The organism is uncultured Piscinibacter sp. (assembly GCF_937952055.1).
Taxonomy (GTDB): Bacteria; Pseudomonadota; Gammaproteobacteria; order Burkholderiales; family Burkholderiaceae_C; genus Piscinibacter.
Genome location: NZ_CALFYO010000019.1, coordinates 166282 through 277998 on the forward strand (window position 1 = coordinate 166282; position 111717 = coordinate 277998).

Annotated in this window: 101 protein-coding genes and 1 pseudogene (2 of these 102 cut by a window edge); 56 read left to right on the top strand and 46 right to left on the bottom strand. The window is 71.6% G+C overall.

The window, feature by feature from the left end; genetic code table 11:
- Window positions 1–740: the 3' end of an alpha-ketoglutarate dehydrogenase gene (mdeB, locus tag Q0599_RS08220; protein WP_298828179.1), read on the top strand. The gene continues 1960 nt to the left of window position 1, outside the view; 740 of the gene's 2700 nt are visible here — the last part of the coding sequence; its start codon lies beyond the left edge, outside the window; it ends in the stop codon at window positions 738–740.
- A gap of 10 nt (window positions 741–750) precedes the next feature.
- On the opposite strand, the gene Q0599_RS08225 is transcribed toward mdeB, so the two are convergent.
- Entirely contained in the window at window positions 751–1230 is a 480-nt protein-coding gene (locus Q0599_RS08225) for a pyridoxamine 5'-phosphate oxidase family protein (RefSeq protein ID WP_298828181.1), read from the bottom strand.
- A 204-nt stretch (window positions 1231–1434) separates the two neighbouring features.
- Window positions 1435–9393, bottom strand: a complete 7959-nt coding sequence (locus tag Q0599_RS08230; protein WP_298828182.1) for an autotransporter outer membrane beta-barrel domain-containing protein — start codon at window positions 9391–9393, stop codon at window positions 1435–1437.
- A 227-nt stretch (window positions 9394–9620) separates the two neighbouring features.
- Here Q0599_RS08230 and Q0599_RS08235 point away from each other — a divergent pair, with 227 nt between their 5' ends.
- From Q0599_RS08235 to Q0599_RS08255, 5 genes are all read left to right on the top strand, one after another.
- Window positions 9621–10739: a DUF1615 domain-containing protein gene (locus tag Q0599_RS08235; protein WP_298828184.1), complete on the top strand. Its 1119-nt coding sequence runs from the start codon at window positions 9621–9623 to the stop codon at window positions 10737–10739.
- A 111-nt stretch (window positions 10740–10850) separates the two neighbouring features.
- Window positions 10851–11378 (top strand): carboxymuconolactone decarboxylase family protein, encoded by a 528-nt coding sequence (locus tag Q0599_RS08240; protein WP_298828186.1) that lies wholly within the window; start codon window positions 10851–10853, stop codon window positions 11376–11378.
- An 85-nt stretch (window positions 11379–11463) separates the two neighbouring features.
- On the top strand, window positions 11464–11802 hold the full coding sequence (locus Q0599_RS08245; RefSeq protein ID WP_298828188.1) for an NIPSNAP family protein: 339 nt from the start codon (window positions 11464–11466) through the stop codon (window positions 11800–11802).
- Window positions 11799–12143: an antibiotic biosynthesis monooxygenase gene (locus Q0599_RS08250; protein WP_298828190.1), complete on the top strand. Its 345-nt coding sequence runs from the start codon at window positions 11799–11801 to the stop codon at window positions 12141–12143. The genes Q0599_RS08245 and Q0599_RS08250 overlap by 4 nt, the downstream gene beginning before the upstream one ends.
- Window positions 12144–12147: 4 nt before the next feature.
- Entirely contained in the window at window positions 12148–12834 is a 687-nt protein-coding gene (locus tag Q0599_RS08255; RefSeq protein ID WP_298828192.1) for a helix-turn-helix transcriptional regulator, read from the top strand.
- Here Q0599_RS08255 and Q0599_RS08260 read toward each other — a convergent pair.
- Entirely contained in the window at window positions 12831–13631 is an 801-nt protein-coding gene (locus tag Q0599_RS08260; protein WP_298828194.1) for an alpha/beta fold hydrolase, read from the bottom strand. The two genes, Q0599_RS08255 and Q0599_RS08260, sit on opposite strands and share 4 nt — an antisense overlap.
- A 64-nt stretch (window positions 13632–13695) precedes the next feature.
- The gene (locus Q0599_RS08265; protein WP_298828196.1) at window positions 13696–14577 is read right to left on the bottom strand and encodes an aldolase/citrate lyase family protein; all 882 of its coding nucleotides are present in this window, start codon (window positions 14575–14577) and stop codon (window positions 13696–13698) included.
- 87 nt (window positions 14578–14664) lie between these two features.
- On the opposite strand from Q0599_RS08265, the gene Q0599_RS08270 reads away from it, so the two are divergent.
- The 15 genes from Q0599_RS08270 (at window position 14665) to Q0599_RS08340 (ending at window position 31969) form a co-directional block, all read left to right on the top strand.
- Complete coding sequence (locus Q0599_RS08270; protein WP_298828198.1) at window positions 14665–14991, top strand: helix-turn-helix transcriptional regulator; 327 nt, start codon at window positions 14665–14667, stop codon at window positions 14989–14991.
- A gap of 17 nt (window positions 14992–15008) precedes the next feature.
- Window positions 15009–15476, top strand: coding sequence for an ArsI/CadI family heavy metal resistance metalloenzyme (locus tag Q0599_RS08275; RefSeq protein WP_298828200.1), 468 nt, complete (start codon window positions 15009–15011; stop codon window positions 15474–15476).
- Window positions 15477–15485: 9 nt separating this feature from the next.
- A complete protein-coding gene (locus tag Q0599_RS08280) occupies window positions 15486–15992 on the top strand; it encodes an arsenate reductase ArsC (RefSeq protein WP_298828202.1) in 507 nt (168 codons plus the stop codon).
- Window positions 15992–17026 (top strand): ACR3 family arsenite efflux transporter, encoded by a 1035-nt coding sequence (arsB, locus tag Q0599_RS08285; RefSeq protein WP_298828203.1) that lies wholly within the window; start codon window positions 15992–15994, stop codon window positions 17024–17026. The genes Q0599_RS08280 and arsB overlap by 1 nt, the downstream gene beginning before the upstream one ends.
- A 90-nt stretch (window positions 17027–17116) precedes the next feature.
- The gene (locus Q0599_RS08290) at window positions 17117–17542 is read left to right on the top strand and encodes a cytochrome c (RefSeq protein WP_298828204.1); all 426 of its coding nucleotides are present in this window, start codon (window positions 17117–17119) and stop codon (window positions 17540–17542) included.
- Window positions 17543–17553: 11 nt separating this feature from the next.
- Window positions 17554–18975, top strand: coding sequence for a cbb3-type cytochrome c oxidase subunit I (locus Q0599_RS08295; protein WP_298828206.1), 1422 nt, complete (start codon window positions 17554–17556; stop codon window positions 18973–18975).
- A gap of 15 nt (window positions 18976–18990) precedes the next feature.
- The gene (locus Q0599_RS08300; protein ID WP_298828208.1) at window positions 18991–19800 is read left to right on the top strand and encodes a CbbQ/NirQ/NorQ/GpvN family protein; all 810 of its coding nucleotides are present in this window, start codon (window positions 18991–18993) and stop codon (window positions 19798–19800) included.
- Window positions 19793–20785 carry a 4Fe-4S binding protein gene (locus tag Q0599_RS08305; protein WP_298828210.1) on the top strand — a complete coding sequence of 331 codons (993 nt, stop codon included), beginning with the start codon at window positions 19793–19795 and terminating at the stop codon, window positions 20783–20785. Before Q0599_RS08300 ends, Q0599_RS08305 begins: the two co-directional genes overlap by 8 nt.
- Before the next feature lie 86 nt (window positions 20786–20871).
- Window positions 20872–22695: a VWA domain-containing protein gene (locus Q0599_RS08310; protein WP_298828214.1), complete on the top strand. Its 1824-nt coding sequence runs from the start codon at window positions 20872–20874 to the stop codon at window positions 22693–22695.
- Between the two features lie 63 nt (window positions 22696–22758).
- Window positions 22759–23457 (top strand): Crp/Fnr family transcriptional regulator, encoded by a 699-nt coding sequence (locus Q0599_RS08315; protein ID WP_298828216.1) that lies wholly within the window; start codon window positions 22759–22761, stop codon window positions 23455–23457.
- Window positions 23458–23553: 96 nt separating this feature from the next.
- Window positions 23554–24378: a uroporphyrinogen-III C-methyltransferase gene (gene cobA, locus Q0599_RS08320; RefSeq protein ID WP_298828218.1), complete on the top strand. Its 825-nt coding sequence runs from the start codon at window positions 23554–23556 to the stop codon at window positions 24376–24378.
- Window positions 24379–24441: 63 nt separating this feature from the next.
- A complete protein-coding gene (locus Q0599_RS08325; RefSeq protein ID WP_298828221.1) occupies window positions 24442–26268 on the top strand; it encodes an ATP-binding protein in 1827 nt (608 codons plus the stop codon).
- 7 nt (window positions 26269–26275) lie between these two features.
- Window positions 26276–27823, top strand: a complete 1548-nt coding sequence (locus tag Q0599_RS08330; protein WP_298828223.1) for a class I adenylate-forming enzyme family protein — start codon at window positions 26276–26278, stop codon at window positions 27821–27823.
- A gap of 196 nt (window positions 27824–28019) precedes the next feature.
- Window positions 28020–31103: a S8 family peptidase gene (locus Q0599_RS08335; RefSeq protein WP_298828224.1), complete on the top strand. Its 3084-nt coding sequence runs from the start codon at window positions 28020–28022 to the stop codon at window positions 31101–31103.
- Between the two features lie 116 nt (window positions 31104–31219).
- Window positions 31220–31969 (top strand): Rieske 2Fe-2S domain-containing protein, encoded by a 750-nt coding sequence (locus tag Q0599_RS08340; protein WP_298828226.1) that lies wholly within the window; start codon window positions 31220–31222, stop codon window positions 31967–31969.
- A 4-nt stretch (window positions 31970–31973) separates the two neighbouring features.
- Here Q0599_RS08340 and Q0599_RS08345 read toward each other — a convergent pair whose 3' ends face one another.
- A complete protein-coding gene (locus tag Q0599_RS08345; protein WP_298828228.1) occupies window positions 31974–32351 on the bottom strand; it encodes a hypothetical protein in 378 nt (125 codons plus the stop codon).
- A complete protein-coding gene (locus Q0599_RS08350; RefSeq protein WP_298828230.1) occupies window positions 32348–34186 on the bottom strand; it encodes a GGDEF domain-containing protein in 1839 nt (612 codons plus the stop codon). Before Q0599_RS08350 ends, Q0599_RS08345 begins: the two co-directional genes overlap by 4 nt.
- Before the next feature lie 122 nt (window positions 34187–34308).
- On the opposite strand from Q0599_RS08350, the gene Q0599_RS08355 reads away from it, so the two are divergent.
- Window positions 34309–35121 carry an alpha/beta hydrolase gene (locus Q0599_RS08355; protein WP_298828233.1) on the top strand — a complete coding sequence of 271 codons (813 nt, stop codon included), beginning with the start codon at window positions 34309–34311 and terminating at the stop codon, window positions 35119–35121.
- A 46-nt stretch (window positions 35122–35167) separates the two neighbouring features.
- Here the strand turns inward: Q0599_RS08355 and Q0599_RS08360 are convergent.
- Window positions 35168–36517, bottom strand: a pseudogene (locus tag Q0599_RS08360) (wax ester/triacylglycerol synthase family O-acyltransferase); the annotation flags it as partial.
- 2 nt (window positions 36518–36519) lie between these two features.
- On the bottom strand, window positions 36520–37953 hold the full coding sequence (locus Q0599_RS08365) for a wax ester/triacylglycerol synthase family O-acyltransferase (RefSeq protein ID WP_298828235.1): 1434 nt from the start codon (window positions 37951–37953) through the stop codon (window positions 36520–36522).
- Here Q0599_RS08365 and Q0599_RS08370 point away from each other — a divergent pair.
- The gene (locus tag Q0599_RS08370) at window positions 37834–39663 is read left to right on the top strand and encodes an oleate hydratase (protein WP_298828238.1); all 1830 of its coding nucleotides are present in this window, start codon (window positions 37834–37836) and stop codon (window positions 39661–39663) included. The two genes, Q0599_RS08365 and Q0599_RS08370, sit on opposite strands and share 120 nt — an antisense overlap.
- On the opposite strand, the gene Q0599_RS08375 is transcribed toward Q0599_RS08370, so the two are convergent.
- A complete protein-coding gene (locus tag Q0599_RS08375; RefSeq protein ID WP_298828241.1) occupies window positions 39660–39971 on the bottom strand; it encodes a DUF2853 family protein in 312 nt (103 codons plus the stop codon). The two genes, Q0599_RS08370 and Q0599_RS08375, sit on opposite strands and share 4 nt — an antisense overlap.
- 263 nt (window positions 39972–40234) lie before the next feature.
- On the opposite strand from Q0599_RS08375, the gene Q0599_RS08380 reads away from it, so the two are divergent.
- The 11 genes from Q0599_RS08380 to Q0599_RS08430 are packed head-to-tail and all read left to right on the top strand — an operon-like array spanning window position 40235 to window position 51056.
- A complete protein-coding gene (locus tag Q0599_RS08380; protein WP_298828244.1) occupies window positions 40235–40585 on the top strand; it encodes a hypothetical protein in 351 nt (116 codons plus the stop codon).
- The gene (locus Q0599_RS08385) at window positions 40582–41349 is read left to right on the top strand and encodes a hypothetical protein (protein ID WP_298828246.1); all 768 of its coding nucleotides are present in this window, start codon (window positions 40582–40584) and stop codon (window positions 41347–41349) included. Before Q0599_RS08380 ends, Q0599_RS08385 begins: the two co-directional genes overlap by 4 nt.
- A complete protein-coding gene (locus Q0599_RS08390; protein ID WP_298828249.1) occupies window positions 41349–43190 on the top strand; it encodes a hypothetical protein in 1842 nt (613 codons plus the stop codon). Before Q0599_RS08385 ends, Q0599_RS08390 begins: the two co-directional genes overlap by 1 nt.
- Window positions 43191–43544, top strand: a complete 354-nt coding sequence (locus Q0599_RS08395) for an ATP synthase subunit C (RefSeq protein WP_298828252.1) — start codon at window positions 43191–43193, stop codon at window positions 43542–43544.
- Window positions 43544–43840: a hypothetical protein gene (locus Q0599_RS08400; RefSeq protein ID WP_298828255.1), complete on the top strand. Its 297-nt coding sequence runs from the start codon at window positions 43544–43546 to the stop codon at window positions 43838–43840. Before Q0599_RS08395 ends, Q0599_RS08400 begins: the two co-directional genes overlap by 1 nt.
- Window positions 43837–44469, top strand: coding sequence for a hypothetical protein (locus tag Q0599_RS08405; protein ID WP_298828258.1), 633 nt, complete (start codon window positions 43837–43839; stop codon window positions 44467–44469). Before Q0599_RS08400 ends, Q0599_RS08405 begins: the two co-directional genes overlap by 4 nt.
- Window positions 44466–46238 (top strand): V-type ATP synthase subunit A, encoded by a 1773-nt coding sequence (locus Q0599_RS08410; protein ID WP_298828261.1) that lies wholly within the window; start codon window positions 44466–44468, stop codon window positions 46236–46238. The genes Q0599_RS08405 and Q0599_RS08410 overlap by 4 nt, the downstream gene beginning before the upstream one ends.
- Window positions 46222–47595, top strand: coding sequence for a V-type ATP synthase subunit B (locus Q0599_RS08415; RefSeq protein WP_298828263.1), 1374 nt, complete (start codon window positions 46222–46224; stop codon window positions 47593–47595). The genes Q0599_RS08410 and Q0599_RS08415 overlap by 17 nt, the downstream gene beginning before the upstream one ends.
- On the top strand, window positions 47592–48209 hold the full coding sequence (locus tag Q0599_RS08420; protein WP_298828265.1) for a V-type ATP synthase subunit D: 618 nt from the start codon (window positions 47592–47594) through the stop codon (window positions 48207–48209). The genes Q0599_RS08415 and Q0599_RS08420 overlap by 4 nt, the downstream gene beginning before the upstream one ends.
- The gene (locus tag Q0599_RS08425) at window positions 48206–50554 is read left to right on the top strand and encodes an alpha/beta hydrolase fold domain-containing protein (RefSeq protein ID WP_298828268.1); all 2349 of its coding nucleotides are present in this window, start codon (window positions 48206–48208) and stop codon (window positions 50552–50554) included. The genes Q0599_RS08420 and Q0599_RS08425 overlap by 4 nt, the downstream gene beginning before the upstream one ends.
- Before the next feature lie 37 nt (window positions 50555–50591).
- The gene (locus Q0599_RS08430; protein WP_367180914.1) at window positions 50592–51056 is read left to right on the top strand and encodes a CopD family protein; all 465 of its coding nucleotides are present in this window, start codon (window positions 50592–50594) and stop codon (window positions 51054–51056) included.
- Window positions 51057–51108: 52 nt separating this feature from the next.
- Here the strand turns inward: Q0599_RS08430 and glgX are convergent, their stop codons facing one another.
- On the bottom strand, window positions 51109–53187 hold the full coding sequence (glgX, locus tag Q0599_RS08435; protein ID WP_298828270.1) for a glycogen debranching protein GlgX: 2079 nt from the start codon (window positions 53185–53187) through the stop codon (window positions 51109–51111).
- Window positions 53184–54626 (bottom strand): wax ester/triacylglycerol synthase family O-acyltransferase, encoded by a 1443-nt coding sequence (locus Q0599_RS08440; protein ID WP_298828271.1) that lies wholly within the window; start codon window positions 54624–54626, stop codon window positions 53184–53186. Before Q0599_RS08440 ends, glgX begins: the two co-directional genes overlap by 4 nt.
- 168 nt (window positions 54627–54794) lie before the next feature.
- Here Q0599_RS08440 and Q0599_RS08445 point away from each other — a divergent pair, with 168 nt between their 5' ends.
- Complete coding sequence (locus tag Q0599_RS08445) at window positions 54795–56495, top strand: AMP-binding protein (RefSeq protein WP_298828272.1); 1701 nt, start codon at window positions 54795–54797, stop codon at window positions 56493–56495.
- 15 nt (window positions 56496–56510) lie between these two features.
- Here Q0599_RS08445 and Q0599_RS08450 read toward each other — a convergent pair whose 3' ends face one another.
- The 10 genes from Q0599_RS08450 to Q0599_RS08495 form a co-directional block, all read right to left on the bottom strand.
- Entirely contained in the window at window positions 56511–57317 is an 807-nt protein-coding gene (locus Q0599_RS08450; protein WP_298828275.1) for a hypothetical protein, read from the bottom strand.
- Window positions 57318–57409: 92 nt separating this feature from the next.
- A complete protein-coding gene (locus Q0599_RS08455; protein WP_298829327.1) occupies window positions 57410–58921 on the bottom strand; it encodes a nitrite reductase in 1512 nt (503 codons plus the stop codon).
- Window positions 58922–58997: 76 nt separating this feature from the next.
- A complete protein-coding gene (gene nirJ, locus Q0599_RS08460) occupies window positions 58998–60179 on the bottom strand; it encodes a heme d1 biosynthesis radical SAM protein NirJ (RefSeq protein WP_298828278.1) in 1182 nt (393 codons plus the stop codon).
- A 3-nt stretch (window positions 60180–60182) separates the two neighbouring features.
- Window positions 60183–60665, bottom strand: coding sequence for an Lrp/AsnC family transcriptional regulator (locus Q0599_RS08465; RefSeq protein WP_298828283.1), 483 nt, complete (start codon window positions 60663–60665; stop codon window positions 60183–60185).
- On the bottom strand, window positions 60652–61158 hold the full coding sequence (locus Q0599_RS08470; protein ID WP_298828286.1) for an AsnC family transcriptional regulator: 507 nt from the start codon (window positions 61156–61158) through the stop codon (window positions 60652–60654). Before Q0599_RS08470 ends, Q0599_RS08465 begins: the two co-directional genes overlap by 14 nt.
- On the bottom strand, window positions 61145–62134 hold the full coding sequence (locus Q0599_RS08475) for an Lrp/AsnC family transcriptional regulator (protein ID WP_298828289.1): 990 nt from the start codon (window positions 62132–62134) through the stop codon (window positions 61145–61147). The genes Q0599_RS08470 and Q0599_RS08475 overlap by 14 nt, the downstream gene beginning before the upstream one ends.
- Window positions 62135–62136: 2 nt before the next feature.
- Complete coding sequence (locus Q0599_RS08480) at window positions 62137–63309, bottom strand: cytochrome D1 domain-containing protein (RefSeq protein ID WP_298828291.1); 1173 nt, start codon at window positions 63307–63309, stop codon at window positions 62137–62139.
- Window positions 63306–63644, bottom strand: coding sequence for a cytochrome c (locus Q0599_RS08485; protein WP_298828294.1), 339 nt, complete (start codon window positions 63642–63644; stop codon window positions 63306–63308). Before Q0599_RS08485 ends, Q0599_RS08480 begins: the two co-directional genes overlap by 4 nt.
- A gap of 2 nt (window positions 63645–63646) precedes the next feature.
- Entirely contained in the window at window positions 63647–63958 is a 312-nt protein-coding gene (locus Q0599_RS08490; protein ID WP_298828297.1) for a c-type cytochrome, read from the bottom strand.
- A gap of 69 nt (window positions 63959–64027) precedes the next feature.
- Window positions 64028–65758, bottom strand: coding sequence for a nitrite reductase (locus Q0599_RS08495; RefSeq protein ID WP_298828300.1), 1731 nt, complete (start codon window positions 65756–65758; stop codon window positions 64028–64030).
- 223 nt (window positions 65759–65981) lie between these two features.
- Here Q0599_RS08495 and Q0599_RS08500 point away from each other — a divergent pair, with 223 nt between their 5' ends.
- Genes Q0599_RS08500 through Q0599_RS08510 form a run of 3 tightly spaced genes read left to right on the top strand, consistent with a single transcriptional unit; the run spans window position 65982 to window position 68411 of the window.
- Window positions 65982–66998: a peptidase U32 family protein gene (locus Q0599_RS08500; protein WP_298828303.1), complete on the top strand. Its 1017-nt coding sequence runs from the start codon at window positions 65982–65984 to the stop codon at window positions 66996–66998.
- A 22-nt stretch (window positions 66999–67020) separates the two neighbouring features.
- Window positions 67021–67959, top strand: a complete 939-nt coding sequence (locus Q0599_RS08505) for a U32 family peptidase (RefSeq protein WP_298828305.1) — start codon at window positions 67021–67023, stop codon at window positions 67957–67959.
- Window positions 67956–68411, top strand: coding sequence for an SCP2 sterol-binding domain-containing protein (locus tag Q0599_RS08510; protein ID WP_298828308.1), 456 nt, complete (start codon window positions 67956–67958; stop codon window positions 68409–68411). Before Q0599_RS08505 ends, Q0599_RS08510 begins: the two co-directional genes overlap by 4 nt.
- A 4-nt stretch (window positions 68412–68415) precedes the next feature.
- Here the strand turns inward: Q0599_RS08510 and Q0599_RS08515 are convergent, their stop codons facing one another.
- The 10 genes from Q0599_RS08515 to Q0599_RS08560 are packed head-to-tail and all read right to left on the bottom strand — an operon-like array spanning window position 68416 to window position 78622.
- Complete coding sequence (locus tag Q0599_RS08515) at window positions 68416–68988, bottom strand: hemolysin III family protein (RefSeq protein WP_298828311.1); 573 nt, start codon at window positions 68986–68988, stop codon at window positions 68416–68418.
- The gene (locus Q0599_RS08520; protein ID WP_298828314.1) at window positions 68985–70886 is read right to left on the bottom strand and encodes a 2Fe-2S iron-sulfur cluster-binding protein; all 1902 of its coding nucleotides are present in this window, start codon (window positions 70884–70886) and stop codon (window positions 68985–68987) included. Before Q0599_RS08520 ends, Q0599_RS08515 begins: the two co-directional genes overlap by 4 nt.
- Entirely contained in the window at window positions 70883–72310 is a 1428-nt protein-coding gene (locus Q0599_RS08525; RefSeq protein WP_298828317.1) for a cbb3-type cytochrome c oxidase subunit I, read from the bottom strand. Before Q0599_RS08525 ends, Q0599_RS08520 begins: the two co-directional genes overlap by 4 nt.
- The gene (locus Q0599_RS08530; RefSeq protein ID WP_298828320.1) at window positions 72307–72828 is read right to left on the bottom strand and encodes a hypothetical protein; all 522 of its coding nucleotides are present in this window, start codon (window positions 72826–72828) and stop codon (window positions 72307–72309) included. The genes Q0599_RS08525 and Q0599_RS08530 overlap by 4 nt, the downstream gene beginning before the upstream one ends.
- Window positions 72821–74353: a hydrogenase iron-sulfur subunit gene (locus Q0599_RS08535; RefSeq protein WP_298828322.1), complete on the bottom strand. Its 1533-nt coding sequence runs from the start codon at window positions 74351–74353 to the stop codon at window positions 72821–72823. Before Q0599_RS08535 ends, Q0599_RS08530 begins: the two co-directional genes overlap by 8 nt.
- The gene (locus Q0599_RS08540) at window positions 74346–75236 is read right to left on the bottom strand and encodes an SCO family protein (protein ID WP_298828324.1); all 891 of its coding nucleotides are present in this window, start codon (window positions 75234–75236) and stop codon (window positions 74346–74348) included. The genes Q0599_RS08535 and Q0599_RS08540 overlap by 8 nt, the downstream gene beginning before the upstream one ends.
- Window positions 75237–75254: 18 nt before the next feature.
- Window positions 75255–76157, bottom strand: coding sequence for a heme o synthase (gene cyoE, locus Q0599_RS08545; RefSeq protein WP_298828326.1), 903 nt, complete (start codon window positions 76155–76157; stop codon window positions 75255–75257).
- 16 nt (window positions 76158–76173) lie between these two features.
- Entirely contained in the window at window positions 76174–77874 is a 1701-nt protein-coding gene (locus Q0599_RS08550; protein ID WP_298828327.1) for a cbb3-type cytochrome c oxidase subunit I, read from the bottom strand.
- 12 nt (window positions 77875–77886) lie between these two features.
- Complete coding sequence (locus tag Q0599_RS08555; RefSeq protein WP_298828329.1) at window positions 77887–78426, bottom strand: cytochrome C oxidase subunit II; 540 nt, start codon at window positions 78424–78426, stop codon at window positions 77887–77889.
- Between the two features lie 40 nt (window positions 78427–78466).
- A complete protein-coding gene (locus Q0599_RS08560) occupies window positions 78467–78622 on the bottom strand; it encodes a hypothetical protein (protein WP_298828331.1) in 156 nt (51 codons plus the stop codon).
- 176 nt (window positions 78623–78798) lie between these two features.
- On the opposite strand from Q0599_RS08560, the gene Q0599_RS08565 reads away from it, so the two are divergent.
- Window positions 78799–79728, top strand: coding sequence for a COX15/CtaA family protein (locus Q0599_RS08565; RefSeq protein ID WP_298828333.1), 930 nt, complete (start codon window positions 78799–78801; stop codon window positions 79726–79728).
- A 31-nt stretch (window positions 79729–79759) separates the two neighbouring features.
- Here Q0599_RS08565 and Q0599_RS08570 read toward each other — a convergent pair whose 3' ends face one another.
- The 9 genes from Q0599_RS08570 to Q0599_RS08610 form a co-directional block, all read right to left on the bottom strand.
- Window positions 79760–80158, bottom strand: coding sequence for a hypothetical protein (locus Q0599_RS08570; protein WP_298828336.1), 399 nt, complete (start codon window positions 80156–80158; stop codon window positions 79760–79762).
- A 126-nt stretch (window positions 80159–80284) separates the two neighbouring features.
- The gene (locus Q0599_RS08575; protein ID WP_298828339.1) at window positions 80285–80989 is read right to left on the bottom strand and encodes an ABC transporter ATP-binding protein; all 705 of its coding nucleotides are present in this window, start codon (window positions 80987–80989) and stop codon (window positions 80285–80287) included.
- A gap of 2 nt (window positions 80990–80991) precedes the next feature.
- On the bottom strand, window positions 80992–81738 hold the full coding sequence (locus Q0599_RS08580; protein ID WP_298828346.1) for an ABC transporter ATP-binding protein: 747 nt from the start codon (window positions 81736–81738) through the stop codon (window positions 80992–80994).
- Complete coding sequence (locus tag Q0599_RS08585; protein ID WP_298828349.1) at window positions 81735–82685, bottom strand: branched-chain amino acid ABC transporter permease; 951 nt, start codon at window positions 82683–82685, stop codon at window positions 81735–81737. The genes Q0599_RS08580 and Q0599_RS08585 overlap by 4 nt, the downstream gene beginning before the upstream one ends.
- Window positions 82682–83563, bottom strand: a complete 882-nt coding sequence (locus Q0599_RS08590) for a branched-chain amino acid ABC transporter permease (protein ID WP_298828351.1) — start codon at window positions 83561–83563, stop codon at window positions 82682–82684. Before Q0599_RS08590 ends, Q0599_RS08585 begins: the two co-directional genes overlap by 4 nt.
- A 13-nt stretch (window positions 83564–83576) precedes the next feature.
- Complete coding sequence (locus tag Q0599_RS08595) at window positions 83577–84818, bottom strand: ABC transporter substrate-binding protein (RefSeq protein WP_298828353.1); 1242 nt, start codon at window positions 84816–84818, stop codon at window positions 83577–83579.
- Window positions 84819–84865: 47 nt separating this feature from the next.
- Entirely contained in the window at window positions 84866–86068 is a 1203-nt protein-coding gene (locus Q0599_RS08600; protein WP_298828356.1) for an FAD binding domain-containing protein, read from the bottom strand.
- A 14-nt stretch (window positions 86069–86082) separates the two neighbouring features.
- On the bottom strand, window positions 86083–86529 hold the full coding sequence (locus Q0599_RS08605) for a VOC family protein (protein WP_298828358.1): 447 nt from the start codon (window positions 86527–86529) through the stop codon (window positions 86083–86085).
- Window positions 86530–86547: 18 nt separating this feature from the next.
- Window positions 86548–87228, bottom strand: a complete 681-nt coding sequence (locus Q0599_RS08610) for a TetR/AcrR family transcriptional regulator (RefSeq protein WP_298828360.1) — start codon at window positions 87226–87228, stop codon at window positions 86548–86550.
- 89 nt (window positions 87229–87317) lie between these two features.
- Here Q0599_RS08610 and Q0599_RS08615 point away from each other — a divergent pair, with 89 nt between their 5' ends.
- The 3 genes from Q0599_RS08615 to Q0599_RS08625 are packed head-to-tail and all read left to right on the top strand — an operon-like array spanning window position 87318 to window position 91131.
- Window positions 87318–88181 (top strand): xanthine dehydrogenase family protein subunit M, encoded by an 864-nt coding sequence (locus tag Q0599_RS08615; RefSeq protein ID WP_298828362.1) that lies wholly within the window; start codon window positions 87318–87320, stop codon window positions 88179–88181.
- A gap of 11 nt (window positions 88182–88192) precedes the next feature.
- Entirely contained in the window at window positions 88193–88720 is a 528-nt protein-coding gene (locus Q0599_RS08620; protein ID WP_298828363.1) for a (2Fe-2S)-binding protein, read from the top strand.
- Complete coding sequence (locus tag Q0599_RS08625) at window positions 88717–91131, top strand: xanthine dehydrogenase family protein molybdopterin-binding subunit (protein WP_298828364.1); 2415 nt, start codon at window positions 88717–88719, stop codon at window positions 91129–91131. Before Q0599_RS08620 ends, Q0599_RS08625 begins: the two co-directional genes overlap by 4 nt.
- A gap of 29 nt (window positions 91132–91160) precedes the next feature.
- On the opposite strand, the gene Q0599_RS08630 is transcribed toward Q0599_RS08625, so the two are convergent.
- The gene (locus Q0599_RS08630) at window positions 91161–91640 is read right to left on the bottom strand and encodes a VOC family protein (RefSeq protein ID WP_298828367.1); all 480 of its coding nucleotides are present in this window, start codon (window positions 91638–91640) and stop codon (window positions 91161–91163) included.
- A 281-nt stretch (window positions 91641–91921) separates the two neighbouring features.
- Here Q0599_RS08630 and Q0599_RS08635 point away from each other — a divergent pair, with 281 nt between their 5' ends.
- The 5 genes from Q0599_RS08635 (at window position 91922) to Q0599_RS08655 (ending at window position 97659) form a co-directional block, all read left to right on the top strand.
- Window positions 91922–93523 (top strand): phosphoethanolamine transferase, encoded by a 1602-nt coding sequence (locus tag Q0599_RS08635; protein ID WP_298828370.1) that lies wholly within the window; start codon window positions 91922–91924, stop codon window positions 93521–93523.
- 57 nt (window positions 93524–93580) lie between these two features.
- Window positions 93581–94567, top strand: coding sequence for an NADPH:quinone reductase (locus Q0599_RS08640; protein ID WP_298828372.1), 987 nt, complete (start codon window positions 93581–93583; stop codon window positions 94565–94567).
- 9 nt (window positions 94568–94576) lie between these two features.
- Window positions 94577–95647 carry a 3-deoxy-7-phosphoheptulonate synthase gene (locus Q0599_RS08645; RefSeq protein WP_298828375.1) on the top strand — a complete coding sequence of 357 codons (1071 nt, stop codon included), beginning with the start codon at window positions 94577–94579 and terminating at the stop codon, window positions 95645–95647.
- A gap of 84 nt (window positions 95648–95731) precedes the next feature.
- Window positions 95732–96565, top strand: coding sequence for a DUF4062 domain-containing protein (locus Q0599_RS08650; RefSeq protein ID WP_298828378.1), 834 nt, complete (start codon window positions 95732–95734; stop codon window positions 96563–96565).
- Window positions 96562–97659, top strand: a complete 1098-nt coding sequence (locus Q0599_RS08655) for a tetratricopeptide repeat protein (RefSeq protein WP_298828381.1) — start codon at window positions 96562–96564, stop codon at window positions 97657–97659. Before Q0599_RS08650 ends, Q0599_RS08655 begins: the two co-directional genes overlap by 4 nt.
- Window positions 97660–97710: 51 nt before the next feature.
- On the opposite strand, the gene Q0599_RS08660 is transcribed toward Q0599_RS08655, so the two are convergent.
- The gene (locus Q0599_RS08660) at window positions 97711–97884 is read right to left on the bottom strand and encodes a hypothetical protein (RefSeq protein ID WP_298828383.1); all 174 of its coding nucleotides are present in this window, start codon (window positions 97882–97884) and stop codon (window positions 97711–97713) included.
- 109 nt (window positions 97885–97993) lie between these two features.
- Here Q0599_RS08660 and Q0599_RS08665 point away from each other — a divergent pair, with 109 nt between their 5' ends.
- Entirely contained in the window at window positions 97994–98542 is a 549-nt protein-coding gene (locus Q0599_RS08665; RefSeq protein WP_298828385.1) for a hypothetical protein, read from the top strand.
- Window positions 98520–99218 (top strand): hypothetical protein, encoded by a 699-nt coding sequence (locus Q0599_RS08670; protein WP_298828388.1) that lies wholly within the window; start codon window positions 98520–98522, stop codon window positions 99216–99218. The genes Q0599_RS08665 and Q0599_RS08670 overlap by 23 nt, the downstream gene beginning before the upstream one ends.
- Before the next feature lie 67 nt (window positions 99219–99285).
- Here Q0599_RS08670 and Q0599_RS08675 read toward each other — a convergent pair whose 3' ends face one another.
- Both Q0599_RS08675 and Q0599_RS08680 read right to left on the bottom strand, forming a co-directional pair.
- The gene (locus Q0599_RS08675; protein WP_298828391.1) at window positions 99286–99999 is read right to left on the bottom strand and encodes a response regulator transcription factor; all 714 of its coding nucleotides are present in this window, start codon (window positions 99997–99999) and stop codon (window positions 99286–99288) included.
- A complete protein-coding gene (locus tag Q0599_RS08680) occupies window positions 99996–101489 on the bottom strand; it encodes a PAS domain-containing sensor histidine kinase (protein ID WP_298828394.1) in 1494 nt (497 codons plus the stop codon). The genes Q0599_RS08675 and Q0599_RS08680 overlap by 4 nt, the downstream gene beginning before the upstream one ends.
- A gap of 363 nt (window positions 101490–101852) precedes the next feature.
- Between Q0599_RS08680 and acsA the strand changes: the two genes are divergently transcribed.
- The 6 genes from acsA to Q0599_RS08710 are packed head-to-tail and all read left to right on the top strand — an operon-like array spanning window position 101853 to window position 107723.
- Window positions 101853–103631 (top strand): acetate--CoA ligase, encoded by a 1779-nt coding sequence (acsA, locus tag Q0599_RS08685; RefSeq protein ID WP_367180915.1) that lies wholly within the window; start codon window positions 101853–101855, stop codon window positions 103629–103631.
- Window positions 103628–104635, top strand: a complete 1008-nt coding sequence (gene pdhA / locus Q0599_RS08690; protein WP_298828399.1) for a pyruvate dehydrogenase (acetyl-transferring) E1 component subunit alpha — start codon at window positions 103628–103630, stop codon at window positions 104633–104635. The genes acsA and pdhA overlap by 4 nt, the downstream gene beginning before the upstream one ends.
- Window positions 104632–105636 (top strand): alpha-ketoacid dehydrogenase subunit beta, encoded by a 1005-nt coding sequence (locus Q0599_RS08695; RefSeq protein WP_298828401.1) that lies wholly within the window; start codon window positions 104632–104634, stop codon window positions 105634–105636. The genes pdhA and Q0599_RS08695 overlap by 4 nt, the downstream gene beginning before the upstream one ends.
- Complete coding sequence (locus Q0599_RS08700; protein WP_298828404.1) at window positions 105633–106814, top strand: dihydrolipoamide acetyltransferase family protein; 1182 nt, start codon at window positions 105633–105635, stop codon at window positions 106812–106814. The genes Q0599_RS08695 and Q0599_RS08700 overlap by 4 nt, the downstream gene beginning before the upstream one ends.
- 10 nt (window positions 106815–106824) lie before the next feature.
- Window positions 106825–107082 (top strand): acyl carrier protein, encoded by a 258-nt coding sequence (locus Q0599_RS08705; protein WP_298828407.1) that lies wholly within the window; start codon window positions 106825–106827, stop codon window positions 107080–107082.
- Window positions 107079–107723, top strand: coding sequence for a phosphatase PAP2 family protein (locus Q0599_RS08710; RefSeq protein WP_298828411.1), 645 nt, complete (start codon window positions 107079–107081; stop codon window positions 107721–107723). The genes Q0599_RS08705 and Q0599_RS08710 overlap by 4 nt, the downstream gene beginning before the upstream one ends.
- On the opposite strand, the gene Q0599_RS08715 is transcribed toward Q0599_RS08710, so the two are convergent.
- Window positions 107628–108278: a hypothetical protein gene (locus Q0599_RS08715; protein WP_298828413.1), complete on the bottom strand. Its 651-nt coding sequence runs from the start codon at window positions 108276–108278 to the stop codon at window positions 107628–107630. The genes Q0599_RS08710 and Q0599_RS08715 overlap by 96 nt on opposite strands.
- Window positions 108279–108336: 58 nt before the next feature.
- Window positions 108337–110757, bottom strand: a complete 2421-nt coding sequence (locus Q0599_RS08720; RefSeq protein ID WP_298828416.1) for a Lon protease family protein — start codon at window positions 110755–110757, stop codon at window positions 108337–108339.
- 91 nt (window positions 110758–110848) lie between these two features.
- On the opposite strand from Q0599_RS08720, the gene Q0599_RS08725 reads away from it, so the two are divergent.
- Window positions 110849–111717, top strand: partial view of a transglycosylase domain-containing protein gene (locus Q0599_RS08725; RefSeq protein ID WP_298828418.1) — the start only. The gene runs 1360 nt beyond the window's last position; the window shows 869 of its 2229 coding nt (coding positions 1–869); its start codon is at window positions 110849–110851; its stop codon lies beyond the right edge, outside the window.

The window sequence follows — 111717 nt, forward strand, 5'->3', positions numbered from 1 at the left end:
ACGGCTCCAGCCTGCTGCACGCGGCGGCGGTGCCCAACTGCCGCGCCTACGACCCCTGCTTCGCGGGCGAATTCGCGGTCATCCTCGACCATGGCATGCGCCAGATGATGGAGCGGCAGGAGGACGTCTTCTACTACGTCACGCTGATGAACGAGAACTACGCCCAGCCCTCGCTGCCGGCGGGCGTGGAGGGCGACCTCGTGAAGGGCCTGTACCGGTTCGCGCAGCATGCGCCGAAGCAGGCCAAGGGCAGGGTGCGCCTGCTCGGCTCGGGCGCGATCCTGCGCGAGGTGATCGCCGCGGCCGAGCTGCTGGCGCAGGACTGGGGCGTCGCCAGCGAGGTGTGGAGCGCCACCAGCTTCAGCGAGCTGGCGCGCGAGGCGCGCGAGGCCGAGCGCTTCAACCGCCTGCACCCGACGGAGCCGGCACGCCGGAGCCATCTGCAGCGATGCCTGGACGGTGACGAACCGGTGATCGCCGCCACGGACTACGTGCGTGCCTGGCCACAGCTGGTCGCCGCCCACCTGCATGCGCCGTTCACCGCGCTGGGCACCGATGGCTTCGGCCGCAGCGACACGCGCGCCGCGCTGCGCCGCTTCTTCGAGGTCGACCGCCATCACGTCGTGCTGGCTGCATTGACGTCGCTGCGCGAGCGGGGCCTTGTCGATGCGGCCACCTGCGCCGAGGCCATCACGCGCTATGGCATCGCGGTGGAGGCCGAGCCTTCGTGGAACGCCTGAACGCCGACGCTCAGCCGCGCAGCCAGGCGACCAGGGCCTCGCCGGCCAGCGCGTCGGCGCGGCCGAAGCCGGCGACCAGGCGCGCCGCGAGCGGCTGCAGCGCGACCAGTGCGAAGTCGGCCAGTTCGAAGGTCACCGCGGCGTCAGGGAAACGCGCGAGGTAGGCAGCGCGCGCGGCGGCGTGCTCGGCCGTGTCGCGCGCCAGCGTGCGTGCCTCGGCCTGCAGCGAGATCCTCGGCAGCGCCTGCGGCGCCGTCGTCGCATCGGGCTCCGCCATCACCAGCAGGCCCACGCGCGCATGCTCCTGCATGTCACGGGTGTGCGTGGCCAGCGCGCTGACGTGGAGGATCAGGGCCGTGTCGCCGGCCGGCAGCACGAAGGGCACCATCGACACCGCCGGCTCGCCACGGTGCAGCGTGGCCAGCGCGGCCACCGCCCGGCTGTCGAGCAGGCGGCGCAAGGTGCGCCGTGCCGCTTCGCGCTCGCTCATGCCTTCGCCCACCATGCCACCAGCGGCGGCGCGATCTTCGGCGTGCTGTCGTGGGCGTCGGTCATGCGGAGGCGATCGGAGCGACTTCGCCTGCAGCGTAACCCGGTGTCGGCGGGTCGCGCCAGCGCGTGAGCGCGGCGGGGTGGGCATCGGGGCGATGCGCTTCCCCCGGCTCGCTCGGCGGGGACACCGGCGTGGCCACGCTCAGAACGGCATCGACACCTTGAGCGTGGCGGTGTGCCGCCGCAGTTGCGGGCCGAACAGGCCGCCGTAGCCCAGGCGCAGCACCGTGCCGCTGCGGTCGAGCAGATCGAGCGACGCGCTCACCTCGGCCAGCGTGCGGTCGATCTGGCCTTGCACCGTGAACGGCGCCACCGAGTCAGGCGCGCCCTGCAGCGTGGCCTGCGTCTGCGGCGAGGTGCCCGACAGCAGGCGCAGCACACCGACGCGCAGCGAGGGCCGCAGCAGCGAACCGTCGTCACGGCGCGACTCGGCGCCGATCTCGAGCGCAGGCTGCAGCGTGGCGAAGTTCTGCGTCGCCGCGCGCACGCTCAGGTTCGCCGCGCCCGCGCCGCTTTCGTCGAAGCCGCGCCGCTCGACGCGGGTGACGCCGAGGTCGGCCACCGGGCGCAGGTACCAGCTGCCCTGGTCGAACAACTGGCCGACGCGCAGGTGCGTGGCGAGGAAGTTGACGCGCTGCGTCGAGCGCGCCGTGACGTCGCCGCTGGGCAGGTCGACGGCACGCCAGGCCTGGTAGCGGCCGCTGCCGCCGGCGAGCGAGGCTGACCAGGTGGTGCCGCCGCGCTGGTGCTTGAGCATGCCTGCGGCCTGCCACTGGTCGCCGCGATGGCCGGCCAGGCCGTCGCTGTGCACGATGCCGTGTTCGATGCCGGCGGCCCCCCCGGCATGCCAGCCGGCCGCGATCTGCCGCTGGAAGCCGCCGGAGACCCCGAAGGTCTTGCGCTCGAAACCGAGATGATCGCCGGTCTGGTCCTGGCGCAGCGTGCTCATGCCGGCCCACAGCCAGTCGCACTCGCCCTCGCGCACGAAGTGCGCCTCGCCTTCGGCGACACGGCAGCTCAGCAGGCTGTCGCTGAACTGCAGGCTGGACAGCAGCGAGGTCGTCGCCAGTGCACCGTGCGGCTCGGGGCTGAGGCGGTCGTAGGCATTCGCCAGGTCCTCCGCCTCGGGCAGCGCGAACAGCGCCGTGGCCAGCGGCGAGAACTCCGCCGTGCCGCCGGCGCTCTGGATGTCGTTGACATGCGCGCCGACGCGGCGCTGGTTGTCGTTCAGGCCGGCAACGTCGGAGAAGTCGATGCGGTACTGCAGCCGCACCGCGGTGCCGGTGTCGACGAGCGCGTAGTTCGCCACCGCCGAGCGCGCGGACTCGATCGTCAGCCCCGACGATGCCGTGCCGCCGGCGGCCGACACCAGCGTGATCTGCGTGTCGGCCGGCACCGGGTTCGTGACGTGCAGCAGCAGCTCGCCGTCGAGCCTGGCGCTGCCGCTGACGTCGATGCGGTCGGCCTCGGCGGCCATCGCGTCGAAGTCGATGTCGAGCTGGCCCTGGCTGCCCTGCACGAGGTCTCCGTCCAGCACGCTGGTCAGGCGACGGCCGGCGCCGCCAGGCGCGAGCAGGCCGTCGTTGCTCAGCGTGTTGCCGCTGCCGAGGCGCAGCTGCGTGCCGCTGTACAGGCCCGCGCCGGCGAGGTTGTCGAAGGCGTTCGCGCCGCTGCGAAGGTCCACGTTGCCGACGATCAGGCCGGCGTTGCGCACCGTCTCGCCGCCGACCGTGCCGGCCACCGCGAGGCCGTCGATGCCGGCCAGGCTGGTGACTGCGCCGCGGTTGTCGAGCAGGTTGTCCGCACCGTCGAGGAAGCGCACGCCGGCACCGCCGCCGGCGCCGCCCTGCACGGTCGCACCCTCGATCAGCACGCGGATGTCACGACCGCCGTCCACGCCGATGCTCTGCGCGAGGATGGCGTCGGCGTCGGTGCCTGACACGGCGATGCCCGCGCCGCGCAGCGTCACGCTGACCATGCCGCCGCGGCCGGCGTAGGCGCCGCTGCTGCTGCCACCGGCGCTCTGCGCAAAGATGCCATGGGCGCGTGCGCCGCCGGTGACGATGGCGCCGTCGTGTGTCACCGTGACGTCGCCGCCCGAGCCCGAGCCGCCGACGCTGCCGAAGAAGGCCAGCCCCGAGCGATCGCCGGCCGCGCCGCCGCCGCCGCCGACGCTTTGCGCGAGGATGCCGATCGAGCGCTCGCCTTCGGTGACGAGCGTGCCCTGGCTGTCCACCGTCACCGCCGCGCCATTGCCGGCGCTGCCGCCGTTGCGACCGAAGCCGAAGCCCAGGCCGATCGCGTCGATGCCGCTGAAGCCGCCGGCCACGCTGCCGGCCTGGCCGCCGCCGCCGCCGACGCTCTGTGCGTAGATCGCGTGGGCCTGGTCGCCCGCGGTGTCGATGCGGCCGCTGTGTACCACTTCCACGGCGCCGCCCGAGCCGGCCGCGCCGCCGGCGCCGCCGATGACGAACTCGCCGAGCAGGCCGATCGCGGTGCCCACCGACTCGCCGCCGCCGCGGCCCTCCGCGTAGGCCTTGGCATCGCCGCCGCCCGCGCCGATGCTCTGCGCGAACACGCCGTGCGCGCCGAAGCCGAGCGTGCCGATGTCGGCATGGTTCTCGACGCGCACCTTGTCGGCGTCGGCGCCGCTGCCTTCGCTGGCGCCCACCGTGATCGACAGGCTGCTCGGGATCAGGCCGCTGGCATCCTTCTGGTCGAACGCGTCGTACAGCGTCTTCGCCAGCGCCACGCCGCCGAGCACGTTCTGCGCGCCGTCGATCCAGTCGCCGACCGTGCCGAGCACGCCCTGCGACACCGCGCCGCCGCCGCCGCCGACGCTCTGCGCGAAGATGCCGCGCGAGTAGGCGCCGCGGGTCTGGATCGCGCCTTCGTTGACCACCGTGACCAGGCCGCCCTTGTTGCCGCTGCCGCCGTCGCCGCCGACGTTGACGGTGAGGCCCAGCCGCGTGCCCTCGCTGTCCTTCAGCGGCAGCAGGCCGGTGGTCGACAGGCCGATCGTCTTCGCGCCGCCGCCGGTGCCGCCGCCGCCGCCGATGCTCTGCGCGAGGATGCCGTGCGAGTCGCCGCCGACGGTGTCGATGGTGGCGGCGTTGTTCACCGTCACGGTGCCCCCGATGTTGCCGCTGCCGCCGGTGCCGGCGACGGTGACGTTCGCCGTCACCGTCTTCGCCTTCTTGTCCAGCTTGCCGTCGGCGCTGAAGCTCAAGCCCACCGCACTGCCGCCCTGGCCGCCGCCGCCGCCGACGCTCTGCGCGAAGATGCCGTGCGCGCTGTCGCCCAGGGTGACGAGCGTGCCGGTGAGCGCACGGTCGTCGCGGCCCACCGCCACGGTGCTGCCGAGGCCGCCGCCACCGCCCTGTCCGCCGACGGTGACGCCGATCTCGGCGCCGCTGCCGGTGGGCGCGTTGATGCCCAGCGTGATCGCCAGGCCGCCGTTGCCGCCGCCGCCGCCGATGCTCTGCGCCTGGATGGCATGTGCGCCGTCGCCGCGCGAGACGATGGCGCCGGTGCCGTCGACCTGCACCGCGCCGCCATCGCCGCCCTGGCCGGCATTGCCGCCGAAGCCCAGGTTGAGTGCATAGGAGCCGCCGATCGCCGCGGCGGCGGCCAGTCCGCCGTTGCCGCCGCCGCCGCCCACGCTTTGCGCGAACAGGCCCACCGCGCCTTCGCCGAAGGTGTCGATGCTGCCGCCGCTGGCAACCGTCACCGCCTTGCCGTTGCCGCCGCCTGCACCGGCGCCGCCGATGCTCAGGCTGCCCGCGCCCTTGCCGCCGCCGCTCGCGGCGATGCTCAGGCCGCCGTTGCCGCCGCCGCCGCCCACGCTCTGCGCCAGCAGGCCGTGCGCCCGTGCGCCAGCGGTGACGATCTCGCCGGCACTGTCGACCCATACCGCATCGCCGTCGCCGCCGCCCGCGCCCTTGCCGCCGATGCCGATCGTGCCCGCGCCGGTGCCGGCGCCGGACAGCGCGAGGCTGAAGCCGCCATTGCCGCCGCCGCCGCCGACGCTCTGTGCGAACAGGCCGATCGCGCCATCGCCGGCGGTATGGATCAGGCCGCGCTGGGTGACGTTGACGTCGAGGCCGTTGCCGCCGCCGCCGGCGCGCCCGCCGATGCCGATGCTGCCGGCGCCGGTGCCCGCGGCCGACAGCGCGAGGCTGAAGCCGCCGTTGCCGCCGCCGCCGCCCACGCTCTGCGCGAACAGGCCGTGGGCATCGCGACCGAGCGTGGTGAGCGCGCCGTCGTGGTCGACGAGCACCGAGCCGCCGGCGCCGCCGCCGGCGCCGTTGCCGCCGATGTCCAGCGTGCCGGCGCCGGTGCCGCCGAACGCGGCCGACACGCTCAGGCCGCCGTTGCCGCCGCCGCCGCCCAGGCTCTGCGCGAACAGCGCCACCGCGCCCGCGCCCTCGGTGCCGATGTTGCCGCGCTGCGTGACGTCGACGAGGCGTCCTTCGCCGCCGCCGCTGCCGGCACCGCCCAGGCCGATGCTGCCCGAACCGGTGCCGGCGCCGCTGACCGCGACGCTGAAGCCGCCATTGCCGCCGCCGCCGCCGAGGCTCTGCGCGAACAGGCCGTGGGCATCGGCCTTCAGGGTGTGGATGTCGCCATGGTTGTCGACCTCGACCTTGGCCGCGTCGCCGCCGGTGTCGCCGCTGCCGCCGAGATTGAGCGTGCCGGCGCCGGCGCCTCCGGCAGAAACGCCGATGCTGAAGCCGCCGTCGCCGCCGCCGCCGCCCACGCTCTGCGCGAACAGGCCGACGGCGCGCTCGCCGCGCGTCACCAGCAGGCCACGGTTCTCCACCGTCACGGTGTTCGCGTCGCCGCCGGAGCCTCCCTTGCCGCCAAGCCCGAAGCTGCCGGCCGCCGTGCCGCCGAAGGCCGCCGAGACGTTGAAGCCGCCGTTGCCGCCGCCGCCACCCACGCTCTGCGCGAACAGCGCGTGGGATTCCGCGCCGCTGGTGTCGATGCCGCCGCTGTTGATGACTTCGACGATGCCCCCGGCGTTGCCGCCGCCGGCGCTGCCGCCGAGGCCGAGGCCGATCGCGCCGATGCCGCCGCCGGCGACGCTGAGGCTGAAGCCGCCGTTGCCGCCGCCGCCGCCCACGCTCTGCGCCTGCAGGCCGATGGCGCGCGCGCCGCGGGTGACGATGGTGCCGCTGTTGCCGACCCTCGCCTTCAGCCCCGCGCCGCCGATGCCGCCCTCGCCCCCCATCGCCAGCGACACGCCCACCCCGGCGCTGAACGCACCGGCGAAGGCGAAGCCGCCCGTGCCGCCGCCGCCGCCGATGCTTTCGGCGAACAGGCCGACCGCCCCTTCACCCTTCGTCTCGATGCGGCTGGCATTGTCGACCTGCACTTCGCCGGCCGCGCCGCCGCCGCCGGCCTTGCCGCCCACCGCGAAGGCGAAGTCGGCCGCCCCGACGCCCACCGTGGTGGCCGCCGCGAAGCCGCCCGAGCCGCCGCCGCCGCCGATGCTCTGCGCGAAGATGCCGTAGGAGCGTTCGCCTTCGGTCAAGATCTCGCCGGCCGTGGTGTTGACGGTGACTGTCGATGCCGCGCCGGCCGCGCCGCCGCGGCCGCCGATCGCCACTGCCGCGATCGTGCCCACCGCCACCGCGTTGCCGCCCTTGCCGCCGCCGCCGCCCACGCTCTGGGCGTAGATCGCGCTGGCGTCGGCCTGCGTGGTGTGCAACAGCGAGCCGCCGTGGCGCACCGTCACCGTGCCGGCGGCGCCGCCGCCGCCGCCGCTGCCGCCGACCGCGAACCAGCCGGTGCTCGAGCCGCCGCTGCCGCCGCCGCCGCCGATGCTTTGCGCGAAGATGGCGTTGGCGCCGCTGCCGCCGGTGCTGATGCGGCCGTCGTTCGTCACGTCGACGTCGCCACCCGTGCTGGTGCCGCTGGCCGCGCCGCCGATCGCGCCGATGCCCGTGGCGCTGCCGCCGTCGCCGCCCTGGCCGCCGACGCTCTGCGCGTAGATGCCGCGCGCATCCTGGCCGGACGTGGTGATCGTTCCCCGGTTGACGGCGAACACGTCGCCGCCGTTGCCGCCCTCGGCACCTCTGCCACCCAGCGCGACGATGCCGGCGCCCGTGCCGCCGGCGCCGCCGCCGCCGCCGACGCTCTGCGCCATGAGCGCATGCGAGGCGACACCGGCGGTGGCGAGCTCGCCGCCGGCCTCGTTGGTGACGCGCACCGTGCCGCCGCTGCCGGCGCTGCTGCCGCTGCCGCCGCGCGAATAGAAGATGCTCCCGCCGCTGCCGCCGCTGCCGCCGAAGCCGCCCACGCTCTGGCCGAACAACGCCATCGCGTCGTTGCCGCCGGTACTGACCTTGCCACGGCTGGTCAGCGTGACGTCGCCGCCATCGTCGGCGGCACCGCCACTGGCCGGGGATCCGGCCGCCCAGCCGCCGCTGCCGCCGCCGCCGGCGGTGCCGGCCGCACTCTTCGCCCAGATGCCGTGCGCATCGTCGGCCAGCGTGGTGACGTTCCAGCTGCCGTCGACGGTGACCTTGCCGCCCACGCCGCCGGCGCCGCCGGGTGCGCCGTCGGTGACGAACTCGGCCGAGCCACCCTGGCCGCCATTGCCGCCTTCGCTGAGCGCGTAGATGCCGATGCCGTAGCGGCCCTCGGTGAGGATGGTGCCACCGCCGGTCACCACCACCTCGCCGCCGGCGCCGCCGTCGCCGCCCTTGCGGCCGTCGTAGTAGGTGCCGCCGTCGCCGCCCTTGCCGCCGTTGCCGCCGGCGCTGTGCGCGAACGCGCCGATGCTCGCCTGCGCCAGCCCGAGGTCGGGGTCCAGCACCGTGCCAGCCGGCGGCTTGTGCGTGGTGGTGATGCCGCCGTCGACGCGCACCTGCGCCTTGCCGCCGGCGTGGCCGGCCTGTCCCGCCTCGGGCGCGTCGAGTCCGAAGGTCCAGAAGCCGCCGCCGTTGTCGCCGGCGGCGCCGCCCTGGCCCTGGCTCCTCGCCAGCACGCCGTGCGCGGCCGCGCCCTGGGTGAGGATGAGGCCCGAGCGGTGCTCGACCGCGACGCTGCCGCCGCTGCCGCCGGCGCCTTCGGCGGTGGCGAGCAGGCTCGCCACGTAGCCCTGCAGGTCGGGCCAGGGCAGGCGCTCGGCCGTAGCGACGCGACTGCTCTGGCCGTAGGCGGGGAAGTAGGTGGACTTCGTTGCCGTCAGCACGCCGTCCGCGTCCTTGCTGTAGGCGACGATCACGTAGCCCTTCAGGCCTGGCTGGGTCGCGCCGTCCGAGCGCGTGCCGTCGATCACGATGGGGACGGCGACGATCTGTCGCTGTCCGGCGGCGAGGTTCTGCTCGAAGTAGGCCTCGTCGAGCACGAGGTCGACGGTGCCGTCGGCGTTGAAGGTGGCAGTGCCATGGCTTGCGCCGAAGCTGTCCGAGAAGGTCCACTGGCCGTTGGGCGCGACGGTGATCTCGGCCAGGCGCGTCGGCACAGCGGTGCCGAAGCTCACGGCCGCGCCGTCCACCTGCGTCACCGCGAAGCTGAAGCGCGAGGCGTCGAAGGCGGCCAGCGGCGCGGTCACGTCGCTCGCGTAGCCCAGCGTGCTGCTGAGCGCCTCGATGCCATGGGCCGACGCGCCGCTGGTGGTGATGTTGCCGTGGTTGATCACCGTCACCACGCCGCCCGCGGCCGGCGTGGCGCCCGGCGGCAGCGGCAGGAAGGGCGAGGGCGGGATGGGCACATCGAGGAAGGCATCGACGGTCACGCCGCTCGGCCGGCCCGCGCTGCGCACGCGAATGCCGTCGGCGCCCAGCGTGACGATGCTCACCGGCGCGCCGCCCAGGCCGCTGAACACGGTCAGGTTGGCGCCGCCCTGGCTGGTGAGCTGGATGCCGGGCTTCGAGGCCACCGGCCGGATGCCGCTGCCGGCGAGGTTGAACACGTTGAGCGTGTTCGGCGGCGCGACGATGTCGATGCCCTCGGACTGATCGCCCTGGCAGTCGCCCAGCGTCAGGCACTCGATCGTGGCGGCCTGCGTCCACAGCGGGAAGGCGGCGAGCAGGGCCAGAGCGAGCGGCGTCAGGGCCTGTGTGCGCCGCAGCGTGTTCTTCCGGTTCATGTCTGCTCCCCTTGTCTCGTGTGTGGTCGAGCCACCCGCTGGCCGGGCGAGTTCAGGTTAGGCAGCGGCGCGCCAGGCAGGTTGACGCCACGCAACCGGGGCGGCAATGGGGTGGCGCTTTCGCCGCGTGCTCGCGCCGAACCCGGTTCGCCGCGCCGTGCGGCGGAGCAAGCAGGGCGCCCTGACCGGTCGGGCCCAGAATGCGGCCGGATCCGCTCCCGCGACCGATGCCACGACACGCCACTGCCGCCACCTCCGCCCTCGCCGCCGCATCGCTGCTCGCCGGCTGCGCGCTGCCCCCCTCCGTGCCGCAGGGCATGGGGCCGACCGAAGCGCGCGAGGCCGTGCTGCGCGTGCTGCCCGCGCACGTCGACGACCGCGCCGGCTGGGCCACCGACATCCACGCCGCGCTTGCCACGCTGGCGCTGCCGTCGACGCCCGGGAACCTCTGCGCAGTGCTCGCCGTCACCGAGCAGGAATCGGGCTTTCGCGCCGACCCGGTCGTGCCCGGCCTCGCGGCGATCGCATCGAAGGAAATCGAGCGCCGCGCGGGCAGTGCCGGCGTGCCGATGCTCGCCGTGCGTGCTGCGCTGGCGCTGTCCTCGCCGGACGGTCGGAGCTATGCCGAGCGCATCCGGGCGGCGAAGACCGAACGGCAGCTCAGCGAGGTCTTCGAGGATTTCGTCGACATGGTGCCGCTGGGCAGGACCTTTCTTGCCGATCGCAATCCGGTGCGCACCGGCGGTCCGATGCAGGTCAGCATCGCCTTCGCCCAGGCGCACGCCGAGGAGCGGTCCTATCCCTACCCCGTGCCGAAGTCGCTGCGGCGCGAAGTGTTCACGCGGCGTGGTGGCTTGTACTTCGGCACGGCGCACCTGCTCGACTACGACGCGCCCTACGACGACATGCGCTACCGCTTCGCCGACTTCAACGCCGGCCGCTTCGCGAGCCGCAACGCGGCCTTCCAGCAGGCGCTGGCCGTCGCGTCGGGCCTGCCGGTGGCGCAGGACGGCGATCTGCTGCCGCGTGCGGCCGGTGCACCGCGCGGCGAGACCGAGCGCGCCGCCGCCACGCTCGCCGGCCGCCTGGGACTCAGCGAAGCGGCCATCCGCCGCGACCTCGAGTCGGGCGACACCGCCGGCTTCGAGCAGTCGCGGCTGTACGGGCGGGTCTTCGCCTATGCCGAGCAGCTCGACCGCCGCACGCTGCCGCGCGCCGTGGTGCCGCGCATCGACCTGCACAGCCCGAAGTTCACGCGCCGGCTGACGACCGAGTGGTTCACCCAGCGCGTCGACGAACGCCACCGCCGCTGCCTCGCGCGCATGCCGGCACCGCGCGACGATTGATGTGCCGCCGCGGCTTCCTGCCGCGCGCCGCGCATGGCGGCTACGATGTCGACCACCGGCCGCACCCGTCCGCCCGCATAGGAGCGGTCTGATCCACTCACGCACGAACCCATGGCACGCATCCCCTACGCCGACCTGGGCGCCGCCGAGGCGCAGCCGCTGGTGCAGCGCATCGTCGCGGAGCGCGGCAGCGTGCTGCACCTCTATCAGATGCTCATGCACAGCCCGCCGCTGGCCGAAGGCTGGCTGGCCTTCATGACGCAGGTGCGGCAGAAGCTCTCGCTGCCCGGCGGGTTGCGCGAACTGGTCATCATGCGCATCGCCCACCTCAATGGCGCGCCCTACGAGGCCGACCAGCACGCGCCGATCGCGCTGCAGGAGGGCCTGAGCCAGGCGCAGCTCGACGCGCTGGCCGACTGGCGCGCCGCCGCCGACCGCTTCACGCCGCTGCAGCGCGAGGTGCTGGCGCTGTGCGACGCGATGACGCGCGAGGTGCACGTGGCCGATGCGGTGCTGCAGGCGGTGCGCGAGAGGCTCGGCGAACGCCAGCTGGTCGAGCTGGTGGCGACGATCGCCTCCTACAACATGGTGTCACGCTTTCTCGAGGCGCTGCAGATCCACGTCGACGATCCGCGCTGAGCCTCGTTTCGACGCGCGCCGAAACATCGACGGCAGGTTAGGGAGCACCATGCGGCCATCCCGTCCACGGCGAGGCGCCCGCACCATGAGCCTGACCTGCTTCATCCGCTACCAGATCGACCCCTTCCAGCGCGATGCCTTCCGGCGCTACGCCGAAGCCTGGGGCCGCATCATCCCGCGCTGCGGCGGCCACCTGATCGGCTACTTCCTGCCGCACGAAGGCAGCAACGACGTCGCCTGGGGCCTGATCGGCTTTGCCGATCTGGCCGCCTACGAGCGCTACCGCGCCGCGCTGAGGGCCGACGCGCAGGGCCGCGACAACTTCGCCTTCGCGCAGCGCGAGCGCTTCATCCTGCGCGAGCAGCGCAGCTGGCTGGAGGACGTGCCCTCCACGCGCGACGTGCCGTGCGAGGTGGCGGCGTGATCGCCGTGATCTTCGAGGTCGAGCCGCACGAGGGCCAGGCGGCGCGCTACTTCGAGATTGCCGCCGCGCTGCGCGCCGAGCTGGAGGCCAGCGATGGTTTCGTCTCGGTGGAACGCTTCGAGAGCGTCACGCGGCCGGGGCGCTTCCTGTCGCTGAGCTTCTGGCGCGACGAGGAAGCGGTGCGCCGCTGGCGCTGCCACGGCGGCCACCGCGGCGCGCAGCGGCAGGGACGCGCCGCGGTGTTCGCCGGCTACCGGCTGCGCGTGGCGGCGGTGATGCGCGACTACGGTCTGCTCGACCGCGCGCAGGCGCCGGCCGACTCGCTCGACACCTTGCTCTGAGGCGATGTCCGGCGCCCACGAACCGCGCCTGTCCCGCGCCGCCGCGATGGTGGCCGACACGGCACGCTCGCGCATGCTGAGCCACCTGCTGTCGGGCGACTGCGCCACCGCGGGCGAACTCGCGCGGGCGGCCTCGGTGACGCCGGCCACCGCCAGCGGCCATCTGGCCAGGCTGCTCGACGCCCGTTTCGTCGTCTGCGAGGCGCGCGGCCGGCATCGCTACTACCGTCTCGCCGGGCCCGAGGTGGCGCACGCTCTGGAGGCGCTCGCCCTGGTGGCCGAGCAGGGGACGCGCGACGAGGCCTGGTCGCGCCCCGCGCGCCAGCGCCTGCGCGAGGCGCGCTGCTGCTACGGCCACCTGGCGGGGCGACTCGGCGTGCGCCTGTTCGAGAGCCTGCTCGCGCAGCGCGGTCTGCGCCCCGCGGTGGACGGCTACACGCTCACCGACGAAGGGCGGGGCTGGCTGGCCGGCCTCGGCCTCGCGCCGCCGCCGCCGAGCGGCCGGCGCCGCTACGCCTATGCCTGCATGGACTGGTCGGAGCGGCGTGACCATCTCGCCGGGCAACTGGCCGACGCGTTGCTCGCGCAACTGCTCGAGCGCGGCTGGCTGCGACGCGGCAACGATCGCGCGGTCGAGCTCACGCCGACCGGGCGGCAGCTGCTGCTGCCGCGACTGGGCGACGAGTCCTAGAGAGCGCCCAGCGCCGCCGCTGCGGCATCGAGGTAGGGCTTGAACTGGTGCAGGTCGTTGTGGCCCGCGCCGGGCACCACGACCAGCCTCGCGCCGGGCGCGCGTTCGCGCAGCGCCAGGCTGTGCGCCAACGGGACCAGCTCGTCGCGGTCGCCGTGCAGCAGCAGCACCGGTGTGCGGATGCGACCGATCCGCTCGTCGGTGCGCAGCGGGTAGCGCAGCAGCGCGGGCGGCACCCAGGGGTAGTGCTGCCGGGCCAGCGCGCTCATGCTCTCGAAGGGGGAGACGAGCAGCGTGAGGTCGGGCTGCACCTGCGCGGCGAGCGCGGCGGCCAGGCCGGTGCCCAGCGAGCGGCCATAGAAGACGATGCGCCGGCCCGCGTAGCGCGGCGCCACCTGCTGCCACACCGCGCGCACGTCGGCGTGCAGCTGCGCTTCGCTCTCGATGCGTCCGCTGCTCTTGCCGTAGCCGCGGTAGTCGAGCATCACCAGGTCGTAGTTGGCGCGCCGGTAGAAGTCGGCATGGACGAACCAGCTCGCCAGGTTGCCGGCATTGCCGTGCAGGAAGAACACCACGCCCTTCGGGTCGGGCAGGCGCAGCTCCAGCACCGACAGCCGCGCGCCGTCGACGTCGACGAAGCGTTCGTGCACGTCGGGTTCGCGCGCCAGCGACTGGGTCTGCGGCAGCGGCGTCGGCAGGAAGATCAGCCGCTCCTGGCCGACCCAGAGCAATGCCAGCAAGGCCGCGTAGAGCAGGGACGCGATGGCGAGTGCGGCGAGCACGGGGCGCAGGGCCATTCGAAGCGGGGCGGGCATGCGAAGCGTGGGCGGTCGGGCCGGCGGGCGGATGCGCGGGTCGGCTTCAGCGTTCTCCGAGCCGGCGCGCCCGCTCGAGCAGCCGCCGGGCGTTGCGATAGCTCGGCACCTCGACCCACAGGCCGCCGACCAGCGCGCGCTCCTCGCCACGGACGCGCGCCGCCTCGAAGCCTTCGACGATGGCCTGTGCGCGGCGCAGCTCGTCGGCGCCCGGCGTGAGGGCGGCATTCAGCGCTGCCGCATGCTCCGGCCGCACCAGCGACTTGCTGCGGTAGCCGAGCCGGCGCGCGAACAGCGCCTCGCGCACCGCGCCGTCGGCATCGCTGAAGGTGTAGGGCGCGTCGATCGGCTCGATGCCGCCAGCGCGCGCGTCGAGCAGGAAGCGCCGGCGCGCGTGATCGAGCTCCACCGCATCGGGCCCGCGCTCGGCGCACAGGGAGTGGGCCAGGTCCTCGGCGCCGAGCAGCGCCGCTCGGATGCGCGGGCTGGCGGCGGCGATGCGGCGCAGATCGGCCACCCCCAGGGCCGTCTCGCACACCGGCAGGATCTCGGTGCGGCCGGGTTCGATGTCCAGCCGCGTCTCCCAGTCCGCGATCGCGGCGTCGAGCGCGCTCAGCTGCGCAGCGTGCTCGGCCATCGGCAGAGCGATCACGTCCGGCCGCGCGGCCATCGCCGCAGCCAGGTCGGCGCTGCCGTCGCCGTCGAGCTGGTTGATGCGCACCGCGGCCACCAGGCCACGCGCGCGGCAGCCCTTCACATAGCCTGCGAGCAGGCCGCGCGCCTCGGCGCGCCGCGCCGGCGGCGTGAAGTCCTCCAGGTCGACGATCAGGGCGTCGGCGCCGCTGCCGAGCATGGCGTCGTGCGCCTGCGCGTCGGCGCCGGGACCGAACAGCCAGGTGCGGCGCAGGTCGGGGTCGAGAACGGTCATGGCGGATCCCTGCGGTGGCGGTGGGGTGGAGCGCGGCCCGATTCTGGACCGCTTGACGAGAATCTATATTTCGATGAAACTGGAAATATGGATGAATCGATTGCCGTCGCCTCGCTTGCCGCGCTCGCCCAGGGCCAGCGCCTGCGCATCTTCCGCGCGCTGGTCGGTGCCGCGCCCGCCGGCCTGACGCCCGGCGAGCTCGGCGCCATGCTCGACGTGCCGGGCTCCACGCTGTCCTTCCACCTGAAGGAGCTGGCGCACGCCGGCCTGGTGACGCAGCTGCGCGAGGGCCGCAACCTCATCTACCGGCCCTCGATCGCGCAGATGAATGCGCTGCTCGAGTACCTCACCGCCCACTGCTGCCAGGGCGCTGCTTGCGGCGTGACAGCGGCGTCGGGCTGCTCCACCCGCTGACACCGAAAGGACCTTTCATGAAGCGCTTCCACGTCCACCTGCACGTCGCCGACCTCGAACAGAGCATCGGCTTCTACGCCAAGCTGTTCGAGCGCGAGCCCGCGCGCCGCGAATCCGACTACGCCAAGTGGATGCTCGAGGACCCGCCGGTCAACTTCGCCATCTCCACGCGCGGCGGCGCGCCGGGCATCGACCACCTGGGCATCCAGACCGACGATGCGGCCGAACTGGCCGGCATGAAGGCGCGCGCGCAGGCGGCCGACATGGCGCTGCTCGACGAGGGCGAGACCACCTGCTGCTATGCGCGCAGCGAGAAGCACTGGGTGACCGACCCGCAGGGCATCGCCTGGGAGCACTTCCACACGCTGGCCGACATCCCGGTGTTCAACGAGGCGAAGCCGGCCGACGCCGCGGCCTGCTGCACGCCGGCGACGCGCGGCAAGCCGGTCGCCATTCCCGTCAAGGCCGCGGGCGGCTGCTGCTGAGGCGCGGCGATGACGGTGCACGTGCTGATCCTTTGCACCCACAACTCGGCACGCAGCGTGCTGGGCGAGGGCATGCTCAACCATCTCTCCGCCAGGCTTGCCAAGGACGTCAAGGCGCACAGTGCCGGCAGCGCACCCAGCGGCCGCATCAACCCTTTCGCCCTCGAAGCGCTGGCGAATGCCGGCATCGACACGAGCGGCTGCCGCAGCAAGAGCTGGGATGAGTTCAGCCGCGACGGCGCGCCGCCGCTGTCCATCGTCATCACCGTGTGCGACAGCGCCGCCGCCGAGTCCTGCCCCGTCTTCACAGGCGGCGGCAGTGGCCAGCCGGTCAAGGTGCACTGGGGGTATCCGGATCCGTCGAACGCCGAGGGCGGCGACGAAGGCAAGCGCCGCGCCTTCGAGCTGACGCGCCAGGCGATCGGCTACCGCATGCTGCAACTGCTCGCGCTGCCGCTGGACCGCATGGACCGCCAGGCGCTGAAGGCGGCGCTCGAGACGATCGGGCGCAGCTGATGAACCTGTTCGAACGCTGGCTCACCCTGTGGGTGTTCCTGTGCATCGTGGTCGGCATCGCGCTCGGCCAGGCGATGCCCGCGCCGTTCCAGGCCATCGGCGCGATGGAGGTGGCGAAGGTCAACCTGCCGGTCGGGCTGCTGATCTGGGTGATGATCATCCCGATGCTGCTGAAGGTCGATTTCGGCGCACTGCACCAGGTCAGGCAGCACTGGCGCGGCATCGGCGTCACGCTGTTCGTCAACTGGGCGGTCAAGCCCTTCTCGATGGCGCTGCTCGCCTGGATCTTCATCCGCGAGCTGTTCGCGCCGTACCTGCCCGCCGGCCAGCTCGACAGCTACGTCGCCGGCCTCATCCTGCTCGCCGCCGCGCCCTGCACGGCGATGGTGTTCGTGTGGAGCCGGCTCACCAACGGCCATCCGCTGTTCACGCTGAGCCAGGTGGCGCTCAACGACACCATCATGGTGTTCGCCTTCGCGCCGATCGTGGCGCTGCTGCTCGGCCTGTCGTCGATCACCGTGCCTTGGGACACGCTGCTCACCTCGGTGGTGCTGTACATCGTCGTGCCGGTGCTGATCGCGCAGCTCTGGCGCAGGGCGCTGCTGGCGCGTGGCCAGGACGCTTTCGACGCCGCGCTCGCCAGGATCGGCCCCTGGTCGGTCGCCGCGCTGCTGGCCACGCTGGTGCTGCTGTTCGCCTTTCAGGGCGAGGCGATCCTGCGTCAGCCGCTGGTCATCGCGATGCTCGCGGTGCCCATCCTCATCCAGGTGTTCTTCAACTCGGCGCTGGCCTACGGGCTGAACCGCAAGCTCGGCGAATCGCACAGCGTGGCCTGCCCATCGGCGCTGATCGGCGCGAGCAACTTCTTCGAGCTGGCGGTGGCCGCGGCGATCAGCCTGTTCGGCTTCGACTCGGGCGCGGCGCTGGCCACCGTGGTCGGCGTGCTGATCGAGGTGCCGGTGATGCTGCTGGTGGTGCGCGTGGTCAACCGCAGCAAGGGCTGGTACGAGGCAGGGGCGCGCGCGACCCGTTGAACGCGCCGATCGCGCGTTTCTTGTACCGGTTCAAGGAAATTCCCGACCGAATCCGTAGGCTATGGCCATTCACAACCTGCGGAGAGCTTCATGGCCCAAGGCTTCACCAGCCAGATGGCGCGCAACATCTTCTATGGCGGCACGGTGTTCTTCGTGCTGCTGTTCGCCGTCCTGATCTTCGACACCGAGAGCCGCATCCCACAGCGCTCGAAGTCTGCCGAGATCACCCCCGCGGTGGTGCGCGGCAAGCACCTCTGGGAAACGCGCAACTGCATCGGCTGCCACACGCTGCTCGGGGAAGGCGCGTACTTCGCGCCCGAACTCGGCAACGTCTACCAGCGGCGCGGTGCTGACTTCATCAAGGCCTGGATCAAGGCGCAGCCCACCGGCGCGCCGGGGCGCCGCCAGATGCCCAACTTCGGCTTCGACGAGAAGCAGCTCGACGACCTGGTCGAGTTCCTCAAGTGGACCAACGGCGTGGACACCGAGAAGTGGCCGCCGAACATCGAGGGTTGAAGAGAAAGAACATGAAAACCGCCACGCTCAAGTTCCCGTCGCAGTCGGTGTCCTGGCTGTACTTCACCGCCGCCATCGGCCTGTTCGTCGGGCAGATCGTCTTCGGCCTCACGCTCGGCCTGCAGTACCTGATCGGCGACCTCGCCTTCCCGGCCATTCCGTTCAACATCGCGCGCATGGTGCACACGAACCTGCTCATCGTGTGGCTGCTGTTCGGCTTCATGGGCTCGGCCTACTACCTCATCCCCGAGGAAGCCGACACGGAGCTGTACAGCCCCTTGCTCGCCAGGCTGCTGTTCTGGGTGTTCCTCGTCGCCGGGGCGGCCACCATCCTCGGCTACCTGCTGGTGCCCTACGCGACGCTCGCGAAATGGACCGGCAACGACCTGCTGCAGACGATGGGCAGAGAGTTCCTCGAGCAGCCGCTGCCGACCAAGGTCGGGATCGTCGTCGTTGCGCTGGGCTTCCTGTTCAACATCAGCATGACGGTGCTGAAGGGCCGCAAGACCGCCATCTCGCTGGTGCTGCTGATGGGCCTGTGGGGCCTGGCGCTGATGTTCCTGTTCAGCTTCGTCAACCCGAGCAACCTGGTGCGCGACAAGATGTACTGGTGGTTCGTCGTCCACCTGTGGGTGGAAGGCACCTGGGAGCTGATCCTCGGCGCGCTGCTCGCCTTCGTGCTGGTGAAGACCACCGGCGTGGATCGCGAGGTGATCGACAAGTGGCTGTACCTGATCATCACCATGGCGCTGGTCACCGGCATCCTCGGCACCGGCCACCACTTCTTCTTCATCGGCCTGCCGGGCTACTGGCAATGGGTGGGCAGCGTGTTCAGCGCGCTCGAGCCGATCCCCTTCTTCATGATGACGCTGTTCGCCTTCAACATGGTGCAGCGGCGCAAGCGCGAGCACCCGAACCAGGCCGCCGTGCTCTGGGCGGTGGGCACCGCGGTGATGGGCTTCCTCGGCGCCGGCCTGTGGGGCTTCATCCACACGCTCAGCCCGGTGAACTACTACACCCATGGCAGCCAGATCACCGCGGCGCACGGCCACCTCGCCTTCTACGGCGCCTACGTGCTCGTCGTCATCGCGATGATCAGCTACGCCATGCCCATCCTGCGCGGCCGCGAGGCCAATTCGCGGCGCGCGCAGGCCACCGAGATGTGGAGCTTCTGGATCATGACCATCGGCATGGCCGTGATGGTGCTCGCGCTGACCGGCGCCGGCGTGCTGCAGGTGTGGCTGCAGCGCATGCCCACCGAAGGCGCGATGTCCTTCATGGCCACGCAGGACCAGCTGCGCTTCTTCTACTGGGTGCGCGTGGCCGGCGGCGTGATGTTCCTCGCCGGGCTGCTGACCTACCTGTCGAGCTTCTTCATCGGCCCTGCGGCCGACGAGACCGAGCAGCCCGCCAGCCGCCTGGCCGCGGCCTGAGTCCGGGGGGATGCGATGGAACTCGCCAGCGCCCGGCACGTCGCGGCGGTGCCGTACTACGCCGCGCAGGGGCAGGAGTGCCTGCTCTTCGAGCAGGCCCACGCGAGCCGGCTGCCCCTGCTCATCAAGGGGCCGACCGGCTGCGGCAAGACCCGCTTCGTCGAGCACATGGCGGCGCGGCTCGGCCGGCCGCTGCTGACGGTGAGCTGCCACGACGACCTCAGCGCAGCCGACCTCGTCGGCCGCCACCTGATCGGCGGCGGCGACACGGTCTGGTGCGACGGACCGCTGACGCGTGCGGTGCGCGAAGGCGCGATCTGCTATCTCGACGAGGTGGTCGAGGCGCGCAAGGACACCACCGTCGTGCTGCATCCGCTGGCCGACGACCGCCGCGTGCTGCCCGTCGAGCGCACGGGAGAACTGATCCCCGCTGCGCCCGGCTTCATGCTCGTGATCTCCTACAACCCCGGCTACCAGAACCTGCTCAAGGGCCTGAAGCCGAGCACGCGGCAGCGCTTCGTGGCGCTGACGCTGGGTTACCCCGAACCCGCGGTGGAGCGCGCCATCGTCGAGGCGGAAAGCGGCTGCACGCCGCAGGTCGCCGCGCGGCTGGTCGCGCTGGCGCAGGCGCTGCGCCGCCTCACCGACCACGACCTCGAGGAGACCGCGAGCACGCGGCTGCTGGTGATGGCGGCGCGGCTCGTGGTCGCCGGGCTGCCGCTGCGCGCGGCCTGCACGGCGGCGATCGTCGACGCGCTGACCGACGATGCCGACACCGCCGGCGCGCTCGGCGACGTGCTCGGCGCGGTGCTGGGCGATGCCTGAAGCAGGCGCCGCCCTGGCGGTGCGCGGCATGGCCGGGCAGGGTCTGCGCAAGGCGCGGCTGCGGCGCCGCCGGCGCGCCCTGCAGGTCGGCTTCTTCGCGCTGTTCCTGTTCGCTCCGGCGCTCGACCTGCTGCGTTTCGACCTGCACGAAACGCAGCTGTGGGTGCTGGGTTGTCGCTGGTCGCTCGGCATCGATGACTTCATGCGCGGCGAGATCTCCGCCACGCAGGCGGCGTTGAACATCGTCTGGCGCGCCATCCTGCCGGCGCTGGCCCTGGTGGCCGCCTTCTTGACGGTGGCCTGGCGCTACGGCCGCCTCTACTGCGGCTGGCTGTGCCCGCATTTCTCGCTGGTCGAATCGCTCAACGGGCTGCTGCAGCGGGCCAGCGGCAAGCTCAGCCTGTGGGACCGGCACCGCACGCTGCGCGCCGGCCGGCAGCCCGATGCCCGCTGGTGGCCAGCCTTCCTGCTGGCCTGTGCGGTGTTCGGCTTCCTGTGGGCGATCACGCTGCTGACCTACCTGCTGCCGCCGCGCGAGATCTGGGGCAACCTGTTCGCCGGCACGCTGAGCCCCAACCAGGCGCGCTTCATCGTCGTCGGCACCCTCGTCTTCACGCTGGAACTGATGTTCGCGCGCCACCTGTTCTGCCGCTTCGGCTGCGCGGTCGGGCTGTTCCAGAGCCTGGCCTGGATGGCCAACCCCAGGGGGCTGGTGGTCGCGTTCGACCGCGGGCGCGCGCGTGACTGCCGAAGCTGCGCGACGGCGGACGCGCCTGGCGGGTCGGCCTGCGACGTGGCCTGCCCAATGCGCCTCGCGCCACGCAACATCAAGCGCATGATGTTCTCCTGCGTGCAGTGCGGCCGGTGCCTCACCGCGTGCGAGAGCTCGCACGAGATGCAGGGCAGCACGCCCAACCTCGAGTGGAAGGTCGGGCTCGACGCGGTGCGCGAGACGCTGCGCCAGCGCCGCGAGGACCGCGGCTGAGGCCGACATGAGACCCCCGAGCGCGCTCACGCTCACGCCCCCCCGTGGGGGGGCCCGGCGGCTTCGGGCAGCCCGGCGCCACTGACATGGAAGAGTGGATCGGCGAACGCTGGCACCGCCTGATCACCCGGGCGGCCGACCGTTCCTTCCCTGCCCGGGGCGTGGCGCTCGAGGAGGTGCAGCGCGCCGCGGCGATGCTCTTCCACGCCGTCGGCGGCAGCCAGGGCGTGCGCGTCGTGCCGGCCGGCGAGGCGCGCATCGGCGGACCGCGCGGCTGGCTGCAGAAGATCGCCGGCAGCGGGCAACGCGCCGCCACCACGAGGCTGGACGCCGACACGCTGGCGTTGCCGCCGCTGATCGCGGTGTTCGACGATGCCGGCCTCAACCGCGATCTCTACCTGTGGCTGGCCGCACTGGCCGCGGCCTGGGCGCCGCAATCGAACTGGATGGCCGGCAACGTGGCGGCCGGCGCGCTGGCGCTGCGGCGCTGTCCCGGCCTGAGCGCACGCTGGCAGCGCTTGCGCGATGCGCACCTGGCGCAGCGACCCGACCCGGCGCGGCTGCGCGGTGCGGCCGCGGCGGCCGAGGCCGCGGTGCGCGCGGCGCTGTGCGGCGAGACCATCGCCTGGCCGGACCTCGTGGCGCAGGACGTCGCCCCGGTGTGGCTCTGGCTGGAAGCCGTTGCGCCGACCGAGGGCACCGGCGTCGCGGCACCGGGTGCCGAGACACACGTGCAGCGTGGCGCGGGCGATCGAAGCGCGACGCGCCGTCGCACCCGCCGCGTCGAGGCGCAGCGCGACCGGCCTGCGCCGCTGCTGCTGCCGGCCAAGACCGAGCAGCTGATGACCTGGGCCGATCACGTGCCGCTGGACCGCGCCACCGACGACGAGGACGACGGCAACGCGCTGCGCGCCGCCGACGACATGGAGCAGCTCGCCATCACGCGCGACGGACAGGCTGGCGCGGCGCGGGTCAGGTTCGACCTCGACCTGCCCAGCGCCAGCGTCGACGACCTGCCGCTGGGCGCGGGCGAATCGTTGCCCGAGTGGGACTGGAAGCAGCAGCGCCTGCGCCCCGACCATTGCCGAGCGATCACGCTGCTCGCACGGCCCGGTGCGAGCTTCGTGCCGAGCGCTGCGCTGCGCGCCACCGCGCGGCGCGTGCGTCGGCGGCTCGAGGTGCTGCGCGCCGCGCCGCGCTGGCAGCGCCACTGCGCCGACGGCGAGGCGATCGACCTCGACGCCTGGGTGCGCCACGCGGCGGACGATGCCGGACGACCCGCGCCGCGCGACCCGCCGGTGTTCGCGCGCCGCACGCGCGGCGAACGCAGCCTGGCGACGCTGCTGCTGGCCGACCTGTCGCTGTCGACCGACGCCCACGTGAACGATGATGCGCGCGTCATCGACGTGATCCGCGACGCGCTGTACGTCTTCGGCGAGGCACTGGACGGCGGCGGCGACGCCTTCGAGATGCTCGGCTTCAGCTCGGTGCGACGGCAGCATGTGCGCATGCAGCACCTGAAGGGTTTCGACGAAGCGTGGAGCGCGACGGCGCAGGCGCGCATCGGCGCCGTCAAGCCCGGCTACTACACGCGCATGGGCGCGGCGCTGCGCATCGCGACGAGGCGCCTGTCCGCACGCCCCGAGCGCCAGCGCCTGCTGCTCATCCTCACAGACGGCAAGCCCAACGACCTCGACGTCTACGAAGGACGCTGGGGCCTCGAGGACACGCGCCACGCGGTGCACGAGGCGCGCCAGGCCGGGCTGCTGCCGTTCTGCCTGTCCATCGACGAGGAAGCGCACGAGTACCTGCCGCACCTGTTCGGCCGCGGCGGCTGGGCCCAGGTGCGCCGGCCGGCCGAACTGCCGGCGCGGCTGGCCGGCGTCTACGCGCGGCTGACGCGGAGTTGATGCGCATCAAGCAACCGTCCCGTCCGGGCGCCGACACTCGCCCGGCCCCATCGCCGACTCCCCGTGGAAGCCCGAACCTTCGACCTGCCCCGTTACCTGTCGGTGCTGCCGCTGTTCACCGACCTCAGCCGCTGCGAGCTGGAGCGGCTCGCGCTGGGCTGCCAGCTGCGCCGGCTGTCGCGCGGCGACACGGTGTTCCGCGTCGGCGAGCCCTGCGAGGAGTTCCACGTCACCGTCACCGGCCAGGTCAAGCTGTTCGCGATCTCGCCAGCCGGGCAGGAGAAGGTGATCGAGCTGGTCGGCCCCGGCAACAGCTTCGCCGAGGCGCTGATGTTCACCGGCAAGCCCTACATCATCAACGCGCAGGCGCTGGCCGACACGCTGCTGCTCACGGTGAAGAAGGATGCCGTGGTCGGCGAGATCGAGCGTGACCCGCGTTTCGCGATGCGCATGCTCGCCGGCATCTCGCGGCGGCTGCACGGGCTGGTGCACGACGTCGAGGCCTACGCGCTGCACAGCGGCGTGCAGCGCGTCATCGGCTACCTGCTGCGTGACCAGATCGCCGAGGACTGCGTCAGCGGCGAGGTGATCACGGTGTCGCTGCCGGTGAGCAAGGCGACGGTGGCCTCGCGGCTGTCGCTCACGCCGGAGTACTTCTCGCGCGTGCTGCACGAGCTGGAGGCCGCCGGCCTGGTGCGCATCGACAAGCGCGACGTGCTGATCCTCGATGCCAAGCGGCTCGCCGCCTACCCCGGGCGCTGAACCGGGCGTCCGTGCCCAAGTCTTGAACTGGTTCAAGGCGGCAAGGCGCCGCCGATCGTGCAATGCGTGCGTCGACCCATCGCGCGAAAGCACGCCATGACCCTGCTCAGCGAGCCCCTCCAGTTCACGCCCGGCCTCGGCACCGGCCTGGGTCCGGCGCGCGTCACGCTCGTCGGTGCCGGCCCGGGCGACCCCGAGCTGCTGACGCTGAAGGCCGCCCGCGCGCTGAACAGCGCGACCCTGGTGCTGTACGACCACCTGGTCTCCAAGGCAGTGCTGCAGCTCGTGCCGGCGCAGGCCGACCTCGTCTATGTCGGCAAGGAGAGCGGCCATCACACGCTGCCGCAGGCCGGCATCATCGAGCTGATGGTGCGGCTGGCCAGGAGCGGGCGGCGTCTCGTGCGCCTGAAGGGCGGCGATCCCTACATCTTCGGCCGCGGCGGCGAGGAGGCGCAGGGCCTCGCCGCCGCGGGCATCCCCTTCGAGGTGATCCCCGGCATCAGCGCGGCGCAGGGGGCGTCCGCGGCCAGCGGCATCCCGCTGACGCACCGGGACCACGCCGAGGCCCTCGTCTACGCCACCGGCCACCTGCGCGGCGAGGGCACGGCGCGCAGCGTCGACCTCGACTGGGAGCTGCTGGCGCGTCCGCGCCAGACGGTGGTGATCTACATGGGCGTCGGCACGCTGCCGGTGATCAGCGCGCAGCTGCAGGCGCACGGCCTGGCCGGCGACACGCCGGCGGCGTTGATCGAGCGCGCCACCCTGCCCGAGCAGCGCACGGTCACCGGGACCCTGGCCACGTTGCCCGAGCTGGCGCGACGCCATGACGTGCGCGCGCCGGCGCTCATCATGATCGGCACGGTGGTGGCGCTGCATCGGGAGCTCGGCGCCGCGGCGGCCGTGCCGGCGCAGTCGCGCTGAGCGGGCGCAGGGTGCGTTGACGCCACAATCCGGCACGGCCGCGCGAGTTCGGCCGCACCGGACATGCCCGTCGACGAAATCGCCCCCACGAGCGTAGCGCCGCACGCTGCCCCGCGCGCGGGCGCGAGCCTGAGCGTCGCCGCCTGGCTGGCACTCGTCAGCCTGCTCGCGCTGCTGCCGCTTCTGGCCTTCTCCGCGTACAGCATGCACCGGGCGATCGCCGAGCAGCAGGCGCAGGCCCTGGCCGCGCTGCAGCGCCGTGCCACCGACGCGGCCGGCGCCATCGGCCACCAGCTCGACAGCGTCTTCGCCGCGCTGCGGGCGATGGCGCAGGCCGACAGCGCGAGGCGCGGCGACATGGCGGCTTTCTACGCGACGGCCGTGCGCGTCGCCGAGGCCGACCCGCGCATCGTCGGCATCAGCATCGTCGATGCCGCCGGCCGCCAGCCCTTCAATACGCTGCGACCGTTCGGCACGCCACTGCCGCAGCCATCACCCTTGCTGCTGGAGTTGCAGCGGCCGATCTTCGAGCAGGGGCGGCAGGTGGTTTCGCCGCTGGTCACGGGCGCGGTGAGCCAACGTCGGGTCGTCGGCGTCGGCATGCCGCTGTCGATGGGGCCGGCGGGCGCCTACGCGCTGCGCGCAGTGATCCGCCTGGAGTCGCTGGCCGACTGGCTGAACGAGCAGACCTGGCCGGAAGACTGGACCGCCGCGGTGGTCGACCAGAACCACGTCATCGTCGCCCGCTCCCGCGACGCCGAGCGCTTCATCGGCCAGTCCACCACACCGGCCCTGCAGGAGGGGATGCGCCAGGGCCTGACGCTGTTCGAGTCCAGCACCAAGGACGGCATCCCCGTCTTCACCAGTGTCGCGCGGGTGCCGGGCCGCAATTGGCACGTCGTCGTCGGGCGCCCTTCGGCGGCGCTGCATGCGCAGGTGCGCGATTCGATGATGGCCATCCTCGTCGCCGGCGTGCTGTGCGCGGCGCTGGCCATCGCCGGGTCGCTGTACGTCGCCCGCCGGCTGGGCATGCAGCTGCGCGGCGTGGTCGATGCGCACCTGCAGGGCCGCTCGGGCACGCTGCCGACCCAGCCGATCCGGGAGGTGGCCGAGCTGTCCGAGGCGCTGGCGCACTCGCGCGAGGCGGAGGCGAGCGCCATGCGCGCGCTGCAGCGTGCGCGCGAGGAGACGCTCGACCAGCTGAAGGAACGCAGCGACATGCTCGACGTGCTGGCCCACGAGGTGCGCCAGCCGCTGAACAATGCCTCGGCCGCGCTGCGCGCGGCCAGCGTCGAGCTGTCGCGCGATGGCAAGCTCACCGCCGCCGAGCCGCTGCGCCGCGCCGAAATCGTGCTCAGCGAGGTGCAGGCGAGCATCGGCAACACGCTCGCCGTGGCGTCGCTGCTGGTCGGCGGCAAGCCCAGCGAAGGGGTGGACAGCGACATCGACGCGCTCATCGAGGTGGCCATCGCCGACATGCCGCCCAGCGAGGCCCACCGCGTGCGCATCGATCGCGCGACGAGCACGCGCACGGCGTCGATGGATCCGGGCCTGATGCGCCTGGCGTTGCGCAACCTGCTGGCCAACGCACTGCGCTGCAGCCCACCCGGCTCGGAGGTGGTGGTGCGTGTGTCGGACTCCGACGAGCCGCTGGCGCTGATCCTCGACGTGATCGATCACGGACCGGGCATTCCCGCCGACCGCCTGCCGCGCATTTCCGACCCGTCGCCGCCGCGCTTCGAGAAGGACGCGCGCGGCCGCCGGCGCGGCCTCGGACTGCACATCGTTCAACGCGTGATGGCGCTGCATGGCGGCAGCCTGGAGGTGGTGTCCAGCGGGCCGCAGGGCACGACGATGCGCCTGGTCATCACGCAAAGTGCACAAGGATGAACACAGCATGAGCCTCGCCCATCTGCTGCTCAAGCAGGCACGGCTGCAGCCCGAACGCAGCGCCGTCTTCCACGGCACCTTGCCGTGGGCGAGCTACCGCGACTGGGCAGCGCGCAGCGCCGGTGCGGCGCAACGCCTGCGCGCGGCCGGCCTGGGCAGCGGTGACCGCGTCGTCCTGTTCATGCGCAATCACCCGCGCTACCTCGAGCTGCTGTGGGCAGCCTGGTGGGCCGGCCTCGTCGTCGTGCCGGTCAACGCCAAGCTGCACCCGCGCGAGGTGGAGTGGATCGTCGACCACGCGCAGGCGCGCTGGGCCTTCGTGACGCGGGACGTGGCGCCGGAGCCGCTCGCCGGCGTGCAGCGCCAGATCGATGTCGAGTCGGCCGAGGCCGACGCGCTGCTGGCGCCGGCGGCGGACCCGGCCGCGGTGGCCATCGCCGAGCGTGCCGCGGGCGATACCGCCTGGCTGTTCTACACGAGCGGCACCACCGGCCGGCCCAAGGGCGTGATGATCACGCAGCGCAACCTGATGACGATGGGGCTGGCCTACTTCGCCGACGTCGATGCGGTGTCGCGCGACGACGCCATCGTCTACGCCGCGCCGATGTCGCACGGTGTCGGCCTGTACGCGATCCCGCACCTGATGGCCGGCGCGCGCCACGTGGTGCCGGCCTCCGGCGGCGTCGATGCGGCCGAGCTGTTCGCGCTCGGCGCGGCACTCGGGCCGCTGTCGACTTTTGCCGCGCCGACCATCGTCAAGCGCCTCGTCGACCATGCCGCGAAGGCGGGGCTGGCGGCCGGCGACGCGGCGCGCAGCTTCAAGACCATCGTCTACGGCGGCGCGCCGATGTACGTGGCCGACATGCAGCGCGCGCTGGCCGTGATGGGGCCGCGCTTCGTGCAGATCTATGGCCAGGGCGAGACGCCGATGGTGGCCACCTCGCTGTCCCGCGCGCAGCTCGCCGACTTCGGCCACCCGCGCCACGTCGAGCGCCTCGCCTCGGTGGGCGTGGCGCAGACGCCGGTGCGCCTGCGCATCGCCGATAGCGAGGGCCGCGAGCTGGCGGTCGGCGAGATCGGCGAGGTGCTGGTGCGGGGCGACAGCGTGATGGCCGGCTACTGGCGCAACCCCAAGGCGACGGCCGCGGCCGTCCGCGAAGGGTGGCTGTTCACCGGCGACGTGGGCTGCCTCGACGAGGACGGCTTCCTCACGCTGAAGGACCGCAGCAAGGACCTGGTCATCAGCGGCGGTTCGAACATCTATCCGCGCGAGGTGGAGGAGGTGCTGCTCACCGCGCCCGGCGTGGCCGAGGCCGCGGTGGTGGGGGCGCCCGATGCCGAATGGGGCGAGGTGGTGGTCGCCTTCGTCGTCGCGCAGCCCGGAGCGGAGGTGACGGCCGAGGCGCTGGACGCCCACTGCCTCGCGCAGCTGGCGCGCTTCAAGCGGCCGAAGCGGTACGTGATGGTGGACGAGCTGCCGAAGAACAACTACGGCAAGGTGCTGAAGACGGCGCTGCGCGACCGGCTCGGCGCCTCGTGGGCAGGGCACCGCTGAACCGGGCGATCTGCACAGATCCCCCATGAACGCGGGGGTGGTCAAACCCTCGGGCCAACGCTCACGGCCATTGACGCCATGTGACCAGTCGTGACGAAATGGGCGTTCATCCCTTCCACAACGAAGGGGGGAGATGGTGCAAACCAGAGCGCCGCCCTGGCCCGATCGGCCCGCGGACCCAACGAAGGAGAATCAGGTGAGAAGAAGTTCCATCCAGAGCCGCCGCTGGGCGATGCCGCTGGCATCGGTCGCGTCGGCCTTGCTCGTGGCATGCGGCGGAGGAGGGTCCGCCGACGCCGACCGATCCGCACCGCAGGCCGCCAATCGCGGCGAGGCGATCAGCAAGGCCATCGCCGCGCAGACCGACATCGCGTCGGGCCGTGCCACCAACCGCCTGTACATCGTGCAGCTGGTCGAGGACCCCGTAGTCGCCTACGAGGGCGGCATCGCCGGCTACAGGGCCACCAAGCCGGCCCAGGGCAGGAAGATCGACTCCACCAACCCCGACGTCGTCAACTACTTCGGCTACCTGAGCGGCCGCCACGACGCGCTGCTCGCCTCGGTGGGCGGCGGGCGCAAGGCCTACAGCTACGGCTTCGTGTTCAACGGTTTCGCCGCCGAGCTGAGCGAGGCGCAGGCCGCCAAGCTCGCCACCACGGCCGGCGTGCTGTCGGTCAGCCGCGACGAGAGGCGCCGCCTCGAGACGTCGGACACACCGAGCTTCCTTGGCCTCGCCGGCCCCGGCGGCCTGTGGGAGCGCACGGGCGTGAAGGGCGAGGGCGTGGTCATCGGCATCGTCGACAGCGGCATCTGGCCCGAGCACGCCAGCCTGTCGGACCGCACCGACGTGAACGGCAACGGCACCCGGGACGGCAAGCTCGGCTACCAGCAGATCCCCGGCTGGAATGGCAGGTGCACGCCGGGCGAGCAGTTCACCGCCTCGAACTGCAACCAGAAGCTGATCGGTGCGCGCTACTACAACGAGGGCTTCGGCGGCAATGCCGGCGTGAGGGCGGAACTGCCCTACGAGTTCCTCTCGCCGCGCGACTTCGATGGCCACGGCACGCACACCGCCACCACTGCCGGCGGCAACCAGAACGTCGCGACCAGCGGCCCGGCCTCGGTGTTCGGCGCCATCAGCGGCATCGCGCCGCGTGCGCGCATCGCGGCCTACAAGGTCTGCTGGGGCACCGGCGACGAAGGCGGCTGCTTCAACAGCGACTCGGTGGCGGCGATCGACCAGGCCGTCGCCGACGGCGTGGACGTGATCAACTTCTCCATCAGCGGCTCGCTGACCAACTTCCTCGATCCGGTGGAACTGGCCTTCCTGTTCGCCGCCGACGCCGGCGTGTTCGTTGCCGCCTCGGCCGGCAACAGCGGTCCGGCATCGGCGACGGTGGCGCACCCCGGCCCCTGGCTGACCACGGTGGCGGCCGGCACGCACCCGCGCGACGGCCGTGGCTCGGTGACGCTGGGCAACGGCGTGACCTACCAGGGTGCGTCGATCGCGCAGGCGCTGCCGAGCAGCCCGCTGATCGCGGCCAGCGACGCGGCCCTGCCCGGCGCCGACCCGGCGGCGGTGGCGCTGTGCTTCGCGGCCATCGACACCGGCGGCACGGCGGTGCTCGACCCGGCCAAGGTGAACGGCAAGATCGTCGTCTGCGACCGCGGCGTCACGGCACGCGTGAACAAGAGCCTCGCGGTGAAGCAGGCCGGCGGCGTGGGCATGATCCTCGCCAACACCAGCGTCAGCTCGCTGAACGCCGACTTCCACGAGGTGCCGACGGTGCACGTGCAGAGCACCGACCGCGCGGCGATCTACGCCTATGCGGCGACGGCCGGCGCCACTGCGGAGATCAACGCCGCGACGATCGTGTTCGACGCCGTCGCGCCGCTCACGGCCACGTTCTCGTCGCGCGGCCCGCTGCGCGCCGGCGGCGGCGACCTGCTCAAGCCGGACCTCATCGCCCCGGGCCAGGACATCCTTGCTGGTGTCTCGCCGATGGGCCATGGCGGCAAGCTGTTCGACCTGCTCAGCGGCACCTCGATGTCCAGCCCGCACGTGGCCGGCCTCGCGGCGCTGTTCAAGCAGGCCAAGCCCGGCTGGTCGCCGATGGCGATCAAGTCGGCGCTGATGACCACCGCCTACGACGTGCTCGACGGCGGCACGCCGGCGCCGAACACCAACCCGGTGCTGATCTTCCGCCAGGGCGCGGGCCATGTGTCGCCGAATGCCGCGCTCGACCCGGGCCTGGTGTTCGATCATTCGTGGAACGACTGGCTGGCCTTCCTCTGCGGCACCACCAGCGGTGTCGGTCCGGCCACCTGCAACGCGCTGCGCAATGCCGGCTACTCGACCGACGCCAGCGACCTGAACGGCGCCTCGATCGCCATCGGCGACATGGCGGGCGTGCAGACGGTGAAGCGCCGCGTCACCAACGTCGGTGCCGTGAAGGCCACCTACACGGCCAGCGTCACCGGCATGGGCGGTTTCGCGGTGACGCCGCCGGCGCCTTTCGAGATCCTGCCTGGGGAGACCAAGACCATCACGCTGTCCTTCCTGCGCACCGCGGCCGCGCTGAACAACTACACCGGTGGTCAGTTCACGCTGTCCGACGGTGCCGGGCATGTCGTGCGCGTGCCGATGGTCGTGCGACCGGTCGCGCTGGCAGCGCCGGCGCAGGTGTCGAGCAACGGCGCGGCGACGAGCTACGGCCTGACCTTCGGCTACGACGGGCCGTTCAGCGCCACGGCGCGCGGCCTGGTGCCCGCGGCGATCAGTGCCGGCAACGTGGCCGACGACCCGAGCAACGGCGCCTGCTCGCTGAGCTCGCCGAACGCCCAGCTGATCCCGGTGGTGGTTCCGCCCGGGACGAGTTACGCGCGCTTCTCGCTGTTCGACGCCGACGTGTCGGCGGGTGCAGACATCGACCTGTGCGTGTTCAACAACGCCGGTCAACAGGTCGGCGCCAGCGGCAGCGGCACCTCGGCAGAGGAAGTGAACCTCAGCAACCCGGCGGCGGGCAATTACACCGTCGTCGTGCAGGGCTGGGGCGTGGTCGGCAGCTCGCCGTTCAAGCTGCACACCTGGCTGCTCGGCGTCGCCGATGCCGGCAACATGACGGTCAGCGCACCGCCCGCCGCCACCATCGGCGCCACCGGCACGGTGTCGCTGAACTTCACCGGCCTGGCCGCGGCGACGAAGTACCTCGGCGCGGTGGCCTACGGCGGCGCGGGCGGCCTGCCCAGCCCGACCATCGTGCGCGTCGACACGCCCTGAACGACCTCGCAGCGCGCCCATGCGCTGCTTGCCAGACCCCGGCGCTTCGGCCCCGGGGTCTTTTTTTGCGCGGTGCGCAATTGCGGCCATGCGCCGAGTCGTGTACGTTGCAGGCCATGCAGCACGATGCCTGCGAACCTCGTTCCTTCGACGACGGCCCGGCGAACGACGCGCGCCGGACGTTGATGCAGCAGGCCGCCTGCGTGGCGGGGGCGTGGGCGGCGTCGGGGATGCTGCCGACGCTGGCCGGCGATGCGCAACGCCACCCGCGCTCGCTGCTCGTGCACCCGAACGGCCAGCCTGTCTCGGCGAAGCAGGTGAAGGCCGGCGAGCCGCTGCTCTTCAACTACCCCTTCGTCGCCTCGCCGGTGTTCCTGCTCGCGCTCGACGGCGCGGTGCGCGACACCGAACTGGTCACCGAAGCGAAGCAGCACTATGCGGCGCCCGCCGGCGTCGGCGCGGGCCGCCGCATCGTCGCCTTTTCCGCGATCTGCGCGCACAAGCTGATGTACCCCACGCCGGCGCTGAGCTTCATCGGCGTGCGCCGCGGGGGCGCCGGCGAACCGGCACAGGTGATCCACTGCTGCGGCGACAACTCGCGCTACGACCCGGCGCGCGGCGCGAGCGTGATCGCCGGCCCCGCACCGCAGCCGCTTGCCGCCATCCTGCTGGAATGGGACGCCGGGCGCGACCAGCTCCACGCGGTGGGCACGCGCGGCGGCGAGATGTTCCCCGCCTTCTTCGAGAAGTACGCCTTCCGGCTCGAGACCGAACTCGGCCGCCGCTGGCGCGATGCCGTCGGCGAGACCACCGTGGTGAAGCCGGCGAGTGCGTACAGCCGGCAGTGGCAGAGCTGCGGCGCTTGAAGCCCTAGACCGCCGGATTGCCCGGCAGCGGCTCCTGCACGCGGTCGGCCGGACAGCGCAGCCAGTTGCCGCGCCGACCGACGTGGTAGTCGAGCCGCTTGCCGCCGGCGGCGATGACCACGCGCCAGCCGGGCACCAGGATCTGCGCATACATCATGCCGGGCTGCGGGCAACCGAGCGACGCGTCGCGCCAGGTGACGGACTGCGTCGACTCGATGTGCACGTCCGCCACCGTGACGCTGGCGCGCATGGCGGCATCGGCGCGCATCGCGGCCAACGTCGCCTCCGGCGGCCCCAGCGGTGGCGTCTGCGCCTGGCTCTCGTTCATCTGCATGCACCCCATCACGCTCACCGCGGCGACCGCGCACATCATGCGCTTCATTGCAGGCTCGCCTCGCGGGCCGCGGCCGCGCTGCCCGGCATGCGCGCCGCAGCCATGCCCACACGGTTGCGACCGTCGCGCTTGGCGGCGAGCAACTCGTCGTCCGCGGCCCTGAGCAGCGCGTCGGGCGAAGCGGGCGCGAGCAGGGTGTCGGCAACGCCGGCCGAGAAGCTCAGGCCCTCCAGCACGTCGCCCTCCAGTTCGAAGCGCTGTGCGCGCCAGCGGCGCAGCAGCGACTGCACCTTGCGCCGCGCGCCGTCGGCGGTGGTGCGCGGCATCAGCAGGCAGAACTCCTCGCCGCCGTAGCGGCACGCCACGTCGCTCCTGCGGCCCTGGCCAGCGAGCAGCCGGCCGAAGGCGGCGAGCAGCCCGTCGCCGGCGGCGTGTCCGTGCAGGTCGTTGATGCGCTTGAAGTGATCGAGGTCGATGAGGGCCAGCGCCAGCGGCTGTCCCTCGCGGCGCGCCAGCGCGAACAGCGTGGGCAGCGTGTCGTTGAGGTGGCGGCGGTTGAACAGGCCGGTCAGCGGGTCATGCACCGCCTGCTCGCGCAGCGCCTGCTGCAACGACTGAACTTCCTCGATCTTGGTCGAGAGCTGCGCGTTGATCGTGGCGAGTTCGGCGCGGTCCCGCTCGGTGCGGCGGCGACGCGCGTCGTTCTCGTCGAGTCGGTGCTGCAGTCGCAGCAGTTCGGTCTGCAGCGTGGCGGCCTGGTAGCGCGCGCGCGAGGCGAGTTGCGATTGCGCGCGGTACAGCCGCTGCCATTGGCGCAGCGCGTCCAGCGCAGCCGCTGCCCCGCCCGCGGCCTCGTGCGCGTCGCCGAGCACGGCGAAGTACTGTGCACGGATGCGCACCGACAGGCCGTCGACGTCATCGCGGCCGGCCTCCTCGCGGGCCGCCTCCAGCGCGCGCAACGCCGCCGATGCGTCGCCTTGCGCCAGGGCGAGCAGGCCTGCGGCGGTGACGCGTTCGACGCGTTCGTCGGCGATCGGCGAGACGCCGCTCGCGCGCGCACGCTCCACCAGTTCGGCGCCGAGCCCGATCTCCCCGGCACGCAGGGCGGCGATGGCCAGCGTCTCGAAGGCCGGCTCGATGCTGCCGCGACCGGCCGGGCCCGCCGGCATGGCAAGCACCGCGGCGACGTCGGGCAGCGCCTCCGCCGCGCGGCCCAGTTCGGTCAGACAGACCACGCGGTTGATGAGCAGCACGCCGAGCAGTCGCGCGTTCTTCAGCCGCGCGCAGCCGGCCAGCCCCTGTTGGACATGCTGCAGGCTGTGCTCGTAGTCGCCGATCTGCAGCAGCTCGTGCGAGAGGTTGCAGTGCAGCACGGTGTCGAAGCCGTGGCCACGCGACGGGCCGGCATCGCGCAACGCCTCGAACATGTGCGCGAAGGCCTGCGAGGACTCTCCCAGCGCCGAGTAGCAGCCGGCGATGGTGTTGAGCAGCACGCCGCGCTGGTCGTGGCGCAGCACGCGCACGCCCTCCTCGCGCAGCGGCAGCACCGCGGCGAGTGCCTCGCGCACGCGGCCTTCGCGCCACATCGAGCGTGCCAGCGCGGCGCTGGCCAGCAGGTGGCCGGCGCGGTCGCCGCCACGCTCGAAGCATTGCCGGGCCCGCTTCAGCTCTCGCCCGGCCTCGGCCACGGTGCCGAAGTAGAGCTGCTGGTAGCCCAGCGTGATGCGCGCCCAGCCTTCTGCGCTGTCGTCGCCGCTGCGCGACGCGGCATCGAGGGCGCCTTCGGCGAGGCGCCGCGACTGCGGCGAATCGACGTGCAGCAGGCGCCAGGCGCGACGCGCCTGGCGCAGGGGCGCCGAGGGGGAGGGGCTCGCGGCGGGCATGCGCCGCATTATCGGCGCGCGAAAAGATTGCGCGAGCGCATCTCCGCGCCGGCTCGGACCGACCCGTGCACCGCGGGACGCGGTATCGTCCGCAACGGGGCGGCGACGCCCCGGAGAAGTGCATGGCGACTCGTCATCCCCACACCGGCCGGCCCAGCCCCGCGCATTCCGCCCTGGAGTGGCGCGCGCTCATCGAGCTGGCCGCGTTGCCCGGCGCGCTGCCGGTGCTGATGAGGGCGCCGCGCGGCGACGGCCACCCGGTGCTGCTGCTGCCGGGGTTCATGGGCAGCGAGCTCTCGCTCGTCGGCCTGCAACTGTTCCTGCGCAACCGCGGCTACGCGGTCGAGACCTGGGGCCTGGGGCGCAACATCGGCTTCCATGCCAAGCACGCCAAGGCGCTGGAGCAGAAGATCCGCTATCTGCGCCACAAGACCGGGCGCAAGGTCAGCCTGGTCGGCTGGAGCCTCGGCGGCGTGTTCGCGCTGTACGGGGCGCACCAGGTGCCGGACTGCGTGCGATCCGTGGTGACGCTGGGCAGCCCCGTCAGCGTCGACCCGGAGGGCAGTGCCTCGCCGCCGCTGGTCAAGGCGATGTACCGTCTGATCGCGCACCCAATGGGGCCGACCGCCCACGCGATGCAGCCGCAGGCGAAGAAGCTGCGCGAGAAGAAGGACTTGCCGATGCCGCTGAGTTGCCTGTACTCGCTTGGCGACGGCGTCGTGCCGCCGCAGGAAGCCACCATCGAAGGCGACCCCAGCCGCCACGAGAACATTCGCGTCCCGGGCAGCCACATCGGGCTGGGCTTCAACGCCCTGGTGCTGTGGATCGTCGCCGACCGCCTGTCGCAGCCCGAGGGGCATTGGCGCCGCTTCCGGCCTTCGGGGCCGATGGGCCGTCTGTACCGGCTGCTGACGCCCGCGGCCGCGGCGGCCTGACGCCGCGCCTCGTGGCGGGCCGCGCGCGCGCAAGGCAGGACTGGAAGCTGTCGCGCAGGCACTGCGCGAAGGCCTGCGGGTCGGGCATCAGTTCGCGGCAGGAGGTCGGCGAAATCACGATGCGTCCGTCGTAGCGTGTCACTGCGAACGACAGCCCCATGCCGTCGGAGATCGGCAGGATGGCCGAGAAGTAGGCCAGGCGCGCGCCGTCGAGGTACAGCGGCCTGGGCGGGCTGGCCACCTTGGTGATCGTGCAGGCCGCCAGGGGCATGCCGCTGCGCGTCTCGGGCGCTGCCCGGCCGAACAGCCGCCCGGTCAGCGCCAGCGTGGCGGCCGGCGCGTGCTCGCCGATGTCGCTGCGCTCGCGCGCCGCGACGGCGCGGGCCAGCGTGCGCGGCGACGTGGTCTGGCCGTGGATCCACTCCAGCCGCTCGACCGGATCGGCCAGCCGCGTGCCCAGTTGCACGCGCATCGCCGCCGACTGCGCCTTGGCACCGCCCATGCGCGTCGGCACGATCGCCTCCAGGTCGGTGTCGGGCAGTTCGCCGTGCGACGCCAGGTAGCAGCGCAGCGCGCCGGCGCAGACCGTCAGCACCGCGTCCTCGAGCGTGGCGCCCTCGACGAGACCGCGGATGCGTTCGAACTCCTCGATCGTGAAGCGTCGCGTCTCGAACACGCGATGGGCGGAGACCACGGCGTTGAAGCGCGTCGCCGCCAGCTGCTCGGGATGCAGCAGGTCGCCGGCGAAGGCCATGGCCGCGGGTACGAGGCGCGCGACCGGCGCCATCAGCTTCAGCGGCGAGCGCATCGAGTTCAGCGCGCCGCGCACCATCAGCCGCGTCGCGCTGGGCGCCGGCTCCGGGAACCAGGGTTCCGCGGGCTCCGGCCGGGGAGGGCGCGCGCGGGTGTCGTGCAGCACCTCGACGAGCTCGTTGCGCGTCTGCGGGTCGATGGCGGCATGGTGGACCTTGGTCAGCACCGCGAAGCTGCCGGGCGGCAGATCGGCCAGGCTGTCCAGCCCCTCGATCACGTAGATCTCCCACAGCGGACGGTTCAGGTCGAGCTGGCGGGCATGGATGCGCGAGGCCTGGATGCAGAACTGGCGCCAGTCGCCCGGCTTGGGCAGGGCGATGTGACGCACGTGGTACTCGAGGTCGAAGTGCTCGTCCTCGATCCAGTACGGGTAGTCAAGCTCCAGCGGCACGCGCAGCAGCCGGCTGCGGAACACCGGCGAACGGTGCAGGCGGCTCTCGATGTGCGCCAGGATGTCCTTGAAGCGCACCTTGCCGCCCGGCGCGGTGCGCTGGTCGTAGATCTGCACGAACGTGATGTTGGCGTTGGCGTGCGCCGAGTCCGCGTAGAGAAAGATCGCCTCGTGTCCGCTCAGCTGGCGCATCGTCACCCTTCGTCGGTTGCGGCGCCTCGGCGGCGGCGCGGTGCGGTCCGGCTGGCGGCCACCAGCTCGTCCAGCGAAGCGTGCAGCGCCGCCGACAGCGCGCGGGCGTCGGGCACGGCGGTGCGCGCGGTGGTGAAGCCGAAGCCCATCGCGCCGGCATAGCTCATCACCGTGATGTTCAGCCCCAGGCCGTGCTCGACGATCGACAGCGGCCAGTAGCTCGCCACGCGAGCGCCGGCCGCATACAGCGGCACCTGCGGCCCGGGGACGTTGGAGATCACCACGTTGGCGATCGGCGGCAGGGTGCCGGTCACCGCCGGGCTGCCGTACAGCGCGGCGAATGCGCGCAGCAGCCACGGCACGCCGATGGACGGGAAGTCGGTGGGGATCAGCCCGCGCGCATGCCTGGCCAAGTCCTTCACCGCGCCGGCCGCATCGCGGATCGCACGCAGGCGCTTCACCGGGTCGGCAATGTGCGTGTGCAGGTTGACCAGGCTGAGCGTGGCCTGCGTCGTGTACTCGACGTTGCCGGCTTCGCGCAGCGAGATCGGCATGGTCGCGATCAGCGGCTTCTTCGGCACGCCGCCATGCCCTTCGAGATAGCGCCGCAGCGCAGCGCTGCACAGCGCGAGAACGATGTCGTTGAGCTTGGCCTGGTGCACGGTCGCGAGTTGCTTGAGCGTGTCCAGCGGCACCGACCATGCCGCGAAGCCGCGCTCGCCGCTGATCGGCACGTTCAGCGGCGTCTTCGGGCCGAACGAGAAGTTCTCGCCGAGCTTGCCCCGGCCCGGCTTGGCCGGCGGGCCGAGCAGGCCGGCCAGCGCCGTCACGACCCCGGGCAGGTGGCGCAGCAGCTTGATGTACTGGCCGACGTCGTGCTTCAGTGCCGCCGCGGCGAGTTCGGCCATGCCCGGGTGCTCGGCGTGCGACGCGGTGCCGCGCGGCAGGCGCCGCGGCGTCGCCGTGAGGTCGAACAGCGCGCTGGACAGCAGCACGCCGGCCTGGCCGTCGAGCACCGCGTGATGCACCTTGATGTAAAGGCCGACCTGGCCGCTGCGCAGACCGTCGATCACGACCATGCGCCACAGCGGTCGGCTGCGGTCGAGCAACTCCGCATGCAGCCGCCCGGCACAGTCCTCGAACTGGGCCGCCGTACCGGGGCGGCGCAGCGTGATGCGCTGCACGTGGTAGTCGAGGTCGACCTGCTCGTCCGCCACCCACACCGGGTTGGCGAACTGCAGCGGCATCGGCGCGAGCTTGCGCGTGAAGATCGGCGCGAGGTGGATGCGCCGCGCCATCTGCCGCTTCAGCTCGGCATGGAAGTCGCCGTCGTGGCCGGCCGGCAGGTCGAGCAGGTGCAGCGATGCCACGTGCATCGGCGTCTCGGGCGTCTCCAGGTGCAGGAACGCGCCATCCACACCACTCAATGCCTTCATGCTCTGCCGTGCTCCGGTTCGTTCAGCCAGCCTAGCGCCGCCGCCCCTGCATCGACCTTGCGCGCGCGCAATGCGCGCCGCTCGCGTTGGCGCAGGCTTGCGCGTGCGCAGTGCACAGAGAAGGAGCAGGCCGTGGCGCAGGGCAAGCAACGCAGCTGCTATCTGGTCGGTGGGGGCATCGCGTCGCTGGCGGCAGCAGCCTACCTGATCCGCGACGGCGGCATGAGCGGCACCGACATCCACGTGCTCGAGGCGGCGCAGTTCGGCGGCAGCCTCGACGCGGGCGGATCCGCCGAGCAGGGCTATTCGATGCGCGGCAGCCGCATGTTCGGGCCGGCCTACGTGCTCACCTACGAGCTGCTCGACGCCATCCCCTCGCTCGACGATCCGGCGAAGTCGATCACGCAGGACACCTTCGAGTTCTGGCAGGCGACGCCCTGGTACGACAAGGCGCGCCTGGTGGATCGCGGCCGCATCGTCGATCCGACCGACTGGGGCCTGCGCAACCGAGACCGCGCCGACCTCGCCAGGCTCATGCTCGGCAGCGAGGATGCCCTCGGTGCCAGGCGCATCGACGAATGCTTCGACGCCGGCTTCTTCGCCTCGAACTTCTGGGCGATGTGGTGCAGCATGTTCGGCTTCGAGACCTGGCACAGCGCGGCCGAGTTGCGGCGCTACCTGCTGCGCTTCCTGCGGCTGTTCCCGGATCTCGAGACGATGCAGATCATCCAGTCGACCCGCTACAACGGCCACGACTCGATCGTGCGGCCGATGCTGCGCTGGCTGCAGCAGCAGGGCGTGCGCTTCGAGGCCGGCGTGCGCGTGACGGACCTGGGCTTCGAGCGCCGCGACGGCGTGAAGGCGGTGCGGCACATCCGCTGCCAGCGCGCGGCGGGAAGCAGCGAGATCGCGGTCGGCGAGCACGACCTCGTCATCGTCACGCTCGGCTCGATGACCGCTGCGTCCAGCCTCGGCTCGATGGACGCCGCGCCGCCGCCGCGCGCCGATGCGGACGAGGGTTCCTGGGCCCTGTGGAAGCGGCTGGCCGAGCAGGACAGCCGCTTCGGCCGGCCCTGGACCTTCTGCGGCCATGTCGACCGGACGTCATGGATCACCTTCACGGTGACCGAGTCGCCACGGCGTTTCGCCGCGCTGATGGAGCGCTTCAGCGGCAGCGCCGAGGGCCGCGGCGGCCTGGTGACGCTGAAGAGCTCGAGCTGGATGCTGACCTTCCACCTCTACCACTCGCCGGCCTACGCCGGGCAGCCCGAGGGCTGCGGCGTGTGGTGGGGCTACGGGCTGTTCCCAGACCGCGCCGGCGACTTCGTGCCGAAGAAGATGTCCGAGTGCAGCGGCCGCGAGATCCTCGTCGAGTTGTTCTCGCAACTGGGATTTCAGGAGCACATGCCGGCCCTGCTGGAGGCCTCGAACTGCATTCCCTGCCTGCTGCCGTACACCACCAGCCAGTTCATGCCGCGCACGCGCGGCGACCGGCCCGCGGTGATCCCGCCGGGCACGGCGAACCTGGCCTTCGTCGGCCAGTACTGCGAGATCCCGGCCGACGTGGTCTACACCGTCGAGTACTCGGTGCATGCCGCGCGGCTGGCCGTCACGTCGCTGCTCGGCCTGCCTGACGACATGCCGCCCACCTACGAAGGCCTGGAGCACCCCAACGCGCTGGTCGAGGCGCTGCGGCGCAGCCTGCGCTAGCCGAGCCGGCCCAGCGTGCCGCTGGCCTCGGCGAGCAGGTAGTAGAAGGTCACGCGGCTCTTGTGCGGCGCCGCCTTCATCTTCTCGATGGCGACCCTCATGCCGGCGTCGGCGGCTTCGGCGCTCAGGCCGAGCCTCCTCGCCGCGAAGCCCTCGCGCACGGTCTTCAGCTCCTTCGGGTCCGAACTCGCCACCAGGGACGAGTCCGCGTTCTGCAAGGCGATGCCGCAGTACTTCACGATGGCTGCCACGGCCGCCTCGTTGACCCTGTCGGTGTACTTCCTCACGTCGCCCACGTGGTCGCTCATCGGTGCCTCCTGTGCGGCTTGAAGCCGGTGACCGATTCTTGAGCGACTGCCGCCGCGCCGATTGCGCGAGGTCAAGGGTGCCCGCGCGGTCCGCGGCGCAGGCCGCATGCCATCGGCCGGCCGACGCGGTCGGGGCAGAGCGCTCGGCATCGACGGTTCGCGGGTTGACGCGTGTCAACGCTGACCGCGCGGCCGAGTCGCAATACTGTGGCGACACGGCAGCGGGAGGGAGTGCCCGTGCAATGCAGAGGCCTGGGAGGACGGTGAGAGAGATCGCTGACGCCGAAGACAGGAACGCCGCTGCCGATGCGGCCATCGCGCGCGTGCTCGGCGCCGAAAGGGAGGCACGCCGCTCGATCGAGCAGGCGCGCGCCGAGACGGACGAGATCGCCGAGCAGGCGCGCCGTTCGGCGCGCGCGACGGGCGAACGCGTCGAGCGTCGCATGCGCTGCGTGACGGACGCCTTCGAGCGCGACATCGCCGCCCGGTTGGCCGAGATCGATGCCGAGGGCGCTGCGCTGGACGAGGCGTCTCCGCTCACCGCCGGCGAGCGTACGCTCCTGCAGGACGCGGTCGCAGCGCTGGCACGCCATCTCGCGGGGGGGCCGCCGTGATCGCGTGCGGCAGCCACGAATACGCGCATGCCAGGGTGCATGCCCGCCACGGCCAGCGGCTGGACGCTGCGGCATGGCGGCGCATCGAGGTGATGCGCGACTTCTCGCCCCTGCTGGAGCTCGCGCGCGGTACCGCGCTGCGGCCCTGGCTGGTCGGCATCACGGCCGACAGCGACGCGCATCAGGTCGAGGCGGTGCTGCGCCGGCACTGGCGCGCCCTGGTCGATGAACTGGTCGCCTGGATGCCCGGCGAGTGGCGGCCGGCGCTCGCCTGGTGCACGCTGCTGCCCGACCTCGCGCTGCTGCAGCACCTGGCCCGCGGCGGCACGCCGATGACCTGGATGGAGGACGACGATCGCTGGCGGGCGCTGTGCGCAGCCACGCCGGCGGCGCGGCAGGCCATGCTCGCGACGGGGCCGGCAGCGGACCTGGCCGGCGCGTGGGCGGCGCCGCGATCCTTCGGCGCGGCATGGCGTGACGCCTGGCAGCGCCGCCTGCCGCGGCCGCGCGGCGATGCCCAGGAGATGCTGACGCGGCTGGTGGACCTGCTCGTCGAGCATCACCAGGACTTCGCCGAGGCGCAGGCCGGCCAGGGCTGGCGGCTGCGCGGCGAGCTGCAGGCCAGGCTGACGCTGCTGCTGCGCCGGGCGGCGTTGCAGCCTGCAGCGGTGTTCGCCCATCTCGCGCTGTGCGCACTCGACCTCGAGCGGCTGCGCGCCGAGTTGCTGCGCCGTCGGCTGTTCGGGCACTGGAAGCTGGCCTGATGCTGCGCCCGCTGCCGGCCCGCTGGTTCGAGATCCTCGCCGCGCGCGACGACGCGACGCTGGTGCTCGAAGCCCTGGCGCGCACCGGCGCGGTCGAGCTGGAGCCCCGCGCCAGCGTGGGTCTGCCGGCCGCCCTCGGCGACGTGATGCCGCTGCTGGCGCAGTACGTCGAGCTGTCGGCTCGCCATCACGCCTACTGGCCCGCACCCGAGCACTGCCGTCCTTCGGCCTTTCCCGAGGCGCCGGTGGCGACGCTGCAGCGCAGCCTGGCGACGATCCGCGCCTGGGCCGAAGAGGCCGAGCCGCTGATCCGCGCGCTGCAGCGGGGCGAGCGGGAGCAGCGCGAATGGCGGCTCTGGCAACGTGTGCTGCCGGTGCTCGGGCAGGCTGCGCCGCTGCCGTCGCAACTGGCCGGGGCCGGCCCGTGGCTGCAGGTGCGCCTGTTCGTGCTGCCGTCAGGCGCGGCGGCCGCACAGGCGCTGCCGCGAGGCACCGCGGCCGACGCGCTGGTGTGCCGCGAGCTGTCGATCGCCGGTGTGGTGCACTTGCTCGTCGCCGGCCGTCCCGACGCACTGCAGGCCATGGCGCAGACGGTCACCTCGATGAAGGGAACGGTGCACGAGCTGCCCGACGGGCTGCAGAGCGCCGACGCGAACCTCGTCCGGTCGCTCGAAGAGCGGCTGGCGGACCTCGAACACGAGCTGCGGCGCCTGCGTGCCGCGCTCGCCGGACTGCCGCCGCGCCACGACCTGGCGCGTGCGCTCGGCGATGCCAACCGTCTGCAATGGCTGCTGCGTCACGTGCACGCGCTCGAATCCGGCGAACTGCTGTGCTGGATCACCGGCTGGACCAGCGACGCGTCGGGCGAGCGCCTGGCCCGTGCGCTGCGCGACAGCGGCGCGCGGGCACTGCTGCGCTTCGCGGCGCCGCCCCAGGACCGCCCGGCCCCGCTGCTGCTGAGCAACCCGCGCTGGGTACGGCCGTTCGAACTCTTCAGCCGCGCGTTGGGCATGCCGTCGTCGAGCGAGGCCGATCCGAGCTGGCTGCTCGCCATCGCCGTGCCGCTGATGTTCGGCTACATGTTCGGCGATGTCGGCCAGGGGCTGGTGCTCGCCGCCGCCGGCTGGTGGCAGCGCGATCGCTCGCCGATCGCACGTCTGCTGATGGTCGGCGGCCTGTCGGCAGCAGTGTTCGGTGTGCTGTTCGGCAGCGTGTTCGGCCTGCACCATCCGCTGCCCGCGCTGTGGCTGCATCCGCTGGACGATCCGCTGCAGGTGCTGCTGGCGCCGCTGGCCGGCGGCGCCCTGCTGCTCACGCTGGGGCTCGGACTGGGCGCGCTGGCCTCCGGCTGGCGCGGCCAGTGGCGCGCCTGGCTGCTCACCGACGCGGGGCTGATCGTCGTCTACCTCGGCCTGCTGGCGGCCCTGGTGGAGCCAGATGCATGGCACGTGGCCGCGGCCGGCATGCTGTACTTCTGCGTCGGTCATGCGCTGCATGCAGGACGCGCCGTGGCGGGCCTGACCGCCCTCGGCGAACTGGTCGAGAAGACGCTGCAGATCATGATCAACACGCTGTCGTTCGCGCGTGTCGGCGCTTTCGCGCTCGCGCACGCCGGCCTGTCGTCGGCCATCGTCTCGCTGATGGACGCTGCCGACAGCACGCTCGCCAAGGCCCTGGTGCTGATCGTCGGCAACGCCTTGGTGATCGTGCTCGAGGCGATGGTGGTGTCGATCCAGACGACGCGGCTCGTGCTGTTCGAATTCTTCACCCGCTTCATGCAGGCACGGGGACGGGCCTTCCGTCCGCTGCCCGCGCCACCCTCCCACTGTCAGGAGAGCTAGATGAACGCACCTTCGCGCCTGCCCGTCGGCTGGCTGACCCTGTCGCTGCTGCTCGCGCTGGCCTCGACGGCCCTGTTGTTGTGGACGCCGGATGCGCGGGCCGCCTCCGAGGCGGCCGCCGTGGCGGCCGCGGCGGTCGACAGCAGCTGGGTCTTCGTCGGCGCCGCGCTGGCCACCGGCTTGTCGTCGCTGGGCGCCGGCTTCGCCGTGGCCAAGGTGGGCACGGCCGCCGTCGGCGCCCTGGCCGAGAAGCCCGAATTGTTCGGCCGGCTGTTGATCTTCATCGGCCTGGCCGAGGGCATCGCGATCTACGGCCTGATCGTGTCGATCCTGATGCTCAACCGGCTCGCCTGATGGCTGTGCCGATCTACCTGGGCGACGAGGTCTGCGCGGCCGGCTACCGGCTGGCCGGCGTGCGCGTGCGCACGCCGGCGGCGGGCGAAGCGGCCCAGGCGCTGGCCTGGGCGTGCGAGCAAGCTCCGCTCGTGCTGGTCTCGGCGGCCGTGGCGGCGCAGATCGGCGACGCTCAGCTGCGCCCGGCGCTGTCGGCGCTGGCGCCGCTGGTGCTGATCGTGCCCGACCCGCAGGGCGAGGCACCGCTGCCGGACCTGGCGGCGCGGCTGCGCGGGCTACTCGGTATCGAGGCATGAGCACGGACACCGGCACCGGCGCGGACACCGAGCAGCCGACGCGCGCGTTGCTCGCGCTGATCGAGGCCGACCGCGCGCAGCAGTGCGCCACGCTGCTCGGCGAGGCGCAGCGCCGCGCAGCGGCGCTGCGCAGGCAGGCCGCGGCCGAGGCCAGGGCGCGGCTGCGCGAGGTGTTCGCCGAGCAGCGGCAGCGGCGGCGCGAGCAGATCGCCGCGGCGCAGGCGCGACTGGCCACCCGTCGCCGCCTGCACGAGCATCGGCGCGTCGCGGCGCTGCTGCGCCTGGCCTGGGAGACCTTGCCGGACCGGCTGCGCTCGCTCTGGCAGCAGGGCGACTCGCGCGCGGCCTGGGCCGATCGGGTGGCCACCGCGGCGCTGGCGCAGCTGCCGCACGGAGCCTGGCGCATCGTGCACGCGCCCGACTGGACGGCGGCCGAGCAGCAGGCGCTGGCGCAGCGCATCGCCGGCGCCGCGGGCGCGGCACCGCGCTTCGAGGCCGATGCAGCCATCGTGGCCGGGCTCAAGGTGATGGCCGACGGCAACGTCGTCGACGGCAGCCTCGACGGCTTGCTCGCCGACCGCGCCGAACTCGAGGCCAGGCTGCTGCATCTGCTGGAGGCTTCGCAATGAGCCTGGCCATCGTGCGCCGCATCGCCGGGCCCGTGCTGCAGGCGGCCAAGCAGGGGCCCTTCTCGCTGCGCGAGGCGGTGCGTGTCGGGCCGCAGGCGCTGCTCGGCGAGGTGGTGCGCATCGACGACGACCGCATCGTCGTGCAGGTGTACGAGGACACCACCGGGCTGCGGCCCGGCACGGAGGTGCGCGGCGACGGCCAGCCGCTGTCGATCCGCCTCGGGCCGCACCTGCTGGGGTGCATCTTCGACGGGCTGTTGCGCCCCCTGTCGGGCACCGACTCGGCCTTCGTCGAGCCGGGGCTGCGCGCGGCGGCGGCCGGCCGCTGGCGCTTCGAACCGCGCCTCGTCGCCGGCGCGCCGCTGTTGCCAGGCACGGTGATCGGCGAGATCGGCGGCGAGGACGACACGGCGCGCCGGCAGCGCTGCCTGGCACCGCCCGATGCGGGCGGCGTCGTCGAGTCGGTGGTGCCCGGCGGCGTCTACGCCGACGATGCGCCGCTGTGCGTCGTGCGACAGGGCGACGGCACGCGCCGCGAGCTGGCCATGGGCCATGCCTGGCCGGTGCGCCAGCCGCGCCCGGTGAAGCGGCGCGTGCCGTCGGGCGCGCCGCTGGTCACCGGGCAGCGCATCCTCGACGGCCTGTTCCCGGTGGCGCAGGGCGGCAAGGCGGCCATCCCGGGCGGCTTCGGCACCGGCAAGACGGTGCTGCTGGAGGCGCTGGCCAAGGGCTGCAACGCCGACGTCATCGTCTACCTCGGCTGCGGCGAACGCGGCAACGAGATGGCCGGCGTGCTCGACGAGTTCCCGACGCTCACCGACCCGCGCAGCGGCCGGCCGCTGATGGAGCGCACGGTGATCATCGCCAACACTTCCAACATGCCGGTGGCGGCGCGCGAGGCCAGCATCTACTGCGCCATCACGGTGGCCGAGTACTTCCGCGACCAGGGTCTGCACGTCGCCCTGATGGCCGACTCCACCAGTCGCTGGGCCGAGGCCCTGCGCGAGGTGTCCGGCCGCTTCGGCGAACTGCCGGGCGAGGGCGGCTACCCGGCCTACCTGTCCAGCCGGCTGGCCGACTTCTACGAACGCGCCGCCCTGGTCGAGACACTGGCCGGCGACACGGGCTCGGTGACGGTGATGGGCGCGATCAGCCCGCCCTCGGGCGACTTCTCCGAGCCGGTGACCAGCCACACCAAGCGCTACGTGAAGGCCTTCTGGGCGCTCGACGTCAAGCGCGCCCAGGCGCGCTTCTACCCGGCGATCCATCCGCTGCAGTCCTACGCGGAGGACGCGGCCGGCTTCGCGCCCTGGTGGGCGGCGCAGGGCAACGGACAGTGGCTGGCGCTGCGCCAGCGCTTCCTCACGCTGCTCGACGAGCAGGCGCAGCTCGAGCGCATGGCGCGCATCATCGGCAAGGACGCGCTGCCGGCGCGGCAGCGGCTCACGCTGCTGTGCGCCGAGCTGGTCAACGAGGCCTTCCTGCGGCAGTCGGCGTTCTCGCCGATCGACCGCGTGTGCAGCCCTGCGCGGCAGGCGGCGATGATGCGGCTGCTCGGCCGCTTCATCGAGCTGGCCGACGCCGCACTGGCCGCCGGCGCCGAGCCCGAGCGCATCGCGGCGATCGAATGCATGCGCGCGTTGCAGCGCATGGGCGAGGACATCGCCGATGACGAGCTGCCGCGCCTGGTGGAACTGCAATCGCGCATGGAGTGCGAGTTCGCGCCGCTGCTGCACACCACGGAGGCCCCCGGTGCGAGTCACGGTTGAAGGGGCAGCCGCCCGCCTGGAGGGGCCGCTGCTGTTCCTGCGGCGCACGCTCGAGGTCGGCCTGGCCGACGCGGTGGAGGTGCGCGGCGGCGATGGCCGCTCGCGGCTCGGGCGCATCGCGGCGATCGACGAGCAGTTCATGACCATCGAGGTGCTGGAGTCCACGGCCGGCCTGTCGCTCGAAGGCACGGTGGTGCGCTTCCGCGGCGAGCCGCTGAACTTCGGCCTGGGCCCGGGCATCCTCGGACGCGTCTTCAACGGCGTGGGCCAGGTCATCGACGGCGGGCCGCCGGTGGCCGTGCGCCGCACGGTGCCGATCGAGGGCCTGCCGATGAACCCGGTGGCACGCGCGCTGCCGCGCGACTTCATCGAGACCGGCATCAGCACGCTGGACCTGATGAACAGCCTGGTGCGTGGCCAGAAGCTGCCGCTGTTCTCGGGCGGCGGGCTGCCGCACGACCGGCTGGCGATGGAGATCGCCGGCCATGCACGGCTGCGCGGCGCGAGCGAGGATTTCGCGATCGTCTTCGCCGGCATCGGCGTACCCTTCGACAGCGCCGAGTACTTCCGGAGCAGCCTCGAGCAGGGCGGCGCGCTCGAGCGCACCGCCCTGTTCCTCAACCTGGCCAGCGACTCGAGCACGCAGCGGCTGCTCACGCCGCGCTTCGCGCTCAGCGCCGCCGAGTACCTGGCCTTCGTCGAGGGCAAGCACGTGCTGGTCATCATGACCGACATGACCAACTACTGCGAGGCGCTGCGCGAGGTATCCTCGAGCAAGGGCGAAGTGCCCAGCCGCAAGGGATTTCCCGGCTACATGTACTCCGACCTGGCGACACTGTTCGAGCGTGCTGGCTGCCTGCGCGGCATGCGCGGCACGCTGACGCAGTTGTCCATCCTGACCATGCCGGCCGACGACATCGGCCACCCCATTCCCGACCTCACCGGCTACATCACCGAGGGCCAGATCGTGCTCTCTCGCGACCTCGACCGGCGTGGCATCTATCCGCCGGTGAACGTGCTGCCCAGCCTGTCGCGGCTGATGAAGGACGGCATCGGGCCACGCTACACCGACCCCGACCATCCGGCACTGGCCAGCCAGCTCTACGCCGCCTATGCGCGCGCGGCGCAGGCGCGCGTGCTGGCCAGCGTGGTCGGCCAGGAGGGGCTGGCCGAGACCGACCGCAAGTACCTGCAGTTCGGCACCGCGTTCGAGCGGCAGCTCGCCACTCAGACGGGCCCGCGCACGCTCGAGCAGAGCATGGCGCTCGGCTGGGAGCTGCTCGCCGGCCTGCCGGTCTCGGAGCTGACGCGACTGTCCGACGCCCAGATCGCCGCGCACATCGGGAGCCGCCGATGAGCGAGATCAGCCCGACGCGCAGCGCCGTCATCGAGGCGAAGGACGAACGCCGTGCCATGCACGAGGGTTACGTGTTCCTCGACGAGAAGTGCCTGCTGCTGGCCGGCGAGATCCTGCGCGAGCTGGCCCGCCACGGCCGACTGCAGGCCGAGTTGCTGGCCTGCCTTGACGCCGCGCTGGCCGCGCTGCGGGATGCCGTGCTGCGCCACGGCCTGCAGGGCCTGCAGATCTACCCGGCGACCGACCTGTCGGGCGCACGGCTGGCCACGCGCAGCCGCTCGCTGATGGGGGTGCGACTGCAGGACGCGGTGCTCGAACGCGTTGCGGCCGCGCACGACGAGGCCGTCGACCGCTCGCCCGAGGCCGAAGCCTGCCGCCGCGCCTTCGCCGCCGTGCTCGATGCCGCCGCCGCCGTCGCCGCCGTGTCGGGCAACCTGGAACGCCTGTCCTCCGAATACCGCCGCTCGGTGCGCCGCGCGCGCGCGCTGCAGGATGTCATGCTGCCGGAGCTGGACCAGACGATCTACGAGATCGAGAACCGGCTCGAGGAACTGGAACGCGAGGACGCGGTCTCGATGCGGCGCGGCGGCATGGCCGCCAGCGGGCCGGCATGACGCCCAGCTGGCAGGCGCGCGTCGCGGCCTTCGTCGTGCGCCGGCGGGTCAAGCCCGCGCTTGCCGACCTCTCCGACATCGCCCGCGTGCGCCGCGTCTTCGACCAACCGCTGCCCACGCCCGGCGGCGCGCGCTACACCGCGGCGGTGCTCGGCGGCGTTCCCGGCGAGTGGGTGGAGGCGGCGCAGGGCGACGCGGCCGACACCACGCTGCTCTACCTGCACGGCGGCGGCTTCGTCGGCTGCTCGCCGCATTCGCATCGCTCGCTCACCGCCGCGCTGGCGCTGCAGGGCCTGCGCGTGTTCGTGCCCGACTACCGCCTCGCCCCCGAGCATCCGTTCCCGGCCGCGGTGCTGGATGTCCAGGCGGCGTGGCATGCGCTGCGCGCCGAGGTGCCCGGCCGCCTCGTGGTCGCCGGCGACAGCGCAGGCGGCAACCTCGCACTGGGCCTGATGCTGGCGCTGCGCGATGCCGGCGAGCCCCTGCCCGATGCCGCGGTGCTGTTCTCGCCATCGACCGACCTGGTCGGCGACAGCCCCTCGCTGCGCGACAACAGCGAGCGCGACGCGATGTTCGACGGCGAGCAGCTCGACCACCTGGCGGTCGCCTACCTGGCCGGCGCCGACCGTGCCCAGCCACTGGCCTCGCCGCTGCGCGGCGACCTCAGGGGCCTGCCGCCGCTGATGCTGCAGGTGGGCGAGGACGAGGTGCTGCGCGACGACAGCCTGCGCCTGGCCCAGAAGGCGCGCGAGGCCGGCGTGGTGGTGGACCTGGAGGTCTTCCCCGTGGTGCCGCATGTCTGGCAACTGCTGTGGCGGCTGCCCGAGGCGCGGCGTGCGGTGCGCAACGCGGCGCGCTTCCTGCGCGAGGCCTCTCGCGAGCACAGCGTCGAGCGGCACGACGTGATCATCGTCGGCGCCGGCCTGTCGGGCATCGGCGCCGCCGTGCACCTGCAGCGGCATTGCCCCGACAAGCGCTTCGCCCTGCTCGAGGCGCGCGACACCCTGGGCGGCACCTGGGACCTGTTCCGCTATCCCGGCGTGCGCTCCGACTCCGACATGTACACGCTGGGCTACGTCTTCAAGCCCTGGCAGGACGCCAAGGCGATGGCCGACGGGCCGGCGATCCTCCGCTACATCGCCGAGACGGCGGCCGAGCACCGCATCGACCGGCACATCCGCTTTCGCCATCGTGTGCTCAGTGCCGACTGGTCGGAGCGCGAGGCTTGCTGGACGTTGGTGGTGGAGCGCGGCGCGCAGCGCGAGCGCAGCGTGATGCGCTGCAACTTCCTGCTCTTCTGCAGCGGCTACTACAGCTACGCGCAGGGGTACCGGCCGACGTTCCCGGGCGAGCAGCGATTCACCGGCACGCTGGTGCATCCGCAGTTCTGGCCCGAGGCGCTGGACCACGCCGGCAAGCGCGTGGTGGTGATCGGCAGCGGTGCCACCGCCGTGACGCTGGTGCCGGAGATGGCGAAGAGCGCCGCCCACGTGACGATGCTGCAGCGCTCGCCGAGCTACGTGGTGGCGCTGCCTTCGCGCGACGCCATCGCCGAGGCGCTCAAGCGCTGGCTGCCGGCGATCACCGCCTACCGCCTGGTGCGGCTGAAGAACGTGCTCGCCGGCTTGCTCTTCTACGGCCTGGCGCGCCGCTATCCCGACCAGGCCAAGGCCCGCCTGACGGGACTGGTGCAGCGGCAGCTCGGCGCCGGCTACGACGTGGCGCGCCACTTCACGCCGCACTACAAGCCCTGGGACCAGCGCGTCTGCCTGGCGCCCGACGGAGACCTGTTCCGGGCCATCCGCGAGGGCCGCGCCTCGGTGGTCACCGACCACATCGACAGCTTCACCGAGCGCGGCATCCGGCTGCAGTCGGGGCAGGAGCTCGACGCGGACATCGTCGTCACCGCCACCGGTCTGCAGCTCAACCTGCTCGGCGACGTCAAGCTCAGCCTCGACGGCCGGCCCTGCGACCTGTCGCAGGCGCTGGTCTACAAGGGCATGATGTTCAGCGGCATTCCCAACCTCGCCAGCACGTTCGGCTACACCAATGCGAGCTGGACGCTGAAGGCCGACCTGAGCGCGCGCTACGTCTGCCGCCTGCTCAAGCACATGGACCGGCGGGGATTTGCGGTGGCCACGCCGGAACGCGGTCCGGACCTCGCCCCCCAGCCCTTCCTCGGCTTCAGCTCGGGCTACGTGCGCCGTGCCATCGACAGCCTGCCCAAGCAGGGCGACCGCAAGCCCTGGCGGCTGTATCAGAACTACCTGCTCGATCTGCGCATGCTGCGCTGGGGCCGGGTGGACGACGGGGTGATCGCCTTCGGGCGTGGCGACCGGCCGTGAGCAACGCGCCGGCGCTTGCTGCGCTAGCATGCGCCGCATGATGATCGTCGCCGCGCTGCTGCTCGTCCACGTGTTGTCCGCAGCCTTCTGGGTCGGCGGCATGGCCACCGTGCACCTCGCCGTGCGTCCCGCGGCGGCGCAGGCGCTGATCGAGCCGCCGCGGCGGCTGGCGTTGATGCATGCCGTGCTGGACCACTTCTTCCTCGGCGTCACGCTGGCCATCGTGGCGCTGCTGGCCAGCGGCTTCGCGCTCATTGCGCTGGCCGGTGGTTTCGCCGTGCAGCCGCCGCGCGTGCACGCGATGACCGGCCTCGGCCTGGTCATGACGGCGATCTTCGTCGTGATCCGCCTGCGGCACTATCCGCGGCTGCAGCGGGGCGTGGCGGCGGGCGACTGGCCGGCGGCGGGTGCGGCCTTGAACGCCATCCGCCAGCTCGTCGCCGTCAACCTCGTGCTGGGCGTGCTGGTGTTCGCCGCCGCCCTGCTCGGCCGCGCCTTGTAGCCGCCTCGGCCCCCGGCCCGCCTGCAGGGGTCGCGCCTCGCCGACGTCGCCATCAGCCAAAGTCCAGCGACACCGGCCGCGCCGCGGCGAGCAGCATCACCACCGAACGATCGGCGACGCGGTGGGTCGACCCCTCCACCGCCGGCGCGTCCTGCGGCGGCACCAGGTCGTGCGGCGGCGCCTGCGCGGTGTCGAGCACGCAGCGCCAGCCGGTGGCGGCCCAGCCGGGCAGATCGGGCAGCTCGAAGTCCAGCGGCTCGCGCCAGGCATTGAGCGCGAAGTGCATCAGCAGGTCGCCCGACAGGCTGCTGGCGGTGACGGCCAGGCTGTGCGAGTGGTACGTGCCGTCGGGCCGGCCGAGGTGCACCCCATGGAGCTGGATCTTCGCGTGGCGCATCAATTCGGCGAGCGTGAGGTGGTGGGCGCTGCGCACCGACTCGCGGATGCCGCGGATGCGGATCAGCCCGGCCACGAAGCGGCGCAGGTCGGCATGCCGCGCCACCGCGCTCCAGTCGAACCAGGAGATCTCGTTGTCCTGGCAGTAGGCGTTGTTGTTGCCCCTCTGCGTGCGCCGCACCTCGTCGCCCATCAGCAGCATCGGCGTGCCCAGCGACAGCACGTTGATGGCCAGCAGGTTGCGGATCTGCCGCGCGCGCAGCCGCTCGACCTCGGGATCGTCGCTCGGCCCCTCGACGCCGCAGTTCCAGCTCAGCTCGTGGTTGCTGCCGTCGCTGTTGCCTTCGCGGTTGGCTTCGTTGTGCTTGTGCTCGTAGCTGACCAGGTCGTTCAGCGTGAAGCCGTCGTGGCAGGTGACGAAGTTGATGCTCTGCGCCGGCTCGCGCGGCCGCGCGCCGTACAGGTCCGGGCTGCCGAACACGCGGTCGGCCATGCGCGTCACCGTGCCCTCGTCGCCGCGCATGAAGGCGCGCACGTCGTCGCGGAAGCGGCCGTTCCATTCCTTCCAGCGCTCGCCGATGAAATGGCCGACCTGGTACAGGCCCGCCGCGTCCCAGGCCTCGGCGATCAGCTTGGTGCCCACCAGCAGCGGGTCGGTCTCGATGTCCCAGAGCACCGGCGGGTTGGCCTGAGGCCGGCCCTGCTCGTCGCGCGACAGGATGGAGGCCAGGTCGAAGCGGAAGCCGTCGACGTGCATCACCTCCACCCAGTAGTGCAGCGCGTCGACGATCATGCGCCGCACGACGGCGCGGTTCGCGTTCAGCGTGTTGCCGGTGCCGGAGTAGTTGGCGTAGCGGCCCTGGTCGTCGAGCAGGTAGTAGGTGCCGTCGGCCAGCCCGCGCCAGCTCAGCGTCGGGCCGCCCTCGCCGCCCTCGGTGGTGTGGTTGAAGACCACGTCGAGGATCACCTCGATGCCGGCGCGGTGCAGCGCCTTGACCAGGTCGCGGAACTCGTCCAGCACCGTCAGCGGCAGCTCGGGCCGCGTGCCGTAGCCGCCGTGCGGCGCGAAGAAGCCCAGTGGCGCGTAGCCCCAGTAGTTCGTCAGGCCCGGCGGCGCATCCTGCACGTCGAACGCGGCCACCGGCTGCAGCTCGACCGCGGTGATGCCCAGCGATTGCAAGTAGGGGATCTTCTCGACCAGCCCGGCGAAGCTGCCGCGCCGCGACGCCGCGACGCCCGAGTTCGGATGTCGCGTGAAGCCGGCGACGTGCATCTCGTAGATCACCGTCTGCGCGAACGGGCGGCGCAGCGGGCGGTCGCCCTCCCAGTCGTAGTGCGCCGGGTCCGCGACCACGCTCTTGCACGGCGGCTTGCCGGCGGCGCCGCGCTGGTACTGCGGCGGCACGGCGACGGCGCGACCATAGGGGTCGAGCAGCGAGGCGGAGGGGTCGAAGCGCATGCCGCGCTCGGGGGCGTGCGGCCCGTGCGCGCGCCATCCGTACAGCTGCCCCGCCGCGACGCCGGGCACGAAGACATGCCAGTAGTGCTCGCTGCAGTTGTCACGCGGGTCGAGCGGGATCACGCGGTCGGGAGCGCTCGCCGACAGCTCCCCGTAGAGCAGCAGCTCGAGCCGCTGCGCGCCGTACGCGAACACGCTGAAGTTCACGCCGCCGGCCTGCGGCGTGGCGCCCAGCGGATGCGGGCATCCAGCGCTCGGCGCGGCGGGGGCGTTCATGTCGCGGCCGGCTGTGCGGGCGGCTCCAGGCCGTCCCACGGCAGCATCAGGCACAGCAGCAGCAGCAACTCGAACTCCTTGCCGAAGCGATCGATGATGCGCTGCGGGTGGGGGCAGAGCCGCTCGTCGGTGATCAGGCCGAACTGCACGCCGCCGGCGTAGGAGATGATGCTCACGCCCATGCCGACGTCGCCCGAGGCCGGCACCCAGAAAATGCTCTGGCGCAGCGTGCTGCCGCACAGGCGCAGCCGCTGCGGCGGGCCGACCACGTTGGTCATCACCGCGGTGGTCTTGTCGAGGAACAGCTTGTTGAGCGCACGCTCGCCGGGCTCCACCAGCCATCCGGCCAGGCCGAGCAGCGCGTACGACAGCAGCGGCTGGTAGCTGCCCTTGAGAGCCTGCATGCGTGCGTGCACGACGCCCAGTCGTTCGATCGGGTTGGTGATGCCCACCGGCACGAGCAGCGGCACCAGCCCGAAGCGGTTGCCCAGCTGCCAGGCATCCTGGGGCGGACGCAGGTTCACCGGCACCATGGCGCGGAGGTCGCAGCCGGTGGTGTCATCGCCCGCGGCGCGCAGCGCATGGCCGATGGCGCCGGCCACGCAGGTGATCAGCACGTCGTTGACCGATGCGCCGAGTGCCTTGCCCACCGCCTTCACCGGATCGAGCGGCAGCGGGTCGCACCAGGCGACGACCTTGCGGCCGCTGCCGTGGCCCTTGAAGCGCGTGGGCGAGTCGTCGGGCAGCAGTGCGAGCGCGGCGACGTCGTCGATCAGCTGCACGCCGTCGCGCGCGAGCCGTTGCGCCACGGCGAACGCCTGGCCCGGCTGCTCGATCCAGTGCAGCGAGCGTGCCGCCGCGGTGCCCGCGAAGGCCGCCAGCTCGGTGAGCGGCTGCAGCAGCGCGTCGCCCCGGCCGGGCGCGCGCCGCCTGGGCTGGCGCGGCGGCTGCAGCGGTGCGGCACCGTCGGCCAGCGTCATCAGCACGGCGTTCAACGCCACGCCGTCGCCGATGCAATGGTGGATGCGGCAGATGATCGCGCAGCCGCCTTCGAAGTCCTCGACGAGGTGGAACTGCCACAGCGGGTGTGCCGCATCCAGCGGCGTCGACGCGAGCTCGCCCATGCGCCGCTGCAGCGCGCGGCGCTCGCCGAGCCTGCGCCGGGCCGGAAGCGGCTCGACCACCACATGGCGCATCAGGTCGAAGGCGGGATCGTGCACCCAGCGGGCGCCGAAGGTGTCCAGCTCGGCACGCTGCATGAAGCGCTCGTAGCGCAGCAGCCGGTCGGCGATGCGCTCGCACAGGGCCTCGCGGCCGATCGCCGGCCGGTACAGCCAGACGCCGACGATCATCATCAGGTTGACGTCGCTGTCCATGCGCCGCCATGCGGTGTCCACGCGGGACATCGGCTCGGCAGTGCGCGGCGCAGCGGTCTTCATGGTGTGCCGGGATCATCGCGCCGGACCCGAGGCCGGGGGAGTGATCTGGCGCAACGCAGGTGGATGGCGTGTGGCCACGCCGATCTGAGCAAGCTCAAGGGGGCGTGGCCTGTGCGGGCATTCAATGCACGCGTCGAGGATTGCGCCGCATGCGGCGGAGAGGCCACCATGGAACGAATCTGGCTGAAGCACTACCCGAGCGGGGTCCCGGCCGACGTCGACCTCGCCGAGTTCGCCTCGCTGCGGGACGTGCTGCTGTACAGCTGCCGGCGTTTCGGCGCGCTGCCCGCCTACAGCAACTTGGGCGCGGTCATGACCTATGCCGAGCTCGAGCGGTCCAGCCGCGACTTCGGTGCCTATCTGCAGCGCTCCCTGGGCCTGCACCGGGGCGACCGCCTGGCGATCATGATGCCCAACCTGCTGCAGTACCCGGTGGCGCTGTTCGGCGCGCTGCGCGCCGGCCTGGTCGTCGTGAACGTCAACCCGCAGTACACGGCCACCGAGCTGGAGCATCAGCTCAAGGACTCGGGGGCCACCACCATCGTGGTGCTGGAGAACTTCGCGCGCACGCTGCAGGAGGTGCTGGAGAGGAACCCGACGTTGAACCTGACGGTCATCACCAGCGAGGTCGGCGACATGTTCCCGGTGGTCAAGGAGGTGCTCACCAACGTCGTCGTGAAGTACGTGAAGCACATGGTGCCGCCGTGGAAGATCGCCGACGCGACCGAGTTCAACGCTGCCTTGCGCGCTGGCCGTGGACAGAGCCTCGATGAGGTGCCGCTGGAGCACGGCGACACCGCCTTCCTGCAGTACACCGGCGGCACCACCGGCGTCGCCAAGGGGGCCGTGCTGACCCACGGCAACCTGGTGGCGAACGTGCTGCAGATGACGGCCTGGCTGGCGCGCGACTTGGTCCAGGGCGCGGAGGTGTTCGTCTGCCCGCTGCCGCTGTATCACGTGTTCGCGCTGACCTCGAGCCTGGTGTTCCTGCGCATGGGCGCGCACACCGTGCTGGTGACCAACCCGCGCGACATGCACGCCTACGTGCACGATCTGAAGAAGTACCCCTTCACGGCCATCATCGGCGTGAACACGCTGTACCGCGCCATGCTGGACTCCCCCGAGTTCGCCGACGTGGACACCCGCTCGCTGAAGATGGCCAGCGCCGGCGGCATGGCGGTGCAGCGGGTGGTGGCCGAGCGCTGGAAGCAGCGCACCGGCGTGAACCTCATCGAGGGCTACGGGCTGACGGAGACCTCGCCGGTGGTGATCGCCAATCCGCTGGACATCGAGGCCTGGACCGGCACCATCGGCGTGCCGGTGCCGTCGACGCAGGCCTGCATCCTCGACGAGGATGGCCGGGAGCTGCCGCCGGGCGAGGTCGGCGAGATCTGCATCCGCGGCCCGCAGGTGATGCCGGAATACTGGAACCGCCCCGAGGAGACCGGCAAGGTGTTCACCCGCGACGGCTGGCTGCGCACCGGCGACATGGGCACCATGGACGAACGCGGCTACTTCAGGATCACCGACCGCAAGAAGGACATGATCGTGGTGTCCGGCTTCAAGGTCTATCCGAACCAGATCGAGGACGCCGTGGCGCTGCACCCGGGCGTGGCCGAGGTTGCGGCGATCGGCGTGCCCGACGAGAAGTCGGGCGAGGTGGTGAAGATCGTCGTCGTGAAGAAGGACGAGGCGCTCACCGAGCAGGACCTGCTCGCGCACTGCCGGCAGCACCTGACCGGCTACAAGCTGCCGAAGGTCGTCGAGTTCAGCAGCGTGCCGCTGCCCAAGACCAACCTCGGCAAGATCCTGCGCCGGCAGTTGCGCGGCACGGGTGCCGGAGCGAACGCGCCGCCTGCGGCGGGTTGACGCAGGGCCGCGCGCTCACTCGTCGTACCAACGCGGCGCGCGCGTCGTCGCGCCGGCGCCGAAGCGCAGGCCGCGCAACGGCCAGCGACTGGGGACGGTGTCGCTCCAGGCGGAGTCGCCATCGGGTCGATCCGGCGGTGCCTGCACCAGGGTGAGGCGACGGTCGAGGTACAGGCCGTTGAGCAGGCGGGCGGTGCGCTCCGCATCCAGACCCGGCCAGTGGCAGATCTCGCCGAACGACGCCGATGCGCCGCCCAGCCGTGCGACGGCCGAGCCGAGGGCGCCCGGCAGCGGCGTGTCGACCGAGCCGCGACCTTGGTCGACCGCGCGAAACCGCTCGCTGTCGGCCAGCGCGCTCAGCAAGCGGGTGCGCGGCCCGAGCAGGGCCAGGGTCCAGATCAGGCCATCCAGCCGATAGTGGCAGGGCGGCATGATCCGGCGCCGGCCGGCGAAGTGGCGCGGCGGGAGGAAGGATGTCGGCTCGCAGTCCAGCAGGCGGGCATGCCGCAGCCCTGCCGGAGGGGCCTTCGACCAGTCGATGGGGGCGCGGTAGAGACCCAATCCGGGATGCAGGTGGACGGGCCAGACCCAGCCGTCCACTGCGATCGAGAGCAGGACTGGCTCGTCCAGGCGCCTGCAGCAGTCCACGACTTCCAGCAGATCGGCGCCCTGGCCGTGGGCCTTCAGCAGGCGCAACTCGTCGAGCATGGCCGAGGAGAGCACCGCCAGGGATCCCGGCACGCCGAATTCGCTCCAACCCGAATCCGTGCCGCGGCCGAGACCTTCCAGGGGCCTGGGCACCGTGTCGTCCGAGCCGTCCATGACTGCCACTGCTCCTTCACCCGCCGGCTGTCAGTATGTTCCTCTGCCGGCGCGTTGCAAAGGGGTCATTTGCACAGATGCGGACTGGCGGGTCAGTGCGACGTGCCCTCCGAGCGGGTGATCTTGTTCCAGACGTTGTACTTGCCGACCGGCTTGCGCATCGGCAGGCGCTTCAGTTCCTTGAACGTCGACGCGTCGTAGACGACGACGGCGCCGTCCATCTCCCACACGCTGGCCAGCGCGTACCGGCCGTCGCGGGTGAATTCGATGTGCGCCAGCGTGCGGCCGGGCTCCTTCACCTGCGCCACCGGCTCCAGCGTGCGCTTGTCGATGATGGTCAGCGTGTCCTTCGCCGTCGGGCTCATCATCGAGTCGACCCAGGCGTAGCGCGAGCGCTCGTGGCTGCGCATGAAGAAGCCGGGGCCGGGCGTGGCGATGCTCTTCACGCTCTTCCAGGTCTTCATGTCGATCACCTGCACCACGCCGTCCTTCAGGTTCGGGCTGGCGAGCACGGTGCCGTCGCCCCATGCGAAGGTGATGCCCGAGCCAAGGTGCGGCATGCCCGCCAGCGGCAGCGCGGCGATGCGGCGGCGGATGTCGAGGTTGACGACCTGCGCGCTCGGGCTGCCGTCGCTCTTCGGCCGCGTGGCGCCGAGCACGTGCCGATAGCCCTGGTCGAAGAAGAAGTCGTCCAGCGGCTCGTCCAGCGGCGTGCGCCGCACGCCCAGATAGCCCGGCTTGGCGATGGCCTCGCCCATCTTGTAGTCGTGCACCAGGCCGTCGTGGATGGGCTCGGCCTTCGGGTCGTAGGAGATCTCCCACAGTTCCGGGATGTCCTTCAGCGCGACCACGAAGCTCCTGCGCGGCTGCGCGTCGTAGACCGCCGAGACGCGCGAGCTTGCCTTGCCGTCGAGCGTGGCGGCGGCATAGGTGCGCTGCAGGTTCAGCTCGGCATCGAACAGCGCCAGCGTGTGCGGCAGGTAGTTGGCCGCCATCACCCAGCGGCCGTCGCCCGACACCGCGACATTGCGCATGTTCAGCCCGGCGCGGACCTCGGCCACCACGGTGAGGTTCCACAGGTCGTACTTGGTGATCCAGCCGTCCCGCGAGCCGAAGTAGACGAAGCGCCCGTCGGGCGAGAACTTCGGCCCGCCGTGCAGCGCGAAGCGCGAGGGGAAGCGGTGGATCACCTCGAAGCGGTCGCCATCGACGAGCGAGACGTGGTGGTCGCCGCCCTCGACGACGACGAACAGGTTCATCGGATCCGCCTGCCAGCGCGGCTTGGCGGGCAACTCGGACGCACCGGCCACGACGCTGCGCGAGGCGCGGATCTGCGCCTCGCTCCAATCCGGCGCCAGCACGACCGGCGTGTAGATCCACTTCGACAGCGCGGCGATCTGCTCGGCGGAGAGCTTGTCGGAGAAGCCCGGCATCTGCGTGGCGGTGCGGCCCCTGGTGATGACCGCCGCGGCCTCGGCGGGCCTGACCCGCTGCAGGCTCTCGGGCAGCAGTGCCGGCCCCATGGCGCCGAGGCGCTGCTCCCCGTGGCAGGCGACGCAGTGCTCGCGGTAGAGCGCCGCTTCGTCGGCCTGCGCGCGCGCCATGTCGGCGGCGACGGCGAAGAAGGACGCCGCCAGCGCGAACTTCAGCCAGGTGAAGACTTGCCTCATCGCCTTCCCCTCAGGCCAGCGCCTCGGCGGCGACGCCGATCTCTGCGTCGTCGAGGTAGCAGCCGGGATCGGCCGCCCAGGCGTCGCCGGTGACCTGCTGGGCACGCGTGCGCGTGTTGCCGCCGCAGATGTCGAAGTGGCGGCAGCCTGCGCACCGCCCACCCACCGGCCTTGGCTTCATCTTCAGGCCGCGCATCAGCGCATCGGAGGTGTCCATCCAGATTGCGGAGAACGGCCGCTCGCGCACGCTGCCCAGGCTGTGGTGCCACCACATCGTGTCCGGATGGACCACGCCGAGGTTGTCGATGTTGGCCACGTTCACGCCCGACGAATTGCCGCCCCAGGCGACCAGCCGCTCGCGCAGCAGCGCTTCCCACCGCGGCATGCGCTCGCGCACCCATTGCAGCAGGTAGGCGCCGTCGGCGTCGTTGTTGCCGGTGACGAAGTCCTGCTCGCAGCCGCAGCGCGCGGCCTGCCAGGCCGTCTCGTACAGCAGGTCGAGCGCGCATCGCGTGGCGGCGAACTGCGCGTCGCGCGAACGGTGGATGTTGCCGCGCCCGGCGTAGTTGAGGTGCGAGAAGTAGAACTTGTCGATGCCCTCGTCGTTCATCAGATTCAGCAGCGGCGCGAGGTCGTGCGCGTTCATCGCGGTCATCGTGTAGCGCATGCCGACCTTCACGCCGCGCGCGTGCAGCATGCGCATCGCCGCGAGGCTGCGCTCGAACGCGCCTTCCAGTCGGCGGAACTTGTCGTGCGTGGTGCCGATGCCGTCGAGGCTGATGCCCACGTAGTCGAAGCCCTGGGCGGCGATGCGGTCGGCCAGGGCCGCGTCGATCAGCGTGCCGTTGGTCGACAGGCCGACATAGAAACGCATCGCCTTGGCGCGCGCGGCGATGTCGAAGAGGTCGGGGCGCATCAGCGGCTCGCCGCCGGAAAGGATCAGCACCGGCACCTTGAAGGCTTTCAGGTCGTCCATCACCGTGAACACCTCGGCGGTGCTCAGCTCGCCGGCGTACTCGTGATCGGCCGAGATCGAGTAGCAGTGCTTGCAGGTGAGGTTGCAGCGGCGGATCAGGTTCCAGATCACCACCGGGCCGGGCGGCTGGCCGCTGCCGCGCGTGGCCGGCGCCGGGTACCGGCCCGAGGCTTCGGCCCGGGCGAGCTCGCGCATGTACTGGGAGACACGGAACATGGTTCAGCCTTCGGAAATGCGCAGGCCGCTCTTCTTGAGAATGGCGCTGCTGTAGAGGATGTCGCCGGCACGGCAGGCGTCGCCGAGCAGGCCGCGGATCTGCGCCGCCTGCCGTTCGACCTCCTCGCGTGAGCGGCCGTGCACCATCGCGAAGAGGTTGTAGGGCCAGATCGGCAGCTCGCGCGGGCGGCGGTAGCAGTGGCTCACGCCCGGCAGCGCGCCGACCTGCTCGCCGAACTCGTCGACGCGCTCGTCGGCCACGTCCCACACCGTCATGCCGTTGGCGACCCAGCCGAGGCGGTAGTGGTTGGGCACCGCACCGATGCGGCGGATCAGGCCCTCGGCGAGCATCTGCGCGAGGCGCTCGCGCACCTGCTCGCCGCTGACGCCGAGCATCGCGCCCACCGCCTCGTAGGGCTGCGCCACCAGCGGCAGGCCGGTCTGCGTGGCGGCGATCAACTCGCGGTCGAACTCAGACAGGGCCATGGTCGGCCTCCGGTTCGGCCTGCAGGCGCAGGCCGACGAAGTACTCGCGCTCCTTCGGGAAGGCATGCACCTTCAGCCCGGTGAGCGCCTCGATGCGCTGCAGCGCCGCCCGCGCCGCCTCGCGGGACTCGGCGGCGACGACGAACCACATGTTCAGCCGGTGCTCGCGCCGGTAGTTGTGCGCCACCTCGGGCAGCGCGTTGACGAGGGTCGTGACGCGCTGGAAGTCGGCCTCCGGCACCTCCAGTGCAGCGAGCACGAACTGCCCGCCGGCGCGCTCGATCTGGAACAGCGGGCCGAAGCGCGTCAGCGTGCCGCGCGCCAGCAGGCGGCGCAGCCGCTCGATCACTTCGTCCTCCGACATGCCCAGCTCGTGGCCGACGTCGGCGAAGGGCCGATCGGTCAGCGGCAGCGCGCCGTGCAGCCGGTCGATCAGCCGCAGGTCCAGGCGGTCGGGCGGAATGACGCCGTTCGGCGCGTCAGGCGAGGACATGCGCGGCCTCGTTCGGTGCGGCGCGGAAGTAGCTCGCGCCCTGCTGCTTGAAGCGGCGGCGGCTGAACAGCGTCTGGCGGGGCGTCGACGCGAGGCCGGCGGCGTGCGTGGCGGCGTCGATCAGCGCGCGCACCGCCTCGCGCTCTCGGCCATGCACCATGCAGTAGAGGTTGTAGGGCCAGCCTTCGGCGCGGGCGCGGCGATAGCACAGCGTCACGCCGTGCTGCCTCGCCAGCGCGGCGCCGCAATCATCGACGGCGTCGTCGGGCACGTCGAACACCGTCATCGCGTTCTGGTCGAAGCCGAGCTCGTGGTGGCGCACCACCACGCCGAAGCGGCGCAGCGTGCCCTGGTCCAGCCAGCGTGCGATCGTGCGCAGCACCTGCCCCTCGTCCTCGCCGAGGCACGCGGCCCATTCGGCGTAGGGGCGTTCGACGAGCGGCACGCCCTGCTCCACCAGCGCAGCCAGCGGCCGCTCGGCGCCGTCGACGCGTGGCACCTCGCGCTCGGCCGGCGGGACCTGCGCGCGCGCCGCGGCGCCGTGCAGGTCGAAGCCGAGGTCGATGCGGTAGACGCGCTGCATCGGCAGGCGCAGCACGGCCAGTCCGGTGTCGGCCTGCAGCGCGTCGAGCCGCGCGTGCAGCGTGGCGGCATCGGGCCCGGTGATGACGAACCAGAGGTTGAAGCGGTGCTCGCGCTCGTAGTTGTGGTTCACGCCGGGCAGCGCGTCGACGCGTGCCGCCACCTCACCGAGCCGTTGCGGCGGCACGGCGAAGGCGCACAGCAGCGCGGCACCGCCGGCCCCGGCGGCCCACACGGCGCCGATGCGGCTGAGCGAGCCGTCGGCCTGCGCAGCGCGGAAGGCCGCGATCACCTGCGCCTCGCCGGTGCCCAGCGCCGCTGCGATCTGCGCGAACGGCGCGGTGACGAGCGGAAAACCATGCTGCCAGCGGTTGAGCAGGGCGACGGTGTCCATGCTCAGAAGCCCACGCGCGCCGCGCGGCTGGTGAAGAACACGCCGCTGGGTGCATCGAGCGGCAGCGTGGCGAGGGTGGCGAAGGTCTGCGTGTCGAACACCGAAACGCGGTTGGCGTCGCGCGAACTGATCCACACCGCTTCGCCGCGCGGCGTGAACTCCATGTGCAGCACTGCCTTGCCCGGCTCGAGCGTTCTCACCACCCGGCGCGTGCTCGTGTCGATGACCTGCACGCGGTCGTAGTCGGGCACCGCGAAGTTCACCCAGACCTGGCGGCCGTCGGGTCGCGCGATGGCGAACACCGGCTGGCCGGCGACGGGGATGCGCGCCACCTCGGCCCAGCTCTCGGTGTCGACCACCAGCACCTCGTGGCGGCCGATCGCCGGCAGGTAGGCGTGGCGCCCGGCCACCGCCCAGCCACGCAGATGCGGCATCTTGAACACCGGCAGGGCGGCCTCACCCCTTCCGTAGCCGGCGAGGATGCGCCGCACCTTCGGTTCGGCCGCCCACAGGTCGATCAGCGCGAGGCCGTCCTCGCCGAACAGCCCGGCGATGTAGTGGCGGCCGTCGGGCGTGACCAGCGCGTCGTAGGGCTGGCGGCCGACGTTCTCGAACCTGGTGAGTCTGGGTTTCGCGGCGTCCGACAGGTCGGCGATCCAGATCTGGTCGGCGTCGAACAGCGAGAACACGAATCGCCTGCCGGGCAGGTCGGCCAGGCCGACCACGCGCGAGCGCTGCCCGGGCGCGTACTCGGCGGGGATGTCGGCGACGAGCGCGAGCGTCTTCGCGTCGAACACCTTCACGCCGCCGGGCTGGTAGTTCTGCGCGGCGACCAGCGTGCCGTCCTGCGACACCGCGCCGCCGATCGAATTGCCCGCCTGCACGATGCGCTGTTCGATGCGTCGCGTGACCAGGTTGACCCGCGTGAGCGCGCCGTCGCGGCCGAACACGAAGGCGCTGCCGCCGTCGCGCGAGAACACCACCGAGGCGTGCGACAGGTCGCCCAGGCCCGTCACCTCGGCCAGCGTGCGGCGTTCGCTGGTGTCGACGATGGCCACGGTACCGCGCGCGCGCTCGATGACGACGCCCAGGTCGCCGGTGCCCTTGGTGGGCACGGGCGTGGTGGAGCAGCCGGCCAGCAGCGCGGCGAGGAGAAGCGACAACGCACGTCTCATCGGGACTCCTCGGGGAAGCCGCTCAACAGGCGTTCCGCGATCCAGCGCGATTCGCCGGGGCGCAGCATCGAGCGCCAGGGCGGCATGGGCGTGCCGGGGCGACCGTGCTCGATGACCGCCTGCAGCGAATCGACGGGCTTGTCGGCCAGCGCGGCGCGCGTGAGCGCCGGACCGAGCCCGCCCGCCAGCGTCATGCCGTGGCAGGAGCCGCAGTCCTGGCGCACCATGCGCACCAGTTCGCGCTGACGCGCGCTGTCGGGGGCCGCATCGGGTGCAGCGAAGACAGGCAGGGCGGCGGCCGCTGCCAGGGCGTACAACAACCGCCGCGCGTTCATGATCAGGACTTCAGGATGAATTCCACCGCCTCCTTGAGGTCGGCGTCGTTGATCTTCTCGGGCGGGTTCGGCGCCATCGGGATCGGGCCGAAGCTGCCCTTGCCGCCGGCGCGCACCTTCTGCATCAGCGTCGGCACCACGTCCTGGCCCTTGTACCTGGCGGCGATCTCCTTGAAGGAGGGGCCGACCATCTTCTTTTCCTTCGCATGGCAGGCCAGGCAACCGGCCCTCTCCATCGCGGCTTCCGGCGCGGCCCAGGCGCCCGGCGCTGCCAAGGCGATCCAGAGCGCCGCAAACAACACAGTCTTCTTCATTCGGGTCTCCACTGGTTTGCTCCAGCGGCGCCCCCCGGAGGGGGCGCCAGGCCGCTTCGCGGGCGGGCGTCAATAGACGTCGTGCTGCGTGTTGTGCACGTTGAAGTGGCCGGTCGGCGTGATCAGCTTCGGATCCTTGATCACCGTCTTCAGCTTCAGCGTCTTGTCGTCGACGACGACCAGCGCGCTCTGCTTGTCCTTGGCCGACCACACCGAGAACCACACCTCGTCGCCCGCCTTGTTGAACTCGGGCTGCACGACGCGCTTGGCGCCGTCGTCCGTCAGACCGGCCCACTCGGCGATGGGCAGGACGGTAAAGCCCTTCTCCAGATCGCGGATGTCGTACACCGCCACCGACTGCGAGATCTTCGGGTCGGGGTTCAACGGCGTGTCGACGTACAGGTGCGTCGACTTCGGGTGACTCTTCAGGAACAGCGAGCCGCCGCCCTGGCCCTTCAGCGTCTGCACCACCTTGAAGGCATGCTGCTTGTGCTTCTTCGGGTCGGTGCCGATCAGCGAGATCGTCTCGTCGCCGAGGTGGCCGGTGCTCCACACCGGGCCGTACTTCGGGTGCACGAAGTTCGCGCCGCGGCCCGGGTGCGGGATCTTGCCCACGTCGATCAGCCTCTCGAGCTTGCCTTCTTTCATGTCGACCGCGGCGATCTTGTTGCTCTGGTTCGCCGCCACCATGAAGTAGCGCTTGGTCGAGTCGAAGCCGCCGTCGTGCAGGAAGCGCGCCGTCTCGATCTCGGTGACCTTCAACGCCTTCAGGTTGGAGTAGTCCACCAGCAGCGTCTTGCCGGTCTCCTTGACGTTGACGACGAACTCCGGCCGGTAGTGCGAGGAGAGGATGGAGGCCACGCGAGGCTCGGGGTGGTACTCCTGCTTGTCGACGGTGTTGCCGCGCGTGGAGACGATCTTCAGCGGCTCCAGCGTGTCGCCGTTCATGATCGTGTACTGAGGCGGCCAGTAGCTGCCGGCGATGGCGAACTTGTCCTCGTAACCCTTGTACTTGCTGGTGTCCACCGAGCGGGCCTCGAGGCCAACGCGGATCTCGGCCACGTTGTCGGGCTTGGGCATCCACAGGTCGATCATGTTGATCTTGGCGTCGCGGCCGATCACGAACAGGTAGCGGCCCGAGGCCGACAGCCGCGAGATGTGCACCGCGTAGCCCGTCTTGACGATGTTGATGATCTTCTTCGTGTCGCCGTCGATCAGCGCCACCTCGCCGGTGTCGCGCAGCGTGGTCGAGAAGATGTTCTGGATGTTGTAGTCGTTCATCTTCTTCGTCGGCCGCTTCTCGGGCGGCACGATGACCTTCCAGGTCTGCTTCATCTGCTCCAGGCCGAACTCCGGCGGCACCGGCGGGTCGTGCTGGATGTAGCGGGCCATCACGTCGACTTCCTTCTCGGTCATCTCGCCGCTGGTCTGCCAGTTCGGCATGCCGGCCGGCGAGCCGTAGGCGATGAAGACCTTCAGGTAGTCGGTGCCCTTGCCGACGGTGAGGTCGGGCGTCAGCGGCTTGCCGGTGGCGCCCTTGCGAAGCACGCCGTGACAACCGGCGCAGCGTTCGAAGTAGATCTTGCGCGCAGTGTCGAACTCCGCCTGCGTCATCGGCGGCGCCTTCGGGTTGGTCGCCTGGTACATCGGCTCGTCGGCCATCGGCGAGGCGCCGGCCTGGTACTTCAGTTCCGGCTCGGTGACGCCTTTCTTGTCCTGCGCCGAGGCGCCGAACGACGACATCGCGATCAGCAGCGCGGCCGTCAGCGTGAGCGGCGACGCGGGATAGAGGCTTCTCATGGTGCTCTCCTGGGGTTGACGGGTGCGGTCTCTCTAGGGCGGCATCGTCGTGCGCGGGGCGATGCGCGTCCTTGAACCAGTTCAAGGTCCTTCGTGCACCCGGCACGCGCCGTGGCGGGCGCGCTGCGCCGGGCCGGGAGAGTCGCCCGAGTTTGCCCAGCCTCAAGGTCAGGCGTGGGGATGTGCCTACAGTGCCGCCGACCCGTGACCCTGGAGAGAGCCGATGAAGGATGTGCAGGCGCTGCCCGAACTGGTGTGCCCGGCCGGCACGCTGCGCGCGCTGCAGGCGGCCGTCGAGGCCGGCGCGGATGCGGTCTACCTCGGACTGAAGGACGCCACCAACGCACGCAACTTCGCCGGGCTGAACTTCGACGACGCACAGGTGCGCGACGGCGTGGCCCATGCCCATGCGCACGGCGCGAAGGTGCTGATGGCGCTGAACACCTTCGCCGATGCGCGCGATGGCGGCCCCTGGCGGCGCGCGGTCGACAAGGCCGTCGAACTGGGTGCCGATGCACTGATCGTGGCCGACACCGCGGTGATGGCCTACTGCCGCGATTGCCATCCCGCGCTGCGCCTGCACCTGTCGGTGCAGGCCTCGGCCACCAGCCATGCGGCGATCGAGTTCTACCGGCGCCGCTACGGCGTGCAGCGCGCCGTGCTGCCGCGCGTGCTGACGCTGCAGCAGGTCGGCAACGTAGTCCGCAACACCGACGTCGACATCGAGGTGTTCGGCTTCGGCAGCCTGTGCGTGATGGTCGAGGGCCGCTGCGCGCTGTCCTCCTACGCCACCGGCCAGTCGCCGAACAACGCCGGCGTGTGCTCCCCGCCCTCGGCGGTGCGCTGGCAGGACGGCGCCGACGGCGTGCGCGCGCGACTGAATGGCGTGCTGATCGACTGTTACGCGGACGACGAGCCGCGCGGCTACCCGACGCTGTGCAAGGGCCGATTCCACGTGGAGGGCGAGCGCGAGTACGCGCTCGAGGAGCCGACCAGCCTGAACACGCTGGCCATCCTGCCCGAGCTGATCGCGCTGGGCGTGAAGGCGATCAAGATCGAGGGCCGCCAGCGCAGCGCCGCCTACGTCGGGCAGGTCACGCGCGTGTGGCGCGCGGCGATCGACCATGCCGGCGCGGCGCGGGCGCGCTACAGCGTGCAGCCGGAGTGGTCGGCCGCACTGGCACGCCATGCCGAGGGCCAGCAGCACACGCTGGGTGCCTACAACCGGCCGTGGCGTTGAGGACCGACGCATGAAGGATTCGATGCATCTCCCCCACGCCTCGCGTCTGGCCCTGACCGTCGGGCCGGTGCTCTACCACTGGCCGCGCGACACGCTGATGCAGTTCTATGCCGACGTGGCCGAGAGCGCGGCCGACACCGTGGTGCTCGGCGAGGCGGTCTGTGCGCGGCGGCGCGAACTGCGCCTGGAAGACTGGCTCGCGCTCGGCCGCGCCCTGGCCGGTGCCGGCAAGGAGGTGGTGCTGGCCGCGCAGGCGCTGATCGAGACCGAGGCCGACCTGCGCCTGATCGAGCGCCAGGCCGAGCAACAGGAGTTCGCCGTCGAGGCCGGGGACGCCTCGGCGCTGCAACTGCTCGCCGGCCGCGTGCCGCTGGTGCTCGGTCCGCATCTGAACATCTACAGCCGCGAGGCGCTGGTCGAGCACGCCGGCCTCGGCGCGAGCCGCTGGGTGGCGCCGGTCGAGCTTTCGCTCGATGCGCTCGGCCTGGTGAACCCGCCGCAAGACCCGGTGCGCACTCCGCAGGGCGAGGAGATCGCCACGGAGGCGTGGGTGTTCGGGCGCCTGCCGCTGGCCTTCTCGGCACGCTGCTTCACCGCCCGCCACCATCGTGTGGCCAAGGACGATTGCGGCTTCCGCTGCATGGCCGACCCCGACGGGCTGCTGCTGTCCTCCACCGAGGGCCAGCCCTTCCTCGTGCTCAACGGCACGCAGACGCAGTCGGCCAGCGTGCAGAACCTGCTCGGTGACGGCGCCGCCTTGCGCGCGGCGGGCGTGACGCGACTGCGCCTGTCGCCCTGCGCGCAGGGCTTCAAGCAGGTGCTGAGCGACTTCGACGCGGTGATGAACGCCGGCGCGCCGAGCAACGGCCGCGCCGCCGCCTGGGCCGGACTCGGCGTGCCCGGGCCCTTCAGCAACGGCTATGCGCGGCGATTGCCGGGCATGGCGTGGAGCGACACATGAATCCTTCCCGCGATCGCACGGTGCCGGCCGGCCTGCCGGAATTTCTGGTGCCGCTGCACCGGCGCGTCCGCGCATGGGTGGAGCAGCTTCCCGTCACGCCGCCGTCGTTCGTCGCGGCGCGCGTGCTCGACCGCGTTCTGCTGCCCCGCCTGCCGCAGGATGCGCGCCGGGCGCTGGCCGGCCACTGCGTGGAGCTGTGCGTGACCGACTTCGGCCTGCGCGTGCGGCTGCGGGTCACGCCGCAGGGTTTCGCACCGGCCGGGGAACGCGGCGACGCGGCGCTGCGCATCGCCGCCAGCGGCGCGAGCTACCTGCGCCTGCTGCGCGGTGAGGACGACCCCGACCGCATGTTCTTCGAGCGCACGCTGGTCATGGAAGGCGACACCGAGCTCGGCCTGGTGCTGAAGAACACGCTCGACGCCATCGGTCCGCTGTGGCCGCGCCCGCACTGAGGCGTCATCCGCCCTGGGCGTGCCACAGCACCGCGAAGAAGTGGCAGGTGGTGCCGCCCATCACGAACAGGTGCCAGGCGAAGTGGGCGTAGCGCCACTTCGAGTCGAACAGGAAGACCACCGCGCCGGCGGTGTACGACAGCCCGCCGGCGACCAGCCAGACCGGGCCCGCCGTCGACATGCGCTCGACCAGCGGCGCGGCAGCCACCAGCGCCGCCGCCGCCCAGACCACGCCGAACAGCGACCAGCCCCAGGCGCCGCGGAGCACGCCGAGCAGGAAGGGCATGTTGCTGCCGGCGATGAACAGGTAGATGGAGGCATGGTCGAGCCGGTTCAGCCTCGCCTTGGCGCGGCCGGCCGGCATCGCGTGGTAGAGCGTGGAGACGAGGTAGAGCACGATCATCGTGCCGGCGAACAGCGCCGCGCCCGCGACGTCGGCCGCACGGCCTTGCGAGGCGGCACCGTGCACGAGCAGCGGCAGCGCGGCTGCGGCAAGCAGCACGGCGATGCCGTGGCTCAGTGCGTTGGCGATCTCCTCGCCCCGGGTTTGCGCGCGCGGCGCGGCGCTGCTTGTCATGCCGGCATCTTCGCAGCAGGCAGGAAGGCATCGCTGAAGCAGAAGCCCTCGCCCAGCCCTTGGGCGAGGAAGGCCGGCACGGCCGCCTCGACCATCTTCACCGAGCCGCACACGTAGACCTCGTGTCCCTGCAGGGCGGGAAAGTCGGCCAGCATCGCCTCGTGGACCAGACCGGTGCGGCCGGCCCACGCGTCGGCGGGCTCGGGGTCGGAGAGCACGGGCACGAAGTGGAAGTTGGAGTGCACGCGCTGCCACCGTTCGGCCAGCGCCGCCGCATAGAGGTCGGCGCGATGGCGCACGCCCCAGTACAGCCACATGGGCCGCGCCACCCCGCGCGCGAAGGCGTCCTCGACGATGCTCTTGATCGGCGCGAAGCCGGTGGCCCCGGCGACGAAGAGGATGGGCGCATCGCTGTCGCGCAGGCTGAAGTCGCCCAGCGGCCCTTCGAAGCGCAGGGCATCGCCGACCCTCATCTGCGTGAACACATGGCCGGTGAAGCGGCCGCCGGGAATGCGTCGCACATGCAGCTCGATGCAATCGCGCACCTGCGGCGGATTGGCGAACGAGAAGGCGCGGCGCTGGCCGTCGTCGAGCAGGATGTTGATGTACTGGCCGGCGCGGAACGGCAGGCTCGTGCCGTCCGGCAACGTCAGCGTCAGGCGCAGCACGTCGGGCGCCAGCGGCTCCATGCTCGCCACGCGCGCGACATGCTCGCCGAGCGGCACGCGTGAGCGGGTCCCGGCATGCTCGAGCTCGATGTCCAGGTCGGACCGCGGCGTGGCGCAGCACATCAGCGCCTTGCCCTGGGCGCGCAGCGCATCGGGCAGCACGCTGCGCTGGTACGCGCCATGGTCCACCGTGCCGTGCAGCACGGTGCACAGGCAGACGCCGCAGCCGCCGTTGCGGCACTCGTAAGGCAGCGCCAGGCCCTGGCGCAGGCCGGCTTCGAGCAGGGTCTCGCCGCTGCGTATCGTCACCGCCTGGGTCGAAGGATGCAGCGTCAACTGGTACTCGCCCGCGCGCCCTCGGCGGAACTTCGGCGGCAGCCAGGGCAGCAGCGCCAGCAGCAGCGTGCCCGCCCCCACCAGCGTCCATACCCGGCCCAGCGGCCAGAGGTCGAAGAGCGGGAAGATCGGCAGGTAGAACCAGTCGGGATTCAGCTCGGTGACTGCCACGGCGAGGTTGGCCGCGCCGCCCTGGCTCAGCACCGGCCGCAGCAGCGCCAGGCCGAGGAAGGTCGCCGCCAGGCTGAGCATGATGGCCCGCGGCGGGTGGGTACGCGCCTTGGGCACGCGCTGCACGTGCACGAACATGAGCAACAGCACCCCCAGCGGCACGCCGATGTGCATGAAGGCGAGCAGCGAGAAGAAGCGGTCGCTGATGCTCGCCGGCACGATGACGTTGCGCATCAGCGTGCCGCCGAAGCCGGGCAGCCAGTCGATCCACTCGAAGCTGGCGGTGACCACGTACTGCGCCAGCCGGTCCCAGGGCAGCATGTAGCCGTTGATGCCGGAGACGTACACGCCCCACAGCAGTGCCACGCCGGTCAGCCAGGAGAACCCGCGGAAGCCGCGGAAGCGGTCGAAGGCGAAGTGGCGCACCAGGTGCAGCAGCATCGTCAGCACCATGGCGTCGGACGCGTAGCGGTGCACGCTGCGCAGGATGCCGCCGGCGAACCACTGTCGATGCGTCAGGGCCTCCACCGACGCATAGGCGTCGGCGACGCCGGTCTCGAAGAAGGCGTAGAGGTACAGGCCGGTGCCGGCCACCACCCAGAACAGGAAGAAGGTGATCGCGCCGAGGTGGTACAAGGGATTGAGCCGGTCGCCGAAGGCGGCGTTGAACAGCGCCTCGACGCGCAGGAACCACCACTGCAGCAGTGCCTGCAGCTTCTTCATGCCGGCTCTGCCGCGGGTGCGCCGCGCCGCATGGCGCGCAGCACCACGACCACGAACAGCAGCCCGCCGACGATGGCGATCAGGCCGCCCAGGCCCATCAGGCCCATGCCGGCAACCTCCGACGCGCTGCGCAGCACCTGCTCGCCGCCGGCCACCTTGCGTTGCACGCCGTAGCCGCCCGACCAGACCAGGCCGAGGATGTGCATCAGCTGGCCGGCGCCGTACAGCGAGGGCTGCAACGCCGCCGCTCGTCCTTGCGGGGCGGCGTAGCCGAGCCGCGGCAGCAGGTGGTAGACGAGACCCATCAGCGCCAGCGTCACGCCGACGATGCAACCGTGGTAGTGGGCGGGGATGCGCACGTTGCTGCCGGCGATGAACACGCCGATCAACCCGCCGGCGGCGAACAGCAGCATCGAGGCGAGCAGCGCCGCGCGCAGCGGCTTCTGTGCCGGCGTGCAGCGCGTCGCGCCGCGAAGCGCCAGCGTCACCGCCATCGCGATCGGCAGGATCGCCAGGCCGCCGCCCAGCCGCATCGCCCAGGTGTGCAGGTTGCGATGTTCGACCGAGGCGATGTCGTGCGCCAGGTAGGCATAGGGTGTGACGAACACGCTGACCAGGGCGAGCGCGAACAGGCCGACTGCCACGCGCGGGCTGAGCGGCACGCGTGCGCCGCAGGCGCCGGCCAGCCACAGCCAGCCCACCAGCATCAGCAGCGTCCAGGTGAACTGCAGCGCATGGCCGCCGCCCCAGAAGAGGATCTCGTAGTAGGCGCGCCCGGAAAGGGCCTGCGGCAGCAGCGCGTACGACCAGCCGAAGGCGAGCAGCGCCACCGCGGTGGCCACCACGCTGGCGTTGAGGCCGAAGTGCAGCGCGCCGGCGGCGTCGAAGGCGATGCCGATGCGTGGTGCGACGGCAAGGCCGCGCAGCACCAGCACGGCCACGCCGGCGCCGAACAGCAGCAGACCGGCAACGAAGGGCGCGCCGTCGAGCACGGGGATGTAGTTCGCCATGATCGCCTCGCCGCTGCCGAGGAAGGGCGCCAGCGACATCATCGCGGCGCCGGCGCCACACAGCGCCAGCGCGGCGCGGCCCCAGCCGTGCTGCCGCGGCGTGCCGTGCAGGCTCCACAGCATGCCGGCCAGCGCGATGAACCACACCAGCACCGACAGGTCGACGTGTACCACCAGCGCGACGCGGAAGAAGTCGGCCACCGGGAACATCCGGTTCAGCCCCGGCGTGCGCGACAGCACCAGCAGCACCGAGAACAGGCCCGAGCCGATCAGCGCCAGCAGTCCCAGCCACAGCCACCCGCGGGCGAGCGCGCGGCGCGCGTCGGCGGGCACCGGCAGGGCGTACTCGTGCATCGCGGCTGCGCGCTCCGGGCGCAGGGGGGCGATCGAGGCGGGGGGGTGCAGGGTGTTCATTGCAGCGTGATCTTCTGGGTCGCGGTGTCGAAGTCGATCACCAGGATCTGGGCCGGCGCGAGCATCACGGTTTCGTCGCGCACGTGGTCGAAGCCGGTGCTGCGCGCGTCGTCGCGCAGGCGCACGGTGACGCGGTGCTCGCCGGCCTTCACGGCCAGTCGGTGGTACATGGAGGACGCGCCGTCCTTCGACAGTCCCGAGGGCCTGGCGACATGGCGCAGGGCGGGCGCGCCGTCGACGTCGAGCTCGACGACGATGGGCGAGCGCTCGCGCGGGCAGCGCAACGGGGCGCGCATGTTCGGCGGCAGCTTGGCGAGTTCCTCCGCCGTCTGTGGCCGGCAGTCGGACACCGGCTTGCCGGTGTGGCTGAAGCTGAGCTTGAGCAGCGCCTGGTCGGCGGCCAGGTGCCGGTACGGCGGCCAGTGCGAGAACACGCCGATGGCCAGCGCGAACATCCCGTACAGGAGGACCTGGCCGGACCATGCGGCCAGCGTGAGGGAGGGCTTCTTGTCATCCATGAGAGGGCCGCCCGGTGAGAGTCGCGGGGCGCATGTGGGCGCGCAGGCGGTCGAGTGCTGCGCGCAGTTCGCCTTCGTCGCCGGCATCGCACCACGCCGTGGTCCAGCGATCACGCGGCACCGAGGCGCGGAGGTGCGGCTCGCGGGTACCGGCCAGGCGCGCTTCGGTCCAGCGCTGGCCGAGGCGGAACTCGCAGCCGCCTTCGCGGCAGCCGGCAACGAGTACCGCGGCGGCGCCGTCGCGCAGGGCGTACTCGACGAAGGAGGGCGGCAGCATGCCGGTGCACATCAGGCTGAATGGCGCGACGTCGGGCCCGGCCAGCGTGGCCACGTGCGCGCCGCGGTCGCAGCCGAACACGACGATGGTCTGTGCACCGTCCGACGTCGCCAGCGCCCGCTGCAGGTCCTGGCGCAAGGCGCCGATCGGCGCGCTGGGCATGTCGATGCCGGTGACCAGCTCGGCGGCGCTGCGAAACGGCGTGGACGACGGGCAGGCGCCCACGCAGATGCCGCAGCTCGCGCACAGGTCGGCGTTCACCTGCGCCAGCTGCCGGCCGACGCGCTTGTTCGGGTGCGGCACCATCGTCACGGCGGCGTAGGGGCAGTCGTCGAAGCAGCGGCGGCAGCCGTTGCAGTTGGCCGGGTCGACCACCGCGATGGGCACCGGCGCCGCACGTTGCGGCAGGAACGGCAACGCGAACAGCAGTGCCAGCGCGGCGATCGTCAGCAGCCACACGGTGCCGGCCGAAGTCGCATCGACGAGCGGGTGCACGGCCAGCAGCAGCCAGTCGTAGGCCAGTGCGCCCGGCACGACGCCCAGGTCGGCCGGCGCGTGGCTCATCACCGGCTGGGCGACGGCCAGCGCGATCAGCATGCCGAGGCTGCCTGCCGCCAGCGCGCGCGGCGGGAACACCGCGGCGCGGCTGATGCGCTGGATGTGGAACCAGAGGCCGAACACCAGCAGCAGCGGCACGCCCAGATGGATGAAGACGAACAGCGAGAACAGGCGGTCGCTGACCGCCGTCGCATGGAGGAAGTTGCGCGTCAGCGGCGTGGCGAAGATCGGCAATGCGTCCAGCCATTCGGCGGTGGCGATCGCGGAGAACTGGCCGAGCTGGTCCCAGTTGAGCCAGAAACCACCGACGGCGCTGACGAAGGCGAACAGCAGCAGCGGGACGCCGGTCAGCCAGGAGAAGCGGCGAAAGCCGCTCCAGTGGCCGAACAGCCATTCGCGCAGCAGGTGCGCCAGCATCAGCAGCACGAAGGCGTCGGCCGCGTAGCGGTGCAGGCTGCGCAGCACCCCGCCGAGGTACCACTGCTCGCGCGACAGCGCATCGATCGAGCGCCAGGCGCCTTCGGCCGAGGTGTCGAGCGCCGCGTAGAGGTAGATGCCGCTGACGGCGAGCAGCCAGAACATCAGGAAGCCCAGGGCGCCGAGGTGGCGCAGCGGGTTCAGCGCCGACCCGAAAGCCGTGTCGAAGCCATGCTCGAGCCGGACCCAGCCGGTGCGCAGCGTCTCACGCAAGTGGTCCGCGCCTTCGCTTGCGCGCCTCGCCGATGAAGAAGACCAGCATGGTCAGCAGGAAGGTCGCGCCGCCGGCGATCTCCAGGATCAGCCCGTAGTCGGTGCGGTAGCGGCCGGTCTCGGGGTCGTAGACGGTGCAGACGATGCGCACGCGCTCGATCAGGTCGGCCAGCACCGCCTGCTCGGGAGCGGGCGCGCCGCGCAGCAGCCGGCGCAGCGGCTCGCCGAGCTGGTCGGGCGTCAGGCGTTCGCCGTAGACCTGCGCATGGACGCGGCCCTCGCCGTCGACCACGGTGACGCCGACCACATGGTCGAAGCCGGAAGGCGTGGCGCGGTAGCTGAAGCCGAAGTCGCGGGTGAGCGCGTCCACCGTCGCCGGCGGCGCGCTGAGGAAGTCCCAGTTCGGCTCATCGATGCGGTGCTGCGCGGCGAAGGCGCGCATGGCCTGCGGCGAATCCGCCGGCTGGTTGAAGCCGATGCTGATCACGTTGAAGTGCTGCGCGCCGAAGCTCTGGTACAGCGACTGCAGAGAGGCCTGCAGCGAGCGCGTGCTGGTCGGGCAGACCTGGAAGCAGCCGGTGTAGATGAAGCTGACCAGCAGCGGCTTGCCGCGGTAGCGCGACAGCGGCACGGGCCGGCCGTCGCGGTCGAGCAGCGCGTGCCCGGCCACCGAGCGGCCGATGGCGGCCTGGCTGCTGCGGATGGCGTCCTCGCGCGCCAGCGTCGGCGCCGGCGCAAGCTGGTCGACCGCTGCGACCGACACCGCCGGCGGCTGGCCCGGCGGCGTGCCTGTCGGCCAGGGGGAGGCCGCCGCGCCGGAGCACAGCGACAACGCCGCGCCGAGGGCCAGCAGCGTCAGATGGAGCAGCGGCCGGCCAGCCATGCACACGAACCCCGAGGCTTACCGGATCAGGCCATCGATGCTGGCGGCGCCGAGCAGCAGGCTCAGTTGCAGCAGCGACGCGAAGAAGGCGCCCATCGCCGTCTGGCGGCCCGGCGAACGCGCCAGGGTCCACGACTTCAGCAGGAAGTGGCTGCCGCCGGCCAGCGCCCCGAGCATGTAGACGGGCCCGGCACCGAACGCGAACGGCAGCAGCGAGGCCAGCACCAGCGCGACCGTGCTGGCGAACACCGCGCGCGCAGCGCGCTGCGGCCCCACCACCACCGGTAGCATCGGCACGCCGGCTGCCGCGTAGTCGGCCTGGCCGGCGATGGCCAGGCTCCAGAAGTGCGGCGGCGTCCACAGGAACAGCACCAGCGCCAGCAGCAGTGGCAGCGGCCCGAGCGACGGGTCGACCACCGCCGCGCCGGCCAGCACCGCAAAGCTGCCCGACAGTCCGCCGACGACGATGTTGGTCCAGCTGCGCTGCTTCAGCCACATGGTGTAGACCACGCCGTAGAAGAACGCGCCGAGGAAGATGTACATCGCCGCGCTGGCGTTGAGCACCCACCATGCCGCACCGACCGACACCCCCAGCAGCGCCGCGATCAGCAGCAACCACGCCGGCGTGTGCGGCAGGGCGCCGCTGGCAAAGGCACGCCGGCGCGTGCGCGCCATCAGGCGGTCGGTGTCGACTTCGAGGTACTGGTTGAGCGCGCCGACGCCGGCCGAGGCCCCCAGCACCGCCAGCGCCAGCACCGCCACCTGCAGCAGGCTGGGCGCTGCGCCGGGCGTGACCGCCATGCCGACCAGCGCGGTGACCATGATCAGCGTGCCGATGCGCAGCTTGAACAGGCTCACCACCAGGCGCGCGGTCTGCACCGGACTGCGCCGGATGGCGGGGGCGAGGGTGGTCGTGTTCATCGCCGTGCCCCCGCGCTCAGCTCAGACCCCAGACCTGCGAGAGGTACTTCCAGTTGATGAAGTAGTAGAGGACGAAGGCGACCAGGAACACCATCGCCAGCATGAAGGTGCCCGGCGCCGCGAAGCCGGCCGAGCCGTAGCTCTGCGCCACCACCGTGGGTGCGGTGCGCGGGATCGGCGTGAAGGTCGGGCTGCTGGCGCCGGCGTCGAGCTTCCTGCCCCACAGCAGCGAACCGACCGTGACGTAGATGTAGATGCCGCCGCCGACGATGGCCGCCACGCCGGCGATGCCGACCAGGCCCATCATCAGGTAGGCGGCGCCCGGCCATTCGTAGGCCAGCGCCGCGCCCTGGAACGCCATGTCCCAGTGGCGGCGCGAGACGCCCAGCGTGCCTGCGCCCATCATCACCAGGCAGAAGAAGTACATCGACAGGCCGAACAGGTAGGGCTGCAGCTTCGCCAGTCCGGGGGCGATCATCTCGCGCTTGAACATCACCGGGATGAGGAAATAGGTCAGCGCCATGAACGACAGCGTGGTGCCCACCACCACCGTGGCGTGGAAGTGCCCCGGCACGTAGATGGTGTTGTGGATGATCATGTTGAGCTGCTCGGTGCCCATCATCACGCCGGAGATGCCGCCGAGGAAGCCGAAGCCGATGATCGAGATGAACACGCCGGAGAACACCGGGTTGCCCCATGGCGCCTTGCGCAGCCACTCGAACAGGCCCTTGTTGAAGCCCTTGGCGCGCTGCGCCACTTCCATCGCGCCGGGGATGGTCAGGCCGTGGATCATCGAGGCCAGCACCGCGAAGTACATGAAGTAGCTGGTGTTGACGACCTTCCAGCCGGTGGACAGGCCCGGGTCGGCGAGCAGGTGGTGCGCACTGGCCAACTGCAGGAACAGGATGTAGAGCAGGAAGGCGGTGCGGCTGACGCGCTCGGACATGGGCTTGGCGCCGAAGGCGATGGCCGCCACCGCGTACCAGATCGAGATGTGCGCCGCCACGTTGATCTGCTGCGACGAGTGGCCGAAGGCCCACCAGATGGTGCGGTAGACGAGCGGGTCGACCTTGTCGATCACGCCGACCGACATCAGGAAGGTCGGGATCAGGATGATCGCGCCCGAGGCGATGGTGAACACCGCGATGATGCAGGCGGTGATGGCGCCGAAGGTGACCAGCGGCACCGAGCCCTGGTAGGTATTCTCCTTCTTCGCGACGACCAGCGTGCCGAGGAATACGAAGCAGCCGATCAGCGCGCCCACCGCGAACAGGATCAGGCCGAGGTAGAACGACGGCGCGGCCATCATCGGCACGTAGGACGTCATCATCACGCTCGAGCCGCCCTGGTAGACGGCGACGTTGTTGGTGACCGCGCCGATCACCATCAGCGCGAAGGCCAGCCAGGCGATCTTCGGCGTCGCCAGCCGGCACCTCAGCAGCGTCGACGAGCAGAAGTACAGCACCGCGATCTCGAAGAAGATGATCCAGAAGATCAGCATGTCGATGCCGTGCGCCGTGAGCACCTGGTAGAAAGTATCGGCCTCGAGCCAGTGGATCGCCGGCCAGCGCGTGAGCACCACGCCGATGGCGAGGATGCCGCCGATGAGCAGGAACACCACCGCCGCGACGGCGTTGGCGAGCATCAGCTTCTCGGCGTTGGCCTCGAACTGCAGGCCGGAGCGGGGGCAGGTACGGTACGTGGTCGCGCTGGACATGGTCGCCTCCCCTTACTTGACGTAGATGCGGCCGACCATCGTGTGATGGTTGATGCCGCAGTATTCGTTGCACACCACCGAGTAGGTGCCGGACTGGTTCGGCGTCACCGTCACCACGTGCTCGTAGCCGGGCACGATCTGGATGTTGATGTTGGCCGGCTGCAGCGAGAAGCCGTGGTTGTAGTCCATGGCCGTGAGGTGCAGCTTGTAGGTCTTGTCCTTCTCCAGCTCGAGGATGGGCCAGAAGTTCCACAGCCGCGCGATCATGTAGACGTCGCTGCCCCCTGGCGGTGCGACCACCGGGATCTTGTCGGCGGTCTCGGTGCGCACGGTGTACTTGTCGACCATCGCCTGCGTCTTGGCGGCGAACTTGTCCGGCGTGGTCTTGTAGGTCTCGGTGGAGAGGTTCTGCTTGCCGTAGATGTGCCAGCCGACCATCATGAAGAACATGATCAGGCACCAGATCAAGGCGATCACGATCCAGGTGCCTTCCACACGGTCGAGCGGGTGTTTCCACCAGAGGCGCTCTGAGGGGGGCAGGATGGCGCTCATCGGATGTCTCCTCGGGTGGTTGCAGTGATGGGCCGGGCCGCTACTTGGCCAGCGGGATCGTCAGGATGTCGATGACACCCCACAGCGTGTACAGCACCATCGGGATCAGGACGCCGAGGAAGAGCAGCAGGAAAGGGTTGTCGAGCAACTGCTGCATCCAGGGCACCGGCTCGTTGTCGTGGTCCGTGGGGCTCATCGTGGTTCTCCGGTCGGATCGATGCGCAGGACTGGCGGCGCATCACGCGCTGCGCCGATTCTGAGAACCTCTCTGTTTCGCCGACTTGAACCAGTTCAAGAATTCCGAGTGGTGCGCTGCAGCAGTGGCATCGCCGCCGGCTACGATGGGCAAGAGCACCTTCTTCGCATCACGGCATGAGCCTCACCGATCGTCGCTATCGCGTCCTGCGTCGCCTCGCGCTGCTGTGCGCGACCTTGATGCTGGTGGTGACCAGCCTGAGCGCCTTCATCCGCCAGTCCAATGCGGGCCTGGGCTGTGCCGACTGGCCGGCCTGCTACGGCCAGGAACTGCGTCGCCTGCAGCAGGGCCTGGCGGCGTCCGACGAGGTGCAGGCGGCCACAGCGACAGCGCGCCTGGTGCATCGCCTGTCGGCGTCGATGGCGCTGCTGCTGGTCATCACGATGGTGCTGGTGTGCTTCGGCTCGAGGCCGCTGTTCGTGCGCGAGGGCCTGCTCGCGCTGGCGTTGCTGCTGCTGGCGCTGGGACTCGCCGTGCTCGGCTTCTGGAGCAGCGCCGCGCGCGTGCCCGCCGTGGCGATGGGCAACCTGCTCGGCGGCTTCCTGATGCTGGCGCTGTGCGTGCGCCTGGCCACGCCGCGAGAGTCGCCGCCATCGGGCCTGCGCGCCTGGATCGCGGTCGCGGCATTGCTGGCGACGATGCAGGTGGCGCTCGGTGGCCTGCTCAGTGCCTCGCATGCCGGCCTGAGCTGCAGCGGCTGGAGCGATTGCGGACTGCGCGACGCGCTGCAGGCGTCCGGCTGGCAGAGCATGGATCCCTGGCGCGAGCCGGTGCTGAACGCCGTGCCGCCGGTCAATCCGGCAGGCGCGCTGGCCAACAGCGTGCATCGCCATGCCGGCGTGGTGCTGTCGCTGGTGCTGCTGGGGCTGGCCATGACGTTGTTTCGACGCGGGCGAACGCGAAGTGCGGCCCTGCTGACGCTGCTGCTCGTCGCGCAGGTGGCGGCCGGCGCAGCACTGGCGGCATCGATGCTGCCGCTGGGCTTGGCCCTGCTGCACAACCTGCTCGCCGCGGCCCTGCTGTCCGCGTTGGTGGCGTTGCTGTGAAGCGCTGCGCCACCGCGCAGGCGGCGCGCGATCAGTGCAGCGGGGCGGGCGCGGTGGGCTGCGAGAAGCCGCGCCGGGCGCCGCGCGGCACCGGCCGGGGCTCCTCGCGCGCGGGCGCGGCAACGGCCTGCGGCGCGTAGGCCGGGCCATGGACGCCGAGCAGGCGGCTGAGCAGCCAGCTCGTCCCGATGAACACACCGATTCCGGCCACGCTCGCGGCCGCGAGCATCGCGCCCAGCGTCCAGGGCGTGAAGGCGAAGCCCAGGCCGACGCCGGCGAGCAGCGCGGCGCCTGCCGCACGCAGGCGTCCGCGGGCGTCGAGCAGCCCGGTCACGGCGGCCACGTAGGAGGCGATGAACAGGCCCAGCAGAAGCAACTGGGCCCAGAGCAGGACGGGCGGTTGGTCGTGGAGCGCAGCGAAGGGGTTCACGTCATCACCTTTCGGGTTGGACGTGAGCATGAATCAGTTACAAGATGTTTTCCAGCGCATTCACGATGGCTCCACGCCGGCCGTGGTTCAAATCACGCACCGGATCCCCCGAACGCGGGGTGCGCACTACACCGCGCAGTAACGTTCCTGGATCTCGCGGTCGGCGAGCAGCGCGGCGGCGCTGCCTTCGTGCGCGATGCGGCCCTGGTCGAGGATGTAGGCGCGGTCCGAGATCGACAGCGCGCGTTCGACGTTCTGTTCGACCAGCAGGATGGTCGTGCCGTCGCGCTTCATCTGCTCGAACAGCAGGAACATCTCCTGCACCAGCAGCGGCATGATGCCCTCCGAGGGTTCGTCGAGCAGGATCATGCGCGGCTTGCTCATCATCGCGCGCGCGATGGCGAGCATCTGCTGCTCGCCGCCCGACAGCGAGGTGCCTTCCTGGTCCATGCGCTCGGCCAGCCGCGGGAAAGTCCTGGCGATCTGGTCGATGCGCTCGCGCTCGGCATGGCGCTCGCGGCCGGCGATCAGGCCCAGGCGCAGGTTCTCCAGCACGGTCAGGCCGGCCACGATGCGCCGCTCTTCGGGCACGTAGGCCAGGCCGCGGTGGTAACGCGCATGGGCGGGCAGGGCGAGGATCTCCTGGCCGTCGAAGCGCACGCTGCCACCGCGCTTGGCGAGCAAGCCCATGATGGCCTTGAGCGTGCTCGTCTTGCCGGCGCCGTTGCGGCCCATCAGCGTGACGATCTCGCCTGGCCGCACCTCGAAGCGCAGGCCCTGCACGACGTGGCTGCGGTCGTACCAGGCGTCGAGTGCGTCGACTTGCAGCATGGTCAGCCCTGCCCCAGGTAGACGCGCCGCACGTCGGCGTTGGCGCGGATCTCGTCGGGCGTGCCCTCGGCGAGGAACTCGCCGTGGTGCAGCACGAGCAGCCGCTCGCAGATGCCCATCACCAGCTTCATCTTGTGCTCGACGAGGATCACCGAGCGCTCGGCGGCGAGCTCGACGATGAGATCCATCATCACCTTCGTCTCCTCCGGCGACATGCCGGCGGTGGGCTCGTCCATCAGCAGCAGCACCGGCTCGGCGGCCAGTGCCATCGCCACCTCGAGCGCGCGTTGCTGTCCGTGCGCCAGGTCGGAGGCCGGCCGATCGTGCAGGTGGGCGAGGCCCACGCGCGCCAGCAACTCGTGGGCGCGATCGGTCAGCGCCTCGAGCTTCGCACGCGGCGTGAGCAGCTGGTAGCGGCTGCTGCGCATCTGCGCCGCCACGCGCACGTTCTCGTGGGCGCTGAGCTGCTTGAAGACGTTGGTGATCTGGAAGCTCTTGGCGATGCCGTGACGCGCGAACTCGTGCTGCGCGAGGCCGGTGATGTCGCGGCCCTGGAACTTCAGGCTGCCGCTGGACGGCGGGAACGCACCGCTGACGACGTTGAAGAAGGTGCTCTTGCCGGCGCCGTTGGGGCCGATGATGGCACTGAGCCTGCCGGCCTCGAACCTCGCCGTGACGTTGTTCAGCGCGACGAACTTGCCGAAGCGCATGCTCACGCCCTGCACCTCGAGAATCGGCGCTGCATTCACTTCGCGCGCTCCAGACGGCGCACGATGGTGCCCCAGATGCCCGCCGGGAAGAACAGCACGAAGAACATGAACACCGCGCCGACCACCGCCATCCAGTGCTTGGTGTAGACGGTCACCACGTCTTCCAGCGTGAGAAACACCGCCGCGCCGACGAAGGGGCCGAAGAAGGTGCCCATGCCGCCGAGCAGGCACATCATCACCGCCTGGCCCGACAGCAGGTAGTGCAGCGAATCGATCGGCACCACCGACAGGTGCAGCGCGCGCAGGGCGCCGGCCAAGCCGCAGATCAGCGCCGACAGCACGAACACCAGCAGCTTGGTGCGCGCCACGTCGTAGCCGCACGCGGCGGCGCGGCGGTCGTTCTCGCGCACCGCCTCGATCACCGCGCCGAAGGGCGAGGCCAGCACGCGCGAGACGAACCACAGCGCCAGTGCCACGAAGGCGAGGATCACGTAGTACTTGGTCACCGGGTTGATGAAGTCGAGCACCCAGGGACCGAGGTGGATCTCCGGCACCTGGATGCCGCGCAGGCCGTTCTCGCCGCCGGTCCAGCGCTCGGCCTTGTAGAAGGCGTAGTAGACGATCTGGCCGAGGGCGAGCGTGACCATCGAGAAGTAGATGCCGCGCGTGCGGATGGCGAGGAAGCCGACCACCAGCCCGGCCAGGCCGGCCGCCGCCACGCCGGCCACCACCGCCAGCCACCAGGGCCAGCCACCATGCACCATGGCGATGCCGGTGAGGTAGCTGCCCACGCCGAGGAAGGCCGCATGGCCGAAGGACAGCAGGCCGGTGTAGCCGAACAGCAGGTTGAAGCCGACCGCGAACAGGCCGAACAGCAGGATGTTGATCGCCAGCGCGTGATAGGGCATGAGCAGCGGGAAGACGAGCAGGAAGGCGAGCACCGCCGCCACGCGGTGCCGCCTGACCAGATCGAAGACCCCCTTCACGACATGAGCCCCTTCTTGCCGAAGAAGCCCTGCGGGCGGATCAGCAGCACCACCGCCATCAGCACGAAGATCGACAGCTCGGCGAGGTCGGGTGCGAACAGCGAGGTCAGCGAGAACACGATGCCGACCAGCAGCCCGGCGAGCACGGCGCCGGGCAGCGAGCCCATGCCGCCGACCACGGTGACGACGAAGCTCTCGGCGAGCACGTGGATGCCCATCTCCGGATTGACCGCGCGCGTCGGCGCGGCGAGCACGCCGGACAGCCCGGCGATGCCGGTGCCGATGCCGAACACCACCAGCCAGACGCGCGCCACGTCGATGCCCAGCACCTTGCAGATCTCGCCGTCGCGCGAACCGGCGCGCACGATCAGGCCGTAGCGCGTCTTCTCGAGGAACAGCCACAGCGCCAGCACCACCACCGCGGTGGCGACGATGAGGAACAGCCGGTACTTCGGGAAGTAGCCGATGCCCAGGTCGACCGCACCGCGCAGTTCCGGCGGCGTGGACGAGGGCAGGCCCTCGATGCCGAACATCACCCGCATCGCCTCGATCAGCACCCAGGACAGGCCGAAGGTCAACAGCAGCGGGTAGTCGATGCCGCGGCCGTACAGCGGCCGCACCAGGAAGCGCTCGGTGACCAGTCCGATGGCCCCCACCACCAGCGGCGTGAGCACCAGGCTGAACCAGAAGTTGCCGGTGAGGCCGAGGAAGTACAGCCCGACGAAGGCGCCGACCATGAAGAACGCGCCATGGGCGAAGTTCACCACGGTCAGCATGCCGAAGATCAGGCTCAGGCCGACGGCGAGCAGCGCGTACACGGCACCGAGGGCGATGCCGGTCACCAGCTGCAGCGCGAGCAGCGAGGGGGTGATTTCCATCGGAGCGGCGCGATCAGGTCGTGACCTTGTGCCCCATCTCCTCGCAGGTGCGAAGATTCTTCTCGTCCGCGGCCTCGATGGCGAGCACGTTGAACACGTCGTACTTGTCCTTCATGCTCTTGCTCTTGCTCTCGACGATGACCACCGACTGCACCGACTGGTGGTCGCACTTGCGGTAGAACTGCGGCCCCTTGTACCAGTCGTACTTGAGCTGGCGCAGCGCGATGGCGACGCGCTGGCTGTCCAGCGAGTCGGCATCCTTCACCGCCTGCAGCACGCTGCGGATGCCGGCATAGCCCAGCGCGCCGTAGTCGGACGGCACCGATCCGCCGTAGGCCTTGCGGAAGGCGTCGTTGAACTTCTTCGCGCTGGCGATCTTGTCTTCCATGCCCCAGTAGTACGAGGTGCCGCCGAGGATGCCCTCGAAGGCGTCGGCGCCGCCGGCCAGCCGCGCGGTGTACAGCAGCACCGGAGCGATGATCTTGGTGGTCTGCTTGATGCCGAAGTCGGTGGCCTGCTTGGCCGAGTTGACCAGGTCGCGGCCGAAGTTGCACAGCACCAGGATGTCGGGCTTGAGCGCCTGGATGCGCGGCAGGAAGGCCGAGTAGTCGGCGGTGCCCAGCGGGTGGCGGATGTCGGCCAGCGTCTGCATGCCGAACGCCTGCCCGGCGCGCTGGAAGCCGCGCACCATCTCGTGGCCGTAGGCGTAGTCAGCGGTCAGGTAGACCACCTTCTTGCCGAACTTCGGGAACGCGTAGCGGCCCACCGCGCCGGCGGTGAGGTGCGGATTCAGCGCCTCGTGGAAGGTGTACAGGCTCCAGTCCTTCGCCTCGTTGATGGTGTCGGACTGGCTGATCGAGTTGTAGAGCACCTTGCGCTCGCGCGTCACGGCGTTGATCGACAGCTGCGTCGCCGCCGACAGCGAGCCGACGACGAAGTTGACCTTGTCCTTCTCGATCAGCTCGAGGGTGCGCGTGGCCGCCTCGCCGGGGTTGAGCTTGGTGTCGCGCACCAGCAGTTCGCACTGCATGCCCTTGTGGCCGCCGGCGGCGTTCCACTCCTTCACCGCCAGCTCGGCGGCGCGCACCTGGTCCTGTGCCTCGGCGCTGAAGGCGCCGGTCAGCGGCACGGGGAAGCCGATCTTGATCGCGCCGGCCTGGGCACGTGCGACGTTGAACAGGGCCGGGGCGGCGGCCATGGCGGAGCCGGCCATGACGATGCGGCGGCGGCGGAGGTTCGCGGGGGTCTGGCTCATGGGCTTGTCTCCTGGCTGGGGTGGATGACGCAGGCTCTGCGGCCTGTTCAGGGTTCGGGTTCGAAGAGACCGGGGTCGATGGCGGTCTCGCGCATCACCTGCTCGGCATCGCGCGTCACCGCGGCGCCGCGCTGCTGCGCTTCCATGTAGGCGCCGAGCCGGCGCGCGCGCCGCACGACGGCGACGCATGCCGGCAGGCGTTGCTCGCCGTAGCGGCGCAGCGCCGCCGGCGTGGCGCCGAGCTCGGCGATGCAGCGCGCCAGCACCATCGCGTCGTCGCCGGCCTTGGCCACGCCCATGCCCACGTGCGGGCGCGCCACGAACGCGGCGTCGCCGAGCAGGGCCACGCGGCCGAAGGCGATCCGGTCCGAGACGAAGTCGTAGATCGGCTGCAGGAAGGGCATGGCCGTCTTCTCCACGACCTCGGCGAACTGCGGCGCCAGCTTGGCGCGTGCAGCCTCGCGCATCGCTGCCACGTGGCGCCACGACACCTGCTGCGGCGCGATGCCCTCGGGGTGCGGCACGCCGTCGGCATCGGTGAGCATGGCGGCGAGGTCGGCGCCCGGCGCCACCGGCCGGTACCAGACGAAGTTCCAGCGGCGCTGGCCCTTTGCGACGCTGTCGTCGGCACCGGCCACGGGGTAGCCGAGCATCTGCTCGCCTTCGGGCAGGCCGAAGCCGAAGCGTTCGAACAGCGTCTCGCGCGTCAGCCGCGACAGGCTCGCCTCGTCGCACACGCCGCGCCAGGCGATGTAGCCGGCATAGACCGGCTGCACCGCGGGCGCGAACTGGGCGCGGAGGGTGGAGCGGATGCCGTCGGCGGCCACCAGGAGGTCCCCGGCCAGCGTCTCGCCGCCGGCCAGGTGCACGCGCACGCCGGTCTCGTTCTGCTCCACGCCGGTGACGCTGGCGCCGAGGCGATGGTGCTGCGCCGGCAGCGCCGCGCGCAGCAGCGCATGGAGGCGCCCCCACGAGGTGAGCACCTGCGGGTAGTCCCAGCGGCATTGCGGCCGGCCCTGCGCATCGAGCACCACGCGCGATTCGACCGGCACGCCCAGCGTCTCGTCGACCACCGCGCCGCAGGCGCGCAGCGCTTCGCGCAGGCCGTCGTGCGTCACGATGCCGGCGCCGCGGCCTTCCAGCGAGCGCGGCGAGCGCTCCAGCACGGTGACGTCGTGCCCGTCGCGCAGCAGGCGGTTGGCGGCCATCAGGCCGCCGAGCGATCCGCCGCTGACGAGGATGCGGGCCATCGACGCCGATCCCTTCAGCCGTCCAGTGCGGCCTTCTCGGCGGCCGGAAAGTTGAGCTCCACGACGATGCCGTTCGGGTCGTCGACGAACACCTGGTGCAGCCCGAGCACCGGCACCGTGCGCTCGCGGCTCTCGATGCCGTGCGCCTTCAGCGTCGCGAGCGTCTGCGCGAGACCGGTCGCGAAGAAGGCGACATGGTCCACCGCACCGCTGCCGGCGAGGCTGTTCTCGTCGCGGTCGCCGAGGTACTTCTTCAGGCCCTCGGGGTCGCTGCGGTCGATGCCGATGATGTGCACCACGGCATTGGCCCAGTCGCCGGTGTCACCGGCGTAGAGCCACAGGCCGGGAAAGGGGAAGGGCGGGCGCGGACCCTTCGTCAGGCCCAGCACCCCGCAGTAGAAACGCTCGCACTCGTCCAGGTCCACGGTGCGGATCGAGAAGTGATTCAGCGAGAGGCCCATGCACGTCTCCGGTGGCGTTCAGCGTCGCGGCGCCGGCACGAACTCGTGCACCTGCGCGAGGTAGCCGCGGATGCGATCGCGGATGAAGGTGTCGATCAGCGCCGGGTCGCCCTCGCCGCTGAAGTGCTGCTGGTAGATCAGCGGCCAGATGCCGAGCTGGTAGATCAGTGCGCCATGCAGGCCCATCAGCGTGGCCTCCTCGCGCGGCGTGGGCTTCGCGCGAGACCGCGAGCCCGCATGGCGTCGCGCCTCGCGGATCAGGCGCGGGAACAGCTTCTCGCGCACCAGCGCGAAATAGCGCGTCGGGATCAGGCCGTCGGACAGGCCCGAGTGCACCAGCGTGCGCAGCCACTCCGGCGTGAGGATGGCCGGCAGGTACTCGCGGTAGAAGGCATGCAGCTTGTCCTCGACGGCGATGGACGGATCGTCGAGCAGCGTTTCCCACTTCGGATCCCAGCGGCCGGCGATGGTCTCCTCGTAGACGCGCTCGATCAGCGAGCGCTTGGTCGGGAAGTAGTGATAGAGCAGCGTGTGCGCGATGCCGAGCTCGGCGGCGAGTTCGCGCATCTGCGCGTCGAGCCCGCGGCGCGCGAAGAACTCGGTGGCGCCCTCGACGATCTGCCGCTCGCGCTCGCGCGCCTCGAGGCGGCGGCGCACGGGGGCGGCGTCGGGCTTGCGGGTTTCTTCGGTATTGACCATCTGCTCAACTCGTCCGAAATTGTTGAGCGGCTGGTCAACAGACCCCAATCCCCACAAACCCTAGCGCAGCCTTGCGCGAGCCCGATGCCATGAAATCGCCGGCCTTCGACTACATCCGCGCCGATTCGCCGCAGCATGCCTTCGAGCTGCTGGCGACGCACGGCGACGACGCGCGCGTGATCGCCGGCGGGCAGACGCTGCTGGCCACGCTGAACATGCGGCTCTCGCAGCCCGCGCTGCTGGTGGACATCGGCGGTTTCACCGCCTGGCGCGGCATCGTGGTGCAGGGCCAGGTGCTGCGCATCGGCGCGCTGACGCGCCACAGCGAGGTGGAGGCGTCTGCGCTGGTGGCCCGGCACGCGCCGCTGCTGGCGCAGGCAGCGCCGCACATCGCGCACCGCGCGATCCGCAATCTCGGCACCTTCGGCGGCGCGCTCGCCTATGCCGACCCGGCCGCCGAGTGGCCGGCCTGCGTGCTGGCGCTCGACGCCACGCTGGTCATCGCCGGCGCGAAGGGCGAGCGGCGCGTCGCGGCGGCGGACTGGTTCCAGGGCCTGTACACCACGGCGCTGCAGCCGGGCGAGTTGCTGATGGCCTGCGAGATCCCGCTCCTCGCCGCAGGCGAGCGGCAGGTGTTCGGCGAACTGGCGCGCCGCCAGGGCGACTATGCGGTGGCCGGGCTGGCGGCGCGCGCACAGGTCGGCGGCAACACGCTGCGCGACGTGCGGCTCGTCTTCCTCAGCCTGGCCGACCGGCCGATCCGTGCCCGTGCCGCCGAGGCCGCGCTGCAGGGCGGGCCCATCGACGACGCGCGTCTCGCGCAGGCCGACGCGGCGCTGCGCGGCGAGCTCGACCCCTACGCCGACCTCACGCACTCGGCCGCCGCGAAGAAGCAGCTCGCCGCGACGCTGATGCGCCGCGCGGTGGCGAGCCTGATCGCCCCGAACGCCTGACCGGAGCCGCCATGAAGACGCCTACCGACACCCCGACCCGGCGCGTTCGCGTCGAGGTCAACGGCACGACGCTGACCCGCGAGGTCGAGTGCCGCAAGCACCTCGTGGACTTCTTGCGCGAGGACTGCGGCCTGAAGGGCTCGCACCTCGGCTGCGAGCACGGCGTGTGCGGCGCCTGCACCGTCAGGCTCGACGGCCAGATCGTGCGTGGCTGCCTGGTACTGGCCGCGCAGGCCGACGGCCACCGCGTCGAGACGGTCGAAACCCCGAACCCGTCGAAGCGGCTGAAGGCGCTGCAGGACGCCTTCGTCGAGCACAACGCGCTGCAGTGCGGCTACTGCACGCCGGGCATGCTGATGGCGGCGCTGGATCTGGTCGAGCAGCAGCCCGAGGCCGACCGCACCCGGGTGCGCGAGTGGATGAGCGGCAACTACTGCCGCTGCACCGGCTATCACGCCATCGTCGATGCGGTCTGCGCGGTGCTCGACCAGCAGCGTGCCGGGCGTTTCGCCGACGAGCCGGTGGAGGCGCGCGCATGAACAATCCGATCGAAGTGCCGAGCCGGCGCGATCTCGGCACCGACCTGCCCGCCGTCACCGAGGACCAGCGCCACATCGGCGTGGCCATCCCGCGCGAAGGCGTGCGCCGGCTGACGCAGGGCCGCGGCCAGTTCGTCGACGACATCGAACTGCCGCGCCTGGCGCACGTGGTGTTCTGGCGCTCGCCGGTGGCGCACATGCGCATCACGCGCATCGAGCGCAGCGCCGCTCAGGCGATGCCCGGCGTGATCGCCGTCGTGGTGGGCAGCGAGATCGCCGCCCTCTGCAAGCCCTGGGTCGCCACGCTGGCGCACCTGGCCGGCATCAAGAGCGCACCGCAGTACCCGATGGCCATCGAGCGCGCCACCTGGCACGGCGAACCGGTGGTGGCGGTGGTGGCCGAGACGCGCGCCATCGCGGAGGACGCGCTGATGCTGCTCGAGGTCGAGTGGGAGGCGCTGCCCGCGGTGCTCGACACCGAGACTGCGCTGGATGCGGGCACGCCGCTGATCCACCCCGAGCTCGGCGACAACCTGTGCTTCGCGCGCTCGCTGGACACCGGCGGCGTCGACGAGGCCTTCGCGCGGCCCGACGCGGTGGCGTTCGAGGAGACCTACGTCTTTGGCCGCCACACCGGCGTGACGCTGGAGCCGCGCAGCCAGATCGCCGACTGGAACCCGGGCGAGCAGAAGCTCACCGTCTACCACTCCTTCCAGGCCCCGCACATGATGCAGGACCTGTATTGCCGCCAGTTCGAGCTGCAGGAGTCGCAGGTGCGGGTGATCTGCCGCGACGTCGGCGGCTCCTTCGGCATCAAGGTGCACGCCTACCCCGACGATTTCGCCACCGTGGCGCTGGCCATGCTGCTGCAGCGTCCGGTGAAGTTCGTCGCCGACCGGCTGGAGAGCTTCGTCTCCGACATCCACGCGCGGGAGCATCGCATCAAGGCGCGCATCGCCGCCACGAAGGCCGGCGAGATCCTCGCCTTCGAGATCGACGACCTCACCGGCATCGGCCCGTTCTCGATGTTCCCGCGCACCAGCGGCATCGAGGGCAACCAGGTCGTCAACCTGACCGGCGGGCCTTACAGGCACAAGGCCTACCGCGCCCAGCTGAAGGTGGTGTTCCAGAACAAGGTGCCCACCTGCCAGTACCGCGGCGTGGGCCACCCGATCGCCTGCGCGATCACCGAGGCGCTGGTCGACGGCGTCGCGGCCAAGATCGGCATGGACCCGATCGCGTTCCGGGAGATGAACGTGATCCCCGACGACGCCTACCCAGCCACCGGCGCCTCGGGCATCAAGCTGGAGATCCTCTCGCACGAGGCCTGCCTGCGCGAGGCCAGGCGGCTGTGCAACTACGACGCACTGCGTGCCGAGCAGGCCGAACTGCGCAAGCAGGGCATCCATCGCGGCATCGGCGTGGCCGCCCTGATCGAGCTGACCAATCCGAGCGCCGCCTTCTACGGCGTGGGCGGCGCGCGCATCGCCAGCCAGGACGGCGCGACGCTGCGCCTCGAGCCGACCGGCGTGCTCACCGTGAGCAGCAGCGTCGGCGAGCAGGGCCAGGGCGCCGAAGCGGTGTTCGCGCAGATCGCTGCCGACGCGGTGGGCGTGAACATCGACCGCGTGCGTGTGGTCACCGGCGACACCGACACCACGCCCTACGGCGGCGGCACCTGGGCCTCGCGCGGTGCCGGCATCGGCGGCGAGGCAGTGCTGCAGGCCGGGCGTGTGCTGCGCGAGAACATCCTCGCGGTGGCCGAGGCGATCCTCAAGCGCGATCGCCAGGAACTGAGGGTGCATCGCGGCGCGGTGATCGACGCGCGCAGCAACGAGCGCCTGCTCGATCTGGCCGAACTCGGCCGCATCGCTTACTTCCGCAGCGACACGCTGCCCAAGGAGTTCACGCCCGAATTGATGGTCACGCGCCACTACGCGCAGCGCGACTTCCCGTTCATCTTCACCAACGGCGTGCAGGTCAGCCATGTGGAGGTCGATGTCGACACCGGTTTCGTCAGGCTGCTCAAGCACTGGGCGGTGGAGGACTGCGGGCGTGTCATCAACCCGATGCTGGTCGACGAGCAGATGCGCGGCGCGATCGTGCAGGGCATCGGCGGCGCGCTGTTCGAGGAGTGCCTCTACAGCGAAGACGGCACGCTGCGCAACGGCAACATGGCCGACTACCTCGTGCCGATGGCCGGCGAGATGCCCGACATCGTCGTCTCGCACGTGCAGTCGCCCACGCGCAGCTCGCAGCTCGGCGCCAAGGGCGCCGGCGAAGCCGGCACCGCCGGTGCACCGGGCGCCGTGATGAATGCGATCAACGACGCGCTCGCGCCCTTCGGCGCGAGGGTGTCGTCGCAGCCGATCACGCCGGAGAAGATCCTGCGCGCGCTCGGCAAGGTCTGACGCGTGCCGGCCCAGTGCCGCACGTGTCGTCAGCTGCCGCAGCCTTCGCGCGGCGGCAGCGCCGCGAGATTGGCCTGGATCTGCTCGGGGGTCAGATCCTCCAGGTGGGTGGCGATCGACCAGCGGTGGCCGAACGGATCCTCGATCTGGCCGTAGCGGTCGCCCCAGAACATGTTCGCCAGCGGCATGGTGACCTTGGCGCCGGCGGCCACGGCACGCGCGACGGTCGCATCGGCGTCGCTCACGTAGAGGTGGAGGGTCACCGGCGAGCCTTTCAGCGCGCGCGGACCGAGCGCACCCATCTCCGGAAACTCGTCGACCAGCATCAGCGGCGAGCCGCCGATGCGCAGCATCGCGTGCATCAGCTTGCCGCCGGGTCCGGGCAGGCGCATCGCCTCCACGGCGCCGAACGCCTGGACGTAGAACTCGATCGCCGCGGCGGCGTCGTCGCAGACGAGGTGCGGTGTCAGCGCGGGCATCTCGTCGGGAATGGGCTTGGCCTGGGCCATGATGCTTTCTCCTGCTCTGAAGGGGTGGGGGTCGGGGCGCGGCGCAGGGCCGATGAACAGCCACGGAGAGAGCTTGATCACGTCGATGTTTCCTGCGCGTCGTGTCGTGGCGACGCACAGCGACCGCCGACATCGACAAGTTGGCACCGCCCCCAGGGGAAAACACGTAGGTCCGCTCAGTCGCGTCGGCAGCGCTGGCAGAATCCGCCCGCGCCACCGCGAGCTGCATGAATTCGACCGACGACGCCCCCCCGCCCACGGCCCCCCCCAGGATCTGCCGCGTGGCACCCGTCGCGCTGGCCCTGGTCGTCGTGGGGTTCATCGCGGTCGGTCACGACAGCCGCCGCGCACTGCAGATGGCTGCGCTGGCATTGCCGCTGCTGCTGTGGATGCTGTGGCCGCTGCGATCGTCGGCGTTGCACCGGCTGCGTGCCGTGGCAGTGTGGTCGGTGGCGATGCTGTTCGTGCTGGATGGCGCGGTGCGCCACTATCTGATGGCCAGCTACCGGGCGTCACCGGACAGCGCGATGGTGCTCGGCGCGGCGGCGAACACCCAGGCGCGCGAGGGCTTCGAATATCTGCAGGCTTACTGGCCGGCGATGCTGGCGCGGGCACTGCCGGTCGCCGTGGCAGCCTGCCTCATGGCCTGGGCCGTGGGGCGGGGGGCGCGCGCGAGCGTCGACGCGCCAGCGTGGCGCCCGCAGCGCCGCCGCTTGGCGGCAGCCGTCGCCGCGCTGCTGCTCGTCTCGGGCCTGGCGCACGCGAGCAAGCCGTGGCGACGCATGCACCCTGCGCTGTTCTGGACGCAGTGGCTGGAGTCGACGCAGCAACTGCGCGCCGGCTGGTCGCAGCAGCGGGAACTGAAGTCGCGTGCATTGGCGGACGCCCGTACGCTGGCGCCGTCGCTGGCCGACCCCGGGCCGGCGACGGTGATGCTGGTGATCGGTGAGAGCGTCAACCGCGACAATCTCTCGCTGTGCGGTTATGCGCGTGGCACCTCGCCGCGCCTGCTCGCCGACAAGGCGCAACTCGGCGACGCGTTGACGGTGCTGTGCCGCGCCTGGTCGGTGGACGCGAGCACCCTGCCCGCGCTGGACAACCTGTTCCGCTTCGGCCGGACCGGGGGCGGCGAGCCGCCGCACCTGATCGCCCTGGCGCGCGCCGCCGGCTACCGGGTCTGGTGGATCGGCAACCAGGACGACCTGGCCGTCACGCAGCAGCATGCGCAGCTGGCCGACGAGGTGCAGATGGTCAACCGTCGGCCGGGCCGGGCCAGCGATTCGCTCGATGGCGACCTGCTCGACGACGTGCAGCGTGCCCTGCACGACCCCGCGCCGCGCAAGCTGCTGGTGGTGCACCTGATGGGCGCGCATCCGCATTACCGCTTGCGCTATCCCGCCGGGGCCAACCCCTTCGTGGACCGCGAGGACGAGGTCGATGTCGCGATGCGGCGGGCCGGCCGTTCGTCCTGGACGCGCGAGGCCCGGCAGGACTACGACGCGGCGCTGCTCTACCACGACGGCGTGCTGTCGGAACTGCTCGGTCAGCTGCGCGGCAGCCTCGGCGCTGCGGGCCGCGGCGCCTGGATGTACCTGTCGGACCACGGCCAGGAGGTCGGCCACGAGATCGATCACGCCGGTCACAGCGCCGCCACGCAGGCGGGCTACCGCATCCCGGCGCTGATCTGGCGCAGCGATGCAGCGTCGCGCACCGACGCCGACATCGCCGGCCGGCCGTTCCGCGCCGACTGGGCGGGCTGGACCGTGGCCGAGCTGCTGGGCCTGCGCTGGCACGGCCAGGAGGCGACGCGCAGCGTGCTGCACCCCGACTACCGCTGGCAGGCGCCGCGGCTGGATGTGTCGCTCAGCTCCTTCAGTCACTGAGCCCGCCAGGCGGCCCCAGGCCGCAGAATCGCAGCTTCGTCATCTGCCGGACACGCCATGCAAGCTGCCTACTACGAACGCACCGGTCCCGCCGCCGAGGTGCTGACGCTCGGCGACCTGCCCGATCCGAAGCCCGGTCCGGGCGAGGTGCGCGTGCGCCTGCGCTGGTCGGGGGTGAACCCGTCGGACGTGAAGTCGCGCGCCGGGCTGCGCAGCAAGCAGCTGGCCTTCCCGCGCATCGTGCCGCACAGCGACGGCATGGGCGTGATCGATGCGGTGGGCGAGGGCGTGAGCCTCGCGCGCGTCGGCGAGCGCGTGTGGGTGTGGAACGCCGCCTGGGGCCGGCCCGGCGGCACCGCGGCGCAGTTCGTCGTGCTGCCCTCGCGCCAGGCGGTGGTGCTTCCGGATCTCACACCCGATGAGGCCGGCGCCTGCCTGGGCATCCCGGCGTTGACGGCGTTGCACGCGGTACTCACCGGCGGCGGCGTCGAGGGCCGGACGGTGCTGGTGGCCGGTGGTGCCGGCGCCGTGGGCCACTACGCCGTGCAGTTCGCCAAGCGGCTCGGCGCGCGCCGCGTGATCGCGACGGTGAGCAGCGACGAGAAGGCGGCCATCGCCCGCGAGGCCGGCGCCGACCTCGCCATCGACTACCGTCGCGAGAACGTCGCCGAGCGCGTGCGCGAGGCGACGGACGGGCACGGCGCGGAGCGGGTGATCGAGGTCGACATCGCGGCGAACCGACTGCTCGACCTCGACCTGATCGCCAGCGGTGGCGACTGCGTGGTCTACGGCAGCGGGCAAGGCGAGTTCGCACTGCCGTTCTTCCCGCTCATCGTGAAGAACGTGACGCTGCGCTTCTTCATCGTCTACAACCTTGCCGACGCCGACCGCGAGCGCGCCGAAGCCGTGCTCGCCGACCTGCTGCAACGCGGCGTGCTGCAGCACCGCATCGCGCAGCGCCTGCCGCTCGCGCAGATCGTGCAGGCGCACGAGCTGGTCGAGAGCGGGCACGCGATCGGCAACGTGGTCGTCGAACTGCCCTGAAGACTGGCCATGAAGACGCTGGACACCACCCGCATCGACGACGTGCGCATCGGCGCCGTGCGTCCGCTCATCAACCCGGCGCTGCTGCAGGAGCGCGTGCCGCTGCAGGACGATACGCTCTCGCTGGTCGAACGCAGCCGCGCCTCCATCGCCGACGTGCTGCATGGCCGCGACGACCGGCTGATCGTGGTCGTCGGCCCGTGCTCGATCCACGACCACGACCAGGCGCTCGAGTATGGCCAGCGGCTGCAGTCGGTCGCCGAGGAACTGCAGGGCGAGCTGCTGATCGTGATGCGCGCCTACTTCGAGAAGCCGCGCACCACCGTCGGCTGGAAGGGCTACATCAACGATCCGCACCTCGACGGCAGCTTCGCCATCAACGAAGGCCTGGAGCGCGCGCGCCGGCTGCTGCTCGACCTCACCACCATCGGCCTGCCGCTGGGCACCGAGTTCCTCGACCTGCTCAGCCCGCAGTACATCTCCGACCTGGTGGCCTGGGGCGCCATCGGTGCGCGCACGACGGAGAGCCAGAGCCACCGCCAGCTCGCCTCGGGGCTGTCGTGCCCGGTCGGCTTCAAGAACGGCACCGACGGCAGCCTGAAGGTGGCGGCTGATGCCATCCTCGCCGCGCGCGCGCCGCACGCCTTCATGGGCATGACGAAGATGGGCGTGGCGGCGATCTTCGAGACGCGCGGCAACCATGACTGCCATGTCATCCTGCGCGGCGGCAAGGCGCCGAACTACGATGCCGCCCACGTCGCCGCCGCCTGCGACACGCTGCGTGCCGCCGGCCTGCGCGAGCAGGTGATGATCGACGTCTCGCACGCCAACAGCAGCAAGCAGCACCGCCGGCAGATCGAGGTGGCGCACGACGTCGCCGCGCAGATCGCCGCCGGCGACCGTCGCATCACCGGCGTGATGATCGAGAGCCACCTCGAGGAAGGCCGGCAGGACCTGGTGCCGGGCGTGCCGCTGAGGCCCGGTGTGTCGATCACCGACGCCTGCATCTCCTTCGCGCAGACCGTGCCGGTGCTGCAGGGGCTGGCGCAGTCGGTGAGCACGCGGCGACGCGCGGGCTGAAGCGGAACCCGGCGGCAGGATCTGCGATCCCGGCGCGCCTTGTGCATGCCGGGGTCGCGTGCTACGGTGCAGCGCGAGCCGCCCATGAGCAAGATCTACCTGTCGTCCACCTTCGAGGACCTGAAGGCCTACCGTGACGCGGTGTACCGCGTGCTGCGGCAGCTGCGCCACGACGTCGTCTCGATGGAAGACTACGTCGCCTCGCCGCAGCGTCCGCTGGACAAGTGCCTCGCCGACGTCGCCGCCTGCCAGGCCTACGTGGGCCTGTTCGCCTGGCGCCGCGGCTTCATCCCGCCGGGCCAGGCGCTGTCGATCACCGAGCTCGAGCTGCGCGAGGCCGAGCGCCACGATCTGCCGCGCCTGGTCTTCCTGCTCGCCGACGAGGCCCCCTGGCCGGCCGAGCTGAAGGATGCCGATCTCGGCGCGATCCGCGCCCTGCGCGAGGCCTTGCGCACGCGCTACACGGTGCAGTTCTTCCACAACCCCGACGAGCTGGCGCGGCAGGTCGCCACCTCGGTGGCGAACCTGTGGCAGGGCGAGGCGGGCGAGGCGGCCGAGCCGACGGCCGAGGACATCGGCCTGTACCGCAACTGCGTCGGCCGCTTCGCTTCCGAGCTGGAGCGCGACATCCGCTTCTACGCGCTGGCCACGGCCGTGCTGATCGGCGCCGCCGCGGTGGCGCTCGGCGTGGCGCTGGCGGCGATGCAGGACACCCCGCAGCTGCTGCTCGGCGCGGGCGCACTGGTGTTCGCATCGACCAGCCCCTTCCCGGTCGTGACGATGCGCGCCACGCGCAAGAAGAAGGCCCTGCTCGACGGCTACGTCGACGAACTGCGCAAGGACAGGCCACCGCGCGCGGCGGTGCAGGCGGTGCGCCGCTTCGTCGAGAGCCAACTCGTGCAGGTGGGGGCCGCATGAGTGCGCCGGCTCGTCCAACGAGCGCCGTGCGCGATCCCACGGTCGACGAGATCACCGCGCGGCTGCGCGAGGAGGACGCGCGGCTGCGCCGCCGCACGCTCTGGCTGACGTTGCTGCCGGTGCTCGTGGGGCTGGCGGTGCTCGGCACGGCCTGGTGGGGCGTGCGCGAAGCCGGCCGCGAGAAGGCAGCGCTCGACCTCCGCATCCAGGAGCAGCAGGGCGCGATCGACGACCTGAAGGCCCAGCGCACTGCGCTGGACCGCGACATCGCCACGCGCAAGGACATGCTCGAGCACTACGCCGCCAGGCTGCCGCTGCGCGAGCGCGAGGAGGTGGCGCAGTTGCAGCAGGGCCTGGAGCAGGCGCAGAAGGGCGACGCCGAGAGTGCGCTCCGTGCCTACGACAGCGCCATTGCGAGCGACGAGCGCAACCCCTTGCCCTACCGGATGCGTGGCAACGTGCTCTACGCGCAGGGGGCGTACGAGCTGGCGGGCGACAGCCTGCGCCGTGCACTCGAGCGCGATCCCCGCGATGCGCAGGCGCGCTACACGCTGGGGCTGTCGCTGTGGGCGCTGGAGCGCCGCGACGAGGCCGTCGCCGAGATCCAGCGCGCCTTCGAGAACCCCGAGGTGAAGGCGCGTGCGCTGCAGGACCCGGCGTTCCAGCCCATCCGCGGCACGCTCGATGCGCGCGCCGGCCAGGAAAGCGGCCGCAGCGTCGAGGAGAAGCAGTCCATCGACGCGGGCCTGCAGGCGGCGCGGCGCGGCGATTTCGCCGCCGCCATCGCGGCCTACGACCGGGCGCTGTCCTTCAACCCGGACAACCCGCGCATCCTCAACTGGAAGGGCTACGCGCTGTTCCGATCGCAGGCCTACGCCGAGGCGATCGCCAGCTTCGAGCGCGCGGCCAAGCTCGCGCCCGAGGTCGCCGAGATCCACTACAACATGGCACTGGCGCTGTGGAAGAGCGGTCGCCGCGACGATGCGTTGAAGGCGCTGCAGCGTGCCTACGATGCCGACCCTTCCTTCCGCGCGGTCGCCGCGCGCGACCCGCAGTCGCGCGAATTGCGCGCTGCCGCAAGGCCCGCTTCCTGACGCCGACCGTGTCTTGAGTGGCCGGAGGCACCGGCGCCTTGCGCTGCGCCGTCAGCCGGTTCGTGACGCGCTGCCGCTGGCGGCGGATTTGGGCCTCGGGTCGTTGAGTTCACTCAATCCGTGCCGTGACGGCGGCGCCAGCATTGTTCGCAGGATGACCCTTGCATCAGAGGGGAGCATGTCGACGAGCATGTCGGGATCGAGCTCGCCGCGGGCCGTGTTCATGGCTCGGGTCGGGCTCGCGGGAGAGTTGGCGATTCCCGCGGGGGCGACCACGCTGGCCCTCGTCGCGCATCCGACGGCTGCCGGCCGGGGCCACCCCGGCCACCGCTTCATGGGCGACGTGCTGCACGCCAACGGCGTGGCCACGCTGTCGATCGGTCTGCGCACCGCCGAGGAAGAAGCGCGCCGCGCCCCGCCAGCCGGCGCAGCGGAGCTCGTGCAGCGGCTGCGACTCGTGCTGGAGTGGCTGGCCGTCGACGCGGCGACGCGGTGCCTGCCCGTGGCATTGATCGGGGTCCACGAAGCAGCTGCGCTCTGTGCGCTGGCAGCACGCCAGCCCGGCTTCGAGCCGATCCGGTCGGTGGTGCTGCTCGATGGCTGGGTCGACCTGCGCGACGCCGAGGTCGCCGCCTGGTGCCAGCCCACGCTGTGCATCGCCGGTCGCCACGGCATCGCGCGGTCGGGCCAGCCGCTGGCGGGCGCGCGCTCGCTCCCGCCGCCGCACCGGCTCGTCAAGCTGCCCATGCAGACGCAGCCACGCGTCTGCTCCGGGGCCTTCCAGGCCATGGCCTGCGAGGTCACGTCGTGGCTCCGGCTGCGAATGCCATCACCCCGTGAACCGGCGGCGCCAGCGGTCGATGAGCTTGCGTCGGCTCAATGACGCAGCGGGGGCGGAGAACATCATCGTCACGGACAAGGGGACGGTGGTGGTCAGACAGGTCAGCGGCGAAACCATCCGCATGGGGCTGCCCGAGTGGACGGCGGACTATGAAGGCGTGGCGCGCCCGCTGGGGGTGGTCGCGTTGCCGCAGGCCGACGCCATGCAGGGCGCGGCGGCCGGCACACGCCAGCTGTCCGAGGTGCTGCACGGCTGCGGCTTCGCCACCCTGGTCTTCGACATGCAGCTGCCCGGCGACGGCAACGACCTGGACCGCCTCTCGCGACGCATCGTCGACGTGCTGGGCTGGCTGCGCGAGCGCCATGCCGGCATGGAGGTGGGTGTGTTCGGCACGCGGCTGGTGGCCAGCGCGGCACTGCAGGCGGTCGCGCAGCGGCCCGGCATCGCGACGGCTCTGGTCATGCGCAGCGCCTCGCCGGCGCTGGTCAGTGCGAACCTGGCAGACGTGCAGGCTGCCACGCTGCTGATCGTCGGTGACGATGACGCCCAGTTGCTGCAGTCCAGCCGCGCGGCACTGCGCGTGCTCACCTGCACGAAGCGGCTCGAGGTGGTGCCCGGCGCGGGTCAGTCGACCGACGAACGCGGCGTGCGCGAGACCGTGGCGCATCTGGCCGGCGCCTGGTTCAAGCGGCATCTGACCGCTGGCCGGCTGCAATGACAGGCGCCGGGGGTGCCCCCCTTGAACGACCGGCGCATCGACCGCGAGGCCGTGCCGGGCCGTGTGCTCACGTGGACGATGTCGCAGCCACCGACGCCGGCGGCCCGGACTCCTCGTCCGTCGGGCTCGCGCTGGCGAGGCCGTGCTCCAGGCCGTAGCGCACCAGGTCGGCCAGCGTGTGCAGGTCCAGCTTCTCCTGGATGCGGCTCTTGTGCGTGCTGATGGTCTTCACCGACAGGTGCAGCGCGTTGGCGATGTCGGTCGGGCGCTGACCGGCAACGAGCCGGCGCAGCACCTCGAGCTCGCGGTCCGACAGCTGCGAATGGCGCGGCACGCCCGTGCCGCCGTGCAGATGCAGCACGACGCGCTCGGCCAACTCGGGCGTCACGTAGGCACCGCCGCCCATCACCTTGCGCGCCGCCCGGATCAATTCGCCGGACGCGCCATCCTTGGTGATGTAGCCGTTCGCGCCGGCCTTGAAGGCGCGCATCGCGTACTGTTCCTCGGCATGCATGCTCAGCACCAGCATCGCCACGCGGCCGAACTCGTCGCGGATGCGGCGGATCAGCTCCAGCCCGCTCATGCCCGGCATCGAAAGGTCGACGATCACCAGATCGGCATGCTCGCGTCGCAGCCACTCGAGGGCCTGGAAGCCGCTGCTGGCCTCGTCCACGGACCATCCCTCGCCGGCCCCGGTGAGAATGCGTGCCAGACCTTCGCGCACCACTGCGTGATCGTCGACGATCAGGATGCGCCGGGTGGACTGCGCCGCTGTCTTCATATGCCGTCTCCTGCCGTCAAGAAAGCACCCGGTCGCGGCCGCGGGCCCAGCGGCAACCGCACCGTCAGGCGCGCGCCGCTGCCCGGCGCATTGGTGTACTCCAGCCGACCGCCCAGCATGGTGGCGCGCTCGCGCATGCCCAGCAGGCCGAACGAGCCTTCGCGCTGCATCGCGCCTTGCGGGTAGCCGATGCCGTTGTCCTCGACGACGAGCTCGAGTTCGCCGTCGTGCTGCCTCAGCGTCACCGTCGCGTCGGTGGCGCGGGCGTGGCGGGCCACGTTGGTCAGGGCTTCCTGCACCATGCGGAACACGGCAGTGGCCACGCGGTCCTCGACCGGCGCGTCGTTCTCGCTCAGGCGCACCGCCACCTCGATGCCCATGCGGCGAGAAGCCTCGCGCGCCAGCCATTCGATCGCCGCGTTCAGGCCCAGGTCGTCGAGCATCATCGGCCGCAGGTCGGACGAGATGCGCCGCACCGAGGCCAGCGTGTCGTCGAGCATCGTCATCAGGCCCTCCACGCGCTCCTTTCGAGCCGCCACCGTGCCCACGCCGGGCAGCGCCGAGAGTTCCATCTTCAAGGCGGTGAGGCGCTGGCCGAGCTCGTCGTGCAGCTCTCGGGCGATGCGGCGGCGTTCCTCCTCTCGCGCTTCGACCACGCTGGTGGAAAGCCGGCGCAACGTGGTGCGCGATTGCTCCAGCTCGGCCAGCTCGAGGCGGCGCTGCGTCACGTCGGCCACCACCATCTGAACCGTCGTCCTGCCGTGGTCGGGCAGTCCGGCCAGCGCAATCTCGACCTCGCGCCGCGTGCCGTCGGCGCGGGCCACGGTGCTGAGCACGACCTCGACGTCGCGCGCCCCGGCCAGCGCGCGCTCCAGCTGTTCGTGCATGGCACCGTGCGAATCCGGCTCCAGCAGTTCGTGCAGGGCGTGGCCGACGACGGGGCGCCCGAACAGACGCGCGGCGGCCTGATTGGCGAACACGATGCGGTCTTTCTCGGCGATCCAGATCGCCACCGGCGCCAGCTCGAACACCGAACGGAGGCGTCGCTTGAATCGATCGAAATCCTCGCGCAACTGGCGCTCCTCGCTCAGGTCGAGCACGAGGGCGGCGAAGTACCGGCGCAGGCTGCGGCCATCGGCCATGTCGACGCGCGACAGCGTGATCTCCACCGGGAACTCGCTGCCGTCCAGGCGCGTCGCGGTGACATGACGGTGCCGCGCCATGCGCTGCTGGAGCAACTCCGACGCTGCAAACTCGCGCACGTGCGCGCCATGCGCGAAGCGGTGCTGCGCCGGGATGAAGACATCGATCGACCGTCCGAGCACCTGCGACAGCGTGCAGTGGAACATGCGCTCGGCGGCCGGGTTCAGCGCGACGATCCGCTGCCCTTCGTCGACCATCACGATGGCCTCCTGGGCGGCCTGCAGGATGCCGCCGATCGGGCGGTCGAACAGATCGAACGGAGTCCCCTCTTGCGGAATCGCGCTCATCGGACGGCCTGCCTGTGTGGAGTCATCGGGTCATTCAAGGCACCGTGGCGCACGTTCACTCCCCCCGTGCGCCGCGGCGACATGCGATCGTAGGCGCCTGCTGCCCGCAGCGGGGTCGGCCGCTTCGCTGCGCTTGATGCAGCGCAAATCACCTGCGGGTACCCGCCTGGGTAACCGGTCGATTGTGCAGCCGGAGCGTTCCCGAAGCTCAGGGGCGCGCCGGCGGAACCGGTCCTCGCGGCTCCTGACTCGGGCCGGCGCGGGTTTTTCAGACGCGGGCACCTCCCGCCCCGACGCTGCCCGATTGCGCTGGCTCAATCCAGGCGGCATCCGGCGGCGCAGCATGCGCTCAGACCCTCTTCGATGATCCGACTGCCGATGCGACCAGGCGTGATCCACAAGTCAGCCCGCGACCTGCCCGTGCCTGCGCACTTGGCGGATTGGGCTGCTACCTGCGCCAGTTTCTCCTGGCCGCAGGTGCGCGGCGAGCTGGCCGGGACCGAAGCGGGCGTGCTCAACATCGCGCAGCTCGCCGTCGATCGCCATGCACAGGGCCCACATGCGCACCGCACCGCCTTGCGCTTCCTCGGTGCGGGCGCTGCGGTCAGCGATGTCGACTTCGCCGAACTGAAGTCGCTGACCGACCGCTTCGCCAACGCGCTGGCCGCGCTCGGCGTCGGCGCCGGTGATCGGGTGTTCGTGCTGGCCGGTCGCGTGCCGGCGCTGTATGTCGCGGTGCTCGGCGCGCTGAAGCACGGCAGCGTCGTCACGCCGCTGTTCTCCGCCTTCGGGCCGGAGCCGATCGCCACGCGGGTGAACATCGGCGGCGCGCGCGTGCTCGTCACCACCGAGGCGCTGTACCGCCGCAAGATCGAGAAGATGCGCGCGAGCATGCCTTCGCTGCAGCAGGTGATCCTGATCGGCGAGGGCGACGCAGAGACCCGCGTGCCCGGCACGCTCGACTACGCGAAACTGATGCGCGAGGCGCCCGCCCAGCCGCCGGTGATCCGCACCGGCCCCGCCGACATGGCGCTGCTGCACTTCACCAGCGGCACCACCGGCACGCCCAAGGGCGCGATCCACGTCCACGAGGCGGTGCTGACGCACTTCGCCACCGGCCGCTACGCGCTCGACCTGCACGACGACGACGTGTTCTGGTGCACCGCCGATCCCGGCTGGGTGACGGGCACCTCGTACGGCATCGTCGCACCGCTGCTGCACGGCGTGACCAGCATCGTCGACGAGGCCGAGTTCGACGCCGAGCGCTGGTACCGCATCCTGCAGGAGCAGCGGGTGAGCGTCTGGTACACCGCGCCCACCGCGATCCGCATGCTGATGAAGGCGGGGCCGGAGCTGGCGCGCAAGTATTCGTTCCCGCAGTTGCGCTTCGTCGCCAGCGTCGGCGAGCCGCTCAACCCCGAGGCGGTGTGGTGGGGCCAGGAGGTGCTCGGCCGGCCCATTCACGACAACTGGTGGCAGACCGAGACCGGCGGCATCATGATCGCCAACACCCCGGCGATGGACATCAAGCCCGGCTCGATGGGCAAGCCGCTGCCCGGTGTGCAGGCGCTGATCGTGCGGCGGCCCGAAGGCGGTGGCGTGCAGGTCGTCGACACGCCCGACACCGAAGGCGAGCTGGCGCTGCGCGTGGGCTGGCCGTCGATGTTCCGCGGCTACCTCGGCCAGGAGGAGCGTTACCGGAAATGCTTCGCCGGTGACCTCTACCTCACCGGCGACCTGGCGAAACGCGATGCCGACGGCTACTTCTGGTTCGTTGGGCGCGCCGACGACGTCATCAAGTCGGCCGGCCACCTGATCGGGCCCTTCGAGGTGGAGAGCGCGCTGATGGAGCACCCGGCGGTGGCAGAGGCCGGCGTGATCGGCAAGCCCGATCCGGTGGTGGGCGAGGTGGTGAAGGCCTTCGTGTCGCTGAAGAAGGGTTTCGAGCCGAACGAGGCGCTGAACCTGGAACTGCTGGGCCATGCGCGCAAGCGCCTCGGCGCAGCGGTGGCACCGAAGGAGATCGCCTTCCTGCCCACGCTGCCGCGCACGCGCAGCGGCAAGATCATGCGCCGGCTGCTGAAGGCGCGCGAGCTCGGGCTGCCCGAGGGCGACACCTCCACCCTGGAAGGCGGCGCATGAAGCTGCCGGAGTCGCTGACCTTCCGGACCGACGTGCGCCAGCACGAGCGCGCCTTCTGCCTCGAGCGCGTGCGCGACATGGTGCGCATCCGCCGCCTGGAGGAGCGCTGCGCGCAGCTCTACGGCGAGCAGAAGATCCGCGGCTTCCTGCACCTCTACATCGGCGAGGAGGCGGTGGCCGCCGGCGTGATGCCGAACCTGCAGCCGCAGGACAACGTGCTGGCCACCTACCGCGAGCATGGCCACGCGCTGCTGCGTGGCGTCGGCATGAACGAGATCATGGCCGAGATGTTCGGCAAGCAGGAGGGCTGCTCGCGCGGCCACGGCGGCTCGATGCACCTGTTCGACCGTGCCACGCGCTTCTTCGGCGGCAATGCCATCGTCGCCGGCGGCCTGCCCCTCGCCGTCGGGCTGGCACTGGCCGACGTGCAACTCGGGCGCGACGACGCCGTCACCGTCTGCTTCTTCGGCGAAGGCGCGGTGGCCGAGGGCGCCTTCCACGAGTCGCTCAACCTCGCCGGGCTGTGGCGGCTGCCGGTGCTGTTCGTCTGCGAGAACAACCTCTACGCGATGGGCACGGCGCTGTCGCGCTCGCAGGCCTCCATCGACCTGACCGCCAAGGCGGGCGCCTACGGCATTGCCCACGCGCAGGTCAACGGCATGAACGTGCTGACGGTGCACGAGGCGGCGCGCGCGGCGGTCGAGCAGGTGCGCACGCAGCGCACGCCGTTCTTCCTGGAGACGCACACCTACCGCTTCCGCGCGCACTCGATGTTCGACAGCGAGCTGTACCGCGACAAGGCCGAGGTCGAGCGCTGGAAGCAGCACGGCCCCATCCACGGCTTCACCGAGCGGCTGAAGGCGGCGGGCATGCTCAGCGAGGACGAGTTCCAGGCCATCGACCAGGAGGCGCTGGCCGAGGTCGAGGCGGCAGTCCAGTTCGCCGAAGCCGGCACCTGGGAGCCGCCCGAGCGGCTGCTCGACGACGTGGTGGCCGGCCCATGACGCGCACGGTGAGCTACCGCGAGGCCCTGCGCGAGGCGCATCGCGAGGCGCTGCAGCGCGATCCGCGCGTCTTCCTGATGGGCGAGGACGTCGGCCGCTATGGCGGCAGCTATGCGGTCAGCAAGGGGCTGCTGGCCGAGTTCGGCGAGCAGCGCATCCGCGACACGCCGCTGTCGGAGCTGGGCTTCGTCGGCGCCGGCGTGGGTGCGGCGATGGGCGGTGCGCGGCCGATCGTCGAGGTGATGACGGTGAACTTCAGCCTGCTCGCGCTGGATGCCATCGTCAATAGCGCGGCGCTGCTGCGCCACATGTCCGGCGGGCAGTTCGGCGTGCCGCTGGTCGTGCGCATGGCCACCGGCGCCGGGCGGCAGCTCGCCGCGCAGCACTCGCACAGCCTGGAGAACTGGTACGCGCATGTGCCGGGCCTGCGCGTGCTCGCACCGGCCACGGTGGAGGACGCGCGCGGCATGCTCTGGAGCGCGCTGCAGGACCCGGACCCGGTGGTGATCTTCGAGCATGCGCAGCTCTACAACCTGGAGGGTGAACTGCCCGAGCCGTTCAGCACCGACATCGCCCATGCGGCGGTGCGCCGCGCCGGCCGCGACCTGTCGATCGTCACCTACGGCGGCTGCTTGCCCAAGGCGCTGGAGGCGGCGCAGGCACTGGCCGGCGAAGGCATCGAGGCCGAGGTGCTGGACCTGCGCGTGCTGCGACCGCTGGACGACGCCGCCATCGCCGCCAGCGTGCGCAAGACGCGCCGCCTGCTGGTGGTCGACGAGGGCTGGCGCAGCGGCAGCCTGGCCGCGGAAGTGATGGCGCGCGTGGTCGAGCAGGCCTTCTACGAACTCGACGCGCCGCCGGCGCGCGTGTGCAGCGAGGAGGTGCCGATTCCCTACGCCAAGCACATGGAGGAGGCGGCGCTGCCGCAGCCGGCGAAGATCGTCGCGGTGGCGAAGCGGATGCTGGGGCCTTCCGACGGCAGCGGCAGTGCCCGGCGATGATCGACTTCAAGCTGCCCTCGCTCGGCGCCGACATGGACGAGGGCACGCTGCTCGAGTGGCGCGTCGCCCCCGGGCAGGGGGTGAACAAGGGCGACATCATCGCCGTGGTCGACACCAGCAAGGCGGCCATCGACATCGAGGTCTGGGAGCCGGGCACGGTGCACGAGCTGATTGCGCAGGTCGGGCAGACAATTCCGGTGGGCACGGTGATGGCGCGGCTGCTCGCGCCGGGCGAGGCGGCGGGAGAGCCGGCGGCGGGGGCGCCCGCGGTCGCGGCGGCGGCGCCGAAGGCCACGGTAGCGCCGGCGCCGCCGCCGGGCGCCACCGTCACGCCGGCGGCGGCTCCCGCCGGGCTGGCGCGCCGACCCGTCACGCCGGCGGCGCGCCGCCGCGCGGCGGAACTCGCCGTGGCGCTGGAGACGGTCGCAGGCACCGGGCCCGACGGCGCGATCACGTTGGCGGACGTCGAGCGCGCGGCGCAGCGCCCCGTGGCTGCGCCCGCACCGCTCGACCGTGGCGCCGAGATGCGCAAGGTCATCGCCGCGGCGATGGCACGCTCCAAGCGGGAGATCCCGCACTACTACCTCGCCGAGCCGGTGCCGATGCGCGGCGCGCTGGACTGGCTGCGCGGGTACAACGCGAATCAGCCGGTGACGCAGCGGCTGCTGAGCGCGGTGCTGCTGCTCAAGGCGGTGGCGCTGGCGCTGCGCGAGGTGCCGGAGATGAACGGCCTGTTCGTCGACGGTGCCTTCCGCCCGGCGAGCGCAGCGCATGTCGGCGTGGCGATCTCGCTGCGCCGCGGCGGCTTGGTCGCGCCGGCGCTGCACGACGTGGGCGACAAGACCTTGCCGCAGCTGATGACCGAGCTCGGCGACCTGGTGCAGCGTGCCCGCGCCTTCAGCCTGCGCAGCTCGGAGATGGCCGACCCGACGATCACCGTCACCAACCTCGGCGACACCGGCGTCGAGGCGGTGCACGGCGTGATCTACCCGCCGCAGGTGGCGCTGGTGGGCTTCGGCCGCATCGCCGAGCGGCCGTGGGTGGAGGAGGGGCGGATCGTCGCCATGCCCACGCTCACGGCGACGCTCGCCGCCGACCACCGCGTCAGCGACGGCCACCGCGGCGCGATCTTCCTGGCCCGCGTGCGCGACCTGCTGCAGCGCCCGGCCGAACTGTGAGGACAGCACGATGACGAACGACGACATCCGCAGCGGCGTGCTGGCATCCATCTGCCGCATCGCGCCGGAAGTGGAACCCGGCGAGCTGCAGCCCGACCGGCCGCTGCGCGACCAGGTCGACCTCGACTCGATGGACTGGCTCAACGTGATCGTCGGCTTCCACCAGCGCTTCGGCGTCGACATCCCGGAAGCCGACTACGCGAAGCTGGTGACGCTGGACGGCATCGTCGCCTACCTCGCGCAGCGCCTGCCGGCACCGCCGGGGTGAATGCCGTCTTCGAGGCGTTCGCGCCGGTCGACGCCGCGGTCGCGACGGCCGTCGAGATGGCCGGGACGCCGACGCTGATCGAGTTCATGACCGCGCTCTCGGCCGCGCACACCTTGCATGGCATCAGCGTCATCCTCGCCGGCGCCTGTGCCTGGCTGCTGGCGCTGCGCGATCGCGCCGGCGCGCTGTGGCTGCCGCTCACGGTCTACAGCGGCGCCTTGCTCAACCACCTGCTCAAGCACGGCATCCAGCGCCCGCGGCCGGGGCAGGACGCGCTCGCGGCGACCGACTTCGCCTTTCCCAGCGGCCACGCGGCCGAGTCCACGTTGCTGTACGGCGCGCTGGCGGCCCTGGTGTTTCTGCACTCGGGCTCGCGCGGCCTGCGTGCTGCGGCGCTGGCCGGCGCGATGCTGATGGTGGTCCTGGTCGGTGCGAGCCGACTGGTGCTTCGTGCGCACTGGTTCAGCGACGTGATCGGCGGCGTGCTGGTCGGCGGCGTCTGGCTCGCGCTGTGCCTGGCCGCCTACGCCGCCAGGCGGCACCGATCAGCGCGGCGCGCCGACGATCAGCAGCGGCGTGCGCAGCTCGCCCAGCGGCAGCGCGGCCAGCGCCGTGGCGGGCAGCACGATGAGGTCGGCTGAGGCCAGCTGCGACCCGTCGTGCGGATCGAACGGGCGCATCTCCAGCCGCGCGCCGATCGCGTGGGCGAGCTGCGTGGCCACCCGCATGGCCTGCGGTCCGCCCGGCGCCCCGCCGTCGAGCGCCACGATCAGCGGCCGCAGCCGACGGTGCGCGGCCTCGAAGCGACCGGGCGACGCGCCGACGAGCAGCAGGTCGGTCTCCTCGCGCAGCGCCAGCGCCGCCTGCGGCAGGGCGCCGCGCAGCACGCGCATCGACCAGCTCACCGCATGGCGCGCGCTGGCGCGGTCCGCCAGCGTGCGCAGACGCGCCGTCTGCACGCGCCAGCCGCGCTCCACGTCCTGCGGCGCCAGTGGCGCCCAGACGTGCACGGGGCTGGCCAGCACACGCGTTGCCGGCAGCGCGGCGGCGACCAGCGCGGCCGCGCTCTCCACGTAGACGAGCTGCAGCTCGCGCTGCATCAGCTGCGCCAGCGCGCAGGAGGCCTCCAGCAGCGCCGCCGCCACCAGCGCGTCGTCCAGCACGACGAGCACGCGCTCGCGCGGCACGGCGCTCATCGGGCGGCTCTCCGTGCGGCGCGCCGCCGGACGGGCGCCATGCAGCGGCTTGGCGCGTTCACGGCAGGTTGTCCCCGGTCGGCACGCGCACCACCTGCCGCACCACCTGGCGGCGCAGCGCGCGCGGCTCGCCGCGGCGGATCATCGTGTAGGCGCGCAGCCGGCGCGCGACGCGGCCGTTGACGGTGTCCTCGCGCGGCGCTTCCGGTGCGCCGGCGGGCAGGCCGGTGAGCAGTTCCATCACGTCGTCGATGCCGTCCACGGCGCGCAGCGCGAAGCGGCCGGCCGCGACCGCCTCGACCACGTCCTCGCGCAGCATCAGGTGCGGCACGTTGGCGGCGGGCAGGATGACGCCCTGCGTGCCGTCCAGGCCGCGCGCCGCGCAGACGTCGAAGAAGCCCTCGATCTTCTCGGTCACGCCGCCCACGGCCTGCGCCTGCCCGAACTGGTTGACCGAGCCGGTGACGGCCCAGCCCTGACGCAGCGGCAGGTCGGCGATGGAGGACAGCAGCGCGGCCAGCTCGGCCAGCGAGGCGCTGTCGCCCTCGACCATGCCGTAGGTCTGCTCGAACACCAGGCTGCCGAGCAGCGAGTGCGGTTGCTGGCGCGAATACCGCGCGGCGAGGAAGGCTGACAGGATCATCACGCCCTTGGCATGGATCGGTCCGCCGAGGTGCGTCTCGCGCTGCACGTCGATCACCTCGCCGTGGCCCAGGCGCGTCGTCGCGCTGATGCGGATGACGGCGCCGAAGCGCTCGCCGCCGACCTCGTAGACCGACAGCCCGTTGACCTGGCCGATGCGCTCGCCGGTGGTGTCGATCATCAGGATGCCGCGCTGCACGGCGTCGTGCAGCCGCTCGTGGATGCGGCCGGCGCGCCCGCGCCGCGCGGCGATGGCGCTGCGCACGTCGGACAACTCGATGGCGGCGGCCTGGCGCGAGCGTGCCATGTGGTCGGCTTCGTGCAGCACGTCGAGCAGGCGGCGCACCTGGGCGGTCAGGCGCGTGCTGTCCTCGGCGAGGCGCGCGGCGAGGTCGATGCAGGCGGCCAGCGCCGGCGCGTCCGGTGCGAGCAGTCCCGCCGCGCGCGCCTGAGCCGCCAGCGCGGCGGCAAGCGAGCGCACCGTGTCGGTGGCGCGCGGCATGTCGTCGCCGAGGTCGGCGACGACGCGGAAGAGCTGGTCGAACTCCTCGTCGTAGGCCTGCAGCAGCGTGCAGATCTCGCGCGTGCCCACCAGCACGACCTTCACCTTCAGCGGGATCGGCTCGGGCTCGAGCTGCACCGTGGAGATCACGCCGAGCTGCTCGGCCACCGCCTCGATGCGGATCTCGCCGCGCAGCAGCGCGCGTTTCAGCGTCGCCCAGGCGAAGGGCTGGGTGAGCAGCTTGACCGCATCGATCAGCAGGTGGCCACCGTTGGCGCGGTGCAGCAGCCCGCCCTTGATGAGACGGAAGTCGGTCAGCAGCATGCCGAAGCGGGCGATGTGGTCGACGCGCCCGACCAGGTTGGGCACGCTGGGCAGGTCGGCCTCGACCAGTGCCTTGCCATCCTCGGCGGTGGCGTCGAGCAGCAGGTTGACCTCGTAGCGCGACAGGTCGGCGCGGTCCTCGCTCGCCTCGCCGCTGGACTCCTCCTCGCCGGGGCTGCGGAAATCCTCGGCATGCTCGACGACGTCGGCAGCCACGGAGTCGAGCCAGGCCGCCACCTTGGGCAGGTCCACATGGCGCTCGCGGATGTCCTCCAGCGCGTGGTCGGCGGCGACGCGCGTCATGCTGCGGTTGAGCTCGCGCACGCGGTCGGCATGCTCCTTGCGCAGGCGCATCGAGGCGCGCAGCGCGCGCACCAGCTGGTCCTGAACCTCGGCCATGGCTTTCTGCAGCTCGGCGCGCTGCTCCTGCGGCAGGCTCTCGAACACCTGCGGCGGCATCACCTCGCCGTCCTTCTGCGGCGCGACGGTGAAGCCCACCGGCGTGCGCACCATTGCCAGGCCGCGGCGGTGCGCCTCCTTGCCCACCTCGATGAAGGACTGCTCGGCGCGCTCCTTGAACTCGGCGTCGATGCGCTCGACCTCGGTGGCGTACTCCTCCGACTCGAACATCGTGCGGATCATCGTGCGCAGGTCGCGCACCAGCGTCTTCATCTCGTCGCGCAGCGCCGTGCCGCGGCCGGCCGGCAGTTGCAGCGCGAGCGGCTTGTGCGGTTGCGCGAAGTGGTTGACGTAGACCCAGTCGGAGCGTGTCACGCCGTCGCTGCGCAGATGCCCGTCGACCGCGTGGCGCACCAGCGCGCGCCGCCCGCTGCCCGGCGGTCCGGCGACGAACAGATGGTGGCCGGCATGCGGCGTGGCGATGGCGTACTGCACGGCTGCGGCGGCACGCGGCTGGCCGACGATGACGCCGTGCGGCGGGACATCGACGGCGAGCGACGCGGGGTCGCAGCGGGTCAGCAGTTCGCCGGGGGCGAGTGGTCGTGCAGCCATCGGGCGATGCTAGGCGGGCCGCCCGGCGGCGAATTGAGCCGTGTCATGTCCGGTAACAGCGGCAAGCGCCGTGGCAGGACAATCCGCATCCATGGAAGCTTCCCGAGTACAGCGCCTGGCTGCGGCTGCGGCACGCCACGCGCCGCGCGTGCTGCGCGTGGGCGCCATGGCGCTGCTGGGCGCGGTGCTGTTGCTGGTCGGCTACGCCCTGGTCCTGCTGCCCTTCACACCGGCGGTGGACAAGCTGCTTGCCGCGCGCGACGACAAGCCCAGCGTGCTGCTCGCGGCCGACGGCTCCGTGCTCGCCACCTTCCGCCGCACGCCGCGCGAATGGGTGCCGCTCGCGCGCATCCCGACGCACGTGGTGGACGCACTGATCGCCACCGAGGACCATCGCTTCTGGCAGCACCCCGGCGTCGACTGGCGGCGCAGCCTGTCGGCGGTGGCGCACAGCCTGGCCGGCGACGCACAGGGCGGCTCGACGATCACGCAGCAGCTCGCGCGCAATGCCTTCCCGGAGGAGGTCGGCCGCGCGCGCACCGCCACGCGCAAGCTCAAGGAGCTGATCACCGCGATCAAGCTGGAGCGGCGCTATTCGAAGCGCGAGATCCTCGAGGCCTACCTCAACACCGTCTCGTTCCACTACAACGCGTTCGGCATCGAGATGGCCGCGCGCACCTATTTCGACAAGCCGGCGCAGAAGCTGACGGTGGCCGAAGGCGCGACGCTGATCGGCCTGCTCAAGGGCACGCGCGTCTACAACCCGGTGCTGCACCCCCAGCGCGCGCTCGAGCGACGCAACGTCGTGCTGGCGCAGATGCTCAAGCATGGCAAGCTCACTGCCGCCGAACACCAGCGCATGCGCCAGCGCCCGCTGCGCCTGGACTTCGAGCGCCAGGATCTCGGCACCGGTCCGGCGCCACACTTCGCCGAGGCGGTGCGGCGCTGGCTGCTCGGCTG

Excerpts from the sequence above, each read along its gene's own strand:
- Q0599_RS08230 (WP_298828182.1), bottom strand. The coding sequence starts at position 9,393 with ATGAACCGGAAGAACACGCTGCGGCGCACACAGGCCCTGACGCCGCTC.
- Q0599_RS08475 (WP_298828289.1), bottom strand. The coding sequence starts at position 62,134 with ATGGACACCGTCGCCCTGCTCAACCGCTGGCAGCATGGTTTTCCGCTC.
- Q0599_RS08550 (WP_298828327.1), bottom strand. The coding sequence starts at position 77,874 with ATGTCCAGCGCGACCACGTACCGTACCTGCCCCCGCTCCGGCCTGCAG.
- Q0599_RS08275 (WP_298828200.1), top strand. The coding sequence starts at position 15,009 with ATGAAGCGCTTCCACGTCCACCTGCACGTCGCCGACCTCGAACAGAGC.
- Q0599_RS08330 (WP_298828223.1), top strand. The coding sequence starts at position 26,276 with ATGAGCCTCGCCCATCTGCTGCTCAAGCAGGCACGGCTGCAGCCCGAA.
- Q0599_RS08390 (WP_298828249.1), top strand. The coding sequence starts at position 41,349 with ATGCTGCGCCCGCTGCCGGCCCGCTGGTTCGAGATCCTCGCCGCGCGC.
- Q0599_RS08715 (WP_298828413.1), bottom strand. The coding sequence starts at position 108,278 with ATGAGCGCCGTGCCGCGCGAGCGCGTGCTCGTCGTGCTGGACGACGCG.
- Q0599_RS08600 (WP_298828356.1), bottom strand. The coding sequence starts at position 86,068 with ATGGCCCGCATCCTCGTCAGCGGCGGATCGCTCGGCGGCCTGATGGCC.
- pdhA (WP_298828399.1), top strand. The coding sequence starts at position 103,628 with ATGAAGCTGCCGGAGTCGCTGACCTTCCGGACCGACGTGCGCCAGCAC.
- Q0599_RS08540 (WP_298828324.1), bottom strand. The coding sequence starts at position 75,236 with ATGGCTGGCCGGCCGCTGCTCCATCTGACGCTGCTGGCCCTCGGCGCG.
- Q0599_RS08670 (WP_298828388.1), top strand. The coding sequence starts at position 98,520 with ATGAGCTTGCGTCGGCTCAATGACGCAGCGGGGGCGGAGAACATCATC.
- Q0599_RS08720 (WP_298828416.1), bottom strand. The coding sequence starts at position 110,757 with ATGGCTGCACGACCACTCGCCCCCGGCGAACTGCTGACCCGCTGCGAC.
- Q0599_RS08370 (WP_298828238.1), top strand. The coding sequence starts at position 37,834 with ATGGAAGTCGCCGTCGTGGCCGGCCGGCAGGTCGAGCAGGTGCAGCGA.
- Q0599_RS08410 (WP_298828261.1), top strand. The coding sequence starts at position 44,466 with ATGAGCCTGGCCATCGTGCGCCGCATCGCCGGGCCCGTGCTGCAGGCG.
- glgX (WP_298828270.1), bottom strand. The coding sequence starts at position 53,187 with ATGAACGCCCCCGCCGCGCCGAGCGCTGGATGCCCGCATCCGCTGGGC.
- acsA (WP_367180915.1), top strand. The coding sequence starts at position 101,853 with ATGATCCGACTGCCGATGCGACCAGGCGTGATCCACAAGTCAGCCCGC.
- cyoE (WP_298828326.1), bottom strand. The coding sequence starts at position 76,157 with ATGAACACGACCACCCTCGCCCCCGCCATCCGGCGCAGTCCGGTGCAG.
- Q0599_RS08705 (WP_298828407.1), top strand. The coding sequence starts at position 106,825 with ATGACGAACGACGACATCCGCAGCGGCGTGCTGGCATCCATCTGCCGC.
- Q0599_RS08260 (WP_298828194.1), bottom strand. The coding sequence starts at position 13,631 with ATGGCCCTGCGCCCCGTGCTCGCCGCACTCGCCATCGCGTCCCTGCTC.
- Q0599_RS08425 (WP_298828268.1), top strand. The coding sequence starts at position 48,206 with ATGACGCCCAGCTGGCAGGCGCGCGTCGCGGCCTTCGTCGTGCGCCGG.
- Q0599_RS08465 (WP_298828283.1), bottom strand. The coding sequence starts at position 60,665 with ATGGCCCTGTCTGAGTTCGACCGCGAGTTGATCGCCGCCACGCAGACC.
- Q0599_RS08700 (WP_298828404.1), top strand. The coding sequence starts at position 105,633 with ATGATCGACTTCAAGCTGCCCTCGCTCGGCGCCGACATGGACGAGGGC.
- Q0599_RS08530 (WP_298828320.1), bottom strand. The coding sequence starts at position 72,828 with ATGGATGACAAGAAGCCCTCCCTCACGCTGGCCGCATGGTCCGGCCAG.
- cobA (WP_298828218.1), top strand. The coding sequence starts at position 23,554 with ATGACCCTGCTCAGCGAGCCCCTCCAGTTCACGCCCGGCCTCGGCACC.
- Q0599_RS08695 (WP_298828401.1), top strand. The coding sequence starts at position 104,632 with ATGACGCGCACGGTGAGCTACCGCGAGGCCCTGCGCGAGGCGCATCGC.
- Q0599_RS08225 (WP_298828181.1), bottom strand. The coding sequence starts at position 1,230 with ATGAGCGAGCGCGAAGCGGCACGGCGCACCTTGCGCCGCCTGCTCGAC.
- Q0599_RS08595 (WP_298828353.1), bottom strand. The coding sequence starts at position 84,818 with ATGAGCCAGACCCCCGCGAACCTCCGCCGCCGCCGCATCGTCATGGCC.
- Q0599_RS08650 (WP_298828378.1), top strand. The coding sequence starts at position 95,732 with ATGAGCAAGATCTACCTGTCGTCCACCTTCGAGGACCTGAAGGCCTAC.
- Q0599_RS08310 (WP_298828214.1), top strand. The coding sequence starts at position 20,872 with ATGGAAGAGTGGATCGGCGAACGCTGGCACCGCCTGATCACCCGGGCG.
- Q0599_RS08365 (WP_298828235.1), bottom strand. The coding sequence starts at position 37,953 with ATGAAGGCATTGAGTGGTGTGGATGGCGCGTTCCTGCACCTGGAGACG.
- Q0599_RS08500 (WP_298828303.1), top strand. The coding sequence starts at position 65,982 with ATGAAGGATGTGCAGGCGCTGCCCGAACTGGTGTGCCCGGCCGGCACG.
- Q0599_RS08485 (WP_298828294.1), bottom strand. The coding sequence starts at position 63,644 with ATGAACGCGCGGCGGTTGTTGTACGCCCTGGCAGCGGCCGCCGCCCTG.
- Q0599_RS08510 (WP_298828308.1), top strand. The coding sequence starts at position 67,956 with ATGAATCCTTCCCGCGATCGCACGGTGCCGGCCGGCCTGCCGGAATTT.
- Q0599_RS08620 (WP_298828363.1), top strand. The coding sequence starts at position 88,193 with ATGAAGACGCCTACCGACACCCCGACCCGGCGCGTTCGCGTCGAGGTC.
- Q0599_RS08395 (WP_298828252.1), top strand. The coding sequence starts at position 43,191 with ATGAACGCACCTTCGCGCCTGCCCGTCGGCTGGCTGACCCTGTCGCTG.
- Q0599_RS08350 (WP_298828230.1), bottom strand. The coding sequence starts at position 34,186 with ATGCCCGCCGCGAGCCCCTCCCCCTCGGCGCCCCTGCGCCAGGCGCGT.
- Q0599_RS08450 (WP_298828275.1), bottom strand. The coding sequence starts at position 57,317 with ATGGACGGCTCGGACGACACGGTGCCCAGGCCCCTGGAAGGTCTCGGC.
- Q0599_RS08295 (WP_298828206.1), top strand. The coding sequence starts at position 17,554 with ATGAAAACCGCCACGCTCAAGTTCCCGTCGCAGTCGGTGTCCTGGCTG.
- Q0599_RS08615 (WP_298828362.1), top strand. The coding sequence starts at position 87,318 with ATGAAATCGCCGGCCTTCGACTACATCCGCGCCGATTCGCCGCAGCAT.
- Q0599_RS08610 (WP_298828360.1), bottom strand. The coding sequence starts at position 87,228 with ATGGTCAATACCGAAGAAACCCGCAAGCCCGACGCCGCCCCCGTGCGC.
- Q0599_RS08300 (WP_298828208.1), top strand. The coding sequence starts at position 18,991 with ATGGAACTCGCCAGCGCCCGGCACGTCGCGGCGGTGCCGTACTACGCC.
- Q0599_RS08680 (WP_298828394.1), bottom strand. The coding sequence starts at position 101,489 with ATGAGCGCGATTCCGCAAGAGGGGACTCCGTTCGATCTGTTCGACCGC.
- Q0599_RS08655 (WP_298828381.1), top strand. The coding sequence starts at position 96,562 with ATGAGTGCGCCGGCTCGTCCAACGAGCGCCGTGCGCGATCCCACGGTC.
- Q0599_RS08645 (WP_298828375.1), top strand. The coding sequence starts at position 94,577 with ATGAAGACGCTGGACACCACCCGCATCGACGACGTGCGCATCGGCGCC.
- Q0599_RS08345 (WP_298828228.1), bottom strand. The coding sequence starts at position 32,351 with ATGAAGCGCATGATGTGCGCGGTCGCCGCGGTGAGCGTGATGGGGTGC.
- Q0599_RS08470 (WP_298828286.1), bottom strand. The coding sequence starts at position 61,158 with ATGTCCTCGCCTGACGCGCCGAACGGCGTCATTCCGCCCGACCGCCTG.
- Q0599_RS08265 (WP_298828196.1), bottom strand. The coding sequence starts at position 14,577 with ATGACCGTTCTCGACCCCGACCTGCGCCGCACCTGGCTGTTCGGTCCC.
- Q0599_RS08245 (WP_298828188.1), top strand. The coding sequence starts at position 11,464 with ATGAGCCTGACCTGCTTCATCCGCTACCAGATCGACCCCTTCCAGCGC.
- Q0599_RS08575 (WP_298828339.1), bottom strand. The coding sequence starts at position 80,989 with ATGCTGCAAGTCGACGCACTCGACGCCTGGTACGACCGCAGCCACGTC.
- Q0599_RS08490 (WP_298828297.1), bottom strand. The coding sequence starts at position 63,958 with ATGAAGAAGACTGTGTTGTTTGCGGCGCTCTGGATCGCCTTGGCAGCG.
- Q0599_RS08625 (WP_298828364.1), top strand. The coding sequence starts at position 88,717 with ATGAACAATCCGATCGAAGTGCCGAGCCGGCGCGATCTCGGCACCGAC.
- Q0599_RS08280 (WP_298828202.1), top strand. The coding sequence starts at position 15,486 with ATGACGGTGCACGTGCTGATCCTTTGCACCCACAACTCGGCACGCAGC.
- Q0599_RS08555 (WP_298828329.1), bottom strand. The coding sequence starts at position 78,426 with ATGAGCGCCATCCTGCCCCCCTCAGAGCGCCTCTGGTGGAAACACCCG.
- Q0599_RS08605 (WP_298828358.1), bottom strand. The coding sequence starts at position 86,529 with ATGGGCCTCTCGCTGAATCACTTCTCGATCCGCACCGTGGACCTGGAC.
- Q0599_RS08525 (WP_298828317.1), bottom strand. The coding sequence starts at position 72,310 with ATGAACACCCTGCACCCCCCCGCCTCGATCGCCCCCCTGCGCCCGGAG.
- Q0599_RS08630 (WP_298828367.1), bottom strand. The coding sequence starts at position 91,640 with ATGGCCCAGGCCAAGCCCATTCCCGACGAGATGCCCGCGCTGACACCG.
- Q0599_RS08480 (WP_298828291.1), bottom strand. The coding sequence starts at position 63,309 with ATGAGACGTGCGTTGTCGCTTCTCCTCGCCGCGCTGCTGGCCGGCTGC.
- Q0599_RS08240 (WP_298828186.1), top strand. The coding sequence starts at position 10,851 with ATGGCACGCATCCCCTACGCCGACCTGGGCGCCGCCGAGGCGCAGCCG.
- nirJ (WP_298828278.1), bottom strand. The coding sequence starts at position 60,179 with ATGTTCCGTGTCTCCCAGTACATGCGCGAGCTCGCCCGGGCCGAAGCC.
- Q0599_RS08445 (WP_298828272.1), top strand. The coding sequence starts at position 54,795 with ATGGAACGAATCTGGCTGAAGCACTACCCGAGCGGGGTCCCGGCCGAC.
- Q0599_RS08325 (WP_298828221.1), top strand. The coding sequence starts at position 24,442 with ATGCCCGTCGACGAAATCGCCCCCACGAGCGTAGCGCCGCACGCTGCC.
- Q0599_RS08505 (WP_298828305.1), top strand. The coding sequence starts at position 67,021 with ATGCATCTCCCCCACGCCTCGCGTCTGGCCCTGACCGTCGGGCCGGTG.
- Q0599_RS08640 (WP_298828372.1), top strand. The coding sequence starts at position 93,581 with ATGCAAGCTGCCTACTACGAACGCACCGGTCCCGCCGCCGAGGTGCTG.
- Q0599_RS08420 (WP_298828265.1), top strand. The coding sequence starts at position 47,592 with ATGAGCGAGATCAGCCCGACGCGCAGCGCCGTCATCGAGGCGAAGGAC.
- Q0599_RS08440 (WP_298828271.1), bottom strand. The coding sequence starts at position 54,626 with ATGAAGACCGCTGCGCCGCGCACTGCCGAGCCGATGTCCCGCGTGGAC.
- Q0599_RS08340 (WP_298828226.1), top strand. The coding sequence starts at position 31,220 with ATGCAGCACGATGCCTGCGAACCTCGTTCCTTCGACGACGGCCCGGCG.
- Q0599_RS08400 (WP_298828255.1), top strand. The coding sequence starts at position 43,544 with ATGGCTGTGCCGATCTACCTGGGCGACGAGGTCTGCGCGGCCGGCTAC.
- Q0599_RS08405 (WP_298828258.1), top strand. The coding sequence starts at position 43,837 with ATGAGCACGGACACCGGCACCGGCGCGGACACCGAGCAGCCGACGCGC.
- Q0599_RS08455 (WP_298829327.1), bottom strand. The coding sequence starts at position 58,921 with ATGGCGCGCGCGCAGGCCGACGAAGCGGCGCTCTACCGCGAGCACTGC.
- Q0599_RS08270 (WP_298828198.1), top strand. The coding sequence starts at position 14,665 with ATGGATGAATCGATTGCCGTCGCCTCGCTTGCCGCGCTCGCCCAGGGC.
- Q0599_RS08305 (WP_298828210.1), top strand. The coding sequence starts at position 19,793 with ATGCCTGAAGCAGGCGCCGCCCTGGCGGTGCGCGGCATGGCCGGGCAG.
- Q0599_RS08565 (WP_298828333.1), top strand. The coding sequence starts at position 78,799 with ATGAGCCTCACCGATCGTCGCTATCGCGTCCTGCGTCGCCTCGCGCTG.
- Q0599_RS08590 (WP_298828351.1), bottom strand. The coding sequence starts at position 83,563 with ATGGAAATCACCCCCTCGCTGCTCGCGCTGCAGCTGGTGACCGGCATC.
- Q0599_RS08675 (WP_298828391.1), bottom strand. The coding sequence starts at position 99,999 with ATGAAGACAGCGGCGCAGTCCACCCGGCGCATCCTGATCGTCGACGAT.
- Q0599_RS08665 (WP_298828385.1), top strand. The coding sequence starts at position 97,994 with ATGGGCGACGTGCTGCACGCCAACGGCGTGGCCACGCTGTCGATCGGT.
- arsB (WP_298828203.1), top strand. The coding sequence starts at position 15,992 with ATGAACCTGTTCGAACGCTGGCTCACCCTGTGGGTGTTCCTGTGCATC.
- Q0599_RS08290 (WP_298828204.1), top strand. The coding sequence starts at position 17,117 with ATGGCCCAAGGCTTCACCAGCCAGATGGCGCGCAACATCTTCTATGGC.
- Q0599_RS08495 (WP_298828300.1), bottom strand. The coding sequence starts at position 65,758 with ATGAGAAGCCTCTATCCCGCGTCGCCGCTCACGCTGACGGCCGCGCTG.
- Q0599_RS08430 (WP_367180914.1), top strand. The coding sequence starts at position 50,592 with ATGATGATCGTCGCCGCGCTGCTGCTCGTCCACGTGTTGTCCGCAGCC.
- Q0599_RS08660 (WP_298828383.1), bottom strand. The coding sequence starts at position 97,884 with ATGAACACGGCCCGCGGCGAGCTCGATCCCGACATGCTCGTCGACATG.
- Q0599_RS08560 (WP_298828331.1), bottom strand. The coding sequence starts at position 78,622 with ATGAGCCCCACGGACCACGACAACGAGCCGGTGCCCTGGATGCAGCAG.
- Q0599_RS08520 (WP_298828314.1), bottom strand. The coding sequence starts at position 70,886 with ATGAAGAAGCTGCAGGCACTGCTGCAGTGGTGGTTCCTGCGCGTCGAG.
- Q0599_RS08255 (WP_298828192.1), top strand. The coding sequence starts at position 12,148 with ATGTCCGGCGCCCACGAACCGCGCCTGTCCCGCGCCGCCGCGATGGTG.
- Q0599_RS08235 (WP_298828184.1), top strand. The coding sequence starts at position 9,621 with ATGCCACGACACGCCACTGCCGCCACCTCCGCCCTCGCCGCCGCATCG.
- Q0599_RS08355 (WP_298828233.1), top strand. The coding sequence starts at position 34,309 with ATGGCGACTCGTCATCCCCACACCGGCCGGCCCAGCCCCGCGCATTCC.
- Q0599_RS08515 (WP_298828311.1), bottom strand. The coding sequence starts at position 68,988 with ATGACAAGCAGCGCCGCGCCGCGCGCGCAAACCCGGGGCGAGGAGATC.
- Q0599_RS08375 (WP_298828241.1), bottom strand. The coding sequence starts at position 39,971 with ATGAGCGACCACGTGGGCGACGTGAGGAAGTACACCGACAGGGTCAAC.